Here is a 115343-nt window from a genome sequence, read left to right as displayed (position 1 = left end):
CCAGGATGGCGGCCAGTTCAAGATGTGGCTCGATTATGAGGCGATCGACGACGACAAACCGACTGCGCTGAAACTCGACGAAAAAGATCCGAAACGTGATTTCGCCTTGCAGTTGCTGACGCGCTACGGCGATCTGAATGCGCGGCCGGATCCGATCAACCGCTGCGACGGTGCTTATTGCTCACGGCCAAATATCGATCCGGCGTTGCAGAACGCAGAGCAGGCCTTGAGCCGTCTGGCCTCGCGCCCGGCAGCCGGGCTGAAAGTCATCGATCAGTTGCCCGAAGCGACCATGCTGCGTGTTGAGACGGCCAGTGGCAAGCGCGAGGTCTACAGCCTGCTGCGCAACCGGGCGCACAGCAACGTGGCGTTTTTGCTCGGTGAGTCGCGGCGCTATCAGCCAGGGCTCGACACCCTGACGATCTATCCCGGCGTACTCACCAGTTACCCGAACTTCATGTTCAATGTGCCGGCCGCGCAGGTTCCGGCGTTTGTCGATGCCATGGAAAACGCCAAGGACGCGAACCGGTTCGAGAAAATCGTTGAGCGCTGGGGCATTCGCCGCAGTCATCCGCAGTTCTGGGAGTATTTCCACGATTTGAGCCAGTACATCCACGAAACCGACCCGGTGGAAGAGGGTGTACTGGACATGAACCGCTACGAAAATCTTTGATCGGCCGTGGGCAGATGCTGTGTGAGCAGCGTTCATCTGTCTTCTGTCGGTGGTGCACGTATTCCTCTGTGCACCACCGAAGCGGCTGAAAACCTGATAAGCCGGGGCGGTCAAGGTTTCAGATGTTTCCAGTAACTGGCGCCGTAATCGAGAAACAGCTCGCCACCCGCCGGGATTTTTTCCCACGCGACAAAGAACACCATGTACTTGCCGACGCAGATCGAACCGACGTTCTCCACGCCGATATTGGTCTGGCCGGGGACGTTGATGGCGTTGATCAGGCTCAGCACGTTGCTGTTGCCGTGCCCGCTCAGGGTGGCGTTCTTGGTTGCCGTTTCGTACAGATAGGTACTGACTTTCTCTGTGGATTTTTCAAGTATCTCCGCGCGCAGGGATTTGCCGGTGCGGTGCAGTTTGCCGATGTAAGGGCCAAGCACTTCATAAGGTTCGATATCGACCCTGGCGAACACCGATAAACCGCGCTCGGGACCTTCGGTCGGCCTCCTGATCTCGAAAAGTTGAGTCAGCCTCGCATGGTGCCGACCTTCGTCGGCGATCCACTCGTGGATATCCTCGGTGATGCGCCGGGTCATCTCCTTGAGTCTGGCGCCCTGGAAGTGCGCAAAGAGCCGGTTGGCCTCAGTGATCGCGATATGTTCGATATCGCCTTCCAGCTTGCGCGTCAGGCTTGTTCGCACATCCGTCGGATCCTGCAGAATGGGCGCGTTGTTGTTGATCTGGTGCCCGAGCGAAGGTGTCAGGTCCTGTGGCAGGGTGGCGGCAATGTCCAGTCGAGCACGCTTGGAAGGGCCTGCCGTGGATGGCGAGGATGGCCCGTCGCTGTGCGCAGTCGAGGGTTCAGGTGAATGCCTGACAGCCGATTTTTTCGCGGTGCCCGGGGGCAGTGATTTACGCGCGAGCAAGACCTCCGAATCCGTCGCTGCAAGCCTTTGCAAGGTTTCCGCTACGGCACTTCTCAGTTGCCCGGCGTCGTTGACGAAGGTTGCCCAGAGCACGGGGTTCAAATTGTTCTCAGCGACAAACGCGTTCATTGTGCTGGCCGACCGTGTCACGTCGTAGCGCGCCCGCCATTGCTGAAGATGCTCTGGGGTCAGCGGGGTGAAGGCCTGGTGGTTTGCATAGGTTGCCAACACGGTGCCCGGCGCCCTGAAGCTGCCATCCATGTTGACATGGGCGAGGAAATCCTGAGGGTCCAGGTTGTGCTCGGCAGCGAATCCTTCGCGGGTCAGGCGGTTGCGACTGTCCTGCGACAGCGTCCGCCATTGCTCAAGATTGTCGAAGGAAATGGCCGTGCGAGCCGTGCCGGCCTGGTCCAGCAGTTGTTGGCCAAGGGGTTTCAACTGGCCCTGGGTGTGGACGAACTGCTGAAACGCCGCCCGATCCAGACCGTGCTTCTTCGCAAAAGCTTTTATGGCGATGTCCAGCATCACTTCGCTGAACTGCGACCACTTTTCCAGGTGCAAGGCTGTTACCGCGTTCGGCTGATCGGGCGCGCCACCAGCCACCCTGATTTCCTTTGTGTACCAATGCCCGGGTTTCACCGACGACAGGTTGATCGACAGGTCGCGGTTGGTTTTCGGGTTGACCAACACCACAGAAAAGCTGTTTTCCCCGGTCTGCGCTGTTTCTGCGATAAACCCGTAGGAGTTGTCCCTGATCTGGTAGACGGCAATGGTGCCGCGCTCGTCGATGTTGCAGATGAATTTCTGGTTATAGTCCGCACGAAAGAATATGCCGCGCGAGTCCGCTTTCAGCCCTTGAATCCAGTGCGGTTCTACCGCGTATCGACGTATCAGGGGGTTGCTGTTGCTGATCACCGTGACGGGTGGCCGGTAGCGCGGGCCGAACGCTTGATGGGAGACAGGGTCGATCAGGCGAAAGTCGGGCGCTGCGGCGGTGCCGACATTGCGCATGGGAATATCGGCGATGCCTTCCACGGTGCACAATTGGTCGCCGGCTCGATGGGGCACCCAGGTCGCAGGATCGACCGGACTGAGATGGCGCGCAGCAATGGTGCCGTCGCGCAGGTGTGCGATGCCCATCCGCACGTGTCGCAAGGTCGCGCTACTCAGTTTGCCGAGAGCAAAGCGACCCAGTCTGAGCAGGGCAATAACGCTCTCCAGAGGATTGAGCTCCCGCAGCGTAGAAACAAGCAACGTTCGTGTCAGGGTGGAGAGCCTTGGCAACGCGAGGCGCAGACCGATTCTGCCAGCGCCGCTCAACAGACGGGTACAGCCCGCAATGTACTTGCCGACGGGCAAACCGAAAGACACCACATCGGTAAACAGGCCCAGGCCGCCAGACTCGATGCGTCGAGGATCACCCGATGTCAGGTCGTCGATGGAACCCCAGAACGGCACGAACATTTTTCCCCAGAAGGTCATGTCCTCGATAAAGTCCCGACCGATGTCCATGCTGCGCGTCGCTTTACGGGTCTGTTCCAGTAACGCTGACTCATCCTTGAAGAACAGTTCTCTGGCGATCATCGCGGCCAGTTTTTCAGCTCGCGCCGACGTCAGGTTGTTCGCGGCAAAGGGCAGCGTCCGCGCCGCAACGTCCGGGGTTCGCTGTTCGATTGCAACAGCCTCGAACGTCTCGCCGAACTGTTCCACGATCAATACCGCTTGCTGGTTTTCCCTGGGTTTCGAGCCATCGCGGTAGGCTTCCCAGTCGAAGGGCAATTCAGTGCCTTTTCTGAAGGCGCCTCGGCTGGTCCGGCTGCTTGACCCGACCTTCTCGACGACAATCTCACCGCCCACTTGCAGCGACTTCATCTCTTTGCGCAGGCGCACAACGCCTGCGAACGGGAAGACTTCAATGTAACGTGGGTCGGTCGGGTAGGCAGGGTTGAGCGTGCGCAAAATAAACCCCGAGCGCGCACGAACGGCGTCGGTGTTCGTCCGGTTCTCATGCTCCACCTGGGTGTCATGCAGGGGCAGCCTTAACGAGTAAACGACCACTTCGTCGCGCTCAAGATCGGTGCCGCACGCCGGCAGGTACTGGCTCAGCAATGTTCTGATGAGCGTCGCGTAGGCGGCTCGCGGAGTATCCAGCCAGTTGCGGAAGGCCTCGTCGAATGCCGCGTCGGTGTCGTAACGAAAGCGGCTCGGGGGTCTGGACGCGAGGTTTTGCATTGCACTGACCATGTCGCGTTCGTGCTGCTCGAGTGTCTGCACTGCCAGCTCGACTTCACTCAGCGAGTACGGCGCATGACGAATTCCCAGCAGTCCCGTTTCCACTGCCCAATCCAGCGCAGAACGCGCTTTGGCTGCCGTTACCAGCCGCTGCTGCTCAACATCATCGGCATGCGCCTGATAATGCTCGGCTGGCAGGTTGAGCAGTTGTTCGAACGTCATATGCCGGGATGACCCGGGGGCAATCGTTTCGGCCAGAATAAAGCCGCTCTTGAAATTGGCCCAGGTGCTGGAAGTGCCGTAGGGAAGCTCCTCGGGAATGTCCTCGACCCAGGCTTCGCTGGCGATATTGCTTCTGAAAATCGCGACTGCCAGTAAGGCGGTGGTTTGATTGACGCCAAGCGTTCGTTGGAAATGCTCGACCAGCGATTGCCGTATGCAAGCGTAGCGGCTGCCGGTTTCGATAAGGATCTGCAACTCGTTTCGATAATTACTGTGAGCGTCGGGTTTTACCGTTAACCAGAGCGCTCGCCACAACAGTTTTTTCAACACGCCAGGGGGGCACTGCTGGTTGTCGCCTGCACCGTACCAGTCCAGTTCGTTGGCAATGCGTTGAGCCAGTTGCAGGTTCTTTGCAGAACCCAGAGCGGTTTCCAGGAGAGCGACGGGGGTGGTGTTGGCCAACTTCTCCAATTTGTCATTGAGTTTTTCCGGCAGCAGGTTTGCCAACAGCGAACGGGATGTTTGCACTTCAATCTGGCGAACAATGCGCATGATCGCTTGATCACCCGCAGCGCCCAACAGGTGCTCAATGTCACTGACGTGCCCGTCATGTCCAAGCAGCCACAGTGCGCGATGGTCAACCAGATTGTGCAGAAGGCGCTGCCAGTCGGCGCTGGTGGCGGGCCGCTGCGGTTGCAGCGAGTAGTAGGCAAGCACCAGATCGAGCCTGACCGAGCCGTCACTTTTGACGCCGTTGCCGACTTTACGGTGAATATCCAGCAAGACATCGACGTCGATAGACCAGTAGACCGGGACCTCTCTGAGAATCACTGAGTGACCGGCTATGCTGAAAACTTCCGGGGGGGAGGGCGCTGGCGTTTTGGCGGAGCTCAAGTGGAACGATACAAGGTCGTATAGGAAGTCATTGCCTAGAGGCGATTTATCGACGCCGCCCGGCGTTGAAATATGCCTGATAAAGTCTTCATCCTTTTCCAGCTTGTTCAAAACCCGAAATGCTTCCCGGCATTCGCGCCCCAGCGCAGAACTGGCAGGAGGGTGATAGTAAAGGTCGCGTGGGTCACTGTTGAAATGCTCACCAACGAGGGTGTGCAGGTAGCTGATCAGGTGGTTGAGATCCTGCAGTCTGCGCGGTGGCGTTCGGCTATAGAACCCTGATAACGATGTATTCATTGAGCGCCTTTGAAATAAGTGCAATGGAACTTGCAAGTAAACGAAGGCGGTGAATATATCGGCCGAAAAAATCCCCGAGGCATACATATATATGCCTTGTGCCTGTTTCAGTATCCATTTGTTTACGTGGCCGCCCGCGCGCGCAAGCGGGCCTGACGATGCCACGAGGCGCTGGGCGGAATGACGAATCCGGCGTTTTCCGACAAAAATACTAGGACTTTGTCAGCCGCGTCATTTGGCGTAAACTGCGCCCAAGCCTGCGAGGAGTTTTTATGACCGCTATTACCATTACCGACGCCGCCCATGATTATCTGGCCGATCTGCTCTCCAAGCAGAACACCCCGGGCATCGGCATCCGCGTTTTCATCACCCAGCCTGGCACTCAGTACGCCGAAACCTGCATTGCGTACTGCAAGCCGGGCGAAGAGAAGCCTGAAGATACGGCGCTGGGGCTGAAAAGCTTCACCGCGTACATCGATTCCTTCAGCGAAGCGTTTCTTGACGACGCGGTCGTCGATTACGCGACCGACCGCATGGGCGGCCAGCTGACCATCAAGGCGCCGAACGCCAAAGTACCGATGGTCAACGCCGACAGCCCGGTCAACGAGCGCATCAACTATTACCTGCAAACCGAGATCAACCCGGGGCTGGCCAGCCACGGAGGTCAGGTCAGCCTGATCGATGTGGTCGAGGACGGCATCGCCGTGTTGCAGTTCGGTGGCGGCTGCCAGGGCTGCGGCCAGGCTGACGTGACCCTGAAGGAAGGCATCGAGCGCACCTTGCTCGAGCGCATTCCGGAACTCAAGGGCGTACGTGACGTGACCGACCACACGCAGAAAGAAAACGCCTACTACTAAGGCGTTCGCTGTGTACTGAAACGGCACTGTGGCGAGGGAGCTTGCTCCCGCTTGACTGCGTAGCAGTCACAACTCAGGCGACGCATTTACCCGTGATGAATGGGTTGTCTGAGGCTGGGGTCGCTCCGCGATCCAGCGGGAGCAAGCGCCCTCGCCACACTTGTTTTCAGGGTCTGTACAGATGCGCATGCCCGGCGCGATACAACGAAGACTCGCTGAACACCTCACTGCCCAACACTCGCCCGACCAGAATCAGCGCCGTACGCCGAAACCCCTTGGCCTCGACCTTCCCGGCAATGTCCGCCAGCGTGCCAACCACCCAGTCCTGATCCGGCCACGTCGCCCGATGAATCACTGCAATCGGACAATCCGTGCCGTAATGCGGCAGCAGTTCGACCAGTATCTTCTCCAGATGATTGACCCCCAGATGAATCGCCATGGTCGCACCATGCTGCGCCAGGCTCGCCAGTTCTTCGCCGGCCGGCATCGCCGTCTTGTCGGCATAGCGAGTGAGGATCACGCTTTGCGAGATGTCCGGCAGGGTCAACTCGGCGCCCAGCAGCGCTGCGCAGGCCGCTGTGGCGGTGACACCAGGGATTATCTCGAAAGGAATCTGCAACTCACGCAAATAACGGATCTGCTCGCCAATCGCCCCATACAGACTCGGATCACCCGAATGCACACGCGCGACATCCTGACCTTTGGCATGGGCGGCCCTGATCAAATCGATGATCTGTTCCAGATGCAGTTCAGCGCTGTTGACCACGGTTTCGGCCTGGTGACCTTCCAGCACTGCCGTCGGCACCAGTGAACCGGCGTAGATGATCACCGGGCAATTGCGAATCAGGCGTTGGCCTTTGACGGTGATGAGTTCCGGGTCGCCGGGGCCGGCGCCGATGAAGTAGACGGTCATCGTTGAATCCTTGATGAGAAGCGCAGCCGCACTTCAAATGAAGTGTGCTCATGATCGATGGCGGGAATTATCCGGATTTTACCCCGCACCGGCCAATGCCAGCGTGGCCTGGGCATATTTCTGCCGGGAGATCAGCAGTTTTGCCGGCGCCTGAATCAGCTGCTCGGCCAGGGCCAGCGCAGCGCTTTCGGCGACGCCGTAGCAACCGGTGCGCTCGAAAGCGATCTGCGAATGATGGCTGAGACGCGGCTGGTAAACGGCCAGTTCGGCACTGCTGAAGTACTGCAACGGCAGATTCAACTGGGTGGCCAGCTCCAGCAGACCCGGTTCGTCGCGCTTCAGATCGATACTGGCCAACGCCCTGATGGCTCGCAGTTCAATGCGATGCGCCTGCAACGCCTGATCGAGCAGCGCGCGCAGCGTACTGGCCGGGCAGCCGCGCTGGCAGCCAAAACCGACAACCAGCGGCTGCGCGGCGCGGTCATCGGTCATGCCTGATAATGGCCTGCGCTTTTGCGGCGGAACAACCACGCACTGATCAGGCCCAGGGCCAGCCAGAACGCTATGTTGGTCAGCTGCGAAGCGATTTTGAACTGGGTTTCCAGTGCTTCGGGCGCGAGCATGGCATGCACTTGCGGTTGCGGTGCGCCGATCACATGGGGCACGGCAAGAATCGCCACACCGAGGATCTTCATCAGCCAATGGCGGCTGAAGGCGAGCAGAGCCAGACCGACCGCGGTCGAAGCGGCAGTGCCGATCCACCAGATCTGCCGCGAAGCCAGATCGGCAGCTGCGGTACCCGGCAACTCCGGTGGCAGGCCCAGGGTCGGTGCGAGAACGAACGTGGCGTAACCGGCCAGACCCCAGAGCAGACCTTGCGAAGTCCTGGTCGGCGCGCGCAGGGTGTACAGGCCGGCGAGCATCAGGGCGAAACCCACCGCCACCACCAGATTACCGCCAGTGGTCGAGACCACGCGTTGCCAGCCGTTTTCCGGTTCCCAGGCTTCGGCATCATGGCTGTGGGCAGCGGTGCCAGCGGCGTGCTCGTGGACTTCGGCGACCGGTTCGGATTTCTCGAAGGTTTCGGCCTGAAGAATCAATGGCGATACCCAGAAACTTTGCAGCAGGGTCAGCAGCAGGGCGGCCAGCAAGCCGGTGAAGCCTGCGGTTTGCGCGATACGCTTGATCATCTCGGCAGACCTCAGTGGCACGGGAACGCGGCGCTGTGGCGGGTATCGTGAGCGGCGTTGTGCACCGCTTCGATGTGCGAGAAACCGGCGAACCAGACCAGGCTGGCACCGAGGATCGAGGCGAAGAGGGCGGCAGCCACGCGTTGGCCCAAAGTGGCTGTGCTGGAGATGTGGTCAGTGTGGCTGACGGTATTGCTGATGATCGACATAGCGCTTCCCTCTGAAATGTCAGCGGGTGAATCGAGCGCATGAAAATCCCTGCGAGCCGGGCACGCGGGGATTTCGAACAGCGCCCGCCCACCGCGGGTTTGTTTGTGGTCAGCGGCACTGGTGCGCGCTGGGTGTTGCGGGCCGGTCTCCGGGCTCACGAGGGGTTGGCACCAGGCCGACCTGCAAGCATCACCTTCCCATGCCGGGGCACAGTGGATCTGACGCTTCGCTCGCTTACCGTTGCGGGGGCAGCACCGGACTGACATGGGCTTTGAGTAAAGCACATGATTCACCGGTTTCCCGTTTCACCCTGTGAAGGGCACCCGTAACAAGGTGTGTAGGAGAGCATGGGCGGCGATGGCCGTCAATCGACCGCTAGCGCATTGCGAGCAGCACGTATAACGCCAAAGCGATCAGAAACGCATAGTAGGACTTGATTCGCGTCAGGCTCAGCAACCAGGCCAGCGCCACTGGCGCCACCCACGGCATGTTCTCCGCGTGCTGTCTGACCAGGGGATAAAGCGAACCCGCCAGCAGACTCACCAGCATCGCCACCGAAGTGTATTTGCCCAATCGATCGATAAAGGTGCGGGCGCCGCCCGACAGCCGTTCGACATTGACTGCCAGGGGCAGCAAGCGGCAGATCGCCGACACCAGTGCGCAGATCGCCACGTACAGCCAGAACGTACTAGGGTCGGTCATAGGCATAACTCGTCAGGACCGTGACCGCAAGCACCAGCAACAGGCTGATCTCGCCCAGCCACAACAGGCTCGCGGCGCTGGCCAGGCCGGCAATCCATTGCCCGTGGAAGCTCTGACGGTCGCGGGCCATCTTGCCCAGCGAAGCACTGAGGAAGATCGCGATTACCACGCTGGCGTGATCCATCAAGGCATTGTCGGCCAGGCTGGCGAAGCAATAGCCGGCCACGGTGCCAAGCAGAGCGGCGGCATACAGTAAAAAACACACGGTGTTGGCGTAGCGGCGGCTGAGCGGTTGCTGCTCCTTGCGAATCGACATCAGCGTAAAGGCTGCATTGGCCATCACCGCCAGCGCCGGGATGAACGCTTTGACCGGGCCATCAAGGCTGGATTTCAAGCTCAAGGTGAATACCAGAAAACGCAAATTGATACTCAGCGCCGAGACCAGCACCCCAAAGGCATTGAGCAGATGCGCGGGCGTCTCCAGCAGCGTCAGTTGCAATGGCGAGGCCATCACCGTGCCGCTGAACACCACCATGGCCGGCAACTCCAGGCCATGACGACGCCCGAGCATGCCGATCAGGGTGAAGGTCAGCAAGAGCGAGAACACGAAAGGCAGCGCGTCGCGGATGCCGGTCGCTATCTCGCTGTGTACCGCAGGTTTCGCCAGACTCGATTCAGCCGGCATGGGTGTTCTGTCGCGCGTCGGCAAGTAAGGTCTCTACGCCCTGTTTGTAGGCCAGGGCTTTCTCCAGGTAATACTCGGTGGAAAAGCGCGGGATGAATTCCTCCACCACCGCCACGCCCCGATAACCATTGACCGCGAAACGATTGAGCACGTCGCTCAGACGCAGATCGCCTTCGCCGATAGGCAGGTGCTGATGATGCGTGCCATTGAGGTCAGCGATGTGCAGGTGGCGGGTAACCGGCGCCAGTGCGGCGATGGCTGCGAACAAATCGTCGCCGTAGGGCATCAGCGAACAGAGGTGGGTTACGTCGATGGTCACGAAGCAACCCGTTTCGCGATGGAACCGCAGGTGTTCCTCGACCGTGAATACCGGGAACTTCGGACGCTGGCCACCCATGTTTTCCAGGCACAGAGCGATGCCGGTGGTATTGCAACGGGCCTTGACCTGATTGATCGCGGCGATCAGGTTGTCCAACAGTTCACCATTGTCCAGTTGGTCCTTGTAGCCAGGATGGAACGTCACGCTGGTGGCACCGGCGGTACGGGAGAACTCCACGGCCGCGCTGAGACAATCCACGGCCTGTGCACGCTCAGCCTGATCCGCAGAACACAGGTTGTACTGACGCCCCCACCACCCGGCATGCACCGTGAGCGTGATGCCGTGTCGATGGGTAAAGTCGCGGATCTGGCCTGCCAGCTCGGCACGTTGACCGGTGTCCAGAGACCAGAATACCTGTTCGGCATCCTCGCCGATTTCGAACTCCACCGCCTTGAAGTACCGGGCCAGATCGGTGATCGAACCAAGAATGTCGGCCGGGTTGTCGTATACGTTGGTGGAAAACGAGATCAGCGGAAAGTCGCGGCTGATCGGTCCATCGATGTAGTACAGCGTCTGGTCTTGGGTCATTGCACCTGTCCTTGGGTAGTGAAGGGAGGATTGGAAATCGCGGCATTGAAAAGCGCCGGGTCATCCGCGTCACTGCAGGCCAGCAACACGTAACCGTGGCGATCGGCGGAGCGGCGGATCGGACGGCCGAACCTGTCCTGATTGAGGCTCGCGCGCAGTGCGAACGGCTGCTGCAGGAGACGGGCCTTGAGTGGCTGCGGATCGGTTGCAGGGTCTGCTTCGATGTAGCGGATGGCCATTTTCACGAACTGTTTTGCAGGCGCCGGCAGCGCAATACCGGTCATGCCGGCGATAGTGCTGGCGGCGAGGTGCACGCCTGTGGTTTTCCAGACCATTTCCCAGATCTGGTCACCGCCGAAGCGGGTCTGGGTTTCGATGAAATGCAGGCGTGAACCGTCGAGTTTGATCTCGGTATGCGCCGGCCCCCAACGATTGCCCATGCGTTCGAGCAGCCACAGCACTGCGTCTTCGATCCGGGCGCGACTGGCGCTGTCGAGTGCGGCGGGAAAATCATGCCCGGTTTCGACGTAACCCGGCGCGCCACTGGTGTGTTTGCGGGTAATGCCGAGAATCTGATGGTGGCCGTCCAGGCTCAGGGACTCGACGCTGTATTCGTCACCCCGGGCGAACGCTTCGATCAGATTACGACCTGCGAGCGCCAGACCTTCGGCATCTTCCGCCGTGTCGATGGCGTAGACGCCCAGGCTGCCTGAGCCATCGACGGGTTTGACAATGGCCGGGCCGTGGCGAAGCACGAAGGCGCGAACGTCCTCGACACTGTTGACCGCGCCAGCCGGCAACTCGTAGCGGCTGCCCTGGAGCAACTGGCGGAAGCGCAACTTGTCGCGGCTGACTTCGACGCTGCGCAGGCTGTTGTGGCTGATACCCAGTTGTTCACCCAGTTGCGAGGCGGGCAACAGACCCAGTTCCGAGAACGATACAACGGCGTCGAAGGGGCGTTGCTGGTGCAGCCGCTCGATCGTTTCGCGGTAGGCCGACAGGTCGGCGATATCCGCCGTCAGCACCAGCGTTGCCTGCTGACGCTGGTAATCCGTCACATCGGCTGGCTGTTGCACAAGGGTAAAGCGCAGCTGTCGCGCCGTGTCCCAATCCAGTCCCGAATCGCGCCCGCCGATCACCAGAACATGTCTGGTATCCGCTGCCCTGGCGTTTTCGCCATACACATCGATGTCCGCAACCGCCAGCAGTGACTGGCGCAGGCTTGCGGTGTCGGACTGTCTGAATTCGAGGTAAAGATAGTTTTGAAACCCGTTGCTGACCGGGCCGATGGCCTCTCCCGGATTCACGTAGGCGTACCAGCGCTGAAAACCCGGCACAGCGCTAATGCGTTCGGCGTGATGCAGGCCGTCAAAGAGACGGTCGGAACGGGCAAAGGGTGTGGCGATGCCGAACGGTGTTGGCGTCTGACTGGCCGAAGGCAGCGGTTGTGCACTGAGCGCCCGGTGGTAGCAGACATCCAGTGCCAGGTCCCAGGCTTGACGGATGACGTGAATCCGGCTGCCGCCCGGGCGTGCGCCGACTTCGAGGATTCGCGGGCCGTTGGCAGTGAGAATGAATTCGACATGGGCAAAGGTGCCCTTGAGCTCAAGGGCTTTGACCGCATCGTGGGCCAGGCGCTGGCAGCGCTCGTGCAGATGCGCATCGGCTGCAAGGGTCGAAGGCGTGTAACGGGCGAAGTGGTGGAAATCACCGCGACCGATATCGATACCGGCGATGACATCGACAATGGCAAAGCTGTGGATCGTGCCGTCCGGTTCAATCGCGCAATCAATGGAGTGATTGGACCCCTGAAGGAATTCCTCCAGCAGCAACTCATCGCTCTCGCGGGTTTTGCCGGCGACATACCGCAGCAGCATTGGCCATTCATGGGTCGCGTAATCGAGCAGCTCCTGTCGGTCATGGATGCAGCGCACGAACAGACTGCTGTAGAGGCTGGCCGGTTTGAGAATGAACGGGTAGGGCAGTTCAGCAGGGCGTGCCAGCAGATCGTCGATGCGCACTTCACGTGACACCACGTGCAGATCAGGGTTGTCCGATCGCAGGAAACGTTGACGCTGCAGCACCTTGTCGAGGGTGTTCTCGACGTTGCGGTGCAGATGAGCCAGTGCCGGAATTGCCGCGCACAGCTGCGCCGAGATGGCGACGTAGCTCTCACGGAAGTTCAGCACGCTGGTGAAGCGGTGCTGGTTGAGCAACTGTTGCGTCAGTTCAATCAGTTCGGCCGTCAGTCCTTTGGAAAAGTCGTACAGCGCGACCGGCAAAATCCGCTTCGCGTCGGCGATCTTGCTGGTTTTGCGGCTGTCGGCAATCAGCAGGGGCGTGATGCCCTCGGCCAGCAGGCCCTCGTATTCGCCATCGCGGATGTTGCCAAGAATCAGGCAGGCTGGCGCGCTCATTGGCATGTCTCCTGATCGAAGCTGTAGTGAACCTGGTTCAGGCGCTGGCAAATATGCGCCAAACGGATCCGGTCGACGCCGTTTGCACCGCCATTGAGGACGTTACGGATAATCTGCGCCAACGCCTCGAGATCCTCTGGGGTGATGCCCAGGCGGGTGATTTCCTGAAGTCCGAAGCGCAGGCAATCCCGACCGTTCACTTGTTTGTTGTTGACCCGGATGCCCAGCTCGTTGAGCTGCTGCGCCGCGCGCCTCGCCTGTTCGCCTTCCAGCAGCAGCAAGTGCGTGTCGGTGGGGTGCAGTTTCCAGCCTGGAATGTCGACCAGCGCGTCGTGCAGTTGCTGGCTATTGGCGCACATGCGTCGAGCGTAGGCCTGGCCGAAACACTCGGTTTCCATGAGGGTGACGAACAGTTGCAGCAAACCGGGCAGATTGGGCGACGACACCAGGCCGCCGCTGAGCGTCTGCTCGATCGACCGGGCCAGGTCGGCGCGGCGCGTGACGATCAGCGCCCGGTGCGGACCGGCCATGGACTTGTGGGTGTTGCCTTGCAGGATGTCGGCACCGTCGTCGAGCGGATTCGGGAATGCCTGACCTGCGATCAGTCCGAAAGTGTGCGAGGCGTCATAGAAAATCAGGGTTCGCTCGAGGCCGCAGCGGTCGAGCAATGCGCGCAACGGTCTGATGGCGATGGCGCGGATGGTCAGGCCATGATCGATCAGCACCGCCGAGGGAGGCGCAGCGAGTGACTGAACAACTTGCTGGAAATGCTCGAGATCGATTTGTCCGTCTGCTGTCAGCCTGCAATAAACGCTGTGTCTGCCGATTCGTCGTACCAGAGGTCCAGTGGCAAAATGGCCGCCGCTCTCGGGCGCCAGCGACACAATGGTATCCCCCGGTTCGGTCAGGGCGGCCAATACGCTCAGGGTGCAATGGACGCCGGAGAGTACGCGATATTCAACAAATGGCGCGTTGAACATCGCCTGCGCAGCTTGCGTCGCCAACGCCTTCAATGTCTCGACTTCAGGAAAGTGTTCGATCTGCATACCGTTGAATTCGGCGGCGTAGCGCTGCCCGTCAATGGCCTTGGCGTTGAACAGATAGCGCTCGTAGTGCCGGTTTTGCCCGAGCGTCCGCGCAGTGTCTGACAGGATGTTTTCATTGGCCGTCAACGACAGTGTGGAAGTTCGCCGCGAACAGGCTTGCTGGAACTGCTTCAGAATAAAATCATGGGTGCCAGGCAGGGCGATGGGAAGTGCATGATTTGAATGATTCATTAGAAGTCCGCCAGGTCGAAGTCAATGATCAACATGTCGCGGCTGCCGCGATCGGAATTAAAGCCTGATGTTTGCAATGGAGAAACATCGTGCATAAGTATCCGGTCATTCAACACGATAGTTTCCAGATAATCCGTAAGCGTTGCGTTGAACACACAGCCGCTATCGTCATGGAATATCCGGCTCTCGCCGCCAATGACATGCTGGCGATTGATCAGGTGTTGAAAAACAAAATCATGCCCGTCACGATGCCGGCCCTCGGGCGTGGCGTGCCCGCTATGGCCTGGATCGCAGAGGATGCGGAACTGATGGCAGGTCACTAGCCAGTCACGCCGGCCGACCGTCAACTCCATCAGCGCCAGGTCGGCGGCCAGCAACGAGCGCAATACTGCGGACTCGATAAACGTCGCTTCGCTGCGCTGATAAGTGCGCTGGACGCCGCCCAGCAGCGGATTGTGCGCTTCGGTCTGAAAAAAGTGGCAGTCGGGCAACGGCGTCCACTGGCCTTCGCGGTGGCGATATTCGAACTTGCAGATGCGCCGCTCGCGGGTACCGTTCTCCGCGCTCAAGTACGCATCGGCGCACAAACGCTCCCAGGTCGCATTGAAGTCGCGGAACGCGTCCCGACCGAGCGATGCAAGTTCTGCCATTGGATAATCGTAACTGTGCGCGTAGTGGCAATTACCCAGTAATTCGGAAAGTTGTTTTAATACGGCTTGGCCTGATTGCCGTAATGCATTGCCAGCGCTCACGTTGCTGACTCGCTTACAGTCTGGTTATGAAAAAACAGGATTGAACGCTGACGAAAATCAGGCATGCAGAAAATCCTTTTATGTGTGATTCATAGTCCGTATGAATATTTATAGTTCATATCCTGTTTCAAATTATCAATTTGGTTTTTGTAAAGAAATGTAATGCAGTTGTTCAATGGCTCTAATTCACGTTCTAGCGCGAGTTTCGTTTTAATGCGTGCATCCATATATGTAGGAAATAACTTACAGACAAATTTTTAAATGAGAACTGATCGCGGCTTATATATGAAAGATTCATGTTCATATAGCGGCGACGTTGCAGCTGTTGACCCGCCTCCCGGGCATGCGTAGCCTTGCGCTTCCGAGGTTCTTCGGCACTTGCCGAAGCTAAGAAGGGAACGCGGTCGAAGCCGCGGCTGCCCCCGCAACTGTGAACGGTGATGTTCGTTGCCACGCCACTGCAGGCTCAAGCCAGCGGGAAGGCGCAACGAATGCCAGGCCCGGCGCCTGAACACCGTCAGCCAGGAGACCTGCCTCGTCACAGATTCTCACTACAACCGGGCGGGGTGATCCGGTGGCGAATGCTTCCGACGCGCACGCGCGCTGCCGGTTCTCGTCCCGTATGCCCGCCGCTTGCCAAAGGGCATACCGATGAAAACACTGGCCAAACTTCCCGTCACTATCGTCACCGGTTTCCTCGGTTCGGGCAAAACCACGCTGCTGCGCCATATGCTCGACAACGCTCAGGGCCGGCGCATCGCGGTGATCGTCAATGAGTTTGGCGAGCTGGGCATCGACGGGGAAATCCTCAAGCAATGCACCATCGGCTGCACCGAAGAAGAGGCCAGCGGCCGGGTGTACGAATTGGCCAATGGCTGCCTGTGCTGCACGGTGCAGGAAGAGTTCTTCCCGGTAATGCGTGAACTGGTTGCCCGCCGGGGTGACCTCGATCACATCCTTATCGAAACCTCCGGCCTGGCCCTGCCCAAGCCGTTGGTGCAAGCCTTCCAGTGGCCGGAAATCCGCAGCGCCTGCACCGTCGACGCGGTGATCACCGTGGTCGACAGCCCGGCCGTCGCCGCTGGCACCTTTGCCGCGTTCCCGGATCAGGTCGATGCCCAGCGCAAGCTCGATCCGAATCTCGACCATGAATCGCCGCTGCACGAGCTGTTCGCCGATCAACTGGCCAGCGCCGATCTGGTCATCCTCAACAAGGCCGATCAGACCAGCCCGGAAGATCTGGCTCGGGTACGCGCTGAAGTCGCCGAAGAACTGCCGCCAGCAGTGAAAATCATCGAAGCCAGCAACGGTCGCCTGCCACTCGACGTGCTGATCGGCCTCGGTGCCGGTTCCGAGGAGCACATCGACAGCCGCCATAGCCACCACGATCACCACCACGACGGTGATGACGACGACCACGATCACGACGCCTTCGATTCGATCTCCATCGAACTGCCGCAGGCTGATGAAAGCCTGCTGCTCGATGCGTTGACGCAACTGGTGGTGCAACACGGCATCCTGCGCGTGAAAGGTTTCGCGGCAATTCCGAACAAGCCGATGCGCCTGTTGATCCAGGGTGTGGGCACGCGTTTCGACAAGCATTTCGACCGCCAGTGGGGCGCCGAAGAAGCCCGCGTCACGCGCCTGGTGCTGATCGGTCAGGAACTCGATGCTGCGCAGCTCGAAGCGCAATTGCGCGCTGCGCTCAGCGTTTAACTCATGCACCTGCTCAGGACCCAGCCCGGCGGATTCGTCTCGGATGACAACATTGCCGACCTCGGACAAACCCCGGCCGAGCTGGTAATCCTGTGCAGCGGCGATTCCAGCCTGGCGCTGCTCGCCGAAGCTGCGCAGCAATTGCCGGAGGATTATCCGAGCCTGCGTCTGGCCAACCCGATGCAGGTGCAGAATCACGCGTCGGTCGATCTGTACGTGGACCAAGTGCTGCGCCACGCCAAGGTCATTCTGATCTCGCTGCACGGCGGCATCGCCTATTGGCGCTATGGTGTCGAGCGGCTGATCGAACTGTCCGAACGCGGCGTGCAACTGATTCTGGTGCCCGGCGACGACCGCCCGGACCCCGAGCTCAGCGACTTGAGCACGGTCAGCGCCGAAGCACGGGATCGCCTCTGGCAATTCCTGCGTCAGGGCGGCATGGGCAATGCGCTGGATTTCTTCCGGTGCCTGGGCAACCAATGGTTCGCCCGCGATTACCCGTGGAGCGAACCGCAGACCCTGCCGCGAACGGCGATTTATCACCCACAGAAAAACAGCGCTGCCCTGAGCGACTGGCAAGCCGAGTGGCTGCCAGATCAACCAGTGGCGGCGCTGTTGTTTTATCGCTCGCACTTGCAAGCGGCGAACACCGCGTTCATCGATGTGTTCTGCCTGCGTTTACAGGCGGCCGGGCTCAATCCGCTGCCGATCGCGGTGGCCAGTCTGAAAGAACCGGGCTGCCTGTCGGTGGTCGAGGATTGGCTGGATGAGGTCGAGGCCGGGGTGATTCTCAACACCACCGGTTTTGCCCAATCGAGCCCCGAAGCGCCGCATCTGCGCCCGTTTCGCCGCAACATTCCGGTGATCCAGGCGATTTGCGCCCAGGACAACGAGCCCGGCTGGCGCGACAGCGAACAGGGCCTTGGGCCGCGCGATCTGGCGATGCACATTGCCTTGCCGGAGCTCGACGGGCGCATCATCAGTCGGCCGATCAGCTTCAAGGATCTGGCCTGGCGCAGCGAGCGCAGTCAGTCCGATGTGGTCTGCTACCGCGCCCAGCCCGAGCGCATGGATTTCGTCGCCGAACTGGCGCGGCGCTGGATCGATCTGGCGCGGGTGCCCAACGGCGAGAAACGCATCGCGCTGATCCTCGCCAACTACCCGACCCGCGACGGCCGCATCGGCAACGGTGTCGGCCTCGATACGCCGGCAGCGGCGCTGAACATCCTGCGCGCACTGCGCGAACACGGTTATCCGGTCACTGCCGAGTTGCCCGACAGCGGCACCGAGCTGATTCAGCAACTGCTCGGCGGGGTCAGCAATGACCTCGACAGCCTTGACCTGCGCCCATGCCAGCAAAGCCTGGCGATGGACGATTATCTGGCGATGTTCAACGCGCTGCCGGAAGCGAATCGCGCTGCGGTGCTCGAGCGGTGGGGATCGCCACACAACGATCCGATGTGCCGCGACGGGCGCCTGATGATCGCCGGCCTGCGGTTCGCTCTGACCTTCGTCGGCATTCAACCGGCGCGCGGGTATCAGGTCGATCCGAGCGCGGTGTATCACGACCCGGATCTGGTGCCGCCGCACGGCTATCTGGCGTTCTATTTCTGGTTGCGCAACACCTACGGCGCTCACGGCGTAATCCATGTCGGCAAGCACGGCAACCTTGAATGGCTGCCGGGCAAAGGCGTCGGTCTATCAGAGAATTGCTGGCCGGACGCACTGCTCGGGCCGTTACCGAATATCTATCCGTTTATCGTCAACGACCCGGGCGAGGGCGCCCAGGCCAAACGGCGCACGCAAGCGGTGATCATCGACCATTTGATGCCGCCGCTGACCCGCGCCGAGACCTATGGGCCGCTGCGCAATCTGGAGTTGCTCGCCGACGAATATTACGAGGCGCAACTGCTCGATCCGCGCCGCGCCCTTGAGCTTCAGCGCGACATTCTGCAACTGGTGCGTGACACGCAAATCGACCGCGAATTGCAGCTGGATGCTGCGCTCGACAGCGATGCCGATGCGGCGATCTGGCTGCCACGTCTGGACACTTATCTGTGCGATTTGAAGGAATCGCAGATTCGCGATGGCTTGCACATCTTCGGTGAGTCGCCGAGCGGGCGCTTGCGCATTGACACATTACTGGCGTTGCTGCGGATTCCGCGCGGTGACGGCAAGGGCGCGCAGTCGAGCCTGTTGCGGGCCTTGGCCAAGGCGTTTGAATTGGCCTTCGATCCGCTGGATTGCACATTGGCCGATCCGTGGAACGGCCCGCGACCGAGCGAGTTGCAGGCCGTCAGCGATGAACTGTGGCGCACCGCCGGCGACACCCGCGAACGCCTCGAACTGTTTGCCACCGACCTGATCTCCCAGACACTGCAATCCCCCTGTAGGAGTGAGCCTGCTCGCGATGGCGGCGGATCAGGCAATTCAGTGTTGAATGACACACCGCTATCGCGAGCAGGCTCGCTCCTACAGGGATCGGGGTGGTGTGATGTAAATGTAATCATCCAGTCCCTGCGCGAAGTCGTCGCCCCACGCCTCGACGCTTGCGGCCCGGCGGAAATGCGCGGTCTGCTCGACGCCCTCAGCGGTCGTTTCGTCCCGGCCGGCCCCAGCGGCGCACCCAGCCGTGGCCGCCTCGACGTGCTGCCCACCGGGCGCAACTTCTACTCGGTGGACGTGCGAAATCTGCCAACAACTACCGCGTGGCGCATCGGCTTCCAGTCCGCCACGCTGATTCTCGAACGGCATCTGCAGGATCACGGCGATCATTTGCGCCAGCTCGGCCTGTCCGTCTGGGGCACCGCGACCATGCGCACCGGCGGCGATGACATTGCTCAGGCCATGGCGCTGATGGGCGTGCGTCCGGTCTGGGCCACGGGCAGTCAGCGCGTGGATGATTTCGAGATTCTGCCGCTGAGTCTGCTCGATCGCCCAAGGGTCGACGTGACGCTGCGGGTTTCGGGTTTTTTCCGTGATGCCTTTGCCAATCTGATCCGCCTGTTCGACGCCGCCGTGCAAGCGGTGGCCGCGCTGGACGAACCGGACGACTTGAATCCACTGGCCGCCAAAGTGCGTGCCGAGCGCCAGGTTCTGTTGGAATCGGGCGTCGATGAAGATACCGCGCGGCGTCAGGCCGGCTGGCGGATCTTCGGCGCCAAGCCGGGGGCTTATGGCGCCGGTGTGCAAGGCGCGATCGACGGGCGTCTGTGGCAGACCCGCGAAGACCTCGCCGAGGTTTACCTGAACTGGGGCGCCTATGCTTACGGCGGCGCTGACGAGGGTACGGCGGCACGTGAGCAATTCAGCCAGCGCCTGAGCCAGGTGCAGGCAGTCCTGCAAAACCAGGACAACCGCGAGCATGACCTGCTCGATTCCAACGATTATTACCAGTTTCAGGGCGGCATGCTCGCTGCGGTGGAAAGCCTGCGCGGCGAGGCGGCGGCCAGCTATCACGGCGATCACAGTCAGCCGGATCTGCCGAAGATCCGTACCTTGAAGGAAGAGCTGAACCGCGTAGTGCGCTCGCGGGCAGCGAATCCGAAGTGGATCGACGGGGTCAAGCGTCACGGCTATAAAGGCGCGTTCGAACTCGCTGCGACCGTTGATAATCTGTTCGCCTTCGATGCGACCACGCAGTTGATCGATGATCATCAATACGCGTTGCTGGCGGATGCGTATTTGCTCGATCCGGCGACGCGGGATTTTGTCCGTGAGCATAATCCCCACGCGCTGCGCGACATGACCGAGCGCATGCTCGAGGCCCAGCAGCGGGGGATGTGGCAGGAGCCGGGGGCTTATAAAGAAGCGTTAGAGAATTTGCTCTTGGATATAGAGGAAGACATGTAACCGCTAAGAGCTACCCTCACCCCAGCCCTCTCCAGGAGGGAGAGGGAGCCGATCTTTAGCGCTGTCGAAATGTGTGTCGCACCGATGCATCAGGTCGACGGAACTCGAAAGACCAACACGGTCAGTTCCCTCTCCCTCTGGGAGAGGGCTAGGGTGAGGGCAACAACTGCCACACCTCAATTTCAAGACCACTCACGACCACGAAAGAGAAAACCTGATGACCGACACCCCGCATTTCCCGCTCTCCGCCGTGGTCGGCGCCGATGACCTGAAACTCGCCCTGTGCCTGACGGCCATCGACCCGAAAATCGGTGGCGTGCTGATCGAAGGTCCGCGTGGCATGGCCAAGTCGACACTGGCCCGGGGCTTGGCGGATCTGCTCGCCAGCGGCCAATTCGTCACCTTGCCGCTGGGTGCTACCGAGGAGCGTCTGGTCGGCACGCTCGATCTTGACGCCGCCCTGAGCGACGGTCGCGCGAAGTTTTCCCCGGGGGTGCTGGCCAAGGCCGACGGTGGCGTGCTGTACGTCGATGAAGTCAATCTGCTGCCCGATCACCTGGTGGACCTGCTGCTCGATGTCGCCGCCAGTGGCACCAACCTGATCGAGCGCGACGGCATTTCCCATCGACATTCGGCGAAATTCGTCCTGATCGGCACCATGAACCCGGAAGAGGGCGAGTTGCGCCCGCAATTGCTCGATCGGTTCGGCTTGAATGTCGCTCTCAGCGGCCATACCGCGCCGACCGAGCGCGGGCAGATCATTCGCCGACGGCTGGATTTCGACAGCGATCCGCAGGCGTTCTGCGCGCAGTGGGAAACCGAGCAACACGCCTTGCGCTCGCGCTGTGAAAGCGCCCGGAAGCTGTTGGTGGAAATCCCTCTGGACGATGCAGCATTGGCGCTGATTACCGAGCGTTGTTTCGCTGCTGGCGTCGATGGCTTGCGCGCCGATCTGGTGTGGTTGCGCGCGGCCCGCGCCCATGCCGCGTGGCGTGGCGCGGATGCGATTGCCGAGCAGGACATCGATGCCGTGGCCGAATTTGCCTTGCGCCATCGCCGTCGCGAACAACCTTCGGCCAACGCTGAGCCGCCTGCGCCACCGCCGTCAGGTGCAGAGAGCAAACCCGGCGAAGGGCAGGGCCAATGGGGCGAAATGCCGGCCACCGCGCAACTTGCCGGCGCCCGTCGCGAAGTCCCGAGCTGGCCGCCGCAGGCAAAAAAGCCCTAGGCATTCGCCCCCGATCCGACGCGGGGGCGAATGCCAGACCCCGCGCCGGACGACTCGCCAATGGTCGCCAGGGCCCACGGCAGAGCGCCAGCAGCGGTTCGGTGAACTGGCCGGGGACGCTGCTCAACGGTCGCCCTTGGAACCGCGCTGATCTGCTGTTTCAGCAGCGCACCCGTTCACCCCACGAAGTCTGGTTGGTGATCGTCGATGCGTCGGCCTCGACCCGTCGCCATCAGGCCTTGAGCGACGCCAAAGGCCTGCTCGCGCAATTGTTCGACGATGCCTACCGCCAGCGGGCGCGGCTGGCCTTGCTGACGGCCAGTGGGGCCGCGCGGAAGTGGCAGGTGCAGGGTTTGAAGGCATCCAGTGGCCTGCGTCTCTGGCTCGACGGTTTGGGCGCCGGTGGCGGCACGCCGTTGCTCGCGGCGCTGGAGCAGGCGCAGCAATGGCTGACGGTGCGGCGCAAACACTTTCCCACTGAAATGCAGCGCTGTCTGATCCTGACCGATGGTCGGGTGAAAGACCTGTCGGCGCTGCCAGCGTTGGCGTGCCCGGCACTGCTGATCGACATCGAGCGCGGGCCGATTCGACTGGGCCGGGCGAAGGAACTGGCGACAGCGCTGCAAGCGCAGTATCGGCATATCGATGAGCCGATTGCCCTCTGATACTTTCTGTGTTTGCTCGGGCCTCATCGCGAGCAGGCTCACTCCTACATTTGGAATGCGTTCCCCTGTAGGCGTGAGCCGGCTCGCGATGGGGCCAACACAGTCAACCCATCTCTCCAGGCTGTACAGATTTTGAAATGATTTGCCGCTGTGGAGCGGACCCTTCGACCCTGTACGCTCCAAGGCCATTTTTCATTCAGGATTTACATGAACACCCTCTCGGAGCCTCCCAGTCAGCACTCTCCAACGCGCCTTCGTGCGACCTTGATCCATTCGCAGCATCCCGTCTTCCGACTCCCGACTATGGTTGTTAACGCGGCTCTTGAGCCTTCGCGTTGCACTTCGCCGTGTCCGGCAGCCTGAATTCACTGAAGAGAGATCGAGACGTTTTATGGAATGGTTAGCGGATCCCACGGCCTGGTTAGGCCTGTTGACTCTGATCGTGCTGGAACTGGTGCTGGGTATCGACAACCTGGTGTTCATTGCAATCCTGGCCGACAAACTGCCGCCGCATCAGCGTGATCGCGCGCGCATCATCGGCCTGTCGCTGGCGTTGATCATGCGCCTGGGCCTGTTGGCGAGTATTTCCTGGCTGGTCACGCTGACGCAGCCGTTGTTCGAGGTGTTCGACAAGAGCTTCTCCGGGCGTGACCTGATCATGCTGTTCGGTGGGGTGTTCCTGTTGTTCAAGGCCACCATGGAATTGCACGAACGCCTCGAAGGCCACGTCGGCGAGCGCTCGACCAACACCGCCTATGCGCTGTTCTGGCCGATCGTGGCGCAAATCGTGGTGCTCGACGCGGTGTTCTCGCTCGACGCGGTGATAACCGCCGTGGGCATGGTCGATGAACTGGCAGTGATGATGATCGCGGTGATCATCTCCATCGGCCTGATGATCGTCGCCAGCAAACCGCTGACCCGTTTCGTCAACGCGCACCCGACCGTGATCATGCTGTGTCTGGGCTTCCTGATGATGATCGGTTTTGCCCTGACTGCAGAAGGTCTGGGTTTCCACATCCCGAAAGGTTATCTGTATGCGGCGATCGGGTTCTCGATCCTCATCGAAGTGTTCAACCAGATCGCCCGGGCACGCCGCAAACGCTCAATGCAGGGCTTGCGTCCGCTGCGCGAGCGCACTGCGCATGCGGTAATGCGCTTGCTCGGCGGGCGCAAACTCGCAGTGGAGGAGGTCGGTGAGGAGATTTCCGATTTGCTCGACAACGGTGAAGCGCCGGTTGCCGAGCTGTTCGACCGCCGTGAGCGGGTGATGATCAGCGGCGTGCTGCAACTGGCGGAACGGCCGATTCGCCAGCTGATGACGGTGCGCGCCGATGTCGATCTGATCGACCTGGCCGATGATGCCGAGACCATTCGTACGAAGTTGATGCATTCGTCCTACTCGCGCTTGCCGTTGATTCGCGATGGCGCGGTGGATGAGCCGTTGGGCTTCGTACACAAGAAGGAACTGCTCAAGGAGTATCTGGCCGGCAACGAGCCGAACCTTGAGCATCTGGCCCGCAAGACCCTCAATCTGCTCGAAAGTTATTCGATCCTCAATGCGCTGGAGCAAATGCGCGCGGCCTCGACGCACATTGCTTTCGTGGTCAACGAGTTCGGTGATTTTGTCGGCGTGCTGACCATGACAGATATCCTCGAGTCGATCGCCGGCGAGTTACCCGATGCCAGCGAAATCGAAGGCCCGGACGTGGTCGAAGAGCGTGGTGGATTCCTCGTCAGTGGTGCGCTGCCCTTGGCACGAGTGCGCCAGCGCACCGGCTTCGGCGCTGAGCCCACCGAGGACTATCAGACCATGGCCGGGTTGGTCATGAGTCTTCTGGATCGCTTGCCGATGATGGGCGACCGACTGGAATACGAAGGCTGGCAACTGACCGTCAAAGCCGTTGAAGAACGACGCGTCACGCGGGTGCTGCTGGAGCGTGCTGCCGCGTAATACTCGCGCTTTTTTTACCAGCTGTGCCGGCCTTTTCGCGAGCAGGCTCGCTCCCACATTGCAACGCGGTTCGATGTGGGAGCGAGCCTGCTCGCGAAGGCGATTTGGCATGCACTTCACATCTCTGGTGAGGCTCGTTCAGAACATCCGGCGCAGGCGTGCAAGTGGGACTGTACGCAAAGTACGGAGTGTTCGGCGTAACCAAGTCAGATCATGCGTTCGTTTGCGCGCGGCAACGGGCGCTTTGGTCTTGCCGATATGCACGGCAAAATCCCGCGCGAGAGTTTCTTCCGTCCCAATGCCTTTGAGCTTTTTGAGCAACCTGCCGTTTTTGTAGAACAGCACTGTAGGCGTGCCGGTCACGTTCGGATGGCGAGGCGATTGGCTGGTGTTGAGCATATAGATGTTGGCGCGCAGCCGGTAAGGCTCGGCAATCTGCCGAAAGATCGGCCCTGCCCATTCGCAGGCGGGGCAGTGTTCATTGGCGAAATAAAGAATGACCGGGCGCCAGGTTTTCAGGGCTTTGCGGTAAGTGGCAGGCAATGTGAAAAGAGGAATGTATGCGCTCATCAGGATCTCCTTTTCGACTGCGGCGATGCCTGCCACGCTAAATCAACCTCTACTTGACCACCACTGTCAGAGTTGACAGGTGACATTTGGCTATTTTGGTGCGCCGCGCCCTTGCATGTGGCGCGAATACCCGCCGGTTGTAGCCAAAGGTAGCGCGCGCTCAAAGCGCGCCCGGTAACCGCAGAATTACTTTCATCGCATCCACCTGATTTCCAAAAGATTTCATTGCGCTGCAGATTCCTTCTACAGCCTGTGGCACACTTTCTGCTGTCTATTCCGTAGTAACAAACCGTGTTCCGGTATAGCGGAATAAACACAATTCTGGAGTGCTTGCCATGCATCGCCGTCCTTCGTTATTCAAAGCGTGTGTTTTTGTTCTTGCAGCTTCTTCTTCGCTCGTCGGCCTGGTCCAAGCGGCCGACAGCAAGCTCGACAGTGTTCTCGCCCGTGGCAAGTTGATCGTGGGCACCGGCAGCACCAATGCGCCGTGGCACTTTCAAGGCGCGGACGGCAAGTTGCAGGGTTTTGATATCGACATCGCCAGGATGGTGGCCAAGGGGTTGTTCAACGACCCGAGCAAAGTCGAGTTTGTGGTGCAGTCGTCCGATGCGCGGATTCCCAATCTGCTGACCGACAAGGTAGACATGAGCTGCCAGTTCATCACCGTCACCGCCAGCCGTGCGCAGCAAGTGGCGTTCACCCTGCCGTATTACCGCGAAGGTGTCGGCCTGCTGTTGCCGAACAACAGCAAGTACAAGGAAATCGAAGACCTGCAAGCGGCAGGCGATGACGTCACCGTGGCGGTGCTGCAGAACGTGTACGCCGAAGAATTGGTGCATCAGGCGTTGCCCAAGGCCAAGGTCGATCAGTACGACAGCGTCGACCTGATGTATCAGGCGGTGAACTCCGGCCGCGCCGATGCCGCCGCCACCGATCAGTCGTCGGTCAAATACCTGATGGTGCAGAACCCTGGCCGTTACCGCAGCCCGAGCTATGCCTGGAGCCCGCAGACTTACGCCTGTGCGGTCAAGCGCGGCGATCAGGACTGGCTGAACTTCGTCAACACCGCGCTGCATGAAGCCATGACAGGCGTTGAATTCCCGACCTACGCGGCATCATTCAAGCAATGGTTCGGCGTGGACCTGCCATCTCCAGCCATCGGTTTCCCAGTCGAATTCAAATGATCCCGTGAGAGTGGGGCGGTTACCGTCGCCCCGCTCAAGGTACTGCTGACCATGAACTATCAGTTGAACTTTGCCGCCGTGTGGCGCGATTTCGACACCTTGCTGGCGGGGCTCGGTCTGGGCTTGCAGTTGGCGCTGGTGTCGATCGCCATCGGCTGCGTGATCGGCCTGCTGATGGCGTTTGCCTTGCTGTCGAAGCATCGCGCCTTGCGGGTGCTGGCCTCGGTGTACGTCACGGTGGTGCGTAATACGCCGATCCTGGTGTTGATTCTGTTGATCTACTTTGCACTGCCAAGTCTCGGGATTCGTCTGGACAAGATTCCCTCGTTCATCATCACGCTGTCGCTGTATGCCGGCGCGTACCTGACCGAAGTGTTCCGTGGTGGCTTGCTGAGCATCCCCAAAGGGCAGCGCGAAGCTGGCCTGGCGATCGGCCTCGGCGAGTGGCAAGTGAAGGCCTACGTCACCGTGCCGGTGATGCTGCGCAACGTCTTGCCGGCGCTGTCGAACAACTTCATTTCGCTGTTCAAGGACACTTCGCTGGCCGCTGCGATTGCGGTGCCGGAGCTGACCTATTACGCGCGCAAGATCAACGTCGAAAGCTACCGGGTGATCGAAACCTGGCTGGTGACCACGGCGTTGTATGTCGCGGCCTGTTACCTCATTGCCATGCTGCTGCGTTACCTCGAGCAGCGTCTGGCGATCCGTCGATAGGAGGCTGCGATGTACCAATCTCCCAGTTGGTTGCATGAATTGTGGCTCGCCCGCGAGCCGTTGTGGCAGGGCTTTCTGACCAGCGTGCAAGTCTCGGCGCTGGCCATCGTCCTTGGCACTTTGCTCGGTGTGGTTGCCGGTCTGGTGCTGACTTATGGCAAGTTCTGGATGCGCGCACCGTTCCGCGTTTACGTCGATCTGATTCGCGGCACGCCAGTGTTCGTGCTGGTGCTGGCCTGCTTTTACATGGCGCCGGCGCTCGGTTGGCAGATCAGCGCGTTTCAGGCCGGTGCCCTGGGCCTGACGCTGTTCTGCGGCTCCCACGTCGCCGAAATCGTGCGCGGCGCGCTGCAAGCCTTACCGCGCGGGCAGATGGAGGCGGGCAAAGCCATCGGCCTGACGTTCTACCAATCCCTTGGCTACGTACTGTTGCCTCAGGCATTGCGGCAGATCCTGCCGACCTGGGTCAATTCGTCGACCGAAATCGTCAAAGCCTCGACTTTGCTTTCGGTGATCGGCGTCGCCGAACTGCTGCTCAGCACGCAACAGATCATCGCCCGGAATTTCATGACCCTGGAGTTCTACCTGTTCGCCGGTTTTCTGTTCTTCGTCATCAACTACGGCATCGAATTACTCGGCCGGCACATTGAAAAGCGGGTGGCCCTGCCATGACTCAAGCTCACGTTGCTTCACAGGATCAGGCGCTGCTGGACATTCGCGGCCTGCACAAACAGTACGGCGCGGTGGAAGTGCTCAAGGGTGTCGACCTGAGCATGCAGCGCGGCAACGTCGTCACCCTGATCGGCTCCAGCGGTTCGGGCAAGACCACGCTGCTGCGTTGCGTGAACATGCTCGAAGAATTCCAGGGCGGGCAGATCCTGCTCGACGGCGAATCCATCGGCTACGACGAGGTCAACGGCAAACGCGTGCGTCATCCTGAAAAAGTCATTGCTCGCCATCGCGCGATGACTGGCATGGCCTTCCAGCAGTTCAACCTGTTTCCGCACCTGACCGCGTTGCAGAACGTCACGTTGGGCCTGCTCAAGGTGAAGAAGATGCACAAGGATGAAGCCGTGGTGCTCGCCGAAAAATGGCTGGAGCGTGTCGGCCTGCTGGAGCGGCGCAATCACTTTCCCGGTCAGTTGTCCGGCGGCCAGCAACAGCGGGTGGCCATCGCCCGGGCGATTGCGATGAACCCGAGCCTGATGCTCTTCGACGAAGTCACTTCGGCCCTCGACCCGGAGCTGGTCGGTGAGGTGCTCAACGTTATCAAGGGTCTGGCCGAAGACGGCATGACCATGTTGCTGGTGACCCACGAAATGCGGTTTGCCTTTGAGGTCTCGGACAAGATCGTTTTCATGAATCAAGGGCGGATCGAAGAGCAGGGACCTCCCAAGGAACTGTTCGAACGCCCGCAATCGCCGCGTCTGGCGGAATTTCTCAAGAGCACGCGGTTTTGAATCTGTACTTTTGCAATCAGGAGAAACACCCATGAGCATTACGCGTTACGGCACCGGCAGCACCGCCGCCGGCGGCCAGCCTCGTCCATTTGCCCGCGCTGTGGAAGCGGATGGCTGGCTGCACGTGTCCGGTCAGGTACCGGCGGTGGATGGCGAGATCATTGTCGGCGGCATCGTCGAGCAGACCCACCAGACCATGAAGAACCTGGTCGCGATTCTCGAAGAGGCCGGTTATGGCCTTGAGGACGTGGTTCGTGCCGGTGTGTGGCTGGACGATCCACGGGATTTCAGCAGCTTCAACAAGGTTTTCGCCGAGTATTTCAAGCCCGAACACGCCCCGGCCCGGGCGTGTGTGCAGGCGAGCATGATGGTGGATTGCAAGGTTGAGATTGACTGCATTGCCTACAAGAAAAAGGCCTGATACACCGCGGCTCTTGTAGGAGCTGCCGAAGGCTGCGATCTTTTGGCATTTTTGGATGCGCCAGAAAGGCAAGATCAAAAGATCGCAGCCTGCGGCAGCTCCTACAGGGAATATCGAGTGAGTAATGACATGACCGAAGACACCATCAAGCGCCGGGCACGCGGTCTGGACCGGGCGTTCGATATCCTCGATTTTCTCAAGGAAATCGGCCAGCCCTTGCGCCCCAATGATATCGCCAACGGCATTGGCAGTCCGAAATCCACGGTCTACGAACTGGTCGCCTCCTTGCTGGAGCGGCGCATTCTGGAGCCAGTGGGCAAGGACGGCCACGTCTATCTGGGCCGCCAGTTGTACTTCCTCGGTCAGGCCCATCTGCGTCATTTCGATCTCAGCCGCGAGGCCGATCAGGCCTTGCAGGAGATCGTCAGCCAGACCCGCGAAACCGCGCAGATGTGCCTGCTGAACGGGCGCAAATATACGGTCGCGTTGATGAAGGAGGGTGAGCGGCATTTCCGCATCTCCTCCGACATCGGTGAAAACGCGCCGATCCCGTGGACCGCCTCCGGGCGCCTGCTGCTCGCGCACTTGAGCGATCAGCAGATCATCGACCTGATCGACGAGGACGACTACATCCTGCCCGACGGCGAGCGCCTGCCGCTGGAACGCTTTCTGGCGGAGATTCGTCAGGCCGGCATCGATGGCTTTTTCTCCTTCGACAGCGTCGCCGACACCTTCACCCATTGCTTCGCCGCGCCGGTCAAAGACCCGCAGGGCGTGGCGATTTGTACCCTGTGCATCGTCGCTCCGCGCGCCGATGCGAAAAACAACTACAACGACTATCGCCGGGTGCTGATTGAAAGCGCCAACAGCCTCGCCCGGCGGATCAACGAATAACCGCGGCTGCCTGCGGCCGCGACTGTGAGGATCGGACCATGACCACTGCCATCAACTCTGCCGTAGACAAAGGTGACGCCGCGATTGGCGCGCAACTGACCCGCGACGTCAGCCTGCCCGCGCTGGTGCTGCACCGCGAGGCGCTGGAGCACAACATCCGCTGGATGCAGAAATTTGTCAGCGACAGCGGCGCCGAACTCGCGCCCCACGGCAAAACCAGCATGACCCCGGCGCTGTTCAAGCGGCAGTTCGACGCGGGTGCCTGGGGCATCACTCTCGCCAGCGCCACCCAGACCCGCGCCGCTTACGCCCATGGCGTGCGCCGGGTGTTGATGGCCAATCAACTGGTCGGCACGCCGAACATGGCGTTGATTGCCGATCTGCTCGCTGATCCGACGTTCGATTTCCATTGCATGGTCGATCACCCGGACAACGTCGCCGACCTCGGGGCTTACTTCGCGGCCCGTGGGGTCAGGCTCAACGTGATGATCGAATACGGCGTGGTCGGCGGGCGCTGCGGTTGCCGCAGCGAGCAGGAAGTCATCGAGCTGGCCAAGGCCATCGATGCGCAACCGGCGCTGGCCCTGACCGGTATCGAAGGTTATGAGGGCGTGATCCACGGCGATCACGCGGTCAGCGGCATTCGCGAATTTGCCGCGTCGCTGGTACGCCTGGCCGTGCAGTTGCAGGACAGCGGCGCTTTCGCAATCGCCAAACCGATCATCACCGCATCGGGTTCGGCCTGGTATGACCTGATTGCCGAATCCTTCGAAACGCAGAACGCCGCTGGGCGTTTCCTCAGCGTGTTGCGCCCGGGCAGTTACGTGGCGCACGACCATGGCATCTACAAAGAAGCGCAGTGCTGCGTGCTCGAGCGTCGCAGCGATCTCCACGAAGGCCTGCGCCCGGCGCTGGAAGTCTGGGCCCATGTGCAATCGTTGCCGGAACCGGGTTTTGCGGTGATCGCCCTGGGCAAACGTGACGTCGCATTCGATGCCGGTCTGCCGGTGCCGCTGTTGCGCTACAAGGCCGGCGTGGTGCCGGCGGTGGGGGATGATGTCGGTGCGTGCAAGGTCACGGCGGTGATGGATCAGCATGCATTCATGACCGTGGCACCGGGTGTAGAACTGCGGGTCGGCGACATCATTTCCTTTGGTACTTCGCATCCGTGCCTGACGTTCGACAAATGGCGTGTTGGGTTGCTGGTGGATGATCAGTTGGCGGTCATCGAGACCATGGAAACTTGCTTCTAAGGCTTGAGATTGCGTTGCGGCGGCTGATCGCGAGCAGGCTCACTCCTACATTTGGAACGCATTTCAATTGTAGGAGTGAGCCTGCTCGCGATAGCACCAGAACAGCCACCACCGAACCCCCAGAGATCCCACCCGATGAAAATCCCCCGCAACACCCCGCGCATCGCCCTGATCGGCGAATGCATGATCGAACTGCAACAACGTGCCGATGGCAGTCTGCAGCAAAGTTTTGGTGGCGATACCCTCAATACCGCGGTGTACCTGTCCCGGGCCATGGGCGACGAGGCGCAGGTCGATTACGTCACTGCGCTGGGCGATGACAGTTTCAGCGACGCCATGTGCCAGATCTGGCGCAGCGAGGGCATCGGCCTGGACAGGGTGCAACGCTTGCCGGGCCGTTTGCCCGGTTTGTACTGCATCCAGACCGATGCCAACGGCGAGCGGCGATTTCTGTACTGGCGCAACGAAGCGGCGGTACGCGATTGCTTTACCACGCCCGCGGCCGAGCCGATCCTCGCTGCGCTGCCGGACTACGACGTGCTGTATTTCAGCGGCATCACCCTCGCCGTACTCGGCATGCAAGGCCGCGCCCGACTGATCAGGACGTTGAGCGAAGCGCGGCAGCGCGATGCGCGCATCGTGTTCGACAACAACTATCGCCCACGCCTGTGGGCTTCGGTGGAGGAGGCGCGGGCGGCGTATCGCAGCGTCCTGCCTTATGTCGATCTGGCGTTGCTGACCGTGGACGATGAACAGGCGTTGTTCGGGTTTGCCGACGCGCAAGAGGTGTTCGCCGCCTACGCGCAGTTCGGCACACCGGAGGTGGTACTCAAGCGTGGCGCCGAGGCGTGTCTGATTCGTTGCGCGGGGGAGACGTTTGAAGTGCCGGCGCACAAGGTCGACAAGGTAGTCGACACCACGGCGGCGGGGGATTCGTTCAGCGCCGCGTATCTGGCCAGGCGCTTGCTCGGCGGCAGTCCGGCAGAGGCCGCGCAGGCGGGGCATGAATTGGCCAGCCGGGTGATACAGGTGCCCGGAGCGCTGATCCCCCGAACTTGAAATGCAATTCCTGTAAGAGCTGCCGAAGGCTGCGATCTTTTGATCTGGATCCGCAAAAGCAAGATCAAAAGATCGCAGCCTCGTTGCACTCGTCAGCTCCTACGGCGAGCAGCGATCAATCCCGATAAAACACCTGCACCAGGTGATAGCCAAACTTGCTCTTGATCGGCCCATGCACGGTGCGCAGCGGTTTCTTGAAGATCACCGCGTCAATCGCGCCGACCATCTGTCCCGGGCGCACTTCACCCAGGTCGCCGCCGCGTTTGCCGGACGGGCAGGTCGAGAATTTCTTCGACAGGACATCGAACGCTTCGCCCTTGGCGATGCGCTGTTTGAGTTGTTCGGCCTCTTCGGCGGTTTTCACCAGAATGTGGCGGGGTTGGGCTTTCATCGTTCAATACCTGATAACGGGGTGACAGCGGGGCGCGCGATTATGCCCCAACTCACGGCCTCGGGTTGCTCAACTTGCGGATCTTGCTTGCCAGCACTTCAAGGACGAAGGGTTTGGCGACCATGTCCATGCCTTCTTCGAGAAAGCCGTGACGCTCGGCAACAATCTGCGCATAGCCGGTCATGAACAACACTTTCAGACTCGGACGATGCTGGCGAGCGATCTCGGCCAACTGGCGGCCGTTCATGCCGGGCAGCCCGACATCGGTGACCAGCAGATCGACGCGTTGCGCGGATTCGAGCAAGGGCAGGGCGGTCTGGGCGTTCTCCGCTTCGACGGTTTTGTAGCCCAGTTCCTTGAGCAGATCGAGCACCAGCATGCGCACTGCCGGGTCATCCTCGACCACGATAGCGGTCTCGCCGGAGGATGAAGCGGCGATCGGCTCGGCGGTTTCGATTGAGGTGGTTTCCGTTGTCGGCTCCAGCAAACGCGGCAAGTACAGGCGCACGCAAGTGCCTTGGCCCGGCACACTGTCGAGGCTTACATGTCCGCCGGACTGCTGGGCGAATCCGTAAATCATCGACAACCCCAGGCCGGTGCCCTGGCCGATCGGTTTGGTGGTGAAAAACGGATCGAACGCCTTGGCCCGAATCGACGGGGTCATGCCGGTGCCATTGTCACTGACCGCGAGCATCACGTATTCCCCGGCCTTCACCGGCTCGAGAATGGTGATGTCGCTGCTGTCGAGATACACGTTCGCGGTCTGGATAAGTAACGTGCCGCCTTCCGGCATCGCATCGCGGGCGTTGATCACCAGATTGAGCAGAGCATTTTCCAACTGACTGACGTCGGTGCTGACCGGCCACACATCGTCGGGCAGGCGCAGTTGCAGATCGATCGGATCGCCTTTGGTGCGGCGGATCAGGTCTTCCAGCGAATGCACCAGCTCGTTGACGTTCAGTTGCTTGCGATCCAGCGACTGGCGCCGCGAGAACGCCAGCAAACGATGGGTCAGCGCCGCCGCGCGATTGGCCGATGAGACCGCCGCTTCGGTGAAACGGCCGATCTCGTCGGCGCGACCATTGGCGATGTAGCGCTGCATCAGGTCGAGACTGCCGATGATGCCGGTGAGCATGTTATTGAAGTCGTGGGCGATGCCGCCGGTGAGCTGGCCGACAGCCTCCATTTTTTGCGCGTGACGCAAGGCATCTTCCGCGCGCTCGCGTTCGAACATCTCGTTCTGCAGACGCTGATTGGCCTGGGCCAGTTGTTCGGTGCGTGCGCTGACCCGCTCTTCAAGCGTTTCATTGAGATTGCGCAAGGCTTCTTCGGTTTTCTTGCGCTCGGTTTCGTCGATCACAAAGATGTAGAAGCCGTTCACCGCACCGTCCGCGCCATGACGTGGCAGATAGTTCATCAAGGCATGACGGATGCTGCCATCGCGGTGTGGGGTGTAGAAACTGAAAGAACAGGAGCGTCCGGCCAGCGCTTCGGCAATGTACGGTGCGCGCAGGAAGTAGGCTTCTTCGCCAACCACTTCGCGGATCGTGCGCCCGTACAATTCCTGCGGCGTCAGGCCGTACCAATCGAGGTACGCCGCGTTGTTCAGGCGAAAACGCTCTTCGGCGTCGACATAGCTGATCAGAATCGGCATGGCGTTGATGATCAGTTGCAGCTCGGTCTGGCTCTGACGCAGCGCCTGTTCGGTGTGTTTGCGTTCGGTCAGGTCCAGCGCCGCGCCGAGGAAGCGCATGGGTCGACCGTGATGATCCTTGTAGCAGCGCCCGCGCGCGAAGACCCAGCGCAGCGTGCCGTCCGCTTGCAACAGGCGGTACTCCTCGGCGTACTCGGTGCCGTGGGTGATGCAGTGCTTGATGCCACGCGCGACCATGGCGCGGTCTTCCGGGTGCACGCCGTGCAGGTAGTCGCTGATCGGCAGCTGTGCGGCGGCGGCCGGATCAACACCGTGCAGTTCGGCAAAGTGCGCGTCGGCAATGAAACGGTCTTCGCCAATGTCCCAGTCCCACGTGCCGACGGCATCAGCCGCGGCCAGGGCCAGTTGCAGGCGTTCTTCGGACTGACGCTGGGCCTTGAGGCTTTCCTCGGAGCGGCGCTGCAATTCCAGGGCGATGCGTCGGCGTTCGTTGGTTTCGATGGCCGTGATCAGAATTCCCGCCACTTGTGCGCTTTCATCACGAATCGGGCTGTAGGTCAGATCCAGCCAGAAGTCGGTTTTTTTGCCGTCGCGCTGCACCGTGAAACGCTGCTCACTGAAGCTGCGAACCTGTCCCTGCAACACCGCTTGATAAATCGGCTCGGAAAAATCCCGCACTTCCGGCCAGACCTCATGCGTCGGCTGTCCGAACGCTTGCGGATGCTTGCTGCCGGCGAGCAGGGCGAAACCATTGTTGTAGATCTGCGTCAGCTCAGGGCCCCATAACAGCAGCATCGGCATCGGTGAATGAATCACGATATCCACTGCCGTGCGCAGGCTCTGCGGCCAGGTGCCGGCAGCGCCCAGCGGGCTGCGGCTCCAGTCGGTGCGGGCAATCAGGGCCTGAGCGTCATCGGTGGTGGGTACAGCATTCATGTTTCAATCCTGAGCGTGGTTCGGTGAGACGAGGTCTATCATTGTTGCAGGAGCCGCGCCAAGCGTAGGCCAAATCTGCTCATCCAATGCTTCGCGGGTGCTTTCAGCCATGGAAATCGATGCACTGTTATCAACATTGTCGCAAAAAAACGGTTCGGATCTGTTCCTCTCCACCGGCGCACCGCCCAGCGCGCGCGTTGACGGTGTGTTGACGGCATTGAACGATCAGCCATTCAAACCCGGCGAAACCGCGGCAATCGCCACCTCCCTGATGGACGCTGAGCAGCGCCGGGAGTTCGACCGGGATCTGGAAATGAACCTGGCAATCTCCCGAACGGGCGTCGGGCGGTTCCGGGTGAACATTTTCAAGCAGCGCAACGACGTCTCGATCGTCATCCGCAACGTCAAACTCGACATTCCGCGATTCGAAGACTTGAAGCTGCCGCCAGTGTTGCTCGAGACGGTGATGCTCAAACGAGGCCTGATTCTCTTCGTCGGCCCCACCAGTTCAGGCAAGTCGACCTCGCTGGCCGCCCTGATCGACCACCGCAACCGCCACAGTGCCGGGCACATCGTGACCATCGAGGACCCGATCGAATATATCCATCGGCACAAGCGTTCGATCATCAACCAGCGTGAAGTCGGCGTCGACACGCGCAGCTTTCATGCCGCGCTGAAGAACACCCTGCGCCAGGCCCCGGACGTCGTATTGATCGGCGAAATCCGTGATCGCGAAACCATGGAACATGCATTGTCATTCGCCGATACCGGGCATCTGGTGCTGTCGACGTTGCACGCGACCAACGCCAATCAGGCACTCGATCGAATCATCAATATGTTTCCCGAGGAGCGGCGCGAGCAGCTTTTGCAAACCCTGGGCAACAACCTGAAGGCTTGTGTATCGCAAAGACTTGTACGCACGGTTGACGGGCAGAGAAGAGCAGCGGTGGAAGTCATGCTGGGGAATCCGACTATTGAAGATCACATTCGGAGAAATGAGTTGGGTGAGTTGAAAGGCATAATGGAAAAATCCATCGATTTGGGTATGCAGACCTTTGATGGTGCTCTTTACAACCTGGTTCTGGAGGGGGCGATCACTATGGAAGAAGCATTCAAGAATGCAGACTCCATAAATAACATCAGGCTGCGATTAAAACTTTCCGGCGAATCAATTGATGCGCAGGGGCGCCATTCTGGCGGCTGGAGTTTGTTGGAGTAAAAAATCGTGTAGTTGCAGTTGTTGTTTTAAGTGTTGAGAAATATCGGTTAATAAACCTTCGCTTGAAGGTTTAATGCGTTTGTTTAAGGTTGCGTTCGTTGTTTAATTGTTGAATAAAGGACGCAATATGAGAGTAAGAAGTGTTTTTGAACAAAGCGCTGTGTTGACCGCAGAAGATAATAATTTCTGCTCGGAGGCTGATCAGTTTGAGCGGGCAGAGATTGTAAGTCGAATTTCCGGTAGTTATCAGGCCGGTTCGTCTTTACCGGATTTTGAGATGTTAAGTCTGGATTTACAGCCAGGTTCATCCATGCATTATGTGCAAAAACCTTTTAGCGATCTGCTCGTGAAGTGTGTAAATCGTTACGAACCGGGCGCGATTGCAATACTCAAGGGCGATGGGTTGTTAATGGCTGATGGGCTTGAGCAGGTGGCGGCTAGAATCAAGTCCGCGGCCGAAGCTCATGACGATTTTGAAGTGCTCAAAGACGGCCTCAATCTGACCGGAGGTCAAATCTGGTCGAATGGAAAGGCGAGTTACGCACAGTGGTTGCGCTTTCATGGTTTGCATGTCCCTACAGACATTGATCAACTGACGAAGTTGGTGGAATTTTTGACCTTGAGGTGGTCAGCAGCGGATCAGCTTCCCGATTACTGGGAGTGCATCAATGGCGGCGTGATCACATTGACCGCTGAAGAATGTAAAGAAATTCGTGATTTGACGACGGAGTTTTTTTCAGGCTCTTTGCTGGACATCTTGTATGAGCAGATCAAGCCGAAGTTGGCGGATCGCATTTCTTGGGAAAGTGCAGGTGATGTTGTTGCCCAGTTGATAGGCCATCAGTATTCACAGGCTCAGGCCAAGCGCTATATCGAAAGGTTGGCGTGGTGGGGGGCAAATAGTGATGAGGCGCTGGACAGTCAAAGACGTTCATCCGTCCTGTACACTGCGATTATTCTTCAGCTTGATCCGTTGATCGGTACCCAGCATAGGAGAAACTGTATTGCTGGTTTCGATATCTATGACCCCGAAACAGCGGCTGATCAATCTTTGAGTGTTGTCCGGGAAAACATTGAGAGTCACCTTGTTGACAGCAAGAAAATTTCTCGCCTGCTTGTTCCACTGGCATCTCACTTACTATTGTCTTCCATCGCCCCGGCGTTGCTGGTTAAAAACATTCCGGCATGGCTTACTGCGGGCTCTATAAGTTGGGTGGTTTTTTCGCAAACGGTTAGCTCTATCGAAATGACTGCCAAAGGCGCATCGCGCCTTATGACATATGACCAGGTTATGAAATTTGCTGATCTGGAATCGATCAGTAAATCAATTAGCGCTCTGCAGGGTCTGGCTTTGATCGATGCCGCTACGGACTGGGGGTTGATCAATGAGGTGATCACGCCCGAGGACATACAGACAACTATTGGAGAAGCAACGCAACGGGCAATGAATGCCTATCAAAACCACGTGGAGACTATTGTCAAAGGCACCAAAGCCTTCACTGCCCCCGTGCCAAATCGCAGGCGGATTGCTTTGGCCGCTCTGGAGCCGGCGCTGCCGAATTGCGATTTTCTGGAAGAGCCGATACTTCGCCCGAATACGTTTTCCGATTTGAGGCACTCTATACTCGAGTTGCAAATAGAGGACGAACTTGCTTCCGGCCAGTGGGACTGGAATAAACAACCCCACATACTTACTCAGTATCCACTGCTGCAATACTGTACTCCCACCCGAGTCGCCTTTTTGGCAGAGACGCGCGAGTATCACAAAAATATTCATGCCGCCATGGAAACAAACATAAAAATGGCGCTGGCGGGTATGCCACGTCAAGACCGGGATGTATTTGAAAGGAGCAGAATTACATTCTTTACAGTCCGTCGAACCGCCGGGACATTTATTCATGAGCCGGTAGATCACAGACAGACAAGTGCCGACCGGCAGGAAACGAAAGTTGTAGAGATCCAGGCTGATAAAGATCGTGCCCGAGGTCGATTTGCGCTGATAATGATCGCATCCCATGGCAATAATGAACTTCTATGCTACGAAATGTTCAGCTTGTTGGGTGAGTGTCGTAGAAATGATGCGCTGGGGGCTTTGATAAAGAATACCGGCAAAATGAGTATGCCATCCAGGCTGGATTATAAGGGCAGGCTTAACGACAAACATCCTCCAGTCCCAGAAACGCATAACGTCCCGATCGACATAAGCAGCTATATGAACGGTACTCAAGCGAACCCGAATTCAGCAGGTTCGATGATAATCGAGAAGCTCGGCACGATCGCAGCACCAATCATCGAGTCTGGCAGCAAAAAAAGTTATTATCAGTACTTCATCAGTGCACAGGCGCAGAATATTGCGAAGTTCATAGTCGCCAATCGTCCTATTGGCAGCGTAGATGAGCTGCTGGAGACATTTACTGATCTTACGGAGAAAGAGAAAAAAGCGCGGCAATACGATGAGGCGGTAACGTTTGTAATCGATCTGATTGTGCCGTTCAAAAAATGCATCGAGGACCTGGCGTCCGGAGAAAGAAATAAAGTTGTCGATGGTATCTACGGTTGTTCCATGGACGCTATTGGTGTTTTGTTTACGCTTGTAGGTGCTCCGGTCAAGGTGCTTAATATCGCTACAAAGTCGATATCGCAGACTGCCAAACTTGCTAAATTCCTGAAGTATGGTTTGCAATTGGCGGTCTCGACCTTCAATCCGATTGATGGGTTACCCTCGACGGGTTACAAAATTTCAAAAATATTAATCAGAAATGGATTGAGCTTGGCGCCCAAGGGGTTGAGGCTTCTAGATGCTGCTTCCTCGCAACTGAAAAACTTCACGGGGGGCAGACATTCCACTGATTTGATTCAGGCTGCCAGCCTTCCAGCGCTCGGGCAGGGGAAGTGGCGACCTCGCAGCGGGGCTCTTACTGCGCTGAGTGTCAGTGCATTCAAGAAAAGTAATCATTGGTATGCGCTCACCCGGAGCGGTAAGCCTTGGGGAAAAAAGCTGCCGAACTTCGAATTCAAGTGTTCGTTTACTCTCCCAAGTGTACGACCAGAAAGTCTTACGAAACATATCATCGAACACGGCCTGCGCATTTCTAAGCAGAAGTTGGATTCCGCAATTACTGTATTGACGAACTCCCGGATCAATCTGGATACCGACCTGGCGATCGGTCTGTTTTTGGGGACTACGGACAATGGTCGCTCGAAGATCGAGGCACTACTAAAGACTGTAAGACTCGACTTTGCAGGGGTTTCCGCCAGTAATTTCTTTCTTGATCCGCTGAAGACTGATGATCAGGTCGTCAGTGTAGATGTCAATCAATACAACGAGTGGAAAAAAGCAGAGTTGCATGCTCGGAATGAAGTGCAGTTCATGACCGTTAACAATCAGAATCTCAATATGGGTTTTGAATTCAGCAGATTCAATTATGGAGCAGTTGCCGATGATCTGTTACATGAGATGTGTCGAGCACAGGCCGGAACGGTAGATTACGCTTATGCTCCGGCGGCAATACGAAACAAGACTCAGCACTGTGACGTTAGCCGGTTATTGAATTTCGCTGCAGGGCACATACCTTATATTGGCCCGGCTGCTGGCGATGGTAGCGCTTTGCAAAACGCGGACTCGATTGCAATGCTGGTAGCTTTGCTCAGCCAGAAAGAGTCTGATCCATCAGAATTCAATATGAACATGACACGTCTGAAGGCTGCAGTTAAAAGGAGCGCCGGGCGAAAGATTACCGAGGAAGTCTGGTTGAATCTCAACGATTAAACGTCCAGACCATTCCCGGGCTTTTAGCCTTTGGCTCGCGAATGGTCACCTTGACCTTTGCAATATTCACTGCTCAAGCTCCCACCGATCCCGAAACTGCTCCAGCGCTTCGGGATTGGCCAGCGCATCGGTATTTTTTACCGGTCGCCCATGCACCATCTCGCGCACAGCCAGTTCCACGACCTTGCCGCTGATGGTGCGTGGAATGTCTGTCACCGCCACAATTTTCGCCGGTACATGCCTTGGGGAGGTGTTGGCGCGGATCACCTGACGGATGCGCTGCTCCAGTGCTTCATCCAGTTCCAGCCCTTCGCGCAACCTGACAAACAGCACAACCCGCACATCATCCTGCCACTGCTGACCGATGGCGACGCTGTCCTGTACTTCGGTGATCTTCTCGACCTGACGATAGATTTCCGCTGTACCGATGCGCACGCCACCCGGATTCAGCACCGCGTCCGAGCGGCCATGGATCATCATTGCGCCATGGGGCAATTGTTCGGCGTAGTCACCCTGCGCCCAGAAGCCGGGAAAGAGACTGAAATAGGACTGGCGCAGTTTTGTGCCGTCAGGATCATTCCACAACCCGATCGGCATCGCCGGAAAATGCCGGGTGCAGACCAGTTCACCTTTTTCACCGATCACCGGCTGACCAGCGTCGTTCCACACCTCGACGGCCATTCCCAGGCTCTTGCCCATGATTTCTCCGCGGCGGACCGGTGACAGCGGATTGCCGTTGACGAAGCAGGAAACGATGTCCGTTCCACCGGACATCGACGCCAGACATACGTCGGTTTTGAAGTCGCGATAAACGAAATCGTAGCTTTGCGGCGACAGCGCCGAGCCCGTACACAGCAGTGTTTTCAAGCTGCTCAAGTCATGACTTTCACGGGGTCTGGCGCCGCCGCTTTCCAATGTGGCGAGGAACTTGGGACTGGTGCCAAACACGCTGATGCGCTCGTCGTCGATCAGGTCGAGCAGACGCTGAGGGTCCGGGTGGAACGGCGAGCCGTCGTAGAGCACCACGGCGCTGCCCACCGCGAGTGCCGAGACCAGCCAGTTCCACATCATCCAGCCGCAGGTCGTGTAGTAGAACAAGCGATCACCAGGACCGAGGTCGCAGTGCAAACCATGCTCCTTGACGAGTTGCAGCAGCACGCCGCCGGTGCTGTGGACGATGCATTTCGGCACACCAGTGGTGCCGCTGGAGTACAGCACGTAGAGCGGATGGTTGAACGGCACCGGGGTGAAATCCGGCTCGCCACCCGGTTCGTAGAAGTCTTGCCACAGAGTGACTTCGGCGTCGGTCTGGTAGTCGTCGATGCGGGCTTGCGGACGGGCGTACGGCACGATGATCAACTGCTGCAGCGACGGCAGTTGCGCCAGGATTTCGTTGAGCTTTGCGGTCTGATCGAGGGTTTTTCCGGCGTATTGATAATCCGCGCAGGTGAGTAGCAGTTTCGGTTCGATCTGGCCAAAGCGATCGATCACGCCGTGGGTACCAAAGTCTGGTGACGAGCACGACCAGATCGCGCCAAGGCTGGTAGTGGCCAGCATCGCCACCAGTGTTTGCCAGGTGTTGGGCATGCACGCGGCGACGCAATCGCCGTATCCAATGCCCACCGCGCGCAGGCTGGCCTGGAAGCTTGCCACGTGTTCGGCCAGTTCGGCCCAGGTCAGTTGCTCGCGCTGGCCATTTTCCGCAACGGCGACCACCGCCACGGCATCGTCGCGACGGCGCAGCAGGTGTTCGGCGAAGTTCAGCGTCGCGCCGGGAAACCACTCGGCGCTGGGCATCTGCGCACCTTCGTGGAAAACGGCGTCGGGTCGGGTATGGAAGCGGATGTCGAAGAAATCGACGATCGCCTGCCAGAAATCGCCGCGCTGCTCGATGCTCCATTGGTGCAGGGCAGGGTAGTCATCGAGCTGCAGCGAATGCCGCTGATTGATCTCGCGCCGAAACACGTCCATACGCGAACGGGCGATACGCTGCGGGTCGGGTTGCCAGAGGATGTCGGACATGGGTTGGCTCTTCTTATCTGATTCGTACAGGCCACGGAAATCATCTCCTGTGGGAGCGAGCCTGCTCGCGAAAGCGTTGTGTCAGAATCCCGAACTGTGTCTGATTTACCGCTATCGCGAGCAGGCTCACTCCTACAGGAGCGGGCAGGATTATTGCGCCAACCAGCCGCCATCAATATTCCACGCCGCCCCGCGCACCTGGCTGCCAGCCTCGCTGCACAAAAACAGTACCAGCTCACCCAGATGCTCCGGCGTAACGAACTCCAGCGAAGGCTGTTTCTCGGCGAGCAGGTCATGCTGCGCCTGCTGCGGATCGACGCCCTTGGCCGCACGATCATCGATCTGCTTCTGCACCAGCGGCGTCAACACCCAGCCCGGACAGATCGCGTTGCAGGTGACATGGCTGGTCGCGGTTTCCAGCCCCACCACTTTGGTCAGGCCGATCACACCATGTTTGGCTGCGACATACGCGGCTTTGCCGGTGGAGCCGACCTGGCCATGCACCGACGCGATATTGATGATCCGTCCCCAGTTTTTCTCGCGCATGCCCGGCAAGCTCAAGCGAGTGCTGTGAAACACCGATGACAGGTTGATCGCGATGATCGAATCCCAGCGCTCGACTGGAAATTCTTCCACCGCCGCCACGTGTTGAATACCTGCGTTGTTGACCAGAATGTCGACGCCGCCAAACTCACGCTCGGCGTAAGCGATCATGTCGGCAATCTGCGCCGGGTCGCTGACATCGGCGGGATGATGGCCGACCTTGCCGCCGAACCGGGCGACCTCGGCAATCACCTTCGAGGCGTCGCCGAAACCATTGAGAATCAGGTTGGCGCCGGCCTGCGCCAGGCTCAGCGCGATGCCCAGGCCGATGCCGCTGGTGGAGCCGGTTACCAGCGCTGTCTTGCCGGAAAGAGTGGTCATGAATACCTCACACAATGCCAGTGGCGTAGAAAGTGCCGATCACCACGAAAACCGCCAGGGTCTTGATCAGCGTAATACAGAAAATGTCTTTATAGGCTTCACGGTGGGTCAGCCCGGTCACCGCCAGCAGCGTGATCACCGCGCCGTTGTGCGGCAGGGTGTCCATGCCGCCACTGGCCATCGCGGCCACGCGGTGCAGCACTTCCAGCGGAATATTCGCCGCATGCGCCGCACTGATGAACTGCTCGGACATCGCCGCCAGCGCAATGCTCATGCCGCCCGAAGCCGAACCGGTGATGCCGGCGAGCAGCGTCACGGTGATGGCTTCGTTGACCAGTGGATTGGGGATCTGCTTGAGCCAGTCGGCCAACACCAGAAAGCCGGGCAGTGAGGCGATGACCGCACCAAAACCGTATTCGGACGCGGTGTTCATCGCCGCCAGCAATGCACCGCTGACCGCGCTTTTGCTGCCTTCGGCAAGCTTGCTGCGAATCGCCTGAAAGCCGAATGCCAATACCATGAGAATGCCGACCAGCAACGCAGCCTGCACCGCCCAGATCGCCGTGAGCTTGGCGATCTCGGTCGTGACTGGCGCGGCCATGCCCGGCAGCGCGAGGCTGTGGGTCTTGCCATACCACTGCGGAATCCACTGGGTGAACAGCAGGTTCATGATCCCGACCGCCAGCAATGGCGACAGCGCGATCCACGGGTTCGGCAGCTGGAGGTCTTCAGCGGTTTCCGGTTCGTTGCGCAGTTCGGTGCCATAGCCTTCACCGGCACGCTGCGCCTTGTTGCGCTGGCGCTGCAAAAACAGCATGCCGGCGCAGAACACGAATATCGTGCCGATCACGCCCAGCCACGGCGCCGCCCATGCGGTGGTATTGAAAAACGTGCTGGGGATGATGTTCTGGATCTGCGGCGTGCCGGGCAGGGCGTCCATGGTGAACGAGAACGCACCGAGCGCGATGGTCGCCGGGATCAAACGCTTGGGAATATTGCTTTGGCGAAACATCTCGGCGGCGAACGGGTACACCGCAAACACCACGACAAATAACGACACGCCGCCGTAAGTCAGCAGGGCGCAAACCAGCACGATCACCAGCATCGCTTGCCGGGTGCCAAGCAAGCGAATCGCGGCGGCGACAATCGACCGCGAGAAGCCGGACAGTTCGATCAGCTTGCCAAACACTGCGCCAAGCAGGAAAACGGGAAAGTAGAGCTTGATGAAACCGACCATCTTGTCCATGAACACCCCGGTAAACGCGGGCGCGACGGCGGATGGATCGGTGAGCAGAACCGCGCCGAGGGCAGCGATCGGGGCGAAGAGGATAACGCTGTAGCCACGGTAGGCGGCGAGCATCAGCAGCGTCAGCGCTGCCATGGCAATGATCACACTCATGGTGTGTCTCTCCAGGATTGTTGTTTTTATGGGTGGAACGGGTGGAGAGGCTGTAGCGATTACTGTGCCAAAACCCTAACCGATTGATATCTATGAATATTCTCTACGGCAAGGTCAGCATCTTGAGTAATTTGTCTCTATTCTGAGACCGATAGAAGATCGCAGCCTTCGGCAGCTCCTACACGGAAGGTCGTATTTACCCTGTAGGAGCTGCCGAAGGGTGCGATCTTTTGATCTTGAAAAACCTGTCTAAAAAAAGAGATTGCTGTCTCTTTAGCGAGACTCAAACGATTCCCAACGCCAGCATTTTCTTGTACAGCGTCGACCGCCCCAACCCCAACCGAGCTGCAGCCTCCGGCACTTTACCCGCGCATTGCGCCAGGGCCGACTCAATCAACTGCCGATCAAAACGCGCTCGCGCCTGGGCGAATGTCTCACCTACGGCGGCTTGTACGCCCGGATCGGCCGTGCGCTCAACCGGGGTGAACGACCCAATCGCCCCGCGAATATCCTGCTCGGTCAGCAGTAAGTCATCACTGAGCAGCGCCGCCCGTTCAAGCACATTGCGCAACTCGCGAATGTTGCCCGGCCACGCATGCTGGCCGAGCAGCGCCAGCGCATCGCGGTGCAACTCATGCTGGCTGCGCAGCTCCTCCAGAATCGCCTCGCTCAGCGCGGGCAGGTCATCAAGCCGCTCACGCAGCGGCGGCACCTGGATTGGCAGGACGTTGAGGCGGTAGTACAAATCGGCGCGAAATTCGCCACGCTTGATCGCCGCCTGCAAATCTGTCGAAGTCGCGGCGATCACCCGCACATCGCTCTGAATCACTTCATTGGAGCCGACCGGTTCGAATTCCTTTTCCTGCAAAACCCGCAGCAGTTTGCTTTGCAGCGGCAGCGGCATATCGCCGATCTCGTCGAGAAACAGCGTGCCGCCCTGAGCGATCTGCAATTTGCCGGTACGGCCCTTGCGATCAGCACCGGTAAACGCGCCCGGTGCCGTGCCGAAGAATTCGGCCTCGAGCAAAGCCTCCGGAATGGCCGCGCTGTTGATGCTGACGAAGGCTTTGTGCGCCCGTGGCGAGGCGCTGTGAATGGCTTGCGCAAGCAATTCCTTGCCGGTGCCGGTTTCGCCGAGCAGCAACACCGGCGAATCAGCGCTGGCACTGCGCCGGGCGCGGCGTTTGACTTCGAGGCTGGCAGCGCTGGTGCCGATGAAATGGGCGAAGTTGTATTTGGTCTGCCGCGCGCGCAGCAGCGAGCGGGTCGAGGCCAGTTCTTCCTGCATGCTCAGGTAGCGCTTGAGCATCGGCGACAGCGTGCGCAATTCGTCGAACAGGGCAAAACCGATGGCGCCGATCACACTGCCGGCGTCGTCATGGATGGGCAGGCGCATCACCACCAGCGGTTCCTTCGGTGTGTCCTGCATGTCCAGCAGAATGGGGCGACCGGTGCGCACCACTTCGCGCAGCAGGCTGCCGGGGATCACGCTTTCGCAGGGTTTGCCGATGGCGCCTGCCGCAGATTCAAGACCAAAGCGCCGGGCGTAGCGCTCATTCATCCAGACGATGTTCGCATCGCGATCGACAATCACCGTGCCTTCACTGGACTGCTCGATGATCTCGAACAGCGAACGGATCGCCAGAGTGCGAACCCGTTGATAGTCCTTGAGGCTTTCGGTGGTGTTCATCTGCAAGGTCCTGAAAATATTTCGCCTGTTGAGGCTTCATCGCGAGCAGGCTCACTCCTACAGGGGGAACGCATTCCAATTGTAGGAGTGAGCCTGCTCGCGAATGCCGCGCCGCGGATTAACAGAAAAAACCTACCCCGGATGCGCCGCCGCCAACAGCTCTTTGGTGTACGGATGCTGGGGGTTGTCGAATACCTCATGACTGGCGCCACGCTCGACCACTTTGCCGTCCTTGATCACAATCATGTCGTGGGCCAGCGCGCGCACTACCGCAAGATCGTGGCTGATGAACAGATAAGTCAAACCGTGTTTTTCCTGCAGGTCACGGAGCAGGGCGACCACTTGTTTCTGCACCGTGCGATCGAGTGCCGAAGTCGGCTCATCGAGCAGGATCAGCGCCGGTTTCAGCACCAGCGCCCGCGCGATGGCGATGCGCTGACGCTGGCCGCCGGAGAATTCATGCGGGTAGCGATGGCGGCTTTCCGGGTCGAGGCCGACTTCCCTGAGCACGCGAATCACTTGCTCGTCGCATTCGTTAGCCGTCGATTCGCAATGCACCTCCAGACCTTCGCTGATGATCTGCGCCACCGACATGCGCGGGCTGAGGCTGCCAAACGGGTCCTGAAACACCACCTGCATTTGCCGCCGCCACGGTCGCAGTTGCTTTTGATTGAGGCCGTCGAGCGCTGCGCCCTGAAAGCGAATGCTGCCCTCGGAGTCGAGCAAACGCAGGATCGCCTGACCCAGCGTCGACTTGCCCGAACCAGATTCGCCAACGATGCCCAGGGTCTTGCCGCGCTGAATGTTCAAACTGATGCCGTCAACTGCGCGCAAATACTGCTTGCGCTGGAACAGTCCGCCAGCGACCTGAAAATCGACGCGCAGGTCTGCCACTTCCAGCACGTTTTCACGCTCGTCACGGGGCAGGGCTTCACCTTCGGGCTCCGCGTTCAACAGCACGCAGCTGTAAGGGTGTTTCGGCTCGGTGAACAGGGTTTCGCAGGGCGCCTGCTCGACAATCTCGCCGGCCTTCATCACACAGACGCGCTGAGCAATGCTGCGTACCAGATTGAGATCGTGGCTGATCAGCAGCAGCGACATGCCCAAGCGCTGTTGCAGGGATTTGAGCAGCAAGAGAATCTTGCGCTGCACGGTGACGTCCAGTGCCGTGGTCGGTTCGTCAGCAATCAACAACTCCGGTTCGCAGGCTAGCGCCATGGCGATCATCACCCTCTGCCGTTGCCCGCCAGAGAGTTGATGCGGATAGGCCTTCAGCCGTTCCCGGGGCTTCTGGATGCCGACCAGTCCGAGCAGTTCGAGAATGCGCTGCTGCGCTTGCTTGCCGCCCAGGCCACGGTGCAGCAGCAGGGTTTCGCCGATCTGCTTTTCGATGGTGTGCAATGGATTGAGCGAGGTCATCGGCTCCTGAAAGATCATGGCGATGCGATTGCCGCGCAGTTCTCGCAAGACTTTCGGATCGGCGCCCAGCAGCTCCTGCCCTCGATAGCGGATGCTGCCGCGCGATTGCGCCTCAGTGTCGGGCAGCAGTTGCAGGATCGAATGCGCCGTCACCGATTTCCCCGAACCCGATTCGCCGACGAGTGCCAGGCATTCACCGGGGCGGATATCCAGGCACAGGTCACGCACCACCGTCTGGCCATGGAAGGCGACATTGAGGTTGCGGATTTCAATCAGGTTGTCAGTCATGGTCACGCTTCAGGATCGAGGGTCAAAAGCGTCACGCAACGCTTCGCCGATGAATACCAGTAATGAAAGGATCAGCGCCAGGGTGAAGAACGCGGTCAAGCCAAGCCATGGCGCTTGCAGGTTTTGCTTGCCCTGACCGATCAGCTCGCCCAGCGAAGCACTGCCGGCCGGCATGCCGAAGCCGAGGAAATCCAGCGCGGTCAGCGTCGAGATGGCCCCGGTCAGAATGAACGGCAGGTAGCTCAGCGTCGCGTTCATCGCGTTGGGCAGGATGTGCCGGAAGATCACCTTGCGGTCAGTCAGACCCAGGGCGCGCGCGGCTTTGACGTATTCCAGATTGCGCCCGCGCAGGAACTCGGCGCGCACCACGTCCACCAGGGCCAGCCAGGAAAACAGCGCCATGATCCCCAGCAGCCACCAGAAATTCGGCTCGACGAAACCGGAAAGAATGATCAGCAGATACAGCACTGGCAGTCCCGACCAGACTTCCAGTACGCGCTGCCCGAGCAGATCGACCCAGCCACCGTAATAGCCCTGCAACGCGCCTGCAGCGATGCCGATCAGCGCACTGACGAAGGTCAGCATCAACGCAAACAGGATCGACACCCGAGCGCCAAAAATGACCCGCGCCAGCACATCCCGGGCCTGATCGTCGGTGCCCAGCCAGTTGACCGACGTTGGTGGGCTTGGCGCCGGTTTGTTCAAGTCGTAGTTGGGCGTGTCGTCGCTGAACGGAATCGGCGGGAACAATAACCAGCCGCCGTCCTTGCGGATCAGGTTCTGCACGTACTCGCTGCGATAATCAGCCTGGAAGGGCAGTTGCCCGCCGAATTCCTGCTCGGTGTGGCGCTTGAGCACCGGGAAGTACCACTGTCCCTGATAACTGACCATCAGCGGCTTGTCGTTGGCGATCAATTCGCCGCCCAGCGTCAGCATGAACAGGCCGATGAACAACCACAGCGACCACCAGCCGCGACGGTTTTTCTTGAAACGTTCGAAACGGCGGCGCCCCAAAGGCGAGAGCGTGAGCATCAGGCGTTCCTCGCGGCGAAGTCGATACGCGGGTCGACCAGGGTGTAGCACAGGTCGCCGAGCAGTTTTATCAGCAGACCGAACAGGGTGAAGATGAACAGCGAGCCGAACCCCCCCGGATAGTCCCGGGAAACCGCCGCTTCGTAGCTCATGCGCCCAAGGCCGTCGAGGGAGAAGATCACTTCGATCAGCAGGGAGCCGGCGAAGAATACGCTGATGAATGCCTGAGGAATCCCGGACACCACCAGCAGCATGGCGTTGCGGAACACATGTCCGTACAGCACACGGCGTTCGCTCAAGCCCTTGGCCCGGGCGGTGACCACGTACTGCCGGGTGATCTCATTGAGGAACGAGTTTTTCGTCAGGATGGTCAGGGTGGCGAACCCGCCGATCACCAGCGCGGTGACCGGCAACACCAGATGCCAGAAGTAATCGGCGATCTTGCCCAGCGTCGACAGCGATTCGAAGTTGTCCGAAACCAGTCCGCGCACCGGAAACCAGTTCAGCGAAGTGCCGCCGGCAAATACCACGATCAGGAACATCGCGAACAGAAACGCTGGCATCGCATAGCCAATGATGATCGCTGTGCTGCTCCAGATATCGAAATGGCTGCCGTGGTGCACGGCCTTGCGGATGCCCAGCGGGATCGACACCAGATAGGTGATCAGCGTCGCCCATAAACCCAATGAGATGGTGACCGGCATTTTTTCCAGAATCAGGTCGGTGACCGTCGCGCCGCGAAAGAAGCTCTTGCCGAAATCCAGCTGCGCATAGTTTTTCAGCATCAGCCACAGGCGTTCGTGGGCAGGCTTGTCGAAGCCGTACTGTTTTTCGATGTCCTTGATCAGTTGCGGATCCAGGCCACGGCTGGCGCGCGAAGCGTTGCTCGATGTCTCGCTGGCTCCGCCGCCGACACTGGCACCGCCGATGCCTTGCAGATGGGCGATGGCTTGTTCCACCGGTCCGCCGGGCGCGGCCTGAATGATCACGAAATTGACCAGCAGGATGATCACCAGCGTCGGAATGATCAGCAGCAGGCGCCGCAGTATGTAACCCCACATCAGTGCGGCCCTCCGGGTCTGCTGCGGCTGATTTTCTCAGCGGTCATTTGTTGATTGGTCAGCGGTGTCCGACTGATTTCCCACCAGCTCTCGATGGCTTCGTCATTGCTCGCCTGCACTGTCGGAATGCCGAAGCGGTTCCACCAGACGGTCGAGGTGCCTGGCGGGTAATAGTTGGGAATCCAGTAGTAATTCCATTGCAGCACCCGGTCCAGTGCATGGGCGTAATGCAGCATGTCCGATTGGGTCGAGGCGCGGATCAGGCCGTTGATCAAGGTGTCAACCGCCGGGTTTTTCAGCACCATGTAATTGTTCGCGCCCGGATCGTTGGCTGCCGCCGAACCGAAATAGTTGAGCAGCTCGCCGCCGGGGGAGGTGGTGACGGGATAGCCGGTAACGATCATGTCGTAGTCGCGGCTCATCAGGCGGTTGACGTACTGCGAGGCGTCGATGCGGCGGATATTGAGTACGATGCCGATCTGTTTCAGGGTGCGCTTGTAGGGCAGCAGCAGGCGATCCATACCGTTCTGGCTGACCAGAAAGGTGAAGCTCAACGGCTCGCCGGCGCTGTTCACCAGTTGGTCGCCGTCCGGTTTCCAGCCGGCCTGTTCGAGCAGATCGAGCGCTTGCAGTTGCTTGTCGCGGATGATGCCGCTGCCATCGGTCTTCGGTGCTTCGAAGACTTTGCTGAAAACTTCCTCAGGTACCTGGCCGCGCAGCGGTTCAAGGATTTTCAATTCCTGCGCATCGGGCAACTGCCGGGCGGCGAGATCGGTATTGGAAAAGTAGCTCTGCTGGCGGATATAGACGTTGCGCATCATCTGCCGGTTGCTCCATTCGAAATCCCAGAGCATCGCCAGTGCCTGGCGCACACGACGGTCCTGGAACATCGGTTTTTGCAGATTGAACACGAAGCCCTGAGCCGACTGCGGCGCTTCGGTGGCGAGGTGGGCTTTCTGCAAACGGCCATCGCTGAGAGCTGGGCTGTCGTAGCCGATCGAGTAGCCGGTCGCGGAAAATTCGCGGTTGTAGTCATAGGCGCCGCCACGCAACACCTGGCGGGCGACGTCGGTATCGCCGAAGTACTCGATGCTGAAATGGTCGAAGTTGTACAGGCCGCGACTCACCGGCAGGTCCTTGCCCCACCAGTCGCCATTGCGTTCGAAGGTAATGCTGCGCCCGGAATCGACTTTGCCGACCCGGTACGGCCCGCTGCCCAGTGGCGGTTCATAGCCACCGCCGCCAGCGAAATCGCGACTCTTCCACCAATGTTCGGGGAACACCGGCAGGGTCGCGATATCCAGCGGCAGGGTGCGGTTTTCGTTGCTTTTGAAGTCGAAGCGCACGGTCAGCGGCGCTTCGATTTCGACGTCCTTGACGTCGGCGAACTGGGTGCGATAACGCAGGCTGCCCTGGGTCATCAGCAGGTTGTAGGTATAGCGAACGTCTTCGGCGGTGATCTGTTTGCCATCGGCAAAGCGCGCCTTGGGATTGATAAAGAAACGCAGCGACAGCCCGTCGTCCGAACGCTCCATTTTCTCCGCGACCAGACCATAGACGGTGTAAGGCTCATCGAGCGAGCGTTGCGCCAATGGAGAATAAAGGAGCCCGTCGATCTGTGTGACACCGATGCCTTTGTCTATATAAGGCAGCAAATGGTCGAAGTGACCGATTTCGATCGCCGAGCGACGCATCGTCCCGCCCTTCGGCGCTTGCGGATTGGTGTAGTCGAAATGGCTGAAGCCGTCGGGGTATTTGGCCGGTTCACCGTAAACGGTCAACGCGTGTTGCGGCGCAGCGTTGACACCGGCGGCACCCGTGAGCAGGGCGAGGGCGGTGAACAGCAGTGTGGGAAAAACCAGTCGCATCGTCAGCCTTGGAACGGAAAATCGATAAGCGCAAGTTGTACGCGAGCCGCGCGTCACTCGCCAGCCGTATATGTAACTGAAACACAACGGCCCACCAGAAGGCGGGCCGTTATCGCAATCGGACGACGAATCAGTCCTGACGGCTGGTGACTTCCAGCAGGTGGTAACCGAACTGGGTCTTCACCGGGCCTTGCACGACATTGATTGGCGCGCTGAACACCACGGTGTCGAATTCCTTGACCATCTGGCCAGGACCGAAAGAACCCAGATCACCGCCCTGGCGGCTGGACGGGCAGGTGGAGTTGGTCTTGGCGACTTCGGCGAAATCAGCGCCGGCTTCGATCTGAGCCTTGAGTTCGTTGCACTTGTCTTCGCTGGAAACCAGGATGTGGCGGGCAGTGGCTTTAGCCATGGGGAATTCTCCGAACTGTTTCAATAAAAGGTGGAGCCTACCGGAATCAGTGGGCGAATTCTCGGCAAAGTTCCATTCTCGATGGCAGAACCGATTCAGAGATCCGCCGCTCGCAGGCGCCGTGCATGTTCGACATACAGGTCAATCGGATCGGGTGATGGCCCGTTTACGCCAGTGGTACGCCGCAGGCTGGCCAGATGATCCATTGGATAATCAGAGCGGATCACTTGCCCCAGATGGGTACTGAAGCGTCCGACGAAACCGTCGTTCTGCTGGGGTTCGGTGGTGAAGTATTGCGACAGCCGCCGGCATATGTCCTGAACCGGATCCAGCGCTGGCAGCGTCGATTGGGGGACAACCCCGCTCCACGAGTAATAGCGCACCCCATTGACCTGCCCGGGGCCGTGGCCACCCCAGGTTTGCGGCAGTCCCTGCGGAAACCTGTCATTGAATTGACCGACGCCGACCGTGGTCAGTGCGTTGAGCGCGGCCAATGCATTCTGCGGCAGTGCCACATTACCGCTGAGTAGCGACAACAAATCGGCAAACTGTGTCGCCACGTTTTGTGCGACGGCCTCCGGCAGCTTGCCCGGGATCAGCGCATTGCGCAGGAAGTCGGCGAGCTCCGAGCCATGGTTCGGACCACTGACGGAGGTGACTGACGCGACGACGTTTGGTGCAAGCGCCGCCGCGTAGCGTGCAGCGAGTGCGCCTTGGCTGTGTCCGATCAGGTTGACTTTCTTCGCGCCTGTGCCTCGCAGCACACAGGCAATCTGTGACAGCAATTGCTCACCCCTCATTTCGTTGTTGTGAGTCGCCGAAAGGTGTGGAACAAACAATCGGCAGCCGGCCGATTTCAGCGCGGACTTGACGTCATGGAACAGCTCGAAATGACCGATACGCTCGAACCCGAACAGACCGTGGACCAACAGGATGGGATAACGAGTTGTAGCATTCCGTTGCATGTTCTTACCTTTTTCGTAGAAGTTCATCGGGAAATCACCGGGCCACTCTAAAACACTCATCTCGTTGAAGAAGTACGAAGAGGCTTCACGTTGCGTTTGAAAATGGAATAGGGGGCGTACGAAATTTCGGATACCTGTGAAATCCGAATCGGAAGTTCATTGGGTCGTTTGTCGGCATAAAAGCCCGAAGCCCCCACTTGCCTACTTTGCGAGTAGCGATTACGCCGGCTTCGCGACGTATGCGGCTGACAGCCAGGACAGTCAAAGAAGTCCTCAATGTAGGTGTCGGTGTCGTCATCCAGGGCGGCACGTTATCCATGGAGTGGAGACGAAATGAATCACCATGAAATCGAGTTTTGCTGGCGCATGCATCAGCCGGTCGCGGCTCAAGTGTCTGCCGAACCGCTGTTCGCGCCGACGATCGACGGTCTGGAGGGCAGCGTCCTCGACCCTTCGCTAACCAGGATCGTCGTACGGATCGCGCCCTACGCCAACATGACCTGTGGCGATCAGTTGGTGCTGTACTGGGAGGGGCTGGATATCGAAGGTTTTGCCTATCAATACGAGAGGATCCGGTTTATCAGCCAGGCCCAGGTGGGCAAAGACGTCATCTTCGTCATCAAGGGCATGCATGTGGCCGCGCTGGACGGAGGTTCGCTGCAGGTCTACTGGGCACTGCAAAGTCCACGCGTCCCCGGCCCCGTGGAGTCTGCTCGCTTGCAATTGTCTGTGGGGGATGTCCGTCCGCAGCTGTTGGCGCCGCAGATAGAGGGCTCGGTCAACGGGGCGCTGGAGCCGTTGCGCGTTGCCGAAGGCACGCTGGTGACGCTGCAGCCTTACGCGCGAATGTCCGTGGGCGACCGGGTGATGTTGTCCTGGCACGGAGATACCTCGCCCGAGATTTTCACCGATGCATTGAAGGTGGAGGCCTATGCGGTTGGCCAAAGTCTTTCATTCTGGGTGCCGGGCAGCTACATCGAAGCCCATCGCGGTGGCGAGGTGGTTGTCGGTTACCGTGTCGAACAACCCTGCGCAACCATTCGAACGTCAGAGCCCGCCACGGTTTTCATCGGGCCTGCGGCGCGTGCGCAACTGGTTGCGCCGGATGTTGTCGGCGCGATTGAAGACGTGTTGTCAGTGAAGGATTCGGTAGACGGGGTTGCCATTCTCATTGAGGACGCGCAAGTGCAGGAGGATGAGTTGGTCTATCTCAAGCTTGACGGCGAATTTTTCAGCCACCGGGATGACCTTGAAATCACTCCGGAGATGGCCGGGCAACCGCTGAGTTTCACCGTCCCTCACCGTTTCTGGCGTGAACATCACGGCACAACAGTCGAAATTGGCTACACGGTTGAACGCCTGGATGACGTCAGTCAGCAATCCGCGGTGAGACGGATCAATGTAGTGGCATAGCCTGCGAACTGCAGCCCTCCACGCTCTGTGTAAGCGGGAGGGCTGTTGCGATCAACGTTGGGTTTGCGCGAGGCGTCGCGCCGCGTCAGTCAACAATTGTTCCGTTGCGCCGAAGCCGAGGCAGCCATCGGTGATCGACACGCCGTAGCGCAGGGAATTGCTCAGCGGCTGGCAGCCTTCGAAGAGGTGCGATTCCAGCATCATGCCGATCAGCGAGCGGTCGCCACGCAGTCGCTGCTCAAGAACGTCGTTGAAGACTGCTGGCTGACGCAGTGGATCCTTGCCGCTGTTGGCATGGCTGCAATCGACCATGATGCGGCTCGGGATTTTCAGTCGGCTGAGCTCGGCGCTGATCTTGGCCACGCTGGTCGCGTCGTAGTTTGGCCCTTGATGGCCGCCGCGCAGCACCATGTGGGTGTCAGCGTTGCCAGCGGTCTGCACGATCGCTGGATGCCCTTGGCTATCCACGCCGAAGTGCCGATGCGGATGGGCTGCCGAACGCATGGCGTCGACAGCAACGGCGGCGCCACCGTCGGTGCCGTTCTTGAAACCCACCGGCATGTTCAGGCCGCTGGCCATTTCCCGGTGAATCTGCGATTCGGTGGTGCGGGCACCAATGGCCACCCAGCTGAGCAGGTCATCGAAGTAGTTAGCGGCCATGGGTTGTAGCAGCTCGGTGGCCACCGGCAGACCGAGACGGATCATTTCCAGCATGAGTTCGCGGGACAGCGTCAGGCCTGTAGCCATGTCGTCAGTGCCGTCCAGATGCGGATCGTAGGCCAGGCCTTTCCAGCCGACCGTCGTACGCGGCTTTTCAACGTAGGCGCGCATGACCAGCAGCATTTCCTCGCTCACATCCTGGGCCAGGCGAGCGAGTCTGGCAGCGTATTCGATTGCTGATTGCGGGTCATGGATAGAGCAGGGGCCAACGATCACCAGCAGGCGCGGGTCTTCGCCGTTGAGGATGGCGCGCACCGCCTGGCGGTGGGCATTGACCTGCTGATGCAGGGAATGGCTGAGCGGAAATTGCTGTTTGAGTTGCAACGAGCTGGGCAGACGCAGGGTCAGTGCTTCGTTGGCAGAATCGAGTGTGGACAGCGGCAGAGCGGAAACTGAAGAGTTCATGTTCGGTCTTCCTGGGCGGATGGCGGGTATTTCCCGCGCGATCGGCCCTACTGGGGTGTTCGACAAATGGCCGTACTGGCTAGGGGTGTATGTTTGCCACCTGTGGGTGACCGATCGGAGGCGGCAGGCTGTCCCGAGCGGAGGCTGGTAAATCGCCAGGCGCTAAAGCTGTCGTAACGGTAATAAGTGGCGTAGTTCATGATGTAATCCTCGAATTGTCTGGTGTGGTGCTGGAAAATATTGGGCCTGAAAAAACAAAACCCCCGATCGGGAAGCCGACCGGGGGTTGAGAAATCTCTGGTAGGCGACCCGTTTTTCATGGGCGCCGTTTGGGTATCAGGCGCGCCAGTGGCTAAACCAATACCCAAAATAAAAACTGCCAGGAGCGCACACGTCATTCACCCGGGCAGGCGCAATCGAGCGCGGGGCGCTGGCGATGCGTGACTGTGCGAGGGCGTTGAACATGGTTTTCTCCGTTGAATGCGCCGAGCTTACTCGACGCTGGTGCGCATCAGCAATCAGAAAATGCTATTACCAGTTGAGCAAAACCGCTATCGCTGGCAAATGATTCGGGTTGAGTAAATTTTTCTGGTTATGGAGGGGCTGAATGAGCTACCGAATTCGGCATGCCACCGATGATGACCTGGATTTCGCGCGGGGCCTGACCTGTCGCAACATGCTGCGCTATTACATTGACCACGATCTGTTGTGGCAGGACGAAGCGTTCGACGCAGGCTGGCACTATCGTGACAGCTGGTTGATTGTTCGGGACGAAACCCCAATCGGGTTTTTCAGTCTGAGCCAGGATGCGCGGGCGCTGTACGTCCGCGAATTGCAGATCGATCAGGCGTGGCAAGGGCAGGGCGCCGGTTCCTGGGCCATTGATCAGGTTATCGGCATGGCCCTTCAGGCAAGACGACCGGCGCTGCGGTTGACGGTGTTCGATAACAACCCGGCGCAAAAACTGTATGTGCGCAAAGGACTGCGCATCGTCGGCAGGGATGAGTATTTCCTGAGGATGCAGCTCGATTTAAGTACAGCTGTGCTCTGAAACCCACAGCCGGCAAGCCCTCAATGACGAATTGAAACTTTTTAAATGCGGCTTTCCGCTAGGTCTGTCAGGCACTTTTTGCTAAGGTGTCCGGCATCCCAATAAGACCATATCGCGAGGTGTCTGCTTGATTAGGGTGCTAGTGGTCGATGACCATGATCTCGTTCGTACAGGCATTACACGGATGCTGGCCGATATCGATGGCCTGCAGGTGGTGGGTCAGGCCGAATCAGGTGAAGAGTCCCTGATCAAGGCACGGGAGTTGAAGCCTGACGTCGTGCTGATGGACGTCAAGATGCCAGGCATCGGCGGCCTCGAAGCCACTCGAAAACTGCTGCGCAGCCACCCCGACATCAAGGTGGTTGCTGTCACCGTGTGCGAGGAAGACCCTTTCCCGACGCGTCTGCTGCAGGCTGGCGCCGCCGGTTACCTGACCAAAGGGGCAGGCTTGCCGGAAATGGTCCAGGCCATTCGCCTGGTGTTCGCCGGCCAGCGCTACATCAGTCCGCAGATCGCCCAGCAGTTGGCGATCAAGTCCTTCCAGCCAACCAATGACTCGCCATTCGATGCCCTGTCCGAGCGGGAAATCCAGATCGCATTGATGATTGTCGGTTGCCAGAAGGTGCAGATCATTTCCGACAAACTGTGCCTGTCGCCGAAAACCGTGAACACCTACCGCTACCGCATTTTCGAGAAACTTTCGATCAGCAGCGACGTTGAGTTGACGCTCCTCGCGGTACGACATGGCATGGTGGATGCCAGCGCCTGACCATGACCGAAATATTTGATTCCAGTGCGTTCCTGTCCACCGTCAGCGGTCGCCCCGGCGTCTATCGCATGTTCGACAGCGAGGCGCGTCTGCTCTATGTGGGTAAAGCGAAAAACCTGAAGAAACGCCTGGCGAGCTATTTTCGCAAGACCGGCCTGGCGCCGAAGACCGCTGCACTGGTCGGGCGTATCGCTCAGGTCGAAACCACCATCACAGCCAACGAAACCGAAGCGCTGTTGCTGGAACAGACGCTGATCAAGGAGTGGCGCCCGCCCTACAACATCCTGCTGCGTGACGATAAGTCCTATCCCTATGTGTTTTTGTCGGATGGGCAGTTTCCGCGCCTGAGCATTCATCGCGGCGCCAAAAAAGCCAAGGGCAAGTATTTCGGCCCGTACCCGAGTGCCGGTGCCATCCGCGAGAGCCTGAGCATTCTGCAAAAAACCTTCTTTGTCCGTCAGTGCGAAGACAGCTATTACAAGAATCGCACCCGTCCATGCCTGCAATATCAGATCAAGCGCTGCAAGGCGCCTTGTGTGGGCCTGGTCGAGCCTGATGTCTACGCCGAAGACGTGCGCCACTCGGTGATGTTCCTTGAAGGCCGCAGCCACGCGTTGACCAATGAGCTGTCCACGGCGATGGAAGAAGCGGCGATCAATCTCGAATTCGAGCGTGCCGCCGAATTGCGCGACCAAATTGCTTTGCTGCGCCGCGTTCAGGATCAGCAAAGCATGGAGGGCGGCACCGGTGATATCGATGTCATCGCGGCCTTCGTCAACCCCGGTGGCGCCTGTGTCCACCTGATCAGCGTGCGCGGCGGGCGAGTGCTGGGCAGCAAGAATTTCTTCCCCCAGGTCGGCATCGAGGAAGAAGTTTCCGAAGTCATGGCGGCCTTTCTCGGCCAGTACTACATCAGTAGCCCCGAACGGGATCTGCCGAGCGAATTGATCGTCAACGTGGTTCACGAGGACTTCCCGGCCCTGATCGAAGGCATCCATACTTTGCGCGGCCGCGAATTGGCGATCAGCCACCGGGTGCGCGGTACGCGAGCGCGCTGGCAGCAACTGGCCGTGACCAACGCTGAGCAAGCGTTGGGCGCGCGGCTGGCCAATCGTCAGCACACGGCTGCGCGATTCGACGCGCTGGCCGAGGTGTTGAACCTCGACGAGCCGCCGCAACGCCTGGAGTGCTATGACATCAGTCATTCCAGCGGCGAGGCGACGGTGGCCTCGTGCGTGGTCTTCGGGCCGGAAGGGGCGATCAAGTCGGATTACCGCCGCTACAACATCGAAGGCGTCACCGCCGGCGACGATTATGCGGCCATGCACCAGGCGCTGACCCGCCGCTTCAGCAAACTCAAGGACGGCGAGGGCAAGCTGCCAGACATCCTGCTGGTCGACGGTGGCAAGGGCCAGTTGTCGATGGCCCGTGATGTCCTCAACGAACTGGCCGTGCCCGACCTGATCCTTTTGGGCGTCGCCAAAGGTGCCACCCGCAAGGCCGGTTTCGAAACGTTGTATCTGAATGATGCAGCCCACGAGTTCACATTGCGCGGCGATTCGCCTGCCTTGCACCTGATCCAGCAGATCCGCGATGAGGCGCATCGCTTCGCGATTACGGGACACCGCGCCCGCCGCGGCAAGACGCGCCGCACCTCAACGCTGGAAGGCGTGGCAGGGGTAGGGCCGACCCGGCGCCGTGACCTGTTGAAACATTTTGGTGGATTGCAGGAGCTGTCTCGTGCAAGCATCGAAGAGATCGCCAAAGCCCCGGGGATCAGTAAAAAGCTCGCTGAGTCGATTTATGCGAACCTGCATAGTGAGTAGAATGCCCCTTCACCTCGTAGCCAGTTGTGCCGATGAATATCCCTAATCTGATTACCGTTCTACGCGTCCTGCTCATCCCGATCTTCATTTTGCTGTTCTATCTGCCTTACGAATGGAGTTACATGGCCTCCGCCTCGGTGTTCGCCTTCGCGGCCGCCACCGACTGGCTCGATGGTTATCTGGCGCGCCGACTGGAGCAAAGCACTCCCTTCGGTGCGTTTCTCGATCCGGTCGCCGACAAGCTGATGGTGGCTGTTGCCCTGGTCCTGCTGGTGCAGGAACACGGCAATCTCTGGCTCACGCTTCCCGCAGCGGTCATCATCGGTCGTGAGATCGTGATTTCGGCGCTGCGCGAATGGATGGCCGAACTCGGCGCCCGGGCACAGGTGGCAGTTTCGAATCTGGGCAAATGGAAAACCGCGGCGCAGATGCTTGCGCTGGTGATCCTGCTGGCCCATCCAAAGGCGTTCAGCTTCTGGGTCGTGCTCGGTTATACGCTGCTGATGGTCTCTGCAGGGCTGACCCTGTGGTCGATGGTTCAATACCTTCGCGCCGCCTGGCCGCACCTGAAGACCGATGTCGAAAAGAAATAAAACTTTTTTGAATCAAGGGGTTGACGGGGCTTCTTAATTCTATAGAATGCGCCACACCAAGCGGGAATAGCTCAGTTGGTAGAGCACGACCTTGCCAAGGTCGGGGTCGCGAGTTCGAGTCTCGTTTCCCGCTCCAATTTGTACAGTGTTTGTTGTTGCGCTACTGACAGCGAATACTTTGAGGCCGAGTAGCAAAATGGTTATGCAGTGGATTGCAAATCCACCTACGCCGGTTCGATTCCGACCTCGGCCTCCACTATTGAAAACCCCGTAGATCAATGATCTACGGGGTTTTTTGTTGTCTGCAAGAAAGTTGGGTAATCCTCGATCAATGAACAGGGCTACTCAGTCAGGCACGCCCCGGTCTTGATATGGGTAACGCCCTCAACAGTCAGATTCGAGAAAAAGATACAGCCGATAAGCCGTGCGAACAGCGTCAATGTTTCTGCCATATCCGGGTTGTCGAACAGCACAGACCTTGAATCCAAAGCACACAGTGCGCCCCACAATCTGCCATCCGGCAGGAAAACAGGCGCGCCTGCGTAGCTCTCGATCGAATACTGCTTCACCACAGGACGTGACGAAAGTCGTCCATCCTGGCTGATTTGTGGAAGGAAGAGGGCTTGAGGATTTCTGCGAAACTCACTGCAAAGCGTGGTTTCCAGATCCAGCGTATCACCGACGTTTATCCCCAGTTCGATCGGATCGTAGGCGGAACAGACGATCCACTCGGTTTCCGTGAATTTGGCAATGCCGGCAAAGCGCGTACCGGTCAGACGGGTGACAAGCTGCAGGATGTTGGTGGTCGCTTCGATCTCGGCGATCGCGGAGCGCTCCTCGGGGCTCAAGGACGCTTTGAGAACGGTGTCACTCATTTGCATAGGGTCAAATCTCCTGATTGCTGGTACATCCCTGAGCTGGGCTCTGGTGACGTGTTGTGGAAGTCAGCGCCCGTGGGGGCGGGGTCGTGGTGAAAGGTGCAGGCTGGTTTGGTCCAATCGCTGATTCCGGCGTCATCGTTTAGCGTAGACACCTCGGCGAGTTATGGGTTGCTTCTTCATATCGCCAACGCAGAAAAATCTCTGGCCCGGGATGTGAAAGCAGTGGTAACCTTCTGATCTTATTGATGTTTCGCTTGAATTTCGGGCCCGGTTGCCTCGATTTATCTGCAGCTTCGGCTCTACTTCAAGCAGGCTTCGTAGCTCAATGATTCCAAAGACTTTTTGCTAATCAGTCGCCAGCAAGATTTAGTCTTCAAATCTACCACTGCGAACTTGCTTCACCGGGACGTCATGTATATATTCCCCGCTCGGCTTTTCAAGCAGCCATCCTCTCAGGACCGCAACCGAAAAGCTGAGCAACGCAGCACCGCGCTACCGCCCGAATGGCGAAACTGGTAGACGCATGGGACTTAAAATCCCCCGCTCGTAAGGGCGTGCCGGTTCGATTCCGGCTTCGGGCACCATCTTTCAACAAAGGCCTGCGAGCGAAAGCGACGCAGGCCTTTGTGCATTTCCGCTTCCCTGTTTTTGCTCTCTCCGCCTCGGGTGGAGCGATGTTCGAAATCCGGAACTGCCAGCCCTTCGCCGATGCCGAAATAGCAACGACAACGACGAGGGCAGACACATGACTGACGAAAAAACCGAAGCGCCGGAAGATCTCCCCGATGAACCGACCCCTGCGCATTCCACTGAAGAAGAGCGCGAGCGCTTGAAAGACTTCAACAAGGACGGGATCCCGCCGGGGAGTTGCTGATCACAAGGAGTCAGGCGTTTCCCCGACGTCTGACTCTTTAACTCCCAGCGGCACTCGACTCGGCCTGCGTTACCAATTCCCCGCTGATCGCATCGACCATGGCCGGATGCTCCTCTGCTGCCACGCGCAAATCCTCGGTGACCCGCAACTCTGCACCCGTCGGCGAAAAAGTCGCTGCCGCTGCGAAGGGGGCAGGGTTGGCCGGCACCGGGCGTTTGCCGCGGCGCCAGAAGAAAAAGCTGACCATGCACAGATTGACCATTGCGAATACCCAGAACAGGCCGTTGGCGCCGAACGAGTTCATCACTGGCGAGATCATCATCGGGCTGATGGCCGAGCCCAGCGAGTTGATCAGCAGCAAACCCTGAATCATCGGCACCAGCGCTTCGGCGGGGGCGCGGTCGGCGGCGTGGCTGACGGCAACCGGGTACAGCGCGAACACGCCGCCACCGAGCAGAAACAGCATCGCTGCGAGCATGGTCGAGGACAGCGGCATCAGCACGATCACCAGCGATAACGCAGTGCACGCCACCGCCAGCAGGGTCAGCACTTGCAAGCGATCCGTGCGGTCGGACCAGCGGCCGACCGGGTACTGCAGAAGCATCGCGCCGAGGATCGTCCAGGCCATCATGCTGCCGACTTCACCGACATCCAGACCGCTGCGTTGCAGATACAGCGGCAGCAAGGTGTAGATCGCCGCGATGGTCACCCCCGAGCCGAAACAGCCGACCAGCCCGGTCGGCGTTACGCCCAGCAGTTGTCGAGGCTTGAGCGGCTCGACCTGATCGAGCAGCGGCGACACCCGTGGCAGGATCACGATCGGCAGCACCGACAGCGCAGCGAGCATGCCGGCGACCATGAACGGCGCGCTGTCGCTCATGCCGGTGATGGTTCCCAGCGTGGCCTGGCCCAAAACGCCGGCGCCATAGAGAACGATCATGTACAGCGCGAGCAAGCGTCCGCGGATCTTCTCGTCACCCGCCAGCAGCAGCCAGCTTTCGATCACCAGAAACACCCCGACCGTGGCCCAGCCATTGATCAGGCGCAGGACGAGCCAGCCCCAAGTGTCATAGAACAAGCCTTGCATCAGGATCGTCACGGCAATCAGCGAGGCGAAGCTGCCGTAGGCGCGGATGTGGCCGATGCGCAGGATCAGCCGGTCATTGAACACCGCGCCCAGCGTCAGGCCCATGAAGTAGGCCGATGAAACAATCCCGATCATTGTCGCCGAGGCACCGGCGGCGTCCAGGCGAAGGGTGGTCAGGGAGGAAAGAAAACCGTTGCCCAGTGCAATAATGAACAGCCCAAGCAGGGGCGCCAGCGCCATGGCCAGCAAACGCGGAGACATAAAAACCTCAAGAAATCGAACAGCGCAACGTGCGCCTCTGCGCGTGCGGTTGCCAGGCTGGAACAGGTGTTGGGCAAGTGTCTGCCGGTCGGGCAGGGTTGTGGTGTCGGACGACATGGCCGGCCCTGCAATTCGCATCTGCGACAAGACAGCCGTATGCAGGAGCGCGCGGGATTCTAAGGCTTGTGCAGGATTTGCCAATAGCTGAAGGCTGCGACGTTAGGACGCAGGCCTCAGAGACTGTCGATCCGCCCCAATGGGCGCCGCGTCAAGCCTTGAGAAACCTCGCGGCGCAACTGACGAACAGCAACAGCAACACCACGCCACCCAGCGCGAAGACCAGCGAACTGAAATGGGCGAGCATGCCGATGAACGCCGGCCCCATCAGAATCCCCGCGTAGCCCATGGATATGATCGCCGGAATGGCCGTGCGCTGCGGCATGCGCTGTTGCCGACCGGCGGCGCTGAACAATACCGGAACGATGTTCGAGCATCCGGCGCCGACCAGCGCGTAGCCCAGCAATGACGCCGGCCAGCCATCGAACACCAGTGAAACCAGCATGCCGACTGCCGCGCAGATGCCGCCCAGTGTCACCACGCGAATGCCGCCCAGTCGGCTGACAATCGCGTCTCCGGTCAGCCGTCCGAGGGTCATTGCCGCGGCGAAACAGGCGTAGCCCAAACCTGCGTAACTCGCTGGCATATCGCGCTGTGAAGCCAGAAACACCGCGCTCCAATCGAGCATTGCGCCTTCGGTGAGGAACACGATGAAGCAGAGGATCCCCAGTAGCAGGACGATTCCGCGCGGAATCGCGAAGATCGGCCCGTCGCGTTCGGTGCCATAAGGCAACAGGTTCGGCGCAGCCTTGTACAGCGAGGCAACGATGATCGCCACCAGGAACAACACCGCCAACAGCGGATCGAGCCCGAGGCTGAGCATCGCCGTCATCGCGCCAGCACCGGAGATCCCGCCCACGCTGTAGAGCCCGTGGAAACCCGATTGCAGGGTTTCGCCGCTGTTCTTTTCGACGATGATCGACTGGATATTGATCGCGCAATCGAGCATGCCCATGCTCGCGCCGAACAACAGTACGGTGAGCGCCAGCCCGGGCAACCACGCCAGATGGCTCAGCATCGGCAGCACCGCACACAAGACCAGGGTTGAAGCGATGATCACCGGCCGGCAGCCAAATCGCGCGGTCAGGTAACCGGCGAATGGCATGGCCACGATCGAACCGATGCCAAAACCCAGCAACAACAGGCCCAGACCACCTTCGTCCAGGCCGGTGCGCGCTTTTACCAGCGGAACCAGCGGCGCCCACGCCGACATGACGATGCCTGTGATCAGGAAAACGATCCGCGTGGACGCGCGTTCGCCGTGGTTTTCGCGAATTGCCAGAGACGAGGTGCATCCACTCATGGACAGATGCGCCAATCAACCAACCGACTTCAACGAAATCGGCCCTTTCAGCCGATCCATCATCGTCGCGCAGTACCAGTCATCGAACTGACAGACCCCGGTTTCGGCGGTTTCCGAATACGGGCCGGGTTCGTAGGAAGGCGAGGTCACCCCGCGTTGGGTGCCTTCGACCAGTGTGCGGTCCTGATCGTTGGTGGCAATCCACACTTTGGTCAGGCGCTCGATGTCGTAGTCAACGCCTTCCACGGCCGTGTTGTGCACCAGCCATTTGGTGGTGACCAGTGTTTCGGTAGCGCTGATCGGCAGCACACGGAAACTCAGCGCATGGTCGCCAAGGAAATGGTTCCAGGTCGACGGGTAGTGGAAGTACAGCAGCGCGCCGATGTCGGCTTCGGAGGTTTTGTCGAGGCGACCATTGACCGCCGGCTTGCCGTCCATGGTGTAGCTGACGGCGCCGGATGAAAGCGGGATGCGCGTCATGCGGAACTGGCCATTGATGTCCATTACCAGACGGCTGGGCAATCCGGCCTTTTCGCACTTGGCCCAGTACGCCGACAGCTCGGGATCATCTTCACCGCTGATGCCACCGACCGACAGGTTATCGACAAACGAATGCAGGAGTTCTGGGTGTGAGCCGTCGCAGTGATAGCACTCGCGATTGTTTTCAAAAACCAGTTTCCAGTTGCCTTTCTCGATGATGTTCGACTCGAACGCGACTTTGCAGTCCGCAAGGTAGTGCGGCGCGACAAAAGGGCTGACGGCCTTGCGGAAACCTTCGAAGTCCGGCGCCTTGGCGGCCACGCAGACATAAATATAGGTATCAACGATTTCGCAGTGCACGCTTTTCAGGTTGTATTGAGACTTGTCGAAGTCCTGCCCCATGTTGCCAGCGAATAACAGGTTGCCATCCAGCTCGTAAGTCCACTTGTGATACGGGCAAACCATCTTCGCCACTTTGCCATGGTCGGCCTCACAGATTTTCGCGCCACGGTGCCGACAGGCGTTGTGAAAAGCCCGAACCTCACCGTCCTTGCCGCGAACGACGGCCACCGGATAGTCACCAATCTGCAGGGTGAAGTACTGCCCTGGTTTGGTGATTTCGAAGGTATGGCCGGCGAAGATCCAGTCCTTGTGCCAGATCTGCTCAAGATCCTGACGGTAAACGTCCTCACTGCGGTAGAGCGCGCCCGGCAGCGAATGCCACGGCTTGCGTTGTGCGATCAGGTCATAAACGCTTTGCTTGTTGTTCATTGTTATCCTCCCAGGACTTCGATCTTGAGCGGTCACCTTTAACCGTGACTTTCTACATAAGCGAACGATAAGCTGCAGCCTATCGGGCGCAGGACAAGCGCCACAACCGACATTTGCTGCGGGCAATTAATGATTTGCGGTTATCGATGGACGGTTCACGGTGACGACGGTATCGCTTGAAAAACAGGCTGCAGGGCGGTGATCGCGCAGCGGGCCTGGGCGATGTCCCTGATCGCCGTTTTCACAGCGGTACTGCGCTCATGGCCGAGACCCTGAGCGAACAGATCAAACTTTTGCTGCAGCTCTTCGACGCTCAAAGGCGTGTGCGGATCGCCGCGCGCAGCGGTGATCGGGCTGACCAGCACTTGGCCATTTTTCAAGGTAATGCTCAGCCGCGAGAGGATTTCCTCTGGGAATCGCGCCGAGATATCGGCGGCTTCAACGATTTCGATGCGGGCGCTGAGGGCGAGAATATCCGGCGCAGAAATCGCTGAACCGGTGACTTCCTCAGGGCCGACCTTGCCTCTGACAACCAGCGCTGCCAGCGGAAATGCGAGGGCGTATTGCGCCTGATCGGCGTCCTTCGGCGAATGCCCCTGCAGGCACATCGATTCATAAAACGTTTCCACCCGGATGGTTTCGATCGAATCGGCAGCAAGCAGCGGATGTTGCCGTTGCAGCTCGAGCATCGCCGTCAGCGCTGGTTGCGCCCAGCGGCAGACCGGCCAGGGCTTGAAGTACTGGCTGTCGATTTCCCAACGCTGACCGAGGTCGCGCCAGTGTTCCGCGACCGTAACGTCTTCGACCGTTTCCGCCGGCGCCCCGGTGATGCCTTCCATGGCCATGAACAGCGCGTTGAGACCGGCGAATGCGCCTGCGCCGTGGGCATCACGCAGCATCGTCGGCGCCTGCACCACGCGCATCATCGGGCAACGCGCGCTGAAGTATTCGGCAATGCCCAAAGCGTGGCGAAAGGTGGCCTCATCCAGACCCAACAATCGCGCCCCGGCGCAGACCACCCCCAGCGCGGAAAAGCCACCGGAAGCGTGATAGGTGGGCGAGGTCGCCATCAGTGCCGAGCCGGCACGCAGTGCGGTTTCGTAACCAATGCACAGAGCGCTCAGCAGCTCATGCCCAGTGATGGATCGGCCCTGATGATGCAGCGCATCGGCGAGCGCAAGCACGGCGGGTACCACGGTCGCCCCGGCATGGCCCTTGGATTTGAAGTGGCCTTCATGGGCATCGAGGCTGTCAGCGCTGAACCCGCCGGCCCAGGCTGCGCCGAGCACATTGACGCGCTGCCCGGCAAAGATCAGGCGACTGCTGTAGAGACCGGCCGGATAGTGCCGTTCGGCAAACCGGCGCATGGCGACAGTGGTGCCATTGCTCGCCGCGCCGGCCATGACACCGATGATGTCCAGCAGACTGTTTTGCACGATGGCGCGGGTTTTCTGCGGAGCGTCGAGAAAATCAAAATCGCGAGAGAATTCGAAGAGTGACATGCAGCAAGCCCTTCCTGTGTGTTGAGCGCGACCGTGCTTGGTCGGCGCCGCTCAACAATGGGTCAGGCGAGGGAGCTGCTCCAGCGACATTTTCGTCGGGCTATTGATAACCAAAACGCCCGACGCTGGCGCAGCGCAGATCAACGGCGGGGAAACTTCGCCAGAATCCATTCGCGAAAGCGCCGCAATTCATCTTCATTGTCGGAATTTTCCCGGCAGCTCAAGTAGTGCCAACTGTTGCGCAACTGCACCTGTTGCTCGATCGGTCGCACCAGCAGGCCCTGCTGCACCAGCGAGGTGACCAGATGATTCCAGCCCAGCGCGATGCCTTGGTGAGTCAGGACCATGCTGATCAGCAGGTTGTAATCGTTGGCGTTGAAGATCTGCGGACTGTTGGTCGGGCGGTCGTCGATATCGATCGCCTGAAACGCCAGCCACACGCCCCAGTCGACGTGTTCGGCGACCTGCGAGCGGCCGTAAGGGCTGAGATTCAGCAACGCCGAATCGCGCACGCCCTCGATGGTGGAGATTTCCGGGTGCTGCTCCAGGTACTGCGGCGTGCACACCGGGTAGATCACGTCGTGGCACAGCGGATAGCTTCTATAACCTTCTCGGATCCGCGAAATCTTGGTGATGAAGATGTCCGGCTGCACGCCGGGCTCCATGGTCAGGAAGTTCTGCGTGGTGATCAGATTGAGTTCGATGTCCGGGCACTGAGCGAAGAATTCCTGCAAATGATTCGACAGCCACAATGCGGAAAAGGCCGGTGAGCAGCAGATCGTGAGCACCTTCTTGCTCGACTGGCTGCTGCGGATGCGTTCGGCGGCCTGGGCGATGTTGACGAACGACAATTGCGCGGCATCGAAGAACACCGCACCGGCGGCGGTCAGTTCGACCGCGCGACCCACCCGGGTAAATAGTTGCGCGCCCAGATAGCTTTCCAGTTCGCGTATCTGCCGACTGATCGCCGCTTGCGAAACGCACAACGCCTCGGCGGCGCGGGTGAAGCTTTCGTACTTGGCGGCCGCGACAAATGCCTTCACGGCCCGCAAGGACGGCATTTTCAACAGGATGGTGTCAGGGTCGACATGCTTGGTCATTCGTACACTCTCCTAACGATACAGCTCCCCAACGAAGCGCGAGGAGGGTAACGGAACGCTCTTCGCAGGGCCACGCCAGCGTCGCTTTGGGAATAGACCCGGTCGCTCACGGTGCGAAGCCGAAGGATCAGCCATGGCCGACCCTGCAACCGATAACCCGACGTTATCGAATTGTCCCTGTAAATGTAGTTGGATTAAGCGAGGTGATGCTAATAGATTTGCAACATCCCCTCTTTCCTGGGCACCCAAAAATAATAAAAGGAAACCCGTCGTGAAGACATTTATTGATTACTGCTGCCGTTCAAACATGGTTTCACTCAATTGCTCGTCGTTTAAAGCGATCGAAGTGCGACACGAAGGAGGCATGGTATGACAAGTTCCGACGAGATCATCTGCGTAAAGAATGTTTTCAAAGTCTTCGGCAACCAGCCAGCGCTGGCCATGAAGATGATTGAAGAGGGCGCCTCGAAAGCTGAAGTATTCAAAAAGACCGGTCAGGCAATTGGTGTATTCGACGCCAACTTTTCCGTTCGCCGAGGCGAGATTTTCGTGATCATGGGATTGTCCGGCTCCGGCAAATCGACCATGGTCCGCCTGTTCAACCGCTTGATCGAACCGACCTCCGGCAAGATCTTCCTTAACGGCAAGGAGATCACCGGTCTGGCCGACAAGGATCTGCTGCAAGTCCGCCGCAAGGACATGGGCATGGTCTTCCAGTCGTTCGCCCTGATGCCGCACATGAGCGTGATCGACAACGTCAGTTTCGGTCTGGAAATCAGCGGCGTCAGCGAGAAAGAACGCTACTGCCGGGCCATGGGCGCACTCGAGCAGGTCGGGCTTTCCGGCCAGGAACTCAGCTTCCCCCATCAACTCTCCGGCGGCATGCAGCAGCGCGTCGGCCTGGCCCGCGCACTGGCCAATGATCCCGCCATTCTGCTGATGGACGAAGCCTTCTCTGCACTCGACCCGATGATTCGCAGCGAGATGCAGGGCGAATTGATCAAGCTTCAGGCCGAGCAGGATCGCACTATCATTTTCATCTCCCACGACATTGAAGAAGCGGTGCGCATCGGCCATCGCATCGCGATCATGGAGGGCGGGCGCGTGGTGCAGATCGGCACGCCGCGTGAACTGCTGTGCAATCCGGTGAATAAATATGTGAGGGATTTCTTCAATGGTTTCGACACCAGTCGAATATTGAAGGCCGGCGATATCGCTCAGCAGGATTCGAATGTTGTTTATTTGCCGGGCAGTCAAGTAACCATCAAGGCTGAAGCCTCATTGCGCGACATCTTTCATATAGTCGCGGCTTCGGCAACGCCAATGCCGGTAGTGGATGAAGTTGGACTTTATAAAGGTTCGATTTCCCAGGGGCATTTACTGAGCTGCCTGAGTAACAGCTGAACTCCGAACAGTCAGAATTGATTAAGCAGTTTCTGCGGGCGAGGTAGCACCATGTCAGATTTCAATATTCTGGATCCTTTCCAGAGCATCAATATTCCCTTCGGTGCGTGGGTCGAAACCGCGCTCAAATACCTGGTCGGTAACTTTCGCGAAGTATTCCGCTCGATCCGCTGGCCGGTCGACCAGGTTCTCGACGGCGTGCAGTGGAGCCTGCTGTCGGTGCCGCCGACGGTGTTCATCATCATTGCCGGGCTGATCAGTTGGCAGATCGGCGGCAAACGCATCGCTCTTTTCAGCGTCGCCACGCTCACCGGCCTCGGCCTGATCGGCGTGTGGAATGACGCCATGGTCACTCTGGCTCTGGTGCTGACCTCGCTGTTGTTCTGCGCGGTCATCGGCATTCCGCTGGGCATCCTCTGTGCGCGCAGTGATCGCACGGAAATGATCATCCGCCCGGTACTCGACGCCATGCAGACGTTGCCGGCATTCGTCTATCTGGTGCCGGTGGTCATGCTCTTCGGCATCGGCAACGTCCCCGGGGTGATCGTCACCATCATCTTCTCGGTCGCGCCACTGGTGCGCCTGACCAACCTTGGCATCCGCCAGGTGCCCGCCGACAAAGTCGAAGCGGCGAGGGCCTTCGGCTGCACGGCCACGCAAATGCTGCTGAAGGTGCAATTGCCACTGGCGGCGCCAACGATGATGGCCGGGCTCAACCAGACGCTGATGTTGTCGCTGTCGATGGTGGTGGTCGCCTCGATGATCTCGGTGGGCGGTCTCGGCTTGATGGTGTTGAGCGGCATCGGTCGCCTCGACATGGGCCTGGCCAGTGTCGGCGGCGCCGGGCTGGTGTTGCTCGCGGTTTTCCTCGATCGATTGACCCAGGCCATGGGTGAACGCAGCAGTGACCTGGCCACCGGTCAGCGCTGGTATGAGAGCGGCCCGGTGGGGCTGCTGATGAAACTGAAGAAAAAGAAGTCCATTGCACGTCCCGTGACCAATTGAGTTTGCCTGCTCACCCATAAACACTTTCAAGCGTGGTGAAACATGAAACTGACAACTCTCAAGAAAAGCCTGATGGCGTCGCTGTTCGCTACATTGCTGTGCTCGGCGGTCCACGCGGCAGATGCCAACAAACCGGGCGCCGGTGTGCCGATCACGCCGATTTTCCCGAGCATCGCCGAAGAGCGTTTTCGCGGTGAGGTGGTGCTCGCCGGACTCAAGGAATTGGGCTACGACGTCAAAGCGCCGAAAGAAGTCGATTACCCGGCGATGTTTCTCGCGCTGTCCTACGGCGATGCGGATTTCACCGTGCATGAATGGGAAAACCTGCACCAGGCGTTTTATGAAAAGGCCGGCGGCGACGATGTGATGGTAAAAGTCGGGCAGGTCATGAAAGGTGTGCTGCAGGGCTACATGATCGACAAGAAGACCGCCGACGCCTACCAGATCAAGGACCTCTCCGATCTGAAGAAACCGGAGATCGCCAAACTGTTCGACAGCAACGGCGATGGCAAGGCCGACCTGACCGGCTGCAACCCGGGCTGGGGCTGCGAAATCATGATCGAGCATCACATGAAAGCCTATGGTCTCGGCCCGACCGTGGTGGATAACCGCGGCTCGTATTTCGCCTTGATGGCCGACACCATCGCGCGCTATCAGCAGGGTAAACCGGTGTTGTTCTTCACCTGGGTGCCGCAGTGGATTGCCGGCGTGCTGGTGGAAGGGCGCGATGTGGTCTGGCTGCCAGTGCCGTTCACCTCGCTGCCGGATGGCAAGGAAAGCAAAGACACCTTCCATGACGGCAAGAACCTCGGGTTCCCGGTGGACACGATCAATGCCGTGATGAACAAGGAGTTCGCCGAGAAGAACCCGGTGGCGCGCAAATTCCTCTCCGAGGTCAGCATCCCTCCCAGCGCGGAAAGCGAGCAGAACCTGCGCATGCAGAAGGGTGAAAAATCCCTCGCCGACATCAAGCGCCACGCCGCGGAATGGATCAAGGCCAATCAGCAGGCTTATGACGGTTGGTTGAGCGACGCACGCGCGGCGGCGAAGTAATCGGTTCGACCACAGTGTGCGGCGGCTCAGCCCGTCGCCCACGTTACGGTCGCAGGTGTCAGTGAACGGCGAGTGAGTGAGCGAAGATGGAAACCTTTCAGAGCCCGTTGAAGCAGCAAAACACCGGCTTTCGCCAGTCCGCATCCGTCTCCGGACAAGCGCGCGTGGTGCGAGTGGCCTTCGTATTGCTGGACCATTTCTCCCTGACGACGCTTTCCACGGCAATGGATGCATTGGCCACTGGCAACCTGATTTGCGGCGAAACGCAGTACCGGATCTCGACCTGGTCGCTTCAGGGCGGATCGGTCGAAAGCGATGTCGGCGTGCCGGTGTCTTCGCAACGACTGGTTGCAGAAGGCTTCAACCATGACGCGGTGATCGTGATCGGCGGTCAGCGCGTCAGGCTGGCAGCGCATCTGCTGCTGCGCCGTGTGCTGAAGAAAACCGCGGGCAAGGGCATCGTTGCCGGATGCTGGAATGCGGCGTTCCATCTGGCTGATGCAGGGTTGCTCGGCGCCGAGGAGTTCGCCTGTCACAGCGACAGTTGCGGTCTGATCGGCGAGTACTTCCCGCAGTTGAAAGCGTCCAGCCGTGAATTCATCTTCGCTCAGCGCCGAGCCACCTGCGCCAACGCTCACTCGGCTCTGGATATGACCCTGGCGATCATGCAGGAACTGGGTTCGCGTAACGATGCGACGCTGTTAGATGAAATCAGAAGGGTGCATCAGCCGGCACGGGGCAAACCTGCGATGACTGCCGACGGTGTTCGGCCTGCAGCGATTCCCAAGCCGCTGAACATCGCCATCGACCTGATGGAAAACAACATCGAGGAGCCGATGGAAATCGATGCCATCGCCAGCCATGTCGGAGTGTCGCGCCGGCAACTGGAGCGGCGGTTCGCGCGCTATCTGAATGCCGCGCCCAATCGCTATTACCTGGAGTTGCGCCTGACCCGGGCGCGGCAATTGATTGTGCAAAGTGACCGCTCGATGACCGATGTGGCGCTGGCGACCGGATTTGTCAGTTATCCGCACTTCTACAAGCGCTTCAAGGATCTGTTCGGCTTACCGCCGATGACGTTCAGGGATTACTACTACGCCGGCGACGCTGCCAGCAGCGGGCGCTATGCCATAGCCGCCAACTACTGAATCGACCGCGCGAACTGACTGTTTGCGCCAATAACGGTTTTACCAGTTCCGGATCAACGCCACTGCGTGCGTTCGCTTTGTGCCGCGTGCGTTTTGCAACTTCAACGATTAACGGTTCAACACTATGAAAGTCAGTTCATTACCCGCCGACGATGACAGTTGTGGCTGGTTTCATCTGAGCAAACCGCGCAGCCCCGAGCCTGCGCACCGTGGGCAGCGTTCGGCGCGGTGGGTGATCATCGGCGCCGGCTTCACCGGACTCGCCTGCGCGCGGCAACTGGCGTTGAATTTTCCCGACGACGAAGTGGTATTGGTCGAAGCGCAGGAAGTTGGATTGGGCCCCTCGGGACGCAATGCCGGTTTTGCCATTGATCTGCCGCACGATATTGGTGCCGATGATTACATCGGTGATATCGCACTGGCCCGGACCAGTCTGAAACTCAATCTGGCCGGCCAATCGATCCTGCGGGATCTGGTCGATCAATACCGCATCGATTGCCAGATGAAGGCGTGCGGCAAATATCAGGCAGCCGTGGAGAATCGCGGTATCGCCGTACTCGATGCCTACCGCCGCGGTCTGGAGAAGCTTGACCAGCCGTTTCAAATGATCGACGCCGATGAGTTGCCGGAACATCTCGGTACGCATTTCTATCGCAAGGCGTTGTTCACGCCGGGTGCGGTGTTGCTGCAGCCATCCGGGCTGGTCAAAGGCCTGGCCGATAATCTGCCGGCCAACGTCACGCTGTATGAGCGCACGCCGATTCTCGAAGTGGAGTACGGCGCGAAGACCGTGCTCAGACATGCCCACGGCAGCATCACGGCCGACAAACTGATTCTGGCGAACAACTCGTTCGGCATGCGATTTGGTTTCCTGCAGGGACGCATGTTGCCGATCTACACCTACGCCAGCATCACCCGGCCGCTGACCGAGGAAGAGCAGGCGCGTCTGGGCGGCAAACCGTTCTGGGGCGCCATCCCGGCAGACCCGTTCGGCACCACGGTACGCCGCACGCCGGACAACCGCTTGCTGATCCGCAACAGTTTCACCTTCAACCCCGACGGCCGCAGCAACCGCAAATACAACGAGCGCTTCGTGCGTCGGCACAAGGCCTCGTTCGACCAGCGCTTCCCGATGCTGCCCGACGTCACGTTCGACTACACCTGGGGCGGCGCGCTGGCGATGTCGCGCAATCACACCGGCTTCTTCGGTGAGCTCGCGCCCAACGTCTATGGCGCGCTGGGCTGCAACGGCCTCGGCGTCACCCGCGGCACCGTCACCGGCAAGTTGCTGGCCGACTGGCTGGCCGGCCAGCGCGACGGACTGATCGATTTCCTCTTGCAGACGCCCGGCCCCAACAGCAACCCGCCTGAACCGTTCCTCTCGCTCGGGGTGAACATGAACCTCAAGTGGGGGCAGTACCGCGCCGGCAGAGAAAGCTGAAACACCTGAAGCCCGAATCCTGAATATTGAACCCTGGAGAAAACGCGATGAACTTTGATGGAATCTTTACCCCGGCCATTACCCCGTTGTCCGCCGATGGCCAGATCGACTATGCGGCGTTCTCCGAGGTGATCGAATACCTGATCGAGTCCGGGGTGCACGGCATCGTGATCGGCGGGTCGACCGGCGAGTATTACGCGCACACCGCAGAGGAGCGGGTCGCTGTGGCCCGGCGCGCGAAAGAGGTGATTCGCGGGCGCCTGCCACTGGTGGTCGGTACCGGCGGCATCCGTACCGAGGATTCGGTGTACTTCGCCGAGCAGGCCAAGGCATTGCAAGCAGACGCGATCCTGGTCGGCTCACCGCCCTATGCCTTGCCGACCCAGAAGGAGATCGCCGCCCACGTGCTCGCCGTGGACAAGGCCGCCGGTCTGCCGATCATGCTTTACAACTACCCGTCGCGGATGGGCGTGGCGATGGGCGACGAGTTCTTCGCGGCCATTGCCGACTGCAAGAACATCGCCGCGATCAAGGAAAGCTCGGGCGAGACCAGCCGTCTGCATCGTCTGGCTCACTCGCACCCCGATATCCAATTGTCCTGCGGCTGGGATGATCAGGCGCTGGAGTTCTTTGCCTGGGGCGCGCGCAGCTGGGTCTGCGCCGGTTCCAACTTCATCCCGCGTGAACACATTGCGCTGTACGAAGCCTGTGTCCTGGAGAAGAACTTCGACAAGGGTCGGCGGATCATGTCGGCGATGTTGCCGCTGATGGATGTCCTCGAAAGTGGCAAGTTCGTCCAGTCGATCAAGCATGGCAGCCAACTCAGCGGCCTGCGTGCCGGCGGTGTTCGCGCGCCGCTGCAAGCGCTGGAGCCTGCCGAGGAAGAGCAACTGCAAAGCGTGATTGAAACCCTGCAGAAGAACGTCGCGCGCATCGTCGAGGAGGCTTGAAATGGCAGACCTGCTGAGTAAAGAGCAATACCGTGAACTGGCAGCCAGGCTTGAGTTTCGCCATCAGGCATTCATCAATGGCCGGTTTTGCCCGGCAAAATCCGGCAAGACGTTCACCACGACCAATCCGGCCACCGAGCAGGTGCTGAGCGAGATTGCCGCGTGTGATGCCGAAGATATCGATCAGGCCGTCGCCGCAGCGAAAGCAGCGTTTGATGACGGCCGCTGGCAGTCACTCGCACCCTCGGCGCGCAAGTCGGTGTTGCTGCGCTTTGCCCAATTGCTGGAGGACAACGCCCATGAACTGGCGGTGCTGGAAAGCCTCGACAGCGGCAAGCCGATCCGCGAATGCCAGACCATCGACGTGCCGGAGACCATCCATACCTTGCGCTGGCACGCCGAGCTGATCGACAAGATTTACGACGCCACGGCGCCGGTCGGTTCTGGCGCGGTGACCATGGTCGTGCGCGAGCCCATCGGCGTGGTCGGGCTGGTACTGCCATGGAATTTCCCGCTGCTGATGCTCGCCTGGAAAATCGGCCCGTCGCTGGCCGCAGGCTGTTCGATCGTGGTCAAACCGGCCAAGGAAACCACCCTGAGCACCTTGCGCGTTGCCGAACTGGCGCATCAGGCGGGGATTCCCGCCGGCGTGTTCAACGTCGTCCCCGGCGGCGGTAAAGAGGCCGGCGAGCCGTTGGGTCGGCACCCCGACGTGGCGATGGTCAGCTTCACCGGCTCGACCGACACCGGGCGGCTGTTCCTCAAATATTCCAGCGAATCCAACCTCAAGCGCATCGTGCTGGAGTGCGGCGGCAAGAACCCGGCGGTGGTGATGAATGATGTCGAAGACATCGATGTGGTCGCGCAGCATGTGGTCAATGGCGCGTTCTGGAACATGGGCGAAAACTGCTCGGCCTCGTCGCGGCTGATCGTCCACGCCGAGATCAAGGAGGAACTCTTGCAGCGCGTGCAGGCGCACCTCGGCGACTGGAAAATGGGCGACCCCCTTGACCCTGAGAACCGCTTGGGTTCGATGATCAGCAAGGCGCATTTCGACAAGGTGCGTTCGTATCTTGATCTCGCCCGCGATGAAAAGCTCAACGTGCTGGTGGGCGGCCAGACCCGCAACGATATTTTCGTCGAGCCGACCATCGTCGATGGCGTCAGCCGTGACAGTCGCCTGTTCCAGGAAGAAATCTTCGGCCCGGTGCTGAGCGTCACGACTTTTCAGACCGTCGATGAAGCCATCGCGCTGGCCAACGACACGGCTTATGGATTGGCCGCTTCGGCGTATACCGGAAACCTGCGCCACGCGCTGAAGCTGTCGCGCGGCATCCGCGCGGGGATCGTCACGGTCAATTGCTTCGGCGAGGGCGATGCTTCGACGCCGTTCGGCGGCTACAAGGAATCGGGTTTCGGCGGCCGCGACAAGTCGATCTGGGCGCACGACCAATACACTGAACTGAAAACCATCTGGATCGACGCGTCGTAATTGGCGTTTAGATTTACCCGAGGGCCTGCCAGCACACGCTGCGCAGGCCCTTGCGCGTATCAGCCGCCTAGGTATGCGAAATCAACAGATCACTGATGGGCCCTTGGTCGGCGCGGACAGTTGCAGCGAGCCATCCGGCAGCACTGTGACGATACTCGGGAACTGCGCAATGGCCTCGGCGCCGTTGAGCTCGAGTGCAACCGGGTTGGTTGCCGAGACGGGAACCGGAGTGGAGAGGGTGAGATTGCTGATATTTACGGCCATGGTTTCTACTCCTGACGATAAAAATCATTGGCGCTCCAAGCCTTAGGTAACTCCTGAGCCGCACATTTGCCTGCGCGGACTTTCACCACCTCTCGGACCCAGCAGCATGGCGACGCACGCGGCCGCCGCAAAAACACACAAGGCAACGATCACGCCAGCAGCCTCCAGCACCGCGCCGAAGATCGGCGTGCCGGCGGTCTGACCGAGTGCCAACAGCAAAAACGGAATGCCCAGCCCCAGGTCCGGGCGATCCGGCAACAGGCTGATGCCTTGCAGCAGATAAACCCCTGACGAAACGATATACGCCGCGCCAAACAGGCACATCGCTGCAAGGCCCAAGCCGGCCGAGACGGAAGCAGCGGCGAGCCCCAGTGTGCCGAAGGCGATGCCGGCCAGCGCCAGATGCTGCATGCGTGCGACACCGAAGCGGCCGGTGAGCACGCCGGTCATGCAGCCACTGATCCCCGCAGCGCCCAACACGATCCACGCCCATGCAATCGACTGATCGCTGAAACCGGCCTGGCTGCGCAGGATATCGGCGCCGAATGTCCAGACCGCGGTGCTCGCCAATCCCATCAGGAAAGCGCTGGCGCACAACGGCAGCACACCAGGCCGACGCAGCATGAGCAGCGAAAAACTCTGCGAGGCCTCATGCTGAACCCGGTGCGGTACGGCAAACCACAGCCAGAGCGTGACGCCGATGCCGATCAAGGCAAACAGCGCATACAGCTCGCGCCATTGCCCGGCGGCCCCGATCGCGGCCAGGCCGGAAAAAACGATACCGACCGCCGTCCCGGCATTGATAAAGCCATTCGCTCGCGGGCGATCCGCATCAACCAGACGCGCCGCCACCGCACTGGCCAATGGCGGCGAGGTCAGACCCGTGCTCAATCCCGCCAGCGCAACGCCGCAGCCCAACGCCAATCCCGACGAAGCGATAACCACCAGGCCCATCCCCAGAGTTGCAGCCGCGCCGGCCATGACCGTCAACCCGCGCGGACTGACCTTGCCGTTGCAGACGAATGTCGCAACGATGCCTACGCAATAAGCGGCAAAAGCGCTGCCGCCGATCCAGCCGGCAGCGGACACGCTCAGCGCCAGATCCTGACGGATCTGCGGCAGCAACAGTCCATAAGCGAAGCGCGCCAGGCCATAGGACAACGCCGTCAGCGCGAACGCGGCCGCGACCAGATTGAGGCTGCGTCGATCAAGACTCACGATGAAAGCGTGCCGATGGCGCGAGGGTCGTATGAATAGTCAACGCCGCACTCGCAGGTGCACTCCGGGCCGGCGCACCCGGAGGTGGAAGGATCATTAGCCATCAGTGTCCTCGAGATTGTCTGTTGCTGAAGTCGTTACCGCTTCTGATAACGGACCTGCCTCTGGGTTTGATGATTTTCCACCGTACCCGATGGATGGTAGAGCGAAGGGCGAGGGCAGCACCCCGTTCAGCGGCGTCAGTGCGCCAGCATGTTGTGGTGGATGCTGCCCATGATCCATAGCGAAAGCCCGACCAGCAGCAGAATGATCACCACCGAGAAAATCAGCGCCCTGAGGTTCCAGCGCTGCTCCTTGGCGGTGTCCAGGTGCAGGAAGTATTTGAGGTGTGCGAAAACCTGCACCACACCCAGCGCGACCACCACCCAGGCGGTGACGCTGCGCGGCAGGGTCGGGTACATGACCAGGCCAAAGGGAATCACCGTCAGGATCACCGAAATGATGAAACCGACCATGTACGAACGACTGGTGCCATGGCTGGTGCCGGCACTGCTATGAATCGGGCTCTGGTTATACGGCGACGTGGAAATGTTCATCAGCGTCTACACCGCGACCGGCGAATGCGCCTACGAGCGCATCAGGAAACTGCCCGGCATCGAATGGGCGGTCGAGGATGCGCTCAAGCGCGGTATCGATCAGGCGGAACGCATCGCTGGCGGCGAGTCCGGGCGATTAACGTGTGCCGACGCGCACGGTCACGACAATGAATGACCGTGCGCAACGTTCAATTGGCCTGGCGCACGTCGACCTGCCCAAGCTGATTGCACTGCCAGCGCCAGGCATCGGCGAGCATGCACGGCAATGAGCGGCTCGCCTGCCAGTCCAGTTCTTCGAGGGCTTTATGCGGGTCCGCCCAGCACTGCGCGATGTCGCCCGGGCGCCGCGCTTCAATACGCAACGGGATCTTGATACCAATGACCTGTTCGAACGCGCTGACCACCTCCAGCACCGAATAGCCGCGCCCGGTACCCAGGTTCCAGACGCTCATGCCATGGCGATCGCGCAAGGCGTCGAGCGCGCAGACATGACCGAGCGCAAGGTCGACCACGTGCAGGTAATCGCGAATACCGGTGCCGTCCGGAGTCGGGTAATCGTTGCCGAACACTGACAGCTGCGCGCGTCGACCACTGGCGACTTCCAGCAGATAAGGCAGCAGGTTGTTGGGCGTGCTGGTGGGCGCCTCGCCGAGCAGGCCGGAAGGATGCGCACCGATCGGATTGAAATAGCGCAGCAGACCGATCGACCAGCGCGGGTCGGAGCTGGCGACACTCTTCATGATGTTTTCCGACATCAGCTTCGACATGCCGTAGGGATTGGTCGGCTGGCCGATGGCGCAGTTTTCGTTGATCGGCAGGGTGGCGCAGTCGCCGTAAACAGTGGCCGATGAACTGAACAGCAGATGGAACACTCCAGCCTGGGCCATGGCCTGGCACAAGGTCAGGCTGCCGCCGACATTGGTGTCGAAATAGCGCAGGGGCTCGCGCACGCTTTCACCGACCGCTTTCAACCCGGCGCAATGCACCACGGCATCGATCGGGTAATCGTGCAAAAGGTTATCGAGCAGTCGTCGATTGCGCACATCACCCTGAATGAACTCCGGTCGTTTTCCCGCCAGAGTACTGATGCGCTCGATCGCTGCGCGCTGGCTGTTGCACAAGTTGTCGAGAATCAACACGTCCACGCCCTGGCCCAGCCATTCCAGTGCGACGTGCGCACCAATATATCCCGCACCACCGGTAATCAAGATCATGCACCCGCCCTCCCAAGTACCGCCATCGGCCGATGGCTTTGTGCATGGTTTCGAGGCGCCTGTGCGGCAGCAAAAACCATGTTGTCCTGGACGGTAGGGGATGGATTGTCCGGCGAGTTCAACTTCGTTTGCCAGCCGGTATGTGCAGTTCATCGGCTGCGCCCAAGGTTGGGCTGAACGACGTGTGAACGCCGCTATTCCAACCTTCAAGAGCCTTACGGCCTCATCGAGAAATGCCCTGCACTTGCAGTGCCGACAAGTGAGACGGCCCGGTGGCTCGGCACTGTGTCGACTTGTTTTCCCCGATGAGGAATTTTCGCCATGAACCTTGCAGAACAACCCGAGGCGCTCGCACTGGCGAGTGCGCAGAATGCTCTCGAAACATCCCTTCAGGTGCGGCCCACGCTGGTGTGCCTGTCGCATTTGCGCTGGGGCTTTGTCTACCAGCGGCCGCAGCACGTCATGTCGCGATTGGCCAAACACTACGACGTGGTGTTTTTCGAGGAACCGGTATTTATCGCAGACGCCACGCCCAGACTCGAACTTTCGAATCCAGCAGCAGGGATAGAGGTCGCGGTGCCGCAGTTGCCCATCGGCATGAGTGGCGAGGCGATTGCTCAGGCGCAGCGGCAATTGCTCGATGAACACCTCGCCGGCCGCGTTCAGGGCGATCTGCTGCTGTGGTACCTCACGCCGATGAGCCTGCTGTTTACCGAGCACCTCGACGCGCGCGTCACCGTCTATGACTGCATGGATGAACTGTCGGCGTTCATGGGCGCGCCCGCGCAATTGATCGATATGGAGCAGCAACTGCTGGCCCGCGCCGACGTGGTGTTCACCGGTGGCTACAGCCTGTGGGAGGTCAAGCAACGCCAGCACGGCAATGCCTATCCGGTGCCGAGCAGCGTCGACATCGCGCATTTCGCCGCGGCGCGGCAGGCATTGCCGGAACCGCCGGATCAGGCAGGGATCGCGCGGCCACGCCTGGGCTTTTTCGGCGTGATCGACGAACGCTTCGATATCGAGTTGATCGAGCGCGTGGCGACGATGCGCCCTGACTGGCAGATCGTGCTGATCGGGCCGGTGGTGAAGATTGATCCGCAGACGCTGCCGCAACGTCCGAACATTCATTATCTGGGTTCGAAGCAATACACCGAATTGCCGGATTACCTGGCAGGTTGGGACGTGGCGCTGATGCCGTTCGCCCTCAATGCGTCCACGCGCTACATCAGCCCGACCAAGACCCCGGAGTATCTGGCGGGCGGTTGCCCGGTGGTGTCGACGCCGATTCACGACGTGGTCAGCGGCTACGGCGAGAGCGGCGCGGTGTTCATTGCCGCCACTGCCGAGGCTTTTGTTGAGGCGATCGAGAAAGCTTTGGCACTCAAAGGCACGCCGGAATTTCTGCAGTGCGCCGATGCCGCCATCGCCGGCATGTCGTGGGACAACACCAGTCGCTTCATGCAGGAGCAGATCGAATGCCTACGATAAGCCTGGAGCGCGCAAAGTCCTGCCCATCCTACGACTACCTGATCGTCGGTGCCGGGTTCGCCGGTAGTGTCATCGCCGAGCGTCTGGCCGAAGGACTGGGCCGTCGGGTATTGCTGATCGACCGGCGCCCGCACATCGCCGGCAATGCCTACGATCACTACGACGCCGCCGGCGTGATGGTGCATCGTTACGGTCCGCATATCTTTCACACCAATGCCCAGCGCATTGTCGACTACCTGTCGCGCTTCACTGAATGGCGACCTTACGAACATCGCGTCCTCGCTCAGGTCGACGGCCAATTGCTGCCGATTCCGATCAATCTGACCACGCTGAACAGGCTCTACGGCTTGTCGATGTCCTCCGAGGAAGCTGAGGTGTTCCTCGCCGAGCGCGCCGAACCGGTGGCGACCATTCGCACTTCCGAAGATGTGGTGGTCAATCAGATCGGCCGTGAACTCTACGAGAAATTCTTCCGTGGGTACACGCGCAAGCAGTGGGGGCTGGATCCGTCGGCGCTGGATAAATCGGTGACTTCGCGCATTCCGACGCGGACCAGCGAAGACGACCGCTATTTCGGCGACACCTTCCAGATCATGCCCACGGCCGGCTACACGCAAATGTTCGAACGCATGCTCGATCACCCGAACATCGATCTGTTGCTCAGTACGGATTTCAAGGCTGTGCGCGACGAGGTGAAGTACGAGCATCTGATCTACTGCGGCCCGATCGACGAATACTTCGATTTCCAGCTGGGCCACTTGCCGTATCGATCCCTGCGTTTCGAGCACCAGACACTCGAACAGGAACACTATCAACCGGTAGCGGTGGTGAATTATCCGCACCCGGACGTGCCGTACACCCGCATCACTGAATACAAACACCTGACCGGGCAAACGCACCCGTGCACCAGCATTACTTACGAATATCCGTGTGACGACGGCGACCCGTATTACCCGGTGCCCCGGGCGGAAAATACCGAACTTTACAAACGCTACCGCGCACTCGCCGAGCAGACGCCGAACGTCACGTTCCTTGGGCGGCTGGGCACCTACAAGTACTACAACATGGATCAGGTGGTGGGGCAGGCGCTGGCCCTGTATCGGGATATTCAAGCGGCGCAGGCACCCGCCACTGCCGCAACCGAGACCGATGCTTCATGACCGCGCAGCCGAAAGGCGACGAACCCGAGCCCGGCGCAGGCGCTCATTCGATCTTCAGCAGCTTCGTCATGGCCGGTTTCGAATGTTCCAGTCAGCGCCGCCAGGATGGTCGGCGCCTGGACCTGCTGGCCGACACCGGACACGCGCGCTGGGTGGACAAGGATTACCAGCGACTGAGCGGGTTGAACATTCGTTGTGCCCGCGACGGCTTGCGCTGGCACCTGATCGAACGCAGCCCCGGTCGCTATGACTGGAGCAGCTTCGTGCCGATGCTCAAAGCCGCGCAAGCGCAGCAGGTGCAAGTGGTCTGGGATCTGTGCCATTACGGTTATCCGGATGACCTGGATTTCTGGCGCCCGGCATTCGTCGAGCGTTTTGCCCGTTTCGCCGCTGCTGCAGCGACGGTGATGCTGGACGAGGGCGTCAGCGTGCCGTTCTACTCGCCGATCAATGAGATTTCGTTCTGGAGTTGGGCGGGGGGCGAGGTCGCGTACTTCAACCCGACCGCACGCGGGCGCGCGCAGGAACTCAAGCATCAACTGGTGCGGGCGAGCATCGCTGCGATCGAAGCGATTCGCGAACGGGCGCCCCATGCTCGGTTCGTCCAGTGCGATCCGTTGATCCATGTGCTCGCCGGCTCCAGGCGCAGCGACGATATCGAAGCGGCCGAAGCCTATCGGCTGTCGCAATTTCAGGCGTGGGATCTGCTCACTGGCCGCGAATGGCCCGGCCTGGGCGGGCAGGAGCATTACCTGGATATCATCGGTGCCAATTTCTATGCGCATAACCAGTGGTATTACCACGGCCGGCGCATCCTTCGCGGCGAGCGCGACTTCCGACCGTTGTCGGGCATGCTCAAGGAACTGCACCAGCGTTATCAGCGGCCAATACTGATCGCCGAAACCGGGGCCGAAGATGAAGAACGCCTGCCGTGGCTGGCTTACATCCTTGAGCAGACGCTGCTGGCCCTCGAACGCGGTGTGCCGGTGCAGGGGATTTGCTGGTACCCGTTTCTCGATTACCCGGGCTGGGATAACGGCCGGTATTGCCCCACCGGCGTGTTCGGCTACCCCGATGGCGAGGGCGAGCGCGCAGCGTTTCACCCGCTGCACGTCGAGCTGGCGCAGGTGCCCGAGCGGGTTGCCGGCTGTTTGCGCAGGGTCAATGGCGGGCACATTGAGGGGCGCGGGAGATGAACTTCCAGCAAATGCGCGATGAGCCCTTGCCGGCGTCGGCCGCTGCCTTCTTATGGCGCTACATCAGAATTCGTCCGGCGCACTTCATCGCCATGGTCGCACTGGTGATGGGCGCGGCGTGCTGTGCGGTGGTGGTGCAGTACGGCATGAAACTGCTGGTCGATGCCATGGCCGCCGGGTCGGCGGCGGACCAGGTCTGGCACGCGTTTGGCCTGTTCATGGCGTTGATCGTGATGGAAAACCTGCTGTGGCGCCTCGGCGGCTGGGTCGGCTGCCACACTATCGTCGGCAGTTGCGCCGATCTGCGCGTGGACCTGTTTCATCACCTGACCGGCCACCCGATGCGCTATTTCAAGCGGCACTTCTCCGGCTCGCTGGCCAATCGCGTCTCGGCGATCGGCGCTGCTGCCGACAAGGTCTATGGCGGGTTGACCTGGCGCATCGTGCCGCCGTGCGTGGATTTCATCGGTGCCGTGGCTTTGCTGTTGGCGGTGCACGGGGGCATGGCACTGGCCCTGGTCGGCTGCGTGATCGTGGTCGCCGCGCTGATCACCGTGTTCGGCGTGCGCGGCCGCAGCCGGCACATTGCTTTTGCTTCGCAGTCGGCGCGGGTCGGTGGCGAGATTGTCGATCTGGTGTCCAATGTCTGGACGATCAAGGCGTTCTCCGGGCGGCAACGCGAGCGTCTGCGCCTGGAGCGCGAGATCGGCATCGAAGCCGATTCGCACCGTAGCAGCTGGATGTACATGGAGAAGGCGCGGGTGCTGCACGACATCTGCCTGACCGTGATGGCGGGGGGCATGCTCGGCTGGGCGATCGTGCTCTGGCGAGCGGGGCAGGTCACGGCGGGCGATGTGGTGATGGTCAGCGCCTTGACCTTTCGCATCCTGCACGGTTCGCGCGAACTGGCGCTGGCCCTGGTGGAAACCAGCCAGCAGATGGGTGTCATCAGCGAGACGCTGGGCATCGTCGCCCAGCCCCACGAACTCAGCGACACCGCGGAAGAACTGGCGCCGACCCGTGGCCATATCAAGATGCTCGACGTGGGCTATGCGTACCCGGACGGGCGCAAAGTCTTCGAGCATTTTTTCCTGGATATCCCGGCGGGACAAAGCGTCGGCATTGCCGGCACTTCGGGCTCGGGAAAATCGACGTTGCTCGGTTTGCTGCAACGCCTGGATGACGTGCGCAGCGGGGTCATCCTGATCGACGACCGCGACATCCGCTCGGTCAGCCAGGACAGTTTGCGCCGACAGATCGCCGTGGTGCCGCAAGAGCCGACGCTGTTCAATCGCAGCATTCTGGAAAACATCGGCTACGGTCAGCCCCATGCCACCGAGCAGCAGATCATCGCAGCGGCGCATCAGGCGTTTTGCGACGAATTCGTCCAGGCGCTACCGCAGGGTTATCACACCCCGGTCGGTGAGCGTGGAGTGACCTTGTCCGGTGGCCAGCGCCAGCGTCTGGGGCTGGCGCGAGCGTTTCTGAAGGACGCACCGATCCTGATTCTCGACGAGGCGACCTCGGCACTGGATTCCGATTCGGAAGCGATCATCCAGCGTGCATTGAGCAACCTGATGCGCGGCAGGACCGTCCTCGCGGTGGCGCACCGGCTCTCGACCATCGCCAATTTCGACCGGGTGCTGGTGCTGGAGGACGGTGAGATCGTGCAGGATGGCACGCCGCAGGAGTTGCGCGAAAGTCAGGGACGGTTCCGCACGCTCTGGCAGATGCAGGCGATGGTGCACAACCGTTGAACGCGGGCCTATTGCGCTGAGCGTGTCCAGACCCTGACGTAATCAATGCGAAACACCGACGGCAGGTCAGCATCGTCGACCACCCCGAACCAGTCCCACATCGCTTCGCTGTCGAAAACGATTTGCATGGGGAAGTGCCAATAGGTGTTCTTCGCCTCCCGGACCAGAACGCCGTCGACGTACCAGCGCAACGTCTCGGGTTGCCAGTCGAAACCGTAGACATGAAAGGTACTGGCCAGCCGCCAAGGGGCATTCCAGGTGCTGCCGGAACTCAGGTGTTGATCATTCTGCGGTCTGGCCCAGACATGGGCATTCATGTTGTACCGGCGGTCAAACGTTTCGTTGCGGGTTTTGCCGCCGATTTCGAAGATGTCGATTTCCGTGGCGTTCTCCGGCAGCCCGGTCCACGCCAGCCAGAACGCACTGGAGCCGGCAGAGTTCATCGGCTTCGCCCGGGCTTCGTAATAGCCGTACATCCCCCGTTCGTTGGTGCGGACCATCGCCGAGCTGTAGTCCTTGTAGCCCAAGGCGACGTATTTCTCGGGGAGGGTCTGTTTGCGGAAAGTGATGTTCAGATTACCGCTGCCGACCTTGGCGTTCTCCGGTAAAAACAGCGCCGGTTTGCGCCCGAGGGAATCGGTGCCGGTGGCGTTGTTGACGTGCCAGCGTTGGGCATCGAGCGTGCTGCCGTTGAATTCGTCGGACAGCCGCGTATCGAGCTTCCAGCCGCCGGCATTGGCCTGATCTGACAACGGCAGATCGGGGGTAACGTGCGTCGGGGTCGGGCCTAACGGGCCAACCCGGGTCCACGCATCGGCCTGCTGCGGAACCACGACCGCCCACTTTTGCGCCAGATACTCGAACACGGTGCGGCGCTCGTCCTGATTGCTGAATGGACGGTCATACACCAGCACTTCGGCGATGTCGCCACGGAGGATTTCCGAGGTGCCGACCACGTTGCGCGCCACCGCGAACGGGCCGATCGGCACGTCACTGGTTTCCAGCAGCGCCAGCGCCGGCTCGTAGGCGCTGGTCTGCTGCACGCTGATGCCGAAATTCGGCGCGACGTTGTCGTTGTCCGCCAGTTGCGGGCGAGAGCTGAACAGTCGCTGCCAGGCCTTGCCGCCGGCCTGCTCGGGCAGACGTCGCGAGACGACGAACACCGTCACCGGGCCTTTGCTTGTGCGAATCGCCTGGCCCATGAACGCTGCCGTGCCGCTGAAACGCACCACACCGTGGCCGTTGAGGGCGTTGTCGACCCGCGTCGGCAAGGTCGTCGCCGCGCGGTTGTCGACGGTGACGTCATTGCCCTTGCCGGATTTATCCAGCCAGCGCACGACCTGGTTTTGCCCCTCCAGTGTCATCGCGGCCGGGTCATTGCCGTCCAGCCACAACACCAGGCCTTCAGTGACCGGTCCTGGAATATTGGCGTTGGCGCCAGCGCTCAGCAGCAGCAAGACAAACAGCATGCATGGTGATCTGTTCATGAGTCGTCCCTAACGTGAGTTGGCGGCGTTGTTACGTACCCACCGCCAGCAGCGGTGCCGGTTGCGGGCGGTAGCCCCATGGGTTGCTGGTCTGCCAGCGCCAGCTGTCGATGAGCATTTGTGTCAGCTCGCGTTGCGCGCGCCAGCCCAGTTCGCGCCCGGCCTTGCTTGCATCGGCGCGGCATTCGGCGACATCACCGGCGCGGCGCGGAGCGAAGCGGTAGGGGATGCGCAGACCGGTGACGTCTTCGAAGGCGCTGATGATCTGCAACACGCTGTAGCCGGTGCCGGTACCGAGATTCCAAACGTGCAGGCCATGCTCGTCGCCCTGCAAAACCTGCAGTGCCTTGAGATGACCAGCAGCCAGATCCAGCACATGGATGTAATCGCGAATACAGGTGCCGTCGACGGTCGGATAGTCGTTGCCATAAACGGTCAACGCCGCGCGCTGGCCGCTGGCAACCTCGGTCAGGCACGGCAGCAGATTGTTCGGCCGACCGTTGGGCGCCTCGCCGATCAGCCCGCTCTCGTGCGCGCCGATCGGATTGAAGTAGCGCAGCACGGCAATGTTCCAGCGCGCGTCGGCGACGGCGAGGTCGCTGAGCAATTCTTCGATCACCAGCTTCGAGCGTCCGTAAGGATTGGCCGGTTTGCCGGCGCCATGCGATTCCACGATCGGCATCACGGTCGGCTCTCCGTAGACAGTGGCCGATGAACTGAACACCAGATTGAACACGTGGGCGCGGGCCATCGCCTGACACAGGTTCAGCGTGCCGACCACGTTGTTGGCGTAGTAATCCATCGGCCGACGCATGCTTTGCGCGACCGCTTTGAGACCGGCGAAATGCAGCACCGCGTCGATCGCGTAAGTGCTGAAAATCTCCTCCAGCAACGCCGCGTCGCGGATATCGCCTTCGATGAAATCGATGTGCGAATGACTCAACAGCTCGAGCCGTGTGATGGCCTCGCGGCTGCTGTTGCACAGGTTGTCGAGGATCAGAACCGAGCGTCCGGACTCGATCAACTGCAATGCCGTGTGCGAACCGATGTAGCCGGCACCGCCCGTGATCAACGTGGTTTTGCGCATGACGACGTGCTCCATTGCGAGGAAATCCGGCTCAGCGGGCGGTGAACACCAACTTGAATTCTTGCGGCCAGCGCGGGTGCAGCAGGCTGTAGGCCAAGGCGTAGGTCAGCGTGCCGATGGCGATGTCGCCGGCCAGGTGCGCATAACCGGACAGGCCGGTCTGCCGCGACAGCCACATCACCACCACGACCATCACGACAGAGGCAAGCAGGCTGCGGTAACTGGACTGGAAGAAGCTGCGCCAGTCGTAACCGATGGCGGCGTGCAGGCCGCGCACCTGCAATGGCGTGATCAGCAGCATGCGCAGCAGCAATGCCAGCGCCGCCGCCATGCCGCCGTAGCTCGCCCCGAGCAGATACACCAGCGCCAGCGCGAGCAGGGTGGTGGCGACTTCGGCCTTGAGCGTCAGATGCGTGCGATTGACCGCCACCAGCGCAGTGGTCGCATACAGCGCCAGATTGCCCAGCGCCGCCGTGCCGGCGAGCACTTGCAGCAAGGGAATCGCGTCGGCCCATTTCGCGCCGAAGATCAGCAGGATGATGTCTTCGGCGGTCAGGGCAATGCCGAAAAACAGCGGGGTCAGCACGAAGCCGCTGATTGCCGTGGAGTCGCCGATGACGCCGATCAGCCGCGCCGGTTCGGCACTGCGCCGGGCGAACACCGGCAGGGCATAACTCATCAAGCCGTTGTAGATCGCCGAGCGCGGCAGGTCGATGATGCGCATCGCCAGGTTGAACATGCCCACCGCGTGCGCCCCGGCAGTCAGGCCGAGAATCAAGTTGACGCCGCGTTGCAGGGTTTGCGAACTCATGACGTTGACGCAGACCGGGAGCCCGGCGCGCAGCAGTTCGCCCAACACCTGGCGGTCGATCAGCAAGGGAATGCGCCGACGCTCGCTGCGCATCAGCACCAGCGTGGAAATGCCGTCCATGATCAGCGCCTGCGCGACCACCGCCCACGGGCCGAAACCCAGCAGCGCAACAGCCACGCCGCCAACCCCGCCAGCGACTTTGCCGAGCAAGGTGCGCGAGGCCAGCAGCTTGAAATTGCCGCTACGGCGCATCTGTGCCACATACACCCGGGCCATCAGGGTGAAGAGGATTTTCACTGAGGCCACGGCGGTCATCCAGCGCAGTGCGGTGGACGGCGTATACAGCACCACCGCCAACGAGATCAACGCAATCGACAACAGACTGACCAGTACCGCAAACCAGAACACGCTGCTGATGTGTTTGTCTTCCATCCGCTGCAGGCGCACCAGCGGGTCTTCGAGCATCGACGAGAAAAGAATGCCGACCACTTCGACCACGGCGATGATCAGCGTGCCGATGCCCAGCTCGGTGGGCGTCAGCAAATGCGCGTAGACGACAAAGGTAATCATCGACAGGAAAATCAGGCCGAACTTCTCGGTGAAAATCCATACGAGGGTCATCAGGCGACGGTTGGCCATGGCGCGATCCCTGAATTCAGCGGCTGTTGCCCAGGTTTTTCAAGCAGGCGTAGAGGTAGCGCAGGGTCGGTTTGCCCTGGGAGAAAAACAGCGTCTGCCACGAATGCCCGAGCATCTGCCGGAACACCTCGATGACCCGTGGATGATCGCCGCGCCGGGAAAACGCATTGAGAAATTCCGCATGGTTGGCGAGGACGAAATAGATCCGCTGCTGCTTGTTCAGCCGGGTGCCGTAGCGCGCCAGGTACAGCTGAATGAAACGCAGCTTGTGCGGGTAATACTTGTGCGGTTGCGCGGTGATGTTGGCGGCGTTGACGGCGCGCCAGTGCAGGATCTGCGGCACGCTGTGGATCTCGCTGATTTCCGCGATGCGCGTCCACAGCAGACGATCCTCGGCGAAGCGCAGGCTCTGATCGAAGCCGCCAATGGCGACGATGATTTCGCGCAGGGCGAGTACGCCGGAGGTGCCGTTGATGATGTTTTCGCGCATGAAATCGGCAAAGTGGTCGCCGTGTTTGCAGCGGTCCTCCAACTGGCGTTTGCCGTCGCTGAATTCGCTCATCTGAAAGCAATCGATCAGACCGACCTTGCGCCCCTGTTGGCTCAGTTCGGCGTGCAGGGTCAGTTGTTTTTGCAGTTTCTCGGGATGCCAGCGGTCATCGGCATCGAGGAAGGCGATAAAGGTTTCCTCGGCACTGAACACGCCGCGATTGCGCGCACTGGCCGGGCCTTGGTTGGGCTGCTGCAACAGCACGATGGGAAAGGGCGCGGCGTACTGCTTGACGATCTCTGGCCCGGCATCGCTGGAACCGTCATCGACGACGATGACTTTGTCCGGCAGCCGGGTTTGTGCACTCACCGAATCCAGCGTGCGTTGGATGCTGGCGGCGGCGTTGTACAGCGGAATCACCACGCACACGGTGACGGCCGAGGGATCATTCAGCATGGGCGTTGCTCCCTGAAAGTGGTGCGCATCGGCCGAGCGCTGGCGACTGGCAGCGGCTGCGTACGGGCGACGAGGTGGTGGCGGAAGGTCAGGCTGAGCACGCAGAAAATCAGGAACTCGCCCGAGCGATAGTTGGGGATCACATAGGCGACGTAATTGGTGACCACAAACAGGCCGATGATCACCAGCGCACAGGCCTGATAGCGCGCCGACTGATCCGCCGTGATCGCCCGATAACGCTTGCTCAGCGTCTGGGCAAACATCAGCAGCAGAGCAATCAGCTGAATCAGGCCGCCGTTGAGCAGGGTTTCGACGTAGCCGCTGTGGGCATTGCCGATGTAGCCCCAGCGGGTAATGAACGCATCGGCATCTGCGCTGGCCCAGAACGCGCCGAAGCCGTAGCCCTTGAGAAATTGCGCATCGATCAGCGGCTGCAACAGCTCCCAGATCAACGTGCGGTCAGTGAGTGACGGGTCGCGGCCGACCAGTTCCAGCAGCATGGCGTAGTTGGCGTAAAGCACCCCACACAAGAGGAAGAACACCAGCGTCGCGGCGGTGAAGGCCAGCAGGGAGCGGTTGATGCGCAAGCGGATCAGCGTGATGAAGTAGGCGTAACTGGCGGTGCCGGCGACGATCAGCGCAATCGCCGTGGCCGACTGCGCCAGGCCAATGGCGATCAGCGCGAACAGCCCGTAGAGGATTGCCAGCGGGTTGCGTTGGCGGATCATCGGCAGCAGCAACAGGATCGCAATCGCGTTCAGGCGTGCGCCAGCGTTCTTTTCCGCGAACACGCCGCGAAAGGCACCGTCACGGATGCCACCGGAAATGAAGGCGATGTCCGGGCGAATCACGGCGAAGATCAACCCGACCAGCGCCGCCGCACCGATCACGCAACCGAACAGAAAAGCGATCCGCTCGATGCTGTAGCGCCAGGCGATGAAACCGGCGAAGAACACTACGCTGAGCAGCGCGACGAAACGCTTGAAGCTGAGCATCGGCTCGCTCGACCAACTGATCGACGCCGCCACGCAGCCGAGGAACACCAGCAAAAACAGGTTCTGCCGGTAGAAGCTCTTGCTGAGAAAAACCTTGTGGCGGATGAAAAAGAACAGCGGCACCAGCAAGGTCAGCAAGCCGCAGACCTGATTGGCCAGATTGCCTTCCAGATCCTGCTGCGCATCGTCCAGCGTGCTGACATTGCCCAGGCGCAGAAAGAAGCCGATCACTTGCGTATAGAACAGCACGCCAAACAAGGTGAAGGCGTCGGCCAGCGTCGAATAACGCACTTGCAGGCGGTTCATCTCAGCGCCTCCCGAGTAACGCCTTGAGGTAGGTCTGCACCGCGCGAGCGCTGACAAAACGCGCGGCAGCATCGATGCGACGCTGGCGATGCAGGGCGCGCGGCGCGGACATTTGTGCGCTGATCGCGGCGGCGAGAGCGTTCGGGTCGTCGACCTCGACCAAGGGCGCGACGGCGCCGTCGGCGAGAATTTCCTGCGGGCCATACGGGCAGCGCGTCGCCACTACCGGGGTGCCGGTCGACAAGGCTTCGACCAAGGCATTGGGGCTGCCCTCGAAACGCGACGACAAGACAAAGCAATCTGCCCGAGCGATCTCGGCGATTGGATCACTGGCGTAACCCGGCAGATCGCAACGCTGTGCAACGCCGAGCGCTGTCGCTTGGGCCAGCAGTTCGCCGCGCAGGGCGCCTTCGCCGAAGATGATCAGCCGCGCATCGCCTCGCGGCAGGCGGGCGAAGGCGTCGATCAGGGTGTCGAACCCTTTTTGCTGCGCCAGCCGACCCACGGCGACGATCACCGGGGTGGTTTTGTCCTTGAGCCAGGGATGGCTGGGCGCGGCGGCAGGTTTGTCGCGAAAATCGTTGTCGAGCACCGGGTTGTCGGCGGTGGTCACATCGCGCGGACGGGCGATGGTGGTGTCGACCAGATCTTCGGCAACGCCTTGCGACACGCAGATCACCGGGTTGGGAATCAGCCGGTATAGCCACGGCGCCAGCCAGTAGGCGAGCTTCACCGACAGGGCCGGGTTGACGTGCTTGTCCCGCGAGAATGCATTGCGCTCGCTGACATGCAGCCGCGCCAAAGTCCCGGACAGCACAGCCGCGGCAATCGCCACGACGTTGACGTGGGTGAGGGCGGCCAGTTGCGCGTCGTATTGATTGCTGCGCAAAAAACGCGTCAGCGCCGGCACCGCCGCTGCGCTGCGCGGACTGTCGAGCAGCACTTGCCTGACCCGTGGGTCGAGCGCCGGTTGATTGATGCCGGCACCGGTGAGCATCAGCAACGTGACTTCGTTGCCGGCTTCAACCAAGGCACCGGCGAGGCGCACCATCATTTTTTCAGCGCCGCCGGCGCCGAGGTCCTGGAGGATGATCAGCAGTTTTTTCATCGGTTCCACACCTGGTAATAAGCCTGAGCGGCGTACTGGCTGGTATAGGGCTGGATCGCTTCGCTGACCGAGCGTCGGGCCGGCGCAGCGGATTCGCGGCTGGCCAGACTGTCGAGCAGCGCCTTCGCCAGGGCCGGCACATCGTTAACCTTGACCAAGCGCCCGAGGCGTCCGTCGTCGAGCAACTCCCGCGGCCCGCTGCCGCAATCGCTGGAAATCACCGCCGTGCCCAGTGCCAGCGCCTCGACCAGCACCGTCGGCAAACCTTCGTGCAATGAGCTGAGCACCAACAGCTGCGCATGGCGAATCAGCGGATAGGGATTGCGCAGATGCCCGGTGAAATGCACCAGACGTTCGATGCCCAGTCGTTGCGCCTGCGCTTCAAGCTCTGCGCGCAACGGGCCGTCGCCGGCAATCACCAGATAGGGCAGCGTGCGCTGTTGCGCTGCCAGCGCATAGGCTTCGAGCAACAGATCGAAGCCCTTGGTTTCCACCAGTCGGCCGATCCCCAGCCAGTAATGATGGGGCACACCACCGGGCAACGGCGCTTGTGCCGCATGCAACAGTTGCTCGCTGATCACCGCGTTCGGGCAATAACGGATGCGCGGCTGGCCCCAGGGCATCAACCCGGCCAGTGCCTGGCGCAAACCTTGGGACACCGCGACCACCTTGCCGCTGCCACACAGATACAACGCGTACAACAGGCGCAGGCTGGCGCGCCCGGTGTTCTGTTCGGCGCAATCCAGTGCGGCGTGGCGGGTGTAGATGACTTGGCACGGACTGCCCAAGGTGGCGAACCAGGTGCAGAGATTGGCCTGCTCCTTGGCGCCGATCAGATGCGTCACGCCTTCGCGAAGAATCAAGCGGCGCAGCAGCACGATCGATTTCAGCCAGCCAACGAGGCCGCCGCCACCACCGGCAAGGCTTGGCGCGCCGTCGATGTTGGGCGAGTCGCCGTTCATGACGAAAAAACTCACCCGCCGGCCGTCCGCCAGGAACTGCTCGGCGAGGCGTTGCTGCACGCACTCGACGCCGCCGCCAGTCTGGTAATCCTTGAGCGTGAACAGAATATGCATCGGCACAATCCTCATGGGGCGGTGACATTGATCGCCACTTGCTGGCGCAGAATCAGTTCGGTCAGGCGCAGGGCATTGCTCGGGTAGTCGAGCAGGTAACGCTTGATCGTGTGCGGCCCGCGGTCCATGCGGTAGAAGGCGCGCAGGTGCAGGCGGTTGATGGCGTCGGGGTAGTAGCGCTCGCTGGCATTCGCCTCCTGACGAAGGAAACCGCCGCAGGTGAACGCCACGCCGCTGAAGCCCCCGCGCAGCGCATCGAGGACAAAGCGCTCCTGCAGCCCGGCGCCGAGGCCGACCAGCAGCAGGTTGGTCCGCTGCCGACGGATGTCAGCCTGCAGCGCCGCGGCCTGCTCGGCGTCGAAGTAACCGTTGTGCGCGCCAACCAGCTGCAGGCGCGGGTACTGCGTGCCGAGCTTCTCCACGAAACGATCAAGCTCCGCCTGCCGCGCGCCGACTACGTAGACGCGTTTGCCGCGTTGCTCCGACTCGCGCAACACCGGATCGGCAATCGAGGTGAAATCGAAACTGACCCGCTCCACCGCGCGCCCGGTAATGCGCGACATGAACCCGGACATCAGCATGCCGTCGCAGAAATACGCCAGCGACGGCGGCGGTTGGCGGATGAAACTGCCGATCGAGGCGAAGTTGAGAAAGGAGAACGCCCGGTTCGATTCCAGCAGCGCCGGCGAATAACGATCCAGCAATTCCAGGCGGATCATGACGCGAGATCCTGTGCTTCTGCGGCGCAGGTCGGCCGGCCCACGCTGATGTAGGTGAAGCCGCGCGCGCTGAGGCGTTGCGGATCGAACAGGTTGCGGCCATCGAAGATCAGCGGGTTTTTCAGCTGGCGGGCGAGCAATTCGAAGTCCGGCGCGCGAAACGATTGCCACTCGGTGACGATCACCAGCGCGTCGGCATTTTTCAGCGCCGCCTCTTTGGTGCCGGCCAGGGTCAGGTCGTCCCGCGGGCCGTAAAGCTGCTGCGCCTGCTCCATGGCTTTCGGGTCGAACGCCTGCACGCTGGCGCCAGCGCGCCACAACGCTTCCATCAACACGCGGCTGGGGGCTTCGCGCATGTCGTCGGTGTTGGGCTTGAAACTCAGGCCCCAGAGGGCAAAGGTTTTGCCTTCAAGGGCACCGTTGAAGTGATCGGCAATCTTGTGGAACAGCGTGCTTTTCTGCTCATTGTTGCGCGACTCCACCGCCCTGAGCAGGCGCGCATCGATGTCGACGCCGTGGGCGGCATGGATCAGCGCACGCACATCCTTGGGAAAACACGAACCGCCGTAACCGATGCCGGGATAGATGAACTGGTAGCCGATGCGCGGATCCGAACCGATGCCGTGGCGGACCATTTCGATGTCGGCGCCAAGCTTTTCGGCAAGCCCGGCCATCTCGTTCATGAAGCTGATCTTGGTCGCCAGCATGCAGTTGGCGGCGTACTTGGTCAGCTCGGCGCTGCGCACGTCCATGACGATGATTTTTTCGCGGTTGCGATTGAACGGTTCGTACAGCTCGCGCATCACCGCTTCGGCGCGGGGGCTGTCGGTGCCGATGATGATTCGGTCCGGGCGCATGCAGTCGTCGACCGCGCAGCCCTCCTTGAGGAATTCCGGGTTGGACACCACGTCGAAGGTCAGCGCAGCGCGGCCGCTTTCGGCGAGGATGGTGTTGATGCACTCGCGCACCCGATCCGCCGTACCCACCGGGACCGTGGATTTGTCGACGATGATCTGCTCGCCGCGCAGGTGCTCGCCGATGGTACGGGCGACGCTCAGCACATGTTTGAGATCCGCCGAACCGTCCTCGTCCGGTGGGGTGCCAACGGCGATCAACAACACGTCGCCGTGCTTTACCGCAGCGGCCAGATCACTGCCGAATTGCAGGCGACCGCTGTGATGGTTTTCCCGCACCAGGCTTTTCAGCCCCGGTTCGTAAATGGGCAGGCTGCCGTCGTTCAAGGCCTGCACCTTGGCCGCGTCGACATCCACACACAGCACGTTGTGGCCGACCTCGGCCAGCGCGGCGCCCTGGACCAGTCCGACATAACCGATACCGAATACACTCACATTCATGGGAAAACCTCATGCGCGGCGGGGTGGGCCAGAGCGCTGGCCGCAGTCAGTAGATGTTTTTCGAGAACAGGGTGAAGGGCGTCTTCAGCAGGATCTTGATGTCCAGCCACAGCGACCATTGATTGATGTAATTGAGGTCCTGGGCGACCCGGCGCTGCATCTTTTCCACGGTCTCGGTTTCGCCGCGGTGCCCGGTGATCTGCGCCAGACCGGTGATGCCAGGCTTGAGCCGATGCCGCGCCATGTAGGCGCGCACCTTGCCGGTGTAATAGATGTTGTGGGTGACTGCGTGCGGGCGCGGCCCGACCAGCGCCATGTGCCCGAACAGCACGTTGAACAGTTGCGGCAGTTCGTCGATGGAGCTGCGCCGCAGAAAGCGTCCCAGCGGCGTGACGCGGTCATCGTCGCGGGTGGCCTGACGCACTTGCTGATCGTCGTGCACGCGCATCGAGCGAAACTTCCACACGCGGATCACTTCGCCGTCGCAGCCATGGCGGTTCTGCTTGAACAGCACGGGCCCCGGCGACGTCAGCTTGACCGCGATGGCCACGCCGAGCAGCAGCGGGCTGAGCAGCATCAGTGCCATCGCCGCGACGCTGCGTTCGAACAGGTCCTTGCAGAACAGGCTTCCGGGGTGCGAGGTGAGCAGGCTTTCGTTGAGGTAGATCGCCGGCATCCGCTCGATCTCGGAGATCGAATGATTGAGCAACACCATGCTGCCCAGATCCGGAATCCACACCACGTCGACGTTCATGTCGAGCAGGTTGATGTACAACGCTTCGATGGTCGCCGCCTCGGCCATCGGCAGCACGATGTACACCCGCCGCGCCTGCAAGCGGGTGATGATCTCGCGGATGTCTTCGACCTCGCCGAGCAGCGGCAGAATGCTCGGCGCCGGGCCGCTGTCGGCTTTTGCCGCGACGAAACCAAGCAGCAGCGCGCGATCCGGGTCGAGGAGTTTGCGCGCCAGCTCATGGGCGGTCGGGCAGGTGCCGATGATCACCGCGCGGCGCTCGTTGCAGATCATCTTGGTGTACATGCGCACGAACAGATGCAGCGGCAGAAACGTCGCCGCCTGAGCAAGAAAACCCACCACCGCCCAGACAATCACCACCTGCCGGGAAAACAACGCGCTGGTCTGGGTGACGAAGGCGATGCTCATCAGCAGCCCGAGCAGAATCAGCCAGCCGGCGAGCAAGCGTCCGAGCCCGACCAGCAGGCCATGACGTTTGTGATAGACCTGGACGAGGCTGTAGACCGGCATCGAGCCGAGCACGGTGAGGATGATCAGCAGCCGGTATTCACTGGGCAAGGCGCCGATGCGCCAGTGCACCAGCACCATCAGCAACAGGTTCACCAGGGTCATTGCGCACAACCATTGCCCCCAGAAAGTGAGGCCGCGACGCTGTGCCATTTGCGCGGAATATTGCGAGGTCATCGGCACGATCTCCGATTCATCGAACAGGGAAGGGATGGCTGCTGCCGGGCGGCACGGCCCGGAGGATCAGCGCGGGGCGAAGTCGTAGTCGTAGAAGGAACGGGAATGGCCATGGCCGTACTTGCGCGCCTTGCGCAGATCGACCTGATTGAGCACCACGCCGAATACGGGCGCCTGGCTCTGCTGCAACACGGCAATGCTTTTGCGCACCTGGCCGACCGGCGTGCTCTGCGCCTTGACCACGTAGATCACCGCGTCGGAATGCTGGGCCAGCAACAGCGCGTCGCTGACGATTTCTGCTGGCGGCGAATCGATGATGATGTGCCGGTAGCGCGACTTGAGAATGTGCAACAACCGGCCGAGGCGTGGCGAACTGAGCAAATCCTGCGCGGGGGCCACGGCGTTGCTCGAACTGCTCGAGGCTTTCAGTCGTGGTGCGTCGAACGGATCCAGCATCGACGGTGCCAGGCAGCCGGCCGGAAGCATGTCGAGATTGCCGACGCTGCGAATGCAGTCTTCCAGCCGCGCGGTGCCGGCCATGAGGTTGGCGAGGCCGGGGCTCTCTGGCGGGAAATCGAAGTTCAGCGACAGCGTCGGCTGCCGCATGTCGGCATCGATCAGCAGCACCCGTTCCAGCGGCGCCAGCGACGAAGCGAGATTGTTGGCGATGGTGCTCTTGCCTTCGCCGGACACCGAGGACGTGACCAGCACCACCTGCGCCGGGCGTTCGTTGTTTTGCAGCATCAGCCAGGTGCGCAGGTTGCGGATGGTTTCGCAGAAGCGCGGGTGATCGTTGTCTTCGAACAGCCGCGCCAATTGTCGACGGCTCTTCTTCATCACCAGCGGCACCACGCTGAGCAGCGGCACATTGAGCAGGCTCTCGACGGTGTCGTCGGTCTTGAAGGTGTTGCTCAGCGTATCGAAGAGGAAGGCGAGGGCGACGCCAACCACCGCAGCCACCAGCGCAACGATTGCCAGGATCAGGTTCTTGCGCGGTCTGCTCGCTTCCAGCGGGGCGATCGCCGGGTCGACAATGCGCGCCTTGGCCGAATCCATGTCCGAGGTGGCGGCGGTTTCCTTGAGACGAGTGACGAAGGTTTCATACAGCGCGCGGGTGCTGTCGACTTCCCGCTGGAATTCGCGCAGCTGGAATTCCTTGCGCGAAATGTCCTGAATCTGCGCCTTGTTGCTGTTGAAGGATTTGCGCAACGCGTCCTCGCTGGCCACCGCCAGTTGATATTGGCGTTCGATGCCGGCGACCACTTGCTGCACCTGCAGACGCAGGCTGTTGGCCGCCGTGCGTTGTTCGGAACGGGCGGATATCAGTGCCGGGTGCTTGGGCCCGTAGCGGCCCGACAACTCCTCGACCTTGGCCTGGGCCTTGGCCAGGTCGGCCTGGAACTGCTGAATCAGCGGGTTGCTCAGCACCGCCGGCACACTCGACAAGCGACTGATGTCGCCGTTGCTCAAGGACTGCGCCTGACGGAACTGGCTCTCCGCTTCGGCGCGATCGCGGCGTGCATCGATCATGCGATTGCCGGTCATTTGCAGTTCGTTGGCACTGATCGTCGCGACACCGTCGACGTCGACCAGACCCTGTTCTTCGCGATACCCCTGCAACTTGTTTTCGGCTACGCGCAGGTTGTCGCGCAACTCGACCAGGCGGGTGTTCATCCAGCTGGTGTTGTTTTGCGAAGACTTGAGGCTGGTGTCCTGCTGGCTGTCGATGAAGCCTTGGGCAAGGGCATTGGCCACCGCCGCAGCGAGGGCCGGGTCGGGCAGTTCGACGTCGATTTCCAGCAACTGGCTCTTGCCGACAAACTTGACGCTGGTGTGCAGCATCAGGTTCTGCGTGACGTCGTTGAATACCTGTTCTTCCGTCGCTGGCGGCTTCGGTGGCGGCAGCAGATCCAGCCATGGCAGCCATTGGTCGCGGTTGAGATCGGCCAGCCATTGGCGCGGGGTGAACCAGCTCTGCGCCTGCTGGCGCGGATCGGTGATCGGATTCGTAGTCAGGCCGAGTTTGCGCACGGCGCGCTCGGCCAGTTCCCGCGATTGCAGCAGGGCTTGCTGGGTCTGCAGGTAATCGGTGGTGGTGGCGCCTCCGGCTTCAGCGGCTTGCTGAAAACTCATGACGGGCGGCGTCTTGTCCTTGATCAGCAACGTCGCACTGCCGACGTACTGCGGCGTGATGAACGACAGCGCCGCCACGGCCAGCGCGCAACTGAGCAGCACCAGCCAGGCGATGTTCCACTTCGCTGACCAGATCACGCGCCACAGGTGCAGCAGATCAAGGGTGTCCGACTCATCGGCCGCTTGCGTTTGCGAATGGGCCTGGAGCGGACGTTCGAGGTAGGTGCTTGGGCTGTTGTCCATGATCAGAAAAAGCCTTGTGCAATGGAAATGGTGTCGCCGGGGGCGATGACGGTGGTGCGCGAAATGTTTTCAGTGACCGGCGGGCCGCCGCTGCCGCGCAGGATCGTCACGCGTTTCATTGAGGCGCGTTCGGTCAGGCCGCCACCCAGCGCAATGGCTTTTTCCAGGGTCAGGCCGGGCTGGAAGGGGTAGCTGCCGGGCTTTTGCACTTCGCCATTGATGTAGAACGGGCGGTATTCGATCTGGCTGAGGCTGACTTTCGGATCGACCAGATAGCCTTGCTTGAGGCCGTCGACGATCTTCTGTTCGACCTGATTGGGCGTCAGGCCCTTGGCGACGATTTCGCCGAGAAACGGGTAGGAGAAGGTGCCGGCGTCGTTCAGGCGGATCTTCTTGAAGCTCAGTTCCGGCTCGCCGAACACCGTGATGCGCAAGACATCGCCGGCAGCAAGGCGGTAATCGGCGTTGCTGTCCGCCGCCTCGACCGTGGGCACTGTCCAGAGCAGCAACAACAGTAAAATCAGGCGCGAGTGCATGGCCCAACCCTCCTACAGACTGACGTCGAAAGTGATCTGGAAGACGTTGCGGGTGAAGCTTTCGTTGTCGGCATCGGAGTCGTTGTCGCGGTGCCGATAGGCGAGTTCGACGTCCAGCCAGCGGCGCATTTCGTAAATCACGCCGAGTTTGTAATCCTGCAGATCGTCGCTGCGGTCCTGGCCTTCGTAGACGTAATGGCCCATGCCGACTTCGGCAACGCTGGTGATGCGTTCGGTCCAGCCGTGGCGCCAGCCGACCTGGGTGAAGGTGGCTTTCACCGCATCGGAGCCGTCGTCGCCTTCGGCCATGGCCTGGCGTGCGAGGAAGGTAAACGTTGAGTAGGTGCGCGGTTTCCACGCCAGGTCCACTTGCCAGGTCGGGTTGCTCAGGTCGTCGGAGCCGCTCTGGTCGAAGTTCTTGCGCTCGTAGCCGACGCGCAATTTGCCGGTGGTTTTTGCGGTCATGTCCCATTCGGCCCCGGCCAGCACCGCATCGGAGCGACTGCTGCGCGGGCTGTTCGATTGCAGGTAGTCGAAGCGCGTGTGGTCGTATTCGAGCAGGCCGTGGGTCTTACTGCCGAGGCGGTGATACCAGGTGGTGGTGAGGTTGCTGGTGTTGCGCTCCTTGTCATCGTTGATGCCGTCGGCGTTGTCATAGCGCAGTTGGGCGTAGCTGGCGCCGAGGTCGATCTGGTTCAGCGCGCTGCGCGCGCCGAAGGTGTAGACGCCGCCGACGCGCTTGCTTTCGATCTTGTCGTTGATGCCGTCGACGGCGGTCGAGGTGGTGCGCTCGTATTTGCGCGCCTCGGCTTCGAGTTTCAGCCGATGCCGGTCGGTGAACTCCATGATGCTGTCGGCGCGCAGACGCTGGGCGGTGTTCGAAGCGTCCGAGGCGCTGTGATAGATATAGCGGGTCGGCTCCCAGATCACCCGCGTAGCGCTGTTGCGATCCTCGGCCTTGAGCTCGAAGGCCGGCGCCAGGCGGGTGACCATGGTTGACTCGACGTCATGTTCGACTTCACGAAAGTTGTCGTCGTAGCTTTCCGACAAGGCGAAGGTCGGGGTGAAATCGAAGCCGTAGACATTGATCGCTTGCGGCTCAACGCTCCAGGCAGCTTCGGGTGCGCAGCAGGCGACGACTAAAACCAGGGAACAGCGAGGCTTCAGAGCCATGGATCACGCTCCTGATAGAGGGGGTCGGTGTCAGGGCGAAGCGGATCCGGACTATTGTCGCTGGCGTTCGAGGTAACTCAGCGGGACGCTTACGTGTTGTTGGCGGTTGAGGAAATTGAGCAGGATCATCACGCGCTCATCGCCCTGCATGGACAGGAACACACCCTCGAGCAGGGACAGTGGGCCCTGGACGATCTGCAAAGGTTCGCCAGGCTTGAGCGTCGGCTCGGCGGGAAAACCGATCGACTCCTGGCTGCGTTCACGCAATTGTGCGATCACGTCTTCATCGACCCGGGCCGGGACGTGGTTGAATTCGACGATGCGACTGACGCCGCGGGTCGAGCGAATCGGCGCCCAATTATCGTCACGGCTCAACTGAATGAACACGTAGCCGGGGAACAGCGATTCCAGGGTTCGTTGGCGTTTGCCACGAATACTGCGCTCGCTCATCAGCTGCGGCCGAAAGGTCGAATAGTTCTGTTGCTGCAGATTGAGTTGTGCCCGTTCATCCTGGCGGGGCTTGCACTGCAATAAATACCAGTTAGAACCGTTGCGGCAAACCGTTAGCATGCTGGAGTACTCCATACATAGCGATCGTTTAAGCAAGGCGGCCGATAACGTGGGACGAGCCGTCATGCTTGCTAGTAGGTAGTAGGCTGATCAAGGCAAAGTGCCGAGCCAGATGCATCAATGTTTATTGGCAGAAGAAGTGTTTCAAAAATGAATCAACTTAGGTGGGTTATTGTTATATCCGTGGCAGTCTTGGCTATAACGATCCGGCGGCTTTTGTTCAGGCAAAGCTACCGCACGGTTCGCAGTTGCGACCTTCAGGATCCAATTACATAACTAACCCGAGAGGCGTAAAGTGCGCAGGGGCGCCGGCGCTTCGGGCAGTGATTAGTTATCGGCCAGTCTTCGCAAGCTGTCAATTAATAACAGTCAAAAAGACTGCCTTTCATCCGCTGATGATGGCCATGTTTTGTAAGTGATTGGTTCGTAAGGGTGAAATCTATTCGTCGGATTTTTTAAACTTTTCCAAGTTATTGAAGTCGTCTAGGTTAGATGGTGTGCGTGATAGCAAATTAGTTTCAATCTTACATCTTTCGGTTCGTAAGAGGTTTGCCTTTTAATCTCCTTGCGTCGGCTGCTGCTGGCCTCGGCAACTAAGGTCGTCTATGAATAGTTGCCGAGTTTGCGGGCGAAATGTTCGGCGGTGCGTATCCGCTAAAGTCAAACCAGTGAGCCGAGGCGATCATGAGTGTTCTGGTGACGGGCGCAGCAGGCTTTATCGGTTATCACACGGTCGTGCGTTTATGTCGCGAAGGTTTTGAGGTTGTTGGTGTCGACAATCTCAACGCTTACTACGACGTCGAACTTAAACAGGCGCGGTTGCACAGATTGCAAACGCTGACCAATTTCACTTTCCAGCGGCTGGACATCGTCGACCAGGGAGCATTGACCGCGCTGTTCGTGAAGGGCCGATTCAAACAGGTCATCCACCTCGCCGCGCAGGCTGGTGTGCGTTACTCGCTGGACAATCCTGATGCTTATGCGCAATCGAATCTGGTCGGGTTTCTCAACCTGTTGGAAGCTTGCCGTGGTCATCCGCCCGAGCACTTGATTTACGCCTCGAGCAGCTCGGTGTACGGCGCCAATACCAAGATGCCGTTTGCAGAAGATGACCAGGTCGATCAGCCGGTGTCGTTGTACGCCGCGACTAAACGCGCCAACGAACTACTCGCGCACAGCTACTGCCATCTCTACGGATTACAGGCTACCGGCCTGCGCTTTTTCACCGTGTACGGCCCGTGGGGCCGACCGGACATGGCGCTGTTCAAATTCACCGAGGCGATGCTGCAAGGGCGCGCCATCGACATCTACAACCAAGGCGAAATGGCGCGGGATTTCACCTATATCGACGACATCGTCGAAGCGATTTTCCGCTTGCTCGACAAACCGCCCGCGCTCAGCGACGAGCGCGGCACCAACCGCCTGTTCAATATCGGCCGGGGTAGTCCGGTGGCGCTGATGAGCTTCGTCGAGTGCCTGGAGCAGGCACTGGGCATGAAAGCGCAGCGCCGTTATTTGCCGATGCAGGAGGGCGATGTAGTGAAGACCTGGGCCGACGTGTCGGCGCTGTCACGCTGCATCGACTTCAGCCCGCAGGTGCCGATCGAGCAGGGCGTGCAGGCGTTCGTGCAGTGGTATCGAGAGTTCTATCAGGTCTGATTCAGTGCAGGGTGACGGCCCTGCGACTTTCCCCGATGCGGATCCGGTCAAGAGCGCGATTCAGCGCATCCAGTGCATCGAGCAGCGCCTTGGCCTCGGCTTCACGCCCGTCGCCCCACAGGCGCTCGGCCATTGTGTTCAAGGCCAGAATCGCACGCTCGATGTCGGCTGCGCTCGCGGTTTTGTCAGGGGCTGGTGGTTTTTTCGGCATTCAGGGTTCCTCGGCGGACGGCAAACCACCATACCGCCAAGGCGCCGAGCAATATAGTCAGCGGGTGCCCGTGTTGCAGATTCAATCGACAGGCGCAGGGTTATTGGCGCACTACTTCGCGCTCGAAGAGCAGGCCAACCGGTATTGCTCGTAGTTCAAACCTTCAACCTTTTCCGGCAGCTTGTATGGCACGGGACAGCTTTTGCCCTGCCACTTGATGGTGATGACACCGTGGTCTTTGGTCACCAGCGCCAGGGCTTTGCCCGTCGGATCGGACAATGCCAGTTGTTTGCCGTCGCTATCCAACAGCACGGCGCCGAATGGAATTGCCTGTCCGTTGGCGTCGTACAGCTCGAACTGGACGCGTCTGCCTTTGCTGCCTTCGAATCGCGCGAGAACCACCGAACCGCGTCTTGGCACCAGTTGCTGAGTGGCATTGTCCAGCTCTATCTCACCACCCAGGTTACGCGTGTCCAGCGTCACCCAGTTCACGCGATACGGTTGCGCGTTAGGCAGAACCGCGTAGCCGTTCAGGCCGGTTTTCACGCCTGAATAGCTGCTGACTTCGACGCCCGACATGCCGGGCACTTCCACCAGGCCGAACGTTTCGCCGACGGTCTGGCCCATATTGATGCCGCCTGCATGGGCCACCAGCGATCCGGCGGCACTCAGGTTCTGTGATTCATAGCCATTGCCTCGGCTGTAACCCAGGCTCAGGTCGCCCATCGATGTGCGGGTACTCAGGCTCAGCGAGCCAGAACGATCGCCCTGGACACTGCGCCCGGTCTGCACCGAGTAGTAGGTGTCGCTGTCCTCGGTCAGATAACCGTTGATCCCGGCTTGGGTGCTGGTCCCTGTATTTTGATGGTTGCTGGAAATGTAGGCACGCGGTGCGCGAGGCGTCGATCCGAGCGGGAAGGAAATCGAAACGCTCAGTTGTGTGTCGTTGTTGGTCTCACCGCGCGCGCCGAATTCCTGGGTTTTGCTCAGGCTGATGTTGTAGTTCAGGTCGCGCCAGTTGTTGTTGTAACCGGCGGAAAAGCTCCGCGAGCCGCCGCGATCCCAATAGCGCTGGTCACTGGCGTTCAAGTACAGCGAGCCGAACTGACGTGCTTCGCCCAAGGTCTGGTTGACCGTAAGATCGGTGCGGGTTTTGGAATTACCCAGGCGTCGGGTTGCGCCGGCGCTGGTGTCCTGCACATGGTCGGTCAGCGTGCGGTAACCCTCGGTCGAATAACGATAGGCGGCGAGGGTGAAGCTGGTATCGGTGCCGGTGAAGGTCTTTGCATAGAGCGCGCGTATGCTGCTGCCCTGGGTGGTTTTGCCAAAGGCCTTGCTGGACGATTGCGTGACGTCCAGGGACATCGCGCCAATCGAGGTATTCTTCGCCGCGCCGAATGAGAGCGCCTTGAAACCATTGCTGGCCTGAAGGCCGGCAATGCCTGTCAGGTTGCTGGTCAAGCCATAGGCGAACGTGCCGCTGAGGAAGGCCGGCTTGTCGTAGCCCTCGCTGTTGTTATTGAATTTGCCGCTCGACAGGCTGTACTTCAACTGTCCCTCACGCACCATCGTCGGCAGGGCGGAGAATGCCTGGCGGGTGACCTTGCGCCGTCCATCCGCTTCAACAATGGTGATCTCCAGATCGCCGTTGGAGCCCGATGGATAGATATCACTGATCTCGAACGGGCCCGGCGGCACGTTGGTGGTGTAGAGAATGTAGTTATCCTGGCGGACCTCGATCGTTGCATTGGTTTCAGCCACGCCACGAATGATCGGCGCATAGCCGCGCTCACTGTCTGCGCGCATGCCCTCATCAGAGGCCACTTTGACGCCTTGATAGCGCACGCTGTCGAACAGATCCGAATCGGAAAAGATTTCACCCGCACTCAGTTGCCCCTTGATCGCCGTGAGGTCGCGCTGGATGAAGGTACGGTTGCTGACGAACCGATTGGGCCGGCCGGTGGCGCTGCTCAGGTTGGACTCGTTGCGCAAACGCCAGGCGCCCAGGTTTATGCCATTGCGCAGCCCGAGGTTATTGGAGATTTGCGTCGAGTAATCGGTTTTGCTGCGGGTGCTGCTCAACTGATAGTTGATGAAGCCGGCGGCCACGCCTTCGTCCCAAAGCTCAGGATCGACATAACCACGCATGCCACGAGCCATCGCCACCTGCGGCACGCTGATATTGAGGCGCAGGCGGTTGGCGTCAAAACTGAGACTGGCTTGCTCGATCATCGCGGGCAGGTCGTAGTGATCGGCAGGGTGTTGCTCGTCAACCAGACCTTGCTCACGCAGTTTGCGCATGTCCACACCCAGCTGCTGTAACAGTTCCAGGGTGATGTGCGGTTCGACTTTGCCGTTGACCGGGTTGGCCGCAAAATCAACGTCGCGTCGACCGACCAGCGTGCCGTTGCTGTAAACGTCAACGCGATATTGGCCCGGCAGTACGCTGTTGGCATTCAACAAGGGTTGCAGATCGACCGCTGATGAACCTTCAAGAAACAACGTATTGAAAGCTTCACCCGCTACCGCGGCCGGCGCTTCGGCACCTACGGCAAATCCACAGATGGCCATGTTGATTGCAAAGCACAATGGATGCAGGCAGCCCAACGCCGTTTTGTTTTTCTGACGCGCAACGTGATGCTTAACACAACTTGGAGATGTGTGGTGTTGGGAGGAAAACATGCAATTTGCCTTATCAGTCCGTGTTGCTTCAACCGGAGTCCGGAACTTGTGAATAGCTTGTAAGTTGGCAGGGTAGGGCGGGGAAGTTACTGCGCGGAGGCATCTTTCACGCGCTCGGCATGACTTTCGGTGGCGCTCAGTGGTGCGTCAAATCTTTGTTGTGCGCCGTAGTCGTTAATGGCCGAAAAACTCAAGCGCGAAGAACCGGCTGGCAACTCTTTCAGATTGAACGAACGGACTTCGCCGGGAACGATCATTGTCGAATCAATTACCAGCTCCGCTTTTTTTCCAGCAGCGATTTTCAGATCTGCCAGCGATACGTGGTAATTGCTCTGGTTTTTTACTTGCAGCATCGACTTGCCAGCCTGTGTAACCAACTGCCATGCAAGTTGCTCCGGCGCCTTTGCGGCGTCACCGGCGAGTCCGTCCGGGCGGAAGAAAACCTTGATGCGCTGACGCACCGCCAGTTGCAGCGTATTGACATCGGCAGCACTGGCCTGGGGGATTTCCTGCACGTTCAGCCACACCACTGACTCTTTGTCCGCAGGCATGCCGCGGCCCTCATAAAGTATCCTCAGCAGTTGCTGTTGATTGGGCTCGAGTTTGGCCAGCGGTGGGGTCACCGCGAAAGGCGGCGCGCTGCCAGCGGCGTCGCCGGCATCCAGCCACGATTGCGCCAGAATGGTTTGCCCGCCATTGCGCACGGTGACGTTCGCTTCTTTGTGCGCGCCATCGAAAATGATCCGGGTGGAACTCAAGGAAATGCTGGCGAATGCCGAGTGCGTCATCAACACTCCGGCAAGTCCCAGGCAAAGCGGAAAATAGCGACTTAACATAGTGTTCACCGATTAATTCAGGCTGGGAAGGACAGGGCACAGCGGCCCCGTCCAGGTATTGCGCGCTGCTTATTCGTATTCGAGAACGAACGGCAGAGTGGCGTTACCGGTACCTGCAGTAGCAGCGGTCTTGTCGCCGGTGGTGACGTAAGCGGCTGCGAACGACAGGGTGCCGTCGCCGCCAGTAGTGCCGTCGCCAGTCAGGCTGGTCTGCACTTTGGCAGTGGCTTCGGAGCTCAGATCGATCAACTGGCCATTGCTGTCCAGCAGCGCGATACCTACGCCTTTGGCCGCATCGGTACCTTGCAGCTTGAGAACTTTCTTGCCATCAACCAGGCCCGAACCGCCGTTTACGGTTGGTTTGAACAGCATCGAAACCTTGGTACCGGCGTTGCAGTTCACTTTCAGGTTGAAATCGTTGGCAGCCACACGACCGGCGCCCGGGGCAGAATCGGTGCCCATGTCTTTGATCGAAACGCTGCCCATGTCCACGGCAATCATCTTGTCGCTGCCCGAAGCGCCATCTACCGAGCAAGCGTCGTTATTGATAACGCCGGTGAAGCTGATTTGACCGCTGCCGCCCTTGACAGCTTTGGCGGCTTCTTCCGCAGCTTGTGCGCCGGTAGAGGCAGCCAGTACGGAAAGAGTGAGTAGTGCGAAAGCGAACTTTTTCATGTTTATATCCGAAGTTATTGTGAAAGTGCTGCATTGAAATGCCAGGCCATCTTAGGTCTGTGTTAGTTGTAAGTCTTTGAGATTTGTCTTAAAGCTCGGCAAGTGAGAGCAAGTCAGCACTATCGCAAGTGCGCAGCTATATTTGCGGTCAATGGTGTGGCGAACTAAATGAGACAATTCTCAAAGTCGTGCAGTTTGTGTCTGGTTAGTATTCGCGGGTGCAGAAAATCTCAGTCAATGCAAAGTTTGTGAGCGGGCGTCCTGCTTGAAAGATGATTCAGACTTTCCACTATTAATGGCTGATAGAAAGAGGTTCCGGGTTTGTGAACACGCTTCGTTTATTGGTATTGGAAGATCACGCCTTCCAGCGCACGGCGGCGGTCAGTGCGCTTAATAGCTTGGGTTACAAAAATATCTTTCAGGCGGCTGACGGCAAGGATGCGCTGGCCGTGATTTCCCAGGCAGGGGGCGTGGACGTTGCGTTGTGTGACCTGAGCATGGCCGGGATGGATGGTTTGACGTTTTTGCGCCTGGCGAGAGAGGCCGGATTGATTCGCGCAGTGATCATCTGCAGTTCACTGCCTGAAGACCTGTTGCGCACGGTTGACCGGATCGTCACGTTGCAGGGCCTGGAATTGCTCGGCAGTGTCGGCAAGCCGTTGATGGTCGATGTGCTGGCGCCGTTGTTGGCTCGCTACCGGCCGCACACTCAGGTCGATGCCAAAGTGGCGGAAAGTCAGCTCGATCAGCCTTCGGAGAGCGAAGTGCTTGAAGCCATTCGCCGGCAGGAATTTCGCGCGTACTTCCAGCCCAAGTTTCATCTGCGCAGTGGTGAGGTGGATGGCGCCGAAGTGCTGGTGCGCTGGCAGAGCCCCAGTCGCGGATTGCTTTCGCCGGGTATGTTCTTGCCAACGATCGAGCGTTGCGGGCTGCTCGACGAAATGTTTTTCAGCCTGCTTACGCAAGGGCTGAGTCTGCAGCGTTTCGTGCAGTCCCACGGCAAACCGTTCAAGCTGGCATTCAATCTCGACGTCACGCAGATGGCCAACCCGAACCTCGTCGACCGGATCAAGGCGCTGTTGCGCATCCACGGCGCCTCGCCAGCCGGGCTCATATTCGAGCTGACGGAAACCGGTCTGCTGCAGATGCCCGAGATCAGCATGGAAAACATGGTGCGCCTGCGCATGCTGGGTTTCAGCCTGGCGATCGATGATTTCGGTGTCGGCTATTCTTCGCTGGAGCGCCTGTGTCAGATGCCGTTCAACGAAATCAAACTCGACGCCGGTTTCGTGCAGAATTTCCAGCAGGCCCGCTACAGCGCGGTCATTCACGGTGCGCTGGCCCTGGCGCGCGAGCTGGACATGCGGGTGGTGGCAGAAGGCATCGAAACCGCCGATCAGGTTCACCACCTGGCGCGGCTGGGTTGTCAGTGGGGGCAGGGTTTCTTTTATGCTCGACCCATGAACTGGGCCCATCTGGTCGATTGGCGCTTCGAGGGGCAAAAGTCGTCCTGGCGCCGCGCCATAGGCACGTCTGATCGCTGATGCGAGCGGGCAGTCTGACTTTTGGGACAAAGCCCTATTTCGTCGCGCCTGCAAAACACTCATGATGTGCCGAGAAATCAATCAGATGCACCTGAATGCTTCGGTAGTGCCCGGGATTTGCTGCGGTTGCCAAGTGCTGATGGTTCTCCAACCCTCCTCATCATGGAGCTATTCATGCATTGGTCAGTCGTGAATCCGTTACGCGTTGCCATCCTTGATGATCACTCGCTCATACGTCTGGCGATGAAATCGCGGCTGACGCGCGAAGCCGAGTTCAGTGTCGTGGGTGTCTATGGGAGCAGCGCGCAGTTGCTCGCCGGGTTGCGCGAGATCGAAATCGACCTGCTGATACTCGACTACAAGCTGCACGATGGGGAGCTGGACGGGCTTAATCTGATCCGTCTGCTGCGCAAGCAATATCCGGGCATGCGCATTCTCGTCTCATCTTCCGAAGAACGCCCGGCGGTGGTGAACATGGCGATCGGGGCGGGCGTCAGCGGATTCTTCGGCAAGTCGCAGTCGGTCGATGACCTGATCACCGCCATCCGCAGTGCTGCGTCCGGGCAGTTGTACCTGTCGCCGGAAATGGCCTTCGAGCTCGATGTGCTGCCTGCGTCGGTCGATGAACCTGCCGGTGCCAATGACGACGGCGCGGCGCACAGCGACGATTTCCTCAGCAATCCTCTGCTGTCACCGAAAGAGAAAGAAGTCTTGCGCTGCTGCCTGGAGGGAATGGGAGTGACGCAGATCGCTTTGAAGTTCTCGCGCAGTCGCAAAACCATCAGCGGGCAAAAACAGGCCGCTTTCAAAAAGCTTGGCATTCGTGGTGATGCAGAGCTGTTCAAGTTGCAGCACAGCCTGACGGCGGACAATCAGGGATAACTCGCTTATGTTTCATCTGTTGCGCGGTGTTTTGCTAGCCAGTGTGCTTTTCGTGTTCGGTAGCGGGTTGTTGTGGGCAGCAGAGCCGCGCACTCTGCAGGTGTTCGGTCGATCGGACTGCAAGGAGCTGCAGCTCGATCTGGCCAATGAAGACTGGAGTTGGCTGCGGCAGAAGCGCAGTCTGGTGCTGGGCTCGGCGCTTCCGGATTTCCCGCCCTATGTCATGACCGCCAGCGGTACACGTTACGAGGGGATTGCCGCCGACATCGCCTGCATTATCGGCCAGGCCTTGCACGTCGAAGTTACCGTCAAGGCTTATCCCGACCGTCGCGATGCCATGGCGGCGCTCGAGCGTGGCGACATCGACATGTTGGGCAGCTCCAACAGTTTCGAGTTGATCGATGGCCTCGTCACGCTCAGCAAACCTTATGTCGAAGACGTGCCGGCGATGTTCATGCGCGGCGATGATCGGCGACCGATGCCGGCCAATCTGGCCGGTTTGCGTATTGCGGTTGCCGACGATTACCTGCCTTCCAGTCAATTGCACGGGTTGTATCCCAACGCCGAGTTCGTGCTTTTTCCATCGAACGAGCTGGCACTGGCTGCGCTGGCCTTTGGCAAAGTCGATCTGTTCCTGGGCGACACGGTGTCCAGCAATTATCTGATCAACCTCAACTACTTTAACTATGTGCGTCTGCACTCTTTCGTCAAAACCCAAACCAGCGGTTTCAGCTTCGCCTTGCGCCGAGGTAATGATCAGCTGCTGCGTCTGATCGACTCGGTCATCGAGTCGATGGGTGAGGGGAAGATAGGCGAGATCACCAAGCGCTGGTCCGGCGGCGGCGGGGCGCTGACCCCCAAACGTATTGACCTGACACCCGGCGAGGCACGCTGGCTTGAGCTGCACCCGGTGGCGCGGTTTGTGATCAATGACGATCAGGCACCGTTTGCGTTCTTTGATGGCGATGGCAATTTTGGCGGGATCGGCGCTGATCTGTTGGAGCTGATTCAGCGCCGCACCGGTTTGCAGATCGATGTAGAACGCACTGACAGTTTTTCCAGCCTGAGCACGCGTCTGCTTGATGGCAGCGCCGATATCTCGCTGCTGACGCCAACCGTCTCGCGTGAAGTCGGCATGCGTTTCACTCATCCGTTTCTCGCCAGTCCCTTCGTGATCGTCACTACCAAGGATGCAGGCGCGCCTTCAAGCCTGCAGGAACTGCGCGGCAAGCGTGTCGCGGTTCCCGAAAGCTCGGCGGAGCGCGAGCTGCTCAAGGATTATCCCGACATCGAGATCGTCGACAACGAAACAGTGCTGGGCGCGCTGGCTGACGTGAAAGACGGGCGGGCAGACGCGATGATTACCACGTTGCACAGTGCGCGTTATTACATCGCTCACATTTATAGCGACAGTTTGCGCATCTCCAACATCGTCGGCATGAACAAAGGGTTCCTCGCCTTTGCCGCCCGGCGCGCCGATACCGAACTGGTCAGCATTCTGAACAAGGCGCTGCTGAGCATTCCGCCAGACGAGCTGGACGTGATCCTCAACCGTTGGCGTCCCATCGCAGCGTTCTCGGGACTGTCGTGGCGCGACTACAAGGCGTTGATCTACCAGATCAGCGCTGGCGCCTTCCTGATTATCCTGGGATCGCTGGCGTGGAATTTCTATATCCGCCGGCAGATCCGCGAACGCAGTCGTGCAGAGCGTTTGCTTGGCGATCAGCTGAAGTTCATGGGGGCGCTGATCAACGGCACGCCGCATCCCATTTACGTGCGCGACCGGGAAGGTCGACTTGTCACCTGCAATAACAACTATCTGCAAACCTTCGGCCTGATAGAAAAGGATGTGATCGGCAAGACCGTGCTCGAAAGCGGCAAGCGCAATCGTCAGGAGGCGTTGCAATTTCACGACGACTACCTGCGCGTCATCGAACAGGATGAACCTTACGAGGTGGATCGCACGCTGCATGTCGGTGATACACGGCTGATCATTTACCACTGGATCCAGCCTTATCACGACACCGCGGGTGAGGTCAGGGGCGTGATCTGCGGCTGGATCGACATCAGCGAACGGCGCGAACTGATCGAGGAATTGCGTGCGGCGAAAGAGCTGGCTGACGAGTCGAGCCGCGCCAAAACCACGTTCCTGGCGACCATGAGCCACGAGATCCGTACGCCAATGAGTGCCGTGATCGGCATGCTCGAACTCACCCTCAAGCGTGCCGAGCAGGGCCACTTCGATCGACCGGCGATTGAAGTGGCGTACGATTCGGCGAAAGGTCTGCTGGAACTGATCGGCGATATCCTCGACGTGGTACGCATCGAGTCCGGCCATGTCAGCCTTTCGCCGAAACGTGCCAACCTGCGCGAATTGGTCGAATCCGTGGCGCGGGTGTTCGACGGGTTGGCCAGGCAAAAAAGCCTGGTATTGAAGCTCGATATCGATGCCAACGTCGGCTGTGACGTATTGGTTGATCCGATGCGCTTCCAGCAGGTGCTCTCGAACCTGGTGGGTAACGCGATCAAGTTTACCGACACCGGTCATGTCAGCGTCTCGATTCGCGGCCAACGCCTCGCTGACGAGCGTTTGCAGGTCGACCTCAAGGTCGAGGACACCGGCATCGGCATTTCCAGCGCGGATCTGCAGAACCTGTTCCAGCCGTTTTCGCAAGCCAATCACGGCCCCTCGAACAGGGGCGGCACCGGTCTGGGGCTGGCCATCTCACGTTCGTTGTGCGAATTGATGGGCGGGCGGCTGAATATCACCAGTACGTTGGGCAAAGGCACCTGCCTGGAAGTGTCGCTGTTCTTCAACATTCTCAGCCCGCTCGGCGGCAAGGTGCTGCCTGTTTCGGTTATTCAGGACAAACCGGTCCCGACACTCAGGATCCTCGTAGTCGATGACCAGAGCGCCAACCGCTTGCTACTCACGCAGCAGCTGAGTTTCCTTGGCCAGGCGGTGCGTGATGCTGCCGATGGTGCCCAGGCCTTGGCGTTGTGGCGCTCGGAGCCGTTCGACATTGTGATCACCGACTGCAACATGCCGGTCATGAACGGCTATGAGCTGGCCCGCACCATTCGCCAGGATGAGCGCGACAGTGGTGGCGCACCGTGCATCGTACTGGGCTTTACAGCCAACGCGCAGCCGGAAGAAAAAGTGAAATGCCGAGAGGCGGGCATGGATGATTGTCTGTTCAAACCGATCAGCCTCAGCACCTTGTCGACCATGCTTGCCGGCTGGGAAAAAAATCTTGAACCCGAGCCGGTTGAAAGTCCGCCTGCGGCGACTGTCAAGGAGCTCGGTTCGATCCGCGAGCGTCTTGACGAGCTCACCGGCGGCGACCTCGACATGATGAAAGAATTGCTGCGCGAGGCGCTGTCGAGTTGCGAAAAGGATCTGGAGGAGTTGCATTCGCTGATTCCCGAAAGCGATCCCGGGCTGTTGGCTGACCTGGCGCACAGGATCAAGGGCGCGGCGCGGATTGTGGCCGAACATCAGGTCATCGAGGCGTGTAACGAGCTTGAGGCCGAGTGCGAAGCGCCGGTCATCGATCCATTGGATATCAATCGCAGCGCGCTGAAGCTGGAGCACGCACAGGCGGATCTGATCAAGAAAATCAAACGGGTCGAGCTGTAACCGTATCGAGGCAGGGCCATGCTGACTGGCCTTGCATGGAAGCGGACGTTAAAGATCATTTTGCAACGGGCGATACCTTGGTTAATAACCATGGAGTTTCGCGATGATCATTCGACGTCCTTTATTGATTGCCTGTCTTTGCCTGCTCGGTGTCGACACCGTCACCGCGGCCCAGTCTGCACCCGTCAGCGGGGTGATTCGCTTCAGCGGACAGATTGTCGAGACGAGTTGCATGGCGAGTGGCAGCAGCCATTTTTCTGTCGAGCTGCTTGACTGCCCGCAGGCAAGCACCGGGCAGATCTTCACGGTGAAAAACGTCAGTGCGGCAGGGCGGGGTGAGCCGCGCCAGCAAGTGTTCGTGAAAATGATTGCCGATACCCATGAACAGGAAAAATACTACGACCAGCGTCTGCTACTGACAGACAACAAGGGCCACCAGATAACGACCGGTAATTACGTCGTGACGATGACGCTGCCTTGATGGCTTGGAAAGAATGAATCTGCGCCCCTTGTTTCAAGGTTACTGACAAAAAGGGGCGTCACTAATGAGAATTGTCTGGTTCGTGCAGAACCGTCCCGCGCTTCAGGCTCGCCGCCGCTCTCCCGCGTCACAGAATCCCTCCTTCAACACCACTTGAACCAGGCCGCGCCAACGTTAGCGTGGGCTGTCATCAAGGTGTGGGTTACGTTAAGCGATCCCCCTCGCCATTTTTGAGACAAGTCTCATATCAGACAGATTGGCCCTTGGTTATTTTCTTGAAAGGAAGAATGGAGCTGCCAAAGGTGTCCGATGTTTCTTGAAAATAACCGAAGTCGATCCTTGCGGATCCTGATCGCCGACAGCGACGTGCGCAGAGGCCAGTCGATCGAACAGCAGTTCAAC

General features: G+C 59.9%; 94 protein-coding genes, 3 tRNA genes, 1 pseudogene and 2 riboswitches (2 of these 100 cut by a window edge). Of the genes and pseudogenes, 44 read left to right on the top strand and 54 right to left on the bottom strand.

Annotated elements, in window-relative coordinates; translation table 11 throughout:
• On the top strand, positions 1–673 hold the final stretch of the coding sequence (locus AEQ63_RS03445) for a fatty acid cis/trans isomerase (protein ID WP_064361786.1). 1622 nt of this gene lie to the left of the window's left edge; 673 of the gene's 2295 nt are visible here — the last part of the coding sequence; the start codon falls outside the window, past its left edge; its stop codon occupies positions 671–673.
• 110 nt (positions 674–783) lie between these two features.
• Here the strand turns inward: AEQ63_RS03445 and AEQ63_RS03440 are convergent, their stop codons facing one another.
• Positions 784–5241 carry an SET domain-containing protein gene (locus AEQ63_RS03440; RefSeq protein ID WP_064361785.1) on the bottom strand — a complete coding sequence of 1486 codons (4458 nt, stop codon included), beginning with the start codon at positions 5239–5241 and terminating at the stop codon, positions 784–786.
• A 272-nt stretch (positions 5242–5513) separates the two neighbouring features.
• Between AEQ63_RS03440 and nfuA the strand changes: the two genes are divergently transcribed.
• Complete coding sequence (gene nfuA / locus AEQ63_RS03435) at positions 5514–6098, top strand: Fe-S biogenesis protein NfuA (protein ID WP_003225494.1); 585 nt, start codon at positions 5514–5516, stop codon at positions 6096–6098.
• Positions 6099–6264: 166 nt separating this feature from the next.
• Here the strand turns inward: nfuA and cobM are convergent, their stop codons facing one another.
• From cobM to AEQ63_RS03385, 10 genes are all read right to left on the bottom strand, one after another.
• A complete protein-coding gene (gene cobM / locus AEQ63_RS03430) occupies positions 6265–7011 on the bottom strand; it encodes a precorrin-4 C(11)-methyltransferase (RefSeq protein ID WP_064361784.1) in 747 nt (248 codons plus the stop codon).
• A 78-nt stretch (positions 7012–7089) separates the two neighbouring features.
• Positions 7090–7503 carry a cobalamin biosynthesis protein gene (locus AEQ63_RS03425; protein WP_064361783.1) on the bottom strand — a complete coding sequence of 138 codons (414 nt, stop codon included), beginning with the start codon at positions 7501–7503 and terminating at the stop codon, positions 7090–7092.
• Positions 7500–8201, bottom strand: coding sequence for a CbtA family protein (locus AEQ63_RS03420; RefSeq protein ID WP_064361782.1), 702 nt, complete (start codon positions 8199–8201; stop codon positions 7500–7502). The genes AEQ63_RS03425 and AEQ63_RS03420 overlap by 4 nt, the downstream gene beginning before the upstream one ends.
• 11 nt (positions 8202–8212) lie before the next feature.
• The gene (locus tag AEQ63_RS03415) at positions 8213–8410 is read right to left on the bottom strand and encodes a CbtB domain-containing protein (RefSeq protein WP_064361781.1); all 198 of its coding nucleotides are present in this window, start codon (positions 8408–8410) and stop codon (positions 8213–8215) included.
• Between the two features lie 123 nt (positions 8411–8533).
• A riboswitch (cobalamin riboswitch) is annotated at positions 8534–8753 on the bottom strand.
• A 33-nt stretch (positions 8754–8786) separates the two neighbouring features.
• Positions 8787–9113: an AzlD domain-containing protein gene (locus AEQ63_RS03410; protein WP_042610343.1), complete on the bottom strand. Its 327-nt coding sequence runs from the start codon at positions 9111–9113 to the stop codon at positions 8787–8789.
• Positions 9100–9798, bottom strand: a complete 699-nt coding sequence (locus AEQ63_RS03405; RefSeq protein WP_042610344.1) for an AzlC family ABC transporter permease — start codon at positions 9796–9798, stop codon at positions 9100–9102. The genes AEQ63_RS03410 and AEQ63_RS03405 overlap by 14 nt, the downstream gene beginning before the upstream one ends.
• Positions 9788–10705: a sugar phosphate isomerase/epimerase family protein gene (locus AEQ63_RS03400; protein ID WP_064361780.1), complete on the bottom strand. Its 918-nt coding sequence runs from the start codon at positions 10703–10705 to the stop codon at positions 9788–9790. The genes AEQ63_RS03405 and AEQ63_RS03400 overlap by 11 nt, the downstream gene beginning before the upstream one ends.
• Positions 10702–13122 carry an ATP-grasp domain-containing protein gene (locus AEQ63_RS03395; protein ID WP_064361779.1) on the bottom strand — a complete coding sequence of 807 codons (2421 nt, stop codon included), beginning with the start codon at positions 13120–13122 and terminating at the stop codon, positions 10702–10704. The genes AEQ63_RS03400 and AEQ63_RS03395 overlap by 4 nt, the downstream gene beginning before the upstream one ends.
• Complete coding sequence (locus AEQ63_RS03390) at positions 13119–14399, bottom strand: hypothetical protein (RefSeq protein ID WP_064361778.1); 1281 nt, start codon at positions 14397–14399, stop codon at positions 13119–13121. Before AEQ63_RS03390 ends, AEQ63_RS03395 begins: the two co-directional genes overlap by 4 nt.
• Positions 14399–15151, bottom strand: coding sequence for a 2OG-Fe dioxygenase family protein (locus tag AEQ63_RS03385; protein WP_152972318.1), 753 nt, complete (start codon positions 15149–15151; stop codon positions 14399–14401). The genes AEQ63_RS03390 and AEQ63_RS03385 overlap by 1 nt, the downstream gene beginning before the upstream one ends.
• Before the next feature lie 347 nt (positions 15152–15498).
• Positions 15499–15703, top strand: a riboswitch (cobalamin riboswitch).
• A 99-nt stretch (positions 15704–15802) separates the two neighbouring features.
• Between AEQ63_RS03385 and cobW the strand changes: the two genes are divergently transcribed.
• The 5 genes from cobW to AEQ63_RS03360 all read left to right on the top strand — a co-directional run bounded on the left by cobW (position 15803) and on the right by AEQ63_RS03360 (position 24563).
• Entirely contained in the window at positions 15803–16867 is a 1065-nt protein-coding gene (cobW, locus tag AEQ63_RS03380; protein ID WP_042610347.1) for a cobalamin biosynthesis protein CobW, read from the top strand.
• A gap of 3 nt (positions 16868–16870) precedes the next feature.
• Positions 16871–20719, top strand: coding sequence for a cobaltochelatase subunit CobN (cobN, locus tag AEQ63_RS03375; protein WP_064361776.1), 3849 nt, complete (start codon positions 16871–16873; stop codon positions 20717–20719).
• Positions 20720–20936: 217 nt separating this feature from the next.
• Positions 20937–21947: an ATP-binding protein gene (locus AEQ63_RS03370; RefSeq protein ID WP_064361775.1), complete on the top strand. Its 1011-nt coding sequence runs from the start codon at positions 20937–20939 to the stop codon at positions 21945–21947.
• Complete coding sequence (locus tag AEQ63_RS03365) at positions 21863–22612, top strand: vWA domain-containing protein (protein WP_082367698.1); 750 nt, start codon at positions 21863–21865, stop codon at positions 22610–22612. The genes AEQ63_RS03370 and AEQ63_RS03365 overlap by 85 nt, the downstream gene beginning before the upstream one ends.
• A gap of 391 nt (positions 22613–23003) precedes the next feature.
• The gene (locus AEQ63_RS03360; protein WP_064361773.1) at positions 23004–24563 is read left to right on the top strand and encodes a TerC family protein; all 1560 of its coding nucleotides are present in this window, start codon (positions 23004–23006) and stop codon (positions 24561–24563) included.
• A gap of 138 nt (positions 24564–24701) precedes the next feature.
• Here the strand turns inward: AEQ63_RS03360 and AEQ63_RS03355 are convergent, their stop codons facing one another.
• Entirely contained in the window at positions 24702–25133 is a 432-nt protein-coding gene (locus AEQ63_RS03355; RefSeq protein ID WP_064361772.1) for a thioredoxin family protein, read from the bottom strand.
• A gap of 335 nt (positions 25134–25468) precedes the next feature.
• On the opposite strand from AEQ63_RS03355, the gene AEQ63_RS03350 reads away from it, so the two are divergent.
• From AEQ63_RS03350 to AEQ63_RS03315, 8 genes are all read left to right on the top strand, one after another.
• On the top strand, positions 25469–26317 hold the full coding sequence (locus tag AEQ63_RS03350) for a transporter substrate-binding domain-containing protein (RefSeq protein WP_064361771.1): 849 nt from the start codon (positions 25469–25471) through the stop codon (positions 26315–26317).
• A gap of 51 nt (positions 26318–26368) precedes the next feature.
• Positions 26369–27031 carry an amino acid ABC transporter permease gene (locus AEQ63_RS03345; protein WP_024012746.1) on the top strand — a complete coding sequence of 221 codons (663 nt, stop codon included), beginning with the start codon at positions 26369–26371 and terminating at the stop codon, positions 27029–27031.
• 9 nt (positions 27032–27040) lie between these two features.
• On the top strand, positions 27041–27703 hold the full coding sequence (locus AEQ63_RS03340; protein WP_042610356.1) for an amino acid ABC transporter permease: 663 nt from the start codon (positions 27041–27043) through the stop codon (positions 27701–27703).
• Positions 27700–28491, top strand: coding sequence for an amino acid ABC transporter ATP-binding protein (locus AEQ63_RS03335; RefSeq protein ID WP_064361770.1), 792 nt, complete (start codon positions 27700–27702; stop codon positions 28489–28491). The genes AEQ63_RS03340 and AEQ63_RS03335 overlap by 4 nt, the downstream gene beginning before the upstream one ends.
• A gap of 31 nt (positions 28492–28522) precedes the next feature.
• Entirely contained in the window at positions 28523–28912 is a 390-nt protein-coding gene (locus AEQ63_RS03330) for a RidA family protein (RefSeq protein ID WP_042610358.1), read from the top strand.
• A 129-nt stretch (positions 28913–29041) separates the two neighbouring features.
• The gene (locus tag AEQ63_RS03325; protein WP_042610359.1) at positions 29042–29806 is read left to right on the top strand and encodes an IclR family transcriptional regulator; all 765 of its coding nucleotides are present in this window, start codon (positions 29042–29044) and stop codon (positions 29804–29806) included.
• A gap of 38 nt (positions 29807–29844) precedes the next feature.
• Positions 29845–31059 (top strand): amino acid deaminase, encoded by a 1215-nt coding sequence (locus AEQ63_RS03320; protein ID WP_064361769.1) that lies wholly within the window; start codon positions 29845–29847, stop codon positions 31057–31059.
• 135 nt (positions 31060–31194) lie between these two features.
• Positions 31195–32118 (top strand): sugar kinase, encoded by a 924-nt coding sequence (locus AEQ63_RS03315; protein WP_064361768.1) that lies wholly within the window; start codon positions 31195–31197, stop codon positions 32116–32118.
• 115 nt (positions 32119–32233) lie between these two features.
• Here AEQ63_RS03315 and AEQ63_RS03310 read toward each other — a convergent pair whose 3' ends face one another.
• Both AEQ63_RS03310 and AEQ63_RS03305 read right to left on the bottom strand, forming a co-directional pair.
• Complete coding sequence (locus AEQ63_RS03310; protein WP_064361767.1) at positions 32234–32509, bottom strand: peptidylprolyl isomerase; 276 nt, start codon at positions 32507–32509, stop codon at positions 32234–32236.
• A gap of 52 nt (positions 32510–32561) precedes the next feature.
• Complete coding sequence (locus tag AEQ63_RS03305; protein WP_064361766.1) at positions 32562–35099, bottom strand: PAS domain-containing hybrid sensor histidine kinase/response regulator; 2538 nt, start codon at positions 35097–35099, stop codon at positions 32562–32564.
• Positions 35100–35208: 109 nt separating this feature from the next.
• Between AEQ63_RS03305 and AEQ63_RS03300 the strand changes: the two genes are divergently transcribed.
• Entirely contained in the window at positions 35209–36318 is a 1110-nt protein-coding gene (locus tag AEQ63_RS03300; RefSeq protein ID WP_064361765.1) for a PilT/PilU family type 4a pilus ATPase, read from the top strand.
• A gap of 127 nt (positions 36319–36445) precedes the next feature.
• Positions 36446–40087: a hypothetical protein gene (locus tag AEQ63_RS03295; protein WP_064361764.1), complete on the top strand. Its 3642-nt coding sequence runs from the start codon at positions 36446–36448 to the stop codon at positions 40085–40087.
• A 66-nt stretch (positions 40088–40153) separates the two neighbouring features.
• Here AEQ63_RS03295 and AEQ63_RS03290 read toward each other — a convergent pair whose 3' ends face one another.
• From AEQ63_RS03290 to AEQ63_RS03245, 10 genes are all read right to left on the bottom strand, one after another.
• On the bottom strand, positions 40154–42109 hold the full coding sequence (locus tag AEQ63_RS03290) for an acetoacetate--CoA ligase (protein ID WP_064361763.1): 1956 nt from the start codon (positions 42107–42109) through the stop codon (positions 40154–40156).
• Between the two features lie 150 nt (positions 42110–42259).
• On the bottom strand, positions 42260–43033 hold the full coding sequence (gene hbdH, locus AEQ63_RS03285; protein ID WP_064361762.1) for a 3-hydroxybutyrate dehydrogenase: 774 nt from the start codon (positions 43031–43033) through the stop codon (positions 42260–42262).
• 7 nt (positions 43034–43040) lie between these two features.
• Positions 43041–44432 (bottom strand): GntP family permease, encoded by a 1392-nt coding sequence (locus AEQ63_RS03280; protein WP_064361761.1) that lies wholly within the window; start codon positions 44430–44432, stop codon positions 43041–43043.
• A gap of 283 nt (positions 44433–44715) precedes the next feature.
• A complete protein-coding gene (locus tag AEQ63_RS03275) occupies positions 44716–46122 on the bottom strand; it encodes a sigma-54 interaction domain-containing protein (RefSeq protein ID WP_042610368.1) in 1407 nt (468 codons plus the stop codon).
• Between the two features lie 132 nt (positions 46123–46254).
• Positions 46255–47829: an ABC transporter ATP-binding protein gene (locus tag AEQ63_RS03270; RefSeq protein ID WP_064361760.1), complete on the bottom strand. Its 1575-nt coding sequence runs from the start codon at positions 47827–47829 to the stop codon at positions 46255–46257.
• A 9-nt stretch (positions 47830–47838) separates the two neighbouring features.
• Positions 47839–48861 carry an ABC transporter permease gene (locus tag AEQ63_RS03265; protein ID WP_064361759.1) on the bottom strand — a complete coding sequence of 341 codons (1023 nt, stop codon included), beginning with the start codon at positions 48859–48861 and terminating at the stop codon, positions 47839–47841.
• Positions 48861–49922: a microcin C ABC transporter permease YejB gene (locus tag AEQ63_RS03260; protein WP_064361758.1), complete on the bottom strand. Its 1062-nt coding sequence runs from the start codon at positions 49920–49922 to the stop codon at positions 48861–48863. Before AEQ63_RS03260 ends, AEQ63_RS03265 begins: the two co-directional genes overlap by 1 nt.
• Positions 49922–51790: an extracellular solute-binding protein gene (locus AEQ63_RS03255; RefSeq protein WP_064361757.1), complete on the bottom strand. Its 1869-nt coding sequence runs from the start codon at positions 51788–51790 to the stop codon at positions 49922–49924. The genes AEQ63_RS03260 and AEQ63_RS03255 overlap by 1 nt, the downstream gene beginning before the upstream one ends.
• Positions 51791–51920: 130 nt before the next feature.
• Positions 51921–52202, bottom strand: coding sequence for a peptidylprolyl isomerase (locus AEQ63_RS03250; protein WP_042610373.1), 282 nt, complete (start codon positions 52200–52202; stop codon positions 51921–51923).
• Between the two features lie 95 nt (positions 52203–52297).
• A complete protein-coding gene (locus AEQ63_RS03245) occupies positions 52298–53167 on the bottom strand; it encodes an esterase/lipase family protein (protein WP_064362039.1) in 870 nt (289 codons plus the stop codon).
• 333 nt (positions 53168–53500) lie between these two features.
• On the opposite strand from AEQ63_RS03245, the gene AEQ63_RS03240 reads away from it, so the two are divergent.
• Positions 53501–54580 (top strand): hypothetical protein, encoded by a 1080-nt coding sequence (locus tag AEQ63_RS03240; RefSeq protein ID WP_064361756.1) that lies wholly within the window; start codon positions 53501–53503, stop codon positions 54578–54580.
• 51 nt (positions 54581–54631) lie between these two features.
• On the opposite strand, the gene AEQ63_RS03235 is transcribed toward AEQ63_RS03240, so the two are convergent.
• Complete coding sequence (locus AEQ63_RS03235) at positions 54632–55705, bottom strand: 3-deoxy-7-phosphoheptulonate synthase (RefSeq protein WP_064361755.1); 1074 nt, start codon at positions 55703–55705, stop codon at positions 54632–54634.
• Between the two features lie 336 nt (positions 55706–56041).
• Entirely contained in the window at positions 56042–56170 is a 129-nt protein-coding gene (locus AEQ63_RS29070) for a hypothetical protein (protein WP_256590070.1), read from the bottom strand.
• A 142-nt stretch (positions 56171–56312) separates the two neighbouring features.
• Here AEQ63_RS29070 and AEQ63_RS03230 point away from each other — a divergent pair, with 142 nt between their 5' ends.
• From AEQ63_RS03230 to AEQ63_RS03205, 6 genes are all read left to right on the top strand, one after another.
• Positions 56313–56756 carry a GNAT family N-acetyltransferase gene (locus AEQ63_RS03230; protein ID WP_064361754.1) on the top strand — a complete coding sequence of 148 codons (444 nt, stop codon included), beginning with the start codon at positions 56313–56315 and terminating at the stop codon, positions 56754–56756.
• Between the two features lie 127 nt (positions 56757–56883).
• Positions 56884–57525: a response regulator transcription factor GacA gene (gene gacA, locus AEQ63_RS03225; protein ID WP_024012761.1), complete on the top strand. Its 642-nt coding sequence runs from the start codon at positions 56884–56886 to the stop codon at positions 57523–57525.
• A gap of 2 nt (positions 57526–57527) precedes the next feature.
• Positions 57528–59351, top strand: a complete 1824-nt coding sequence (gene uvrC, locus AEQ63_RS03220) for an excinuclease ABC subunit UvrC (protein ID WP_042610377.1) — start codon at positions 57528–57530, stop codon at positions 59349–59351.
• 32 nt (positions 59352–59383) lie between these two features.
• Positions 59384–59944 (top strand): CDP-diacylglycerol--glycerol-3-phosphate 3-phosphatidyltransferase, encoded by a 561-nt coding sequence (gene pgsA / locus AEQ63_RS03215; RefSeq protein WP_042610378.1) that lies wholly within the window; start codon positions 59384–59386, stop codon positions 59942–59944.
• 60 nt (positions 59945–60004) lie between these two features.
• Positions 60005–60080: transfer RNA gene (locus AEQ63_RS03210), tRNA-Gly, on the top strand.
• Positions 60081–60126: 46 nt separating this feature from the next.
• Positions 60127–60200: transfer RNA gene (locus tag AEQ63_RS03205), tRNA-Cys, on the top strand.
• An 85-nt stretch (positions 60201–60285) separates the two neighbouring features.
• On the opposite strand, the gene AEQ63_RS03200 is transcribed toward AEQ63_RS03205, so the two are convergent.
• Complete coding sequence (locus tag AEQ63_RS03200; protein WP_371919855.1) at positions 60286–60819, bottom strand: GAF domain-containing protein; 534 nt, start codon at positions 60817–60819, stop codon at positions 60286–60288.
• A gap of 503 nt (positions 60820–61322) precedes the next feature.
• Between AEQ63_RS03200 and AEQ63_RS03195 the strand changes: the two genes are divergently transcribed.
• Positions 61323–61409, top strand: a tRNA-Leu gene (locus AEQ63_RS03195).
• A gap of 161 nt (positions 61410–61570) precedes the next feature.
• A complete protein-coding gene (locus AEQ63_RS29065; RefSeq protein ID WP_256590071.1) occupies positions 61571–61699 on the top strand; it encodes a hypothetical protein in 129 nt (42 codons plus the stop codon).
• Positions 61700–61736: 37 nt separating this feature from the next.
• Here AEQ63_RS29065 and AEQ63_RS03190 read toward each other — a convergent pair whose 3' ends face one another.
• From AEQ63_RS03190 to AEQ63_RS03170, 5 genes are all read right to left on the bottom strand, one after another.
• On the bottom strand, positions 61737–63164 hold the full coding sequence (locus AEQ63_RS03190) for an MFS transporter (protein WP_155400943.1): 1428 nt from the start codon (positions 63162–63164) through the stop codon (positions 61737–61739).
• Between the two features lie 151 nt (positions 63165–63315).
• Positions 63316–64467 carry an MFS transporter gene (locus tag AEQ63_RS03185; protein ID WP_064361753.1) on the bottom strand — a complete coding sequence of 384 codons (1152 nt, stop codon included), beginning with the start codon at positions 64465–64467 and terminating at the stop codon, positions 63316–63318.
• Between the two features lie 15 nt (positions 64468–64482).
• Entirely contained in the window at positions 64483–65718 is a 1236-nt protein-coding gene (locus AEQ63_RS03180; RefSeq protein ID WP_042610381.1) for an aromatic ring-hydroxylating oxygenase subunit alpha, read from the bottom strand.
• A gap of 155 nt (positions 65719–65873) precedes the next feature.
• Complete coding sequence (locus tag AEQ63_RS03175) at positions 65874–67220, bottom strand: MmgE/PrpD family protein (protein ID WP_064361752.1); 1347 nt, start codon at positions 67218–67220, stop codon at positions 65874–65876.
• 140 nt (positions 67221–67360) lie between these two features.
• Entirely contained in the window at positions 67361–68320 is a 960-nt protein-coding gene (locus AEQ63_RS03170; RefSeq protein WP_064361751.1) for a LysR family transcriptional regulator, read from the bottom strand.
• 369 nt (positions 68321–68689) lie between these two features.
• On the opposite strand from AEQ63_RS03170, the gene AEQ63_RS03165 reads away from it, so the two are divergent.
• The 7 genes from AEQ63_RS03165 (at position 68690) to AEQ63_RS03135 (ending at position 76813) form a co-directional block, all read left to right on the top strand.
• Positions 68690–69724 (top strand): quaternary amine ABC transporter ATP-binding protein, encoded by a 1035-nt coding sequence (locus AEQ63_RS03165; RefSeq protein ID WP_064361750.1) that lies wholly within the window; start codon positions 68690–68692, stop codon positions 69722–69724.
• Between the two features lie 51 nt (positions 69725–69775).
• On the top strand, positions 69776–70729 hold the full coding sequence (proW, locus tag AEQ63_RS03160; RefSeq protein ID WP_042610385.1) for a glycine betaine/L-proline ABC transporter permease ProW: 954 nt from the start codon (positions 69776–69778) through the stop codon (positions 70727–70729).
• A gap of 42 nt (positions 70730–70771) precedes the next feature.
• Positions 70772–71782: a glycine betaine/L-proline ABC transporter substrate-binding protein ProX gene (gene proX / locus AEQ63_RS03155; RefSeq protein WP_064361749.1), complete on the top strand. Its 1011-nt coding sequence runs from the start codon at positions 70772–70774 to the stop codon at positions 71780–71782.
• An 86-nt stretch (positions 71783–71868) separates the two neighbouring features.
• Positions 71869–72930 carry a GlxA family transcriptional regulator gene (locus tag AEQ63_RS03150; protein WP_064361748.1) on the top strand — a complete coding sequence of 354 codons (1062 nt, stop codon included), beginning with the start codon at positions 71869–71871 and terminating at the stop codon, positions 72928–72930.
• Between the two features lie 124 nt (positions 72931–73054).
• On the top strand, positions 73055–74371 hold the full coding sequence (locus AEQ63_RS03145) for an NAD(P)/FAD-dependent oxidoreductase (protein ID WP_064361747.1): 1317 nt from the start codon (positions 73055–73057) through the stop codon (positions 74369–74371).
• 47 nt (positions 74372–74418) lie between these two features.
• Positions 74419–75321: a dihydrodipicolinate synthase family protein gene (locus AEQ63_RS03140; protein ID WP_064361746.1), complete on the top strand. Its 903-nt coding sequence runs from the start codon at positions 74419–74421 to the stop codon at positions 75319–75321.
• 1 nt (position 75322) lies between these two features.
• Positions 75323–76813, top strand: coding sequence for an aldehyde dehydrogenase (locus AEQ63_RS03135; RefSeq protein WP_064361745.1), 1491 nt, complete (start codon positions 75323–75325; stop codon positions 76811–76813).
• A 93-nt stretch (positions 76814–76906) separates the two neighbouring features.
• Here AEQ63_RS03135 and AEQ63_RS03130 read toward each other — a convergent pair.
• The 3 genes and pseudogenes from AEQ63_RS03130 to cyoD all read right to left on the bottom strand — a co-directional run.
• Positions 76907–77077 (bottom strand): annotated as a pseudogene (locus AEQ63_RS03130) (polysaccharide lyase family 7 protein); the annotation flags it as partial.
• Between the two features lie 42 nt (positions 77078–77119).
• Positions 77120–78295, bottom strand: coding sequence for an MFS transporter (locus AEQ63_RS03125; protein WP_064361743.1), 1176 nt, complete (start codon positions 78293–78295; stop codon positions 77120–77122).
• Between the two features lie 239 nt (positions 78296–78534).
• Complete coding sequence (gene cyoD / locus AEQ63_RS03120) at positions 78535–78891, bottom strand: cytochrome o ubiquinol oxidase subunit IV (protein ID WP_064361742.1); 357 nt, start codon at positions 78889–78891, stop codon at positions 78535–78537.
• On the opposite strand from cyoD, the gene AEQ63_RS03115 reads away from it, so the two are divergent.
• Positions 78884–79066 carry a hypothetical protein gene (locus AEQ63_RS03115; protein ID WP_223259148.1) on the top strand — a complete coding sequence of 61 codons (183 nt, stop codon included), beginning with the start codon at positions 78884–78886 and terminating at the stop codon, positions 79064–79066. The genes cyoD and AEQ63_RS03115 overlap by 8 nt on opposite strands.
• 13 nt (positions 79067–79079) lie before the next feature.
• On the opposite strand, the gene galE (AEQ63_RS03110) is transcribed toward AEQ63_RS03115, so the two are convergent.
• The gene (gene galE, locus AEQ63_RS03110) at positions 79080–80105 is read right to left on the bottom strand and encodes a UDP-glucose 4-epimerase GalE (protein WP_064361741.1); all 1026 of its coding nucleotides are present in this window, start codon (positions 80103–80105) and stop codon (positions 79080–79082) included.
• Between the two features lie 321 nt (positions 80106–80426).
• On the opposite strand from galE (AEQ63_RS03110), the gene AEQ63_RS03105 reads away from it, so the two are divergent.
• Genes AEQ63_RS03105 through AEQ63_RS03090 form a run of 4 tightly spaced genes read left to right on the top strand, consistent with a single transcriptional unit; the run spans position 80427 to position 85709 of the window.
• Positions 80427–81596, top strand: coding sequence for a glycosyltransferase family 1 protein (locus AEQ63_RS03105; protein WP_064361740.1), 1170 nt, complete (start codon positions 80427–80429; stop codon positions 81594–81596).
• A complete protein-coding gene (gene glf, locus AEQ63_RS03100) occupies positions 81584–82756 on the top strand; it encodes a UDP-galactopyranose mutase (RefSeq protein ID WP_064361739.1) in 1173 nt (390 codons plus the stop codon). Before AEQ63_RS03105 ends, glf begins: the two co-directional genes overlap by 13 nt.
• The gene (locus AEQ63_RS03095) at positions 82753–83952 is read left to right on the top strand and encodes a beta-glucosidase (protein ID WP_064361738.1); all 1200 of its coding nucleotides are present in this window, start codon (positions 82753–82755) and stop codon (positions 83950–83952) included. The genes glf and AEQ63_RS03095 overlap by 4 nt, the downstream gene beginning before the upstream one ends.
• Positions 83949–85709, top strand: coding sequence for an ABC transporter ATP-binding protein (locus AEQ63_RS03090; protein WP_064361737.1), 1761 nt, complete (start codon positions 83949–83951; stop codon positions 85707–85709). Before AEQ63_RS03095 ends, AEQ63_RS03090 begins: the two co-directional genes overlap by 4 nt.
• Before the next feature lie 8 nt (positions 85710–85717).
• On the opposite strand, the gene AEQ63_RS03085 is transcribed toward AEQ63_RS03090, so the two are convergent.
• The 14 genes from AEQ63_RS03085 to rfaH form a co-directional block, all read right to left on the bottom strand.
• The gene (locus AEQ63_RS03085) at positions 85718–87196 is read right to left on the bottom strand and encodes a family 16 glycosylhydrolase (RefSeq protein ID WP_064361736.1); all 1479 of its coding nucleotides are present in this window, start codon (positions 87194–87196) and stop codon (positions 85718–85720) included.
• Positions 87197–87227: 31 nt separating this feature from the next.
• Complete coding sequence (gene galE, locus AEQ63_RS03080) at positions 87228–88283, bottom strand: UDP-glucose 4-epimerase GalE (protein WP_064361735.1); 1056 nt, start codon at positions 88281–88283, stop codon at positions 87228–87230.
• A 31-nt stretch (positions 88284–88314) separates the two neighbouring features.
• A complete protein-coding gene (locus tag AEQ63_RS03075) occupies positions 88315–89733 on the bottom strand; it encodes an oligosaccharide flippase family protein (protein ID WP_064361734.1) in 1419 nt (472 codons plus the stop codon).
• Between the two features lie 16 nt (positions 89734–89749).
• Complete coding sequence (locus AEQ63_RS03070; protein ID WP_064361733.1) at positions 89750–90679, bottom strand: glycosyltransferase family 2 protein; 930 nt, start codon at positions 90677–90679, stop codon at positions 89750–89752.
• Positions 90673–91980: an O-antigen ligase family protein gene (locus tag AEQ63_RS03065; protein ID WP_082367692.1), complete on the bottom strand. Its 1308-nt coding sequence runs from the start codon at positions 91978–91980 to the stop codon at positions 90673–90675. Before AEQ63_RS03065 ends, AEQ63_RS03070 begins: the two co-directional genes overlap by 7 nt.
• A gap of 1 nt (position 91981) precedes the next feature.
• Positions 91982–93088 carry a glycosyltransferase gene (locus AEQ63_RS03060; RefSeq protein WP_064361732.1) on the bottom strand — a complete coding sequence of 369 codons (1107 nt, stop codon included), beginning with the start codon at positions 93086–93088 and terminating at the stop codon, positions 91982–91984.
• Positions 93085–94164, bottom strand: a complete 1080-nt coding sequence (locus AEQ63_RS03055) for a glycosyltransferase (RefSeq protein WP_064361731.1) — start codon at positions 94162–94164, stop codon at positions 93085–93087. Before AEQ63_RS03055 ends, AEQ63_RS03060 begins: the two co-directional genes overlap by 4 nt.
• A gap of 11 nt (positions 94165–94175) precedes the next feature.
• Entirely contained in the window at positions 94176–94883 is a 708-nt protein-coding gene (locus AEQ63_RS03050) for a WecB/TagA/CpsF family glycosyltransferase (RefSeq protein ID WP_064361730.1), read from the bottom strand.
• Positions 94880–96238 (bottom strand): UDP-glucose dehydrogenase family protein, encoded by a 1359-nt coding sequence (locus AEQ63_RS03045; protein WP_064361729.1) that lies wholly within the window; start codon positions 96236–96238, stop codon positions 94880–94882. Before AEQ63_RS03045 ends, AEQ63_RS03050 begins: the two co-directional genes overlap by 4 nt.
• A gap of 46 nt (positions 96239–96284) precedes the next feature.
• Entirely contained in the window at positions 96285–97676 is a 1392-nt protein-coding gene (locus tag AEQ63_RS03040) for an undecaprenyl-phosphate glucose phosphotransferase (RefSeq protein WP_064361728.1), read from the bottom strand.
• A 66-nt stretch (positions 97677–97742) separates the two neighbouring features.
• Positions 97743–100052, bottom strand: coding sequence for a GumC family protein (locus AEQ63_RS03035; RefSeq protein ID WP_064361727.1), 2310 nt, complete (start codon positions 100050–100052; stop codon positions 97743–97745).
• A 2-nt stretch (positions 100053–100054) separates the two neighbouring features.
• Positions 100055–100588, bottom strand: a complete 534-nt coding sequence (locus AEQ63_RS03030; RefSeq protein ID WP_042609790.1) for a polysaccharide biosynthesis/export family protein — start codon at positions 100586–100588, stop codon at positions 100055–100057.
• Between the two features lie 12 nt (positions 100589–100600).
• Positions 100601–101761 (bottom strand): outer membrane beta-barrel protein, encoded by a 1161-nt coding sequence (locus AEQ63_RS03025; RefSeq protein ID WP_064361726.1) that lies wholly within the window; start codon positions 101759–101761, stop codon positions 100601–100603.
• Positions 101762–101812: 51 nt separating this feature from the next.
• A complete protein-coding gene (gene rfaH, locus AEQ63_RS03020; protein ID WP_064361725.1) occupies positions 101813–102331 on the bottom strand; it encodes a transcription/translation regulatory transformer protein RfaH in 519 nt (172 codons plus the stop codon).
• Positions 102332–103015: 684 nt separating this feature from the next.
• On the opposite strand from rfaH, the gene AEQ63_RS03015 reads away from it, so the two are divergent.
• Entirely contained in the window at positions 103016–103990 is a 975-nt protein-coding gene (locus tag AEQ63_RS03015) for an NAD-dependent epimerase (RefSeq protein ID WP_064361724.1), read from the top strand.
• 1 nt (position 103991) lies between these two features.
• Here the strand turns inward: AEQ63_RS03015 and AEQ63_RS03010 are convergent, their stop codons facing one another.
• The 4 genes from AEQ63_RS03010 to AEQ63_RS02995 all read right to left on the bottom strand — a co-directional run bounded on the left by AEQ63_RS03010 (position 103992) and on the right by AEQ63_RS02995 (position 108394).
• Positions 103992–104201, bottom strand: coding sequence for a hypothetical protein (locus AEQ63_RS03010; protein ID WP_064361723.1), 210 nt, complete (start codon positions 104199–104201; stop codon positions 103992–103994).
• Between the two features lie 111 nt (positions 104202–104312).
• A complete protein-coding gene (locus AEQ63_RS03005; RefSeq protein ID WP_236705229.1) occupies positions 104313–106772 on the bottom strand; it encodes a fimbria/pilus outer membrane usher protein in 2460 nt (819 codons plus the stop codon).
• Positions 106773–106969: 197 nt separating this feature from the next.
• Positions 106970–107719: a fimbrial biogenesis chaperone gene (locus AEQ63_RS03000; protein WP_064361721.1), complete on the bottom strand. Its 750-nt coding sequence runs from the start codon at positions 107717–107719 to the stop codon at positions 106970–106972.
• A 69-nt stretch (positions 107720–107788) separates the two neighbouring features.
• Entirely contained in the window at positions 107789–108394 is a 606-nt protein-coding gene (locus AEQ63_RS02995) for a fimbrial protein (RefSeq protein ID WP_042609796.1), read from the bottom strand.
• 323 nt (positions 108395–108717) lie between these two features.
• Here AEQ63_RS02995 and AEQ63_RS02990 point away from each other — a divergent pair, with 323 nt between their 5' ends.
• The 5 genes from AEQ63_RS02990 to AEQ63_RS02970 all read left to right on the top strand — a co-directional run.
• The gene (locus tag AEQ63_RS02990) at positions 108718–109938 is read left to right on the top strand and encodes an EAL domain-containing response regulator (protein ID WP_042609797.1); all 1221 of its coding nucleotides are present in this window, start codon (positions 108718–108720) and stop codon (positions 109936–109938) included.
• Positions 109939–110112: 174 nt separating this feature from the next.
• Positions 110113–110820, top strand: a complete 708-nt coding sequence (locus AEQ63_RS02985) for a response regulator transcription factor (RefSeq protein ID WP_042609798.1) — start codon at positions 110113–110115, stop codon at positions 110818–110820.
• A gap of 7 nt (positions 110821–110827) precedes the next feature.
• Complete coding sequence (locus AEQ63_RS02980; RefSeq protein ID WP_064361720.1) at positions 110828–114460, top strand: transporter substrate-binding domain-containing protein; 3633 nt, start codon at positions 110828–110830, stop codon at positions 114458–114460.
• Between the two features lie 103 nt (positions 114461–114563).
• A complete protein-coding gene (locus AEQ63_RS02975) occupies positions 114564–114941 on the top strand; it encodes a type 1 fimbrial protein (protein ID WP_064361719.1) in 378 nt (125 codons plus the stop codon).
• Between the two features lie 339 nt (positions 114942–115280).
• Positions 115281–115343: the start of a hypothetical protein gene (locus AEQ63_RS02970; protein ID WP_052512493.1), read on the top strand. 369 nt of this gene lie beyond the right edge of the window; 63 of the gene's 432 nt are visible here — the first part of the coding sequence; its start codon is at positions 115281–115283; its stop codon lies beyond the right edge, outside the window.

This window comes from Pseudomonas sp. RIT-PI-o (assembly GCF_001297215.1).
Classification (GTDB): Bacteria; Pseudomonadota; Gammaproteobacteria; order Pseudomonadales; family Pseudomonadaceae; genus Aquipseudomonas; species Aquipseudomonas moraviensis_A.
The sequence above is the reverse complement of the archived record's forward strand: the minus strand, read 5'-3'. Positions and strand labels throughout refer to the sequence as shown.

Bases quoted from the DNA above. Each gene is read 5' to 3' on its own strand.
- AEQ63_RS03440 (WP_064361785.1), bottom strand. From the start codon at position 5,241: ATGAATACATCGTTATCAGGGTTCTATAGCCGAACGCCACCGCGCAGA.
- nfuA (WP_003225494.1), top strand. From the start codon at position 5,514: ATGACCGCTATTACCATTACCGACGCCGCCCATGATTATCTGGCCGAT.
- cobM (WP_064361784.1), bottom strand. From the start codon at position 7,011: ATGACCGTCTACTTCATCGGCGCCGGCCCCGGCGACCCGGAACTCATC.
- AEQ63_RS03425 (WP_064361783.1), bottom strand. From the start codon at position 7,503: ATGACCGATGACCGCGCCGCGCAGCCGCTGGTTGTCGGTTTTGGCTGC.
- AEQ63_RS03420 (WP_064361782.1), bottom strand. From the start codon at position 8,201: ATGATCAAGCGTATCGCGCAAACCGCAGGCTTCACCGGCTTGCTGGCC.
- AEQ63_RS03415 (WP_064361781.1), bottom strand. From the start codon at position 8,410: ATGTCGATCATCAGCAATACCGTCAGCCACACTGACCACATCTCCAGC.
- AEQ63_RS03410 (WP_042610343.1), bottom strand. From the start codon at position 9,113: ATGACCGACCCTAGTACGTTCTGGCTGTACGTGGCGATCTGCGCACTG.
- AEQ63_RS03405 (WP_042610344.1), bottom strand. From the start codon at position 9,798: ATGCCGGCTGAATCGAGTCTGGCGAAACCTGCGGTACACAGCGAGATA.
- AEQ63_RS03400 (WP_064361780.1), bottom strand. From the start codon at position 10,705: ATGACCCAAGACCAGACGCTGTACTACATCGATGGACCGATCAGCCGC.
- AEQ63_RS03395 (WP_064361779.1), bottom strand. From the start codon at position 13,122: ATGAGCGCGCCAGCCTGCCTGATTCTTGGCAACATCCGCGATGGCGAA.
- AEQ63_RS03390 (WP_064361778.1), bottom strand. From the start codon at position 14,399: ATGAATCATTCAAATCATGCACTTCCCATCGCCCTGCCTGGCACCCAT.
- cobW (WP_042610347.1), top strand. From the start codon at position 15,803: ATGAAAACACTGGCCAAACTTCCCGTCACTATCGTCACCGGTTTCCTC.
- cobN (WP_064361776.1), top strand. From the start codon at position 16,871: ATGCACCTGCTCAGGACCCAGCCCGGCGGATTCGTCTCGGATGACAAC.
- AEQ63_RS03370 (WP_064361775.1), top strand. From the start codon at position 20,937: ATGACCGACACCCCGCATTTCCCGCTCTCCGCCGTGGTCGGCGCCGAT.
- AEQ63_RS03365 (WP_082367698.1), top strand. From the start codon at position 21,863: ATGGGGCGAAATGCCGGCCACCGCGCAACTTGCCGGCGCCCGTCGCGA.
- AEQ63_RS03360 (WP_064361773.1), top strand. From the start codon at position 23,004: ATGGAATGGTTAGCGGATCCCACGGCCTGGTTAGGCCTGTTGACTCTG.
- AEQ63_RS03355 (WP_064361772.1), bottom strand. From the start codon at position 25,133: ATGAGCGCATACATTCCTCTTTTCACATTGCCTGCCACTTACCGCAAA.
- AEQ63_RS03350 (WP_064361771.1), top strand. From the start codon at position 25,469: ATGCATCGCCGTCCTTCGTTATTCAAAGCGTGTGTTTTTGTTCTTGCA.
- AEQ63_RS03345 (WP_024012746.1), top strand. From the start codon at position 26,369: ATGAACTATCAGTTGAACTTTGCCGCCGTGTGGCGCGATTTCGACACC.
- AEQ63_RS03340 (WP_042610356.1), top strand. From the start codon at position 27,041: ATGTACCAATCTCCCAGTTGGTTGCATGAATTGTGGCTCGCCCGCGAG.
- AEQ63_RS03335 (WP_064361770.1), top strand. From the start codon at position 27,700: ATGACTCAAGCTCACGTTGCTTCACAGGATCAGGCGCTGCTGGACATT.
- AEQ63_RS03330 (WP_042610358.1), top strand. From the start codon at position 28,523: ATGAGCATTACGCGTTACGGCACCGGCAGCACCGCCGCCGGCGGCCAG.
- AEQ63_RS03325 (WP_042610359.1), top strand. From the start codon at position 29,042: ATGACCGAAGACACCATCAAGCGCCGGGCACGCGGTCTGGACCGGGCG.
- AEQ63_RS03320 (WP_064361769.1), top strand. From the start codon at position 29,845: ATGACCACTGCCATCAACTCTGCCGTAGACAAAGGTGACGCCGCGATT.
- AEQ63_RS03315 (WP_064361768.1), top strand. From the start codon at position 31,195: ATGAAAATCCCCCGCAACACCCCGCGCATCGCCCTGATCGGCGAATGC.
- AEQ63_RS03310 (WP_064361767.1), bottom strand. From the start codon at position 32,509: ATGAAAGCCCAACCCCGCCACATTCTGGTGAAAACCGCCGAAGAGGCC.
- AEQ63_RS03305 (WP_064361766.1), bottom strand. From the start codon at position 35,099: ATGAATGCTGTACCCACCACCGATGACGCTCAGGCCCTGATTGCCCGC.
- AEQ63_RS03300 (WP_064361765.1), top strand. From the start codon at position 35,209: ATGGAAATCGATGCACTGTTATCAACATTGTCGCAAAAAAACGGTTCG.
- AEQ63_RS03295 (WP_064361764.1), top strand. From the start codon at position 36,446: ATGAGAGTAAGAAGTGTTTTTGAACAAAGCGCTGTGTTGACCGCAGAA.
- AEQ63_RS03290 (WP_064361763.1), bottom strand. From the start codon at position 42,109: ATGTCCGACATCCTCTGGCAACCCGACCCGCAGCGTATCGCCCGTTCG.
- hbdH (WP_064361762.1), bottom strand. From the start codon at position 43,033: ATGACCACTCTTTCCGGCAAGACAGCGCTGGTAACCGGCTCCACCAGC.
- AEQ63_RS03280 (WP_064361761.1), bottom strand. From the start codon at position 44,432: ATGAGTGTGATCATTGCCATGGCAGCGCTGACGCTGCTGATGCTCGCC.
- AEQ63_RS03275 (WP_042610368.1), bottom strand. From the start codon at position 46,122: ATGAACACCACCGAAAGCCTCAAGGACTATCAACGGGTTCGCACTCTG.
- AEQ63_RS03270 (WP_064361760.1), bottom strand. From the start codon at position 47,829: ATGACTGACAACCTGATTGAAATCCGCAACCTCAATGTCGCCTTCCAT.
- AEQ63_RS03265 (WP_064361759.1), bottom strand. From the start codon at position 48,861: ATGCTCACGCTCTCGCCTTTGGGGCGCCGCCGTTTCGAACGTTTCAAG.
- AEQ63_RS03260 (WP_064361758.1), bottom strand. From the start codon at position 49,922: ATGTGGGGTTACATACTGCGGCGCCTGCTGCTGATCATTCCGACGCTG.
- AEQ63_RS03255 (WP_064361757.1), bottom strand. From the start codon at position 51,790: ATGCGACTGGTTTTTCCCACACTGCTGTTCACCGCCCTCGCCCTGCTC.
- AEQ63_RS03250 (WP_042610373.1), bottom strand. From the start codon at position 52,202: ATGGCTAAAGCCACTGCCCGCCACATCCTGGTTTCCAGCGAAGACAAG.
- AEQ63_RS03245 (WP_064362039.1), bottom strand. From the start codon at position 53,167: ATGCAACGGAATGCTACAACTCGTTATCCCATCCTGTTGGTCCACGGT.
- AEQ63_RS03240 (WP_064361756.1), top strand. From the start codon at position 53,501: ATGAATCACCATGAAATCGAGTTTTGCTGGCGCATGCATCAGCCGGTC.
- AEQ63_RS03235 (WP_064361755.1), bottom strand. From the start codon at position 55,705: ATGAACTCTTCAGTTTCCGCTCTGCCGCTGTCCACACTCGATTCTGCC.
- AEQ63_RS29070 (WP_256590070.1), bottom strand. From the start codon at position 56,170: ATGTTCAACGCCCTCGCACAGTCACGCATCGCCAGCGCCCCGCGCTCG.
- AEQ63_RS03230 (WP_064361754.1), top strand. From the start codon at position 56,313: ATGAGCTACCGAATTCGGCATGCCACCGATGATGACCTGGATTTCGCG.
- uvrC (WP_042610377.1), top strand. From the start codon at position 57,528: ATGACCGAAATATTTGATTCCAGTGCGTTCCTGTCCACCGTCAGCGGT.
- pgsA (WP_042610378.1), top strand. From the start codon at position 59,384: ATGAATATCCCTAATCTGATTACCGTTCTACGCGTCCTGCTCATCCCG.
- AEQ63_RS03200 (WP_371919855.1), bottom strand. From the start codon at position 60,819: ATGAGTGACACCGTTCTCAAAGCGTCCTTGAGCCCCGAGGAGCGCTCC.
- AEQ63_RS29065 (WP_256590071.1), top strand. From the start codon at position 61,571: ATGACTGACGAAAAAACCGAAGCGCCGGAAGATCTCCCCGATGAACCG.
- AEQ63_RS03190 (WP_155400943.1), bottom strand. From the start codon at position 63,164: ATGTCGTCCGACACCACAACCCTGCCCGACCGGCAGACACTTGCCCAA.
- AEQ63_RS03185 (WP_064361753.1), bottom strand. From the start codon at position 64,467: ATGAGTGGATGCACCTCGTCTCTGGCAATTCGCGAAAACCACGGCGAA.
- AEQ63_RS03180 (WP_042610381.1), bottom strand. From the start codon at position 65,718: ATGAACAACAAGCAAAGCGTTTATGACCTGATCGCACAACGCAAGCCG.
- AEQ63_RS03175 (WP_064361752.1), bottom strand. From the start codon at position 67,220: ATGTCACTCTTCGAATTCTCTCGCGATTTTGATTTTCTCGACGCTCCG.
- AEQ63_RS03170 (WP_064361751.1), bottom strand. From the start codon at position 68,320: ATGACCAAGCATGTCGACCCTGACACCATCCTGTTGAAAATGCCGTCC.
- AEQ63_RS03165 (WP_064361750.1), top strand. From the start codon at position 68,690: ATGACAAGTTCCGACGAGATCATCTGCGTAAAGAATGTTTTCAAAGTC.
- proW (WP_042610385.1), top strand. From the start codon at position 69,776: ATGTCAGATTTCAATATTCTGGATCCTTTCCAGAGCATCAATATTCCC.
- proX (WP_064361749.1), top strand. From the start codon at position 70,772: ATGAAACTGACAACTCTCAAGAAAAGCCTGATGGCGTCGCTGTTCGCT.
- AEQ63_RS03150 (WP_064361748.1), top strand. From the start codon at position 71,869: ATGGAAACCTTTCAGAGCCCGTTGAAGCAGCAAAACACCGGCTTTCGC.
- AEQ63_RS03145 (WP_064361747.1), top strand. From the start codon at position 73,055: ATGAAAGTCAGTTCATTACCCGCCGACGATGACAGTTGTGGCTGGTTT.
- AEQ63_RS03140 (WP_064361746.1), top strand. From the start codon at position 74,419: ATGAACTTTGATGGAATCTTTACCCCGGCCATTACCCCGTTGTCCGCC.
- AEQ63_RS03135 (WP_064361745.1), top strand. From the start codon at position 75,323: ATGGCAGACCTGCTGAGTAAAGAGCAATACCGTGAACTGGCAGCCAGG.
- AEQ63_RS03115 (WP_223259148.1), top strand. From the start codon at position 78,884: ATGTTCATCAGCGTCTACACCGCGACCGGCGAATGCGCCTACGAGCGC.
- cyoD (WP_064361742.1), bottom strand. From the start codon at position 78,891: ATGAACATTTCCACGTCGCCGTATAACCAGAGCCCGATTCATAGCAGT.
- galE (WP_064361741.1), bottom strand. From the start codon at position 80,105: ATGATCTTGATTACCGGTGGTGCGGGATATATTGGTGCGCACGTCGCA.
- AEQ63_RS03105 (WP_064361740.1), top strand. From the start codon at position 80,427: ATGAACCTTGCAGAACAACCCGAGGCGCTCGCACTGGCGAGTGCGCAG.
- glf (WP_064361739.1), top strand. From the start codon at position 81,584: ATGCCTACGATAAGCCTGGAGCGCGCAAAGTCCTGCCCATCCTACGAC.
- AEQ63_RS03095 (WP_064361738.1), top strand. From the start codon at position 82,753: ATGACCGCGCAGCCGAAAGGCGACGAACCCGAGCCCGGCGCAGGCGCT.
- AEQ63_RS03090 (WP_064361737.1), top strand. From the start codon at position 83,949: ATGAACTTCCAGCAAATGCGCGATGAGCCCTTGCCGGCGTCGGCCGCT.
- AEQ63_RS03085 (WP_064361736.1), bottom strand. From the start codon at position 87,196: ATGAACAGATCACCATGCATGCTGTTTGTCTTGCTGCTGCTGAGCGCT.
- galE (WP_064361735.1), bottom strand. From the start codon at position 88,283: ATGCGCAAAACCACGTTGATCACGGGCGGTGCCGGCTACATCGGTTCG.
- AEQ63_RS03075 (WP_064361734.1), bottom strand. From the start codon at position 89,733: ATGGCCAACCGTCGCCTGATGACCCTCGTATGGATTTTCACCGAGAAG.
- AEQ63_RS03070 (WP_064361733.1), bottom strand. From the start codon at position 90,679: ATGCTGAATGATCCCTCGGCCGTCACCGTGTGCGTGGTGATTCCGCTG.
- AEQ63_RS03065 (WP_082367692.1), bottom strand. From the start codon at position 91,980: ATGAACCGCCTGCAAGTGCGTTATTCGACGCTGGCCGACGCCTTCACC.
- AEQ63_RS03060 (WP_064361732.1), bottom strand. From the start codon at position 93,088: ATGAAAAAACTGCTGATCATCCTCCAGGACCTCGGCGCCGGCGGCGCT.
- AEQ63_RS03055 (WP_064361731.1), bottom strand. From the start codon at position 94,164: ATGCATATTCTGTTCACGCTCAAGGATTACCAGACTGGCGGCGGCGTC.
- AEQ63_RS03050 (WP_064361730.1), bottom strand. From the start codon at position 94,883: ATGATCCGCCTGGAATTGCTGGATCGTTATTCGCCGGCGCTGCTGGAA.
- AEQ63_RS03045 (WP_064361729.1), bottom strand. From the start codon at position 96,238: ATGAATGTGAGTGTATTCGGTATCGGTTATGTCGGACTGGTCCAGGGC.
- AEQ63_RS03040 (WP_064361728.1), bottom strand. From the start codon at position 97,676: ATGACCTCGCAATATTCCGCGCAAATGGCACAGCGTCGCGGCCTCACT.
- AEQ63_RS03035 (WP_064361727.1), bottom strand. From the start codon at position 100,052: ATGGACAACAGCCCAAGCACCTACCTCGAACGTCCGCTCCAGGCCCAT.
- AEQ63_RS03030 (WP_042609790.1), bottom strand. From the start codon at position 100,588: ATGCACTCGCGCCTGATTTTACTGTTGTTGCTGCTCTGGACAGTGCCC.
- AEQ63_RS03025 (WP_064361726.1), bottom strand. From the start codon at position 101,761: ATGGCTCTGAAGCCTCGCTGTTCCCTGGTTTTAGTCGTCGCCTGCTGC.
- rfaH (WP_064361725.1), bottom strand. From the start codon at position 102,331: ATGCTAACGGTTTGCCGCAACGGTTCTAACTGGTATTTATTGCAGTGC.
- AEQ63_RS03015 (WP_064361724.1), top strand. From the start codon at position 103,016: ATGAGTGTTCTGGTGACGGGCGCAGCAGGCTTTATCGGTTATCACACG.
- AEQ63_RS03010 (WP_064361723.1), bottom strand. From the start codon at position 104,201: ATGCCGAAAAAACCACCAGCCCCTGACAAAACCGCGAGCGCAGCCGAC.
- AEQ63_RS03005 (WP_236705229.1), bottom strand. From the start codon at position 106,772: ATGGCCATCTGTGGATTTGCCGTAGGTGCCGAAGCGCCGGCCGCGGTA.
- AEQ63_RS03000 (WP_064361721.1), bottom strand. From the start codon at position 107,719: ATGTTAAGTCGCTATTTTCCGCTTTGCCTGGGACTTGCCGGAGTGTTG.
- AEQ63_RS02995 (WP_042609796.1), bottom strand. From the start codon at position 108,394: ATGAAAAAGTTCGCTTTCGCACTACTCACTCTTTCCGTACTGGCTGCC.
- AEQ63_RS02985 (WP_042609798.1), top strand. From the start codon at position 110,113: ATGCATTGGTCAGTCGTGAATCCGTTACGCGTTGCCATCCTTGATGAT.
- AEQ63_RS02980 (WP_064361720.1), top strand. From the start codon at position 110,828: ATGTTTCATCTGTTGCGCGGTGTTTTGCTAGCCAGTGTGCTTTTCGTG.
- AEQ63_RS02975 (WP_064361719.1), top strand. From the start codon at position 114,564: ATGATCATTCGACGTCCTTTATTGATTGCCTGTCTTTGCCTGCTCGGT.